Source organism: Paraburkholderia sp. SIMBA_054, from assembly GCF_046534875.1.
Lineage (GTDB): Bacteria > Pseudomonadota > Gammaproteobacteria > Burkholderiales > Burkholderiaceae > Paraburkholderia > Paraburkholderia hospita.
Genome location: NZ_JAWRXV010000008.1, coordinates 56,251 through 169,078, shown reverse-complemented (window position 1 = coordinate 169,078; position 112,828 = coordinate 56,251). Strand labels below are relative to the sequence as shown.

At 61.7% G+C, this 112,828-nt stretch carries 109 protein-coding genes and 1 pseudogene (1 of these 110 cut by a window edge); 54 read left to right on the top strand and 56 right to left on the bottom strand.

The window, feature by feature from the left end; genetic code table 11:
• Together SB822_RS12360 and pcaB are read right to left on the bottom strand one after the other, a co-directional pair.
• Positions 1-568: the beginning of a cation:dicarboxylate symporter family transporter gene (locus SB822_RS12360; protein WP_410854788.1), read on the bottom strand. Its footprint begins 845 nt before the window's first position; the window shows 568 of its 1,413 coding nt (coding positions 1-568); its start codon is at positions 566-568; its stop codon lies beyond the left edge, outside the window.
• Between the two features lie 27 nt (positions 569-595).
• Positions 596-1,966: a 3-carboxy-cis,cis-muconate cycloisomerase gene (gene pcaB, locus SB822_RS12355; protein WP_410854787.1), complete on the bottom strand. Its 1,371-nt coding sequence runs from the start codon at positions 1,964-1,966 to the stop codon at positions 596-598.
• Positions 1,967-2,118: 152 nt separating this feature from the next.
• Here pcaB and SB822_RS12350 point away from each other — a divergent pair, with 152 nt between their 5' ends.
• Together SB822_RS12350 and SB822_RS12345 are read left to right on the top strand one after the other, a co-directional pair.
• The gene (locus tag SB822_RS12350) at positions 2,119-2,868 is read left to right on the top strand and encodes a GntR family transcriptional regulator (RefSeq protein WP_410854786.1); all 750 of its coding nucleotides are present in this window, start codon (positions 2,119-2,121) and stop codon (positions 2,866-2,868) included.
• A 452-nt stretch (positions 2,869-3,320) separates the two neighbouring features.
• A complete protein-coding gene (locus SB822_RS12345) occupies positions 3,321-3,905 on the top strand; it encodes a hypothetical protein (protein WP_410854785.1) in 585 nt (194 codons plus the stop codon).
• An 84-nt stretch (positions 3,906-3,989) separates the two neighbouring features.
• Here the strand turns inward: SB822_RS12345 and SB822_RS12340 are convergent, their stop codons facing one another.
• From SB822_RS12340 to SB822_RS12330, 3 genes are all read right to left on the bottom strand, one after another.
• On the bottom strand, positions 3,990-5,051 hold the full coding sequence (locus SB822_RS12340) for a porin (RefSeq protein WP_410854848.1): 1,062 nt from the start codon (positions 5,049-5,051) through the stop codon (positions 3,990-3,992).
• A 146-nt stretch (positions 5,052-5,197) separates the two neighbouring features.
• Positions 5,198-6,499: a dicarboxylate/amino acid:cation symporter gene (locus SB822_RS12335; RefSeq protein ID WP_410854784.1), complete on the bottom strand. Its 1,302-nt coding sequence runs from the start codon at positions 6,497-6,499 to the stop codon at positions 5,198-5,200.
• A 150-nt stretch (positions 6,500-6,649) separates the two neighbouring features.
• Complete coding sequence (locus SB822_RS12330; RefSeq protein WP_079503049.1) at positions 6,650-7,513, bottom strand: amidohydrolase family protein; 864 nt, start codon at positions 7,511-7,513, stop codon at positions 6,650-6,652.
• A 144-nt stretch (positions 7,514-7,657) separates the two neighbouring features.
• On the opposite strand from SB822_RS12330, the gene SB822_RS12325 reads away from it, so the two are divergent.
• On the top strand, positions 7,658-8,590 hold the full coding sequence (locus SB822_RS12325) for a LysR family transcriptional regulator (protein WP_007740832.1): 933 nt from the start codon (positions 7,658-7,660) through the stop codon (positions 8,588-8,590).
• 314 nt (positions 8,591-8,904) lie between these two features.
• Here SB822_RS12325 and SB822_RS12320 read toward each other — a convergent pair whose 3' ends face one another.
• Entirely contained in the window at positions 8,905-10,254 is a 1,350-nt protein-coding gene (locus SB822_RS12320) for an FAD-binding oxidoreductase (protein ID WP_410854783.1), read from the bottom strand.
• A 450-nt stretch (positions 10,255-10,704) separates the two neighbouring features.
• Between SB822_RS12320 and SB822_RS12315 the strand changes: the two genes are divergently transcribed.
• Positions 10,705-12,126, top strand: a complete 1,422-nt coding sequence (locus SB822_RS12315; protein ID WP_007576702.1) for a DUF2252 domain-containing protein — start codon at positions 10,705-10,707, stop codon at positions 12,124-12,126.
• Between the two features lie 118 nt (positions 12,127-12,244).
• Here the strand turns inward: SB822_RS12315 and SB822_RS12310 are convergent, their stop codons facing one another.
• Both SB822_RS12310 and SB822_RS12305 read right to left on the bottom strand, forming a co-directional pair.
• Entirely contained in the window at positions 12,245-13,249 is a 1,005-nt protein-coding gene (locus tag SB822_RS12310) for a hypothetical protein (RefSeq protein WP_007576700.1), read from the bottom strand.
• Positions 13,250-13,626: 377 nt separating this feature from the next.
• A complete protein-coding gene (locus SB822_RS12305; protein WP_007576698.1) occupies positions 13,627-13,794 on the bottom strand; it encodes a hypothetical protein in 168 nt (55 codons plus the stop codon).
• A 585-nt stretch (positions 13,795-14,379) separates the two neighbouring features.
• Between SB822_RS12305 and SB822_RS12300 the strand changes: the two genes are divergently transcribed.
• Positions 14,380-15,714: a hypothetical protein gene (locus tag SB822_RS12300; RefSeq protein ID WP_410854782.1), complete on the top strand. Its 1,335-nt coding sequence runs from the start codon at positions 14,380-14,382 to the stop codon at positions 15,712-15,714.
• 274 nt (positions 15,715-15,988) lie between these two features.
• On the opposite strand, the gene SB822_RS12295 is transcribed toward SB822_RS12300, so the two are convergent.
• On the bottom strand, positions 15,989-16,951 hold the full coding sequence (locus SB822_RS12295) for an SOS response-associated peptidase family protein (protein ID WP_410854781.1): 963 nt from the start codon (positions 16,949-16,951) through the stop codon (positions 15,989-15,991).
• Between the two features lie 215 nt (positions 16,952-17,166).
• Between SB822_RS12295 and imuA the strand changes: the two genes are divergently transcribed.
• The 3 genes from imuA (at position 17,167) to SB822_RS12280 (ending at position 18,409) form a co-directional block, all read left to right on the top strand.
• Complete coding sequence (gene imuA, locus SB822_RS12290) at positions 17,167-17,874, top strand: translesion DNA synthesis-associated protein ImuA (RefSeq protein ID WP_410854847.1); 708 nt, start codon at positions 17,167-17,169, stop codon at positions 17,872-17,874.
• Between the two features lie 31 nt (positions 17,875-17,905).
• Positions 17,906-18,115, top strand: coding sequence for a hypothetical protein (locus SB822_RS12285; RefSeq protein WP_410854780.1), 210 nt, complete (start codon positions 17,906-17,908; stop codon positions 18,113-18,115).
• A gap of 75 nt (positions 18,116-18,190) precedes the next feature.
• On the top strand, positions 18,191-18,409 hold the full coding sequence (locus SB822_RS12280) for a hypothetical protein (protein WP_007576688.1): 219 nt from the start codon (positions 18,191-18,193) through the stop codon (positions 18,407-18,409).
• 381 nt (positions 18,410-18,790) lie between these two features.
• On the opposite strand, the gene SB822_RS12275 is transcribed toward SB822_RS12280, so the two are convergent.
• Positions 18,791-19,027 carry a hypothetical protein gene (locus tag SB822_RS12275; protein WP_079492602.1) on the bottom strand — a complete coding sequence of 79 codons (237 nt, stop codon included), beginning with the start codon at positions 19,025-19,027 and terminating at the stop codon, positions 18,791-18,793.
• 537 nt (positions 19,028-19,564) lie between these two features.
• Between SB822_RS12275 and SB822_RS12270 the strand changes: the two genes are divergently transcribed.
• A complete protein-coding gene (locus tag SB822_RS12270) occupies positions 19,565-20,071 on the top strand; it encodes a hypothetical protein (RefSeq protein WP_079502636.1) in 507 nt (168 codons plus the stop codon).
• 264 nt (positions 20,072-20,335) lie between these two features.
• On the opposite strand, the gene SB822_RS12265 is transcribed toward SB822_RS12270, so the two are convergent.
• The 10 genes from SB822_RS12265 to SB822_RS12220 form a co-directional block, all read right to left on the bottom strand.
• A complete protein-coding gene (locus tag SB822_RS12265) occupies positions 20,336-20,524 on the bottom strand; it encodes a hypothetical protein (protein ID WP_079502637.1) in 189 nt (62 codons plus the stop codon).
• Between the two features lie 1,008 nt (positions 20,525-21,532).
• A complete protein-coding gene (locus tag SB822_RS12260; RefSeq protein WP_007576680.1) occupies positions 21,533-21,847 on the bottom strand; it encodes a DUF4148 domain-containing protein in 315 nt (104 codons plus the stop codon).
• Positions 21,848-22,617: 770 nt separating this feature from the next.
• Positions 22,618-26,277 (bottom strand): S8 family serine peptidase, encoded by a 3,660-nt coding sequence (locus tag SB822_RS12255; protein WP_410854779.1) that lies wholly within the window; start codon positions 26,275-26,277, stop codon positions 22,618-22,620.
• On the bottom strand, positions 26,277-27,869 hold the full coding sequence (locus SB822_RS12250; protein ID WP_410854778.1) for a hypothetical protein: 1,593 nt from the start codon (positions 27,867-27,869) through the stop codon (positions 26,277-26,279). Before SB822_RS12250 ends, SB822_RS12255 begins: the two co-directional genes overlap by 1 nt.
• A 13-nt stretch (positions 27,870-27,882) precedes the next feature.
• Complete coding sequence (locus SB822_RS12245; protein WP_410854777.1) at positions 27,883-31,479, bottom strand: hypothetical protein; 3,597 nt, start codon at positions 31,477-31,479, stop codon at positions 27,883-27,885.
• A 7-nt stretch (positions 31,480-31,486) separates the two neighbouring features.
• Positions 31,487-34,042, bottom strand: coding sequence for a hypothetical protein (locus SB822_RS12240; protein WP_007576672.1), 2,556 nt, complete (start codon positions 34,040-34,042; stop codon positions 31,487-31,489).
• Positions 34,043-34,048: 6 nt separating this feature from the next.
• Positions 34,049-36,319, bottom strand: coding sequence for a DUF6603 domain-containing protein (locus SB822_RS12235; protein WP_410854846.1), 2,271 nt, complete (start codon positions 36,317-36,319; stop codon positions 34,049-34,051).
• 351 nt (positions 36,320-36,670) lie between these two features.
• On the bottom strand, positions 36,671-37,183 hold the full coding sequence (locus SB822_RS12230) for a CPBP family intramembrane glutamic endopeptidase (RefSeq protein WP_410854776.1): 513 nt from the start codon (positions 37,181-37,183) through the stop codon (positions 36,671-36,673).
• A gap of 115 nt (positions 37,184-37,298) precedes the next feature.
• Positions 37,299-37,730: a hypothetical protein gene (locus SB822_RS12225; RefSeq protein WP_007576667.1), complete on the bottom strand. Its 432-nt coding sequence runs from the start codon at positions 37,728-37,730 to the stop codon at positions 37,299-37,301.
• The gene (locus SB822_RS12220; protein WP_007576666.1) at positions 37,727-38,671 is read right to left on the bottom strand and encodes a LysR family transcriptional regulator; all 945 of its coding nucleotides are present in this window, start codon (positions 38,669-38,671) and stop codon (positions 37,727-37,729) included. Before SB822_RS12220 ends, SB822_RS12225 begins: the two co-directional genes overlap by 4 nt.
• A gap of 258 nt (positions 38,672-38,929) precedes the next feature.
• Here SB822_RS12220 and SB822_RS12215 point away from each other — a divergent pair, with 258 nt between their 5' ends.
• The 4 genes from SB822_RS12215 (at position 38,930) to SB822_RS12200 (ending at position 42,401) form a co-directional block, all read left to right on the top strand.
• Complete coding sequence (locus tag SB822_RS12215; RefSeq protein ID WP_410854775.1) at positions 38,930-39,826, top strand: NmrA family NAD(P)-binding protein; 897 nt, start codon at positions 38,930-38,932, stop codon at positions 39,824-39,826.
• Positions 39,827-40,087: 261 nt separating this feature from the next.
• Entirely contained in the window at positions 40,088-40,966 is an 879-nt protein-coding gene (locus SB822_RS12210; protein ID WP_410854774.1) for an NmrA family NAD(P)-binding protein, read from the top strand.
• 77 nt (positions 40,967-41,043) lie between these two features.
• Positions 41,044-41,790 (top strand): SDR family NAD(P)-dependent oxidoreductase, encoded by a 747-nt coding sequence (locus tag SB822_RS12205; protein ID WP_410854773.1) that lies wholly within the window; start codon positions 41,044-41,046, stop codon positions 41,788-41,790.
• Positions 41,791-41,834: 44 nt separating this feature from the next.
• The gene (locus tag SB822_RS12200) at positions 41,835-42,401 is read left to right on the top strand and encodes a carbonic anhydrase (RefSeq protein WP_410854772.1); all 567 of its coding nucleotides are present in this window, start codon (positions 41,835-41,837) and stop codon (positions 42,399-42,401) included.
• A 23-nt stretch (positions 42,402-42,424) separates the two neighbouring features.
• On the opposite strand, the gene SB822_RS12195 is transcribed toward SB822_RS12200, so the two are convergent.
• From SB822_RS12195 to SB822_RS12185, 3 genes are all read right to left on the bottom strand, one after another.
• Positions 42,425-42,682, bottom strand: coding sequence for a hypothetical protein (locus tag SB822_RS12195; RefSeq protein ID WP_410854771.1), 258 nt, complete (start codon positions 42,680-42,682; stop codon positions 42,425-42,427).
• 292 nt (positions 42,683-42,974) lie between these two features.
• Positions 42,975-43,118 (bottom strand): hypothetical protein, encoded by a 144-nt coding sequence (locus SB822_RS12190; RefSeq protein WP_007748194.1) that lies wholly within the window; start codon positions 43,116-43,118, stop codon positions 42,975-42,977.
• Positions 43,119-43,356: 238 nt separating this feature from the next.
• Positions 43,357-43,608, bottom strand: a complete 252-nt coding sequence (locus SB822_RS12185) for a hypothetical protein (RefSeq protein WP_161556759.1) — start codon at positions 43,606-43,608, stop codon at positions 43,357-43,359.
• Between the two features lie 80 nt (positions 43,609-43,688).
• Between SB822_RS12185 and SB822_RS12180 the strand changes: the two genes are divergently transcribed.
• Positions 43,689-44,138: a type II toxin-antitoxin system HicB family antitoxin gene (locus tag SB822_RS12180; protein ID WP_079503078.1), complete on the top strand. Its 450-nt coding sequence runs from the start codon at positions 43,689-43,691 to the stop codon at positions 44,136-44,138.
• 46 nt (positions 44,139-44,184) lie between these two features.
• Here SB822_RS12180 and SB822_RS12175 read toward each other — a convergent pair whose 3' ends face one another.
• Both SB822_RS12175 and SB822_RS12170 read right to left on the bottom strand, forming a co-directional pair.
• Positions 44,185-44,994 (bottom strand): transglutaminase-like domain-containing protein, encoded by an 810-nt coding sequence (locus SB822_RS12175; RefSeq protein WP_410854770.1) that lies wholly within the window; start codon positions 44,992-44,994, stop codon positions 44,185-44,187.
• Between the two features lie 24 nt (positions 44,995-45,018).
• Entirely contained in the window at positions 45,019-45,894 is an 876-nt protein-coding gene (locus SB822_RS12170) for a transglutaminase N-terminal domain-containing protein (RefSeq protein WP_007748203.1), read from the bottom strand.
• Positions 45,895-46,177: 283 nt separating this feature from the next.
• Between SB822_RS12170 and SB822_RS12165 the strand changes: the two genes are divergently transcribed.
• Genes SB822_RS12165 through SB822_RS12155 form a run of 3 tightly spaced genes read left to right on the top strand, consistent with a single transcriptional unit; the run spans position 46,178 to position 47,001 of the window.
• Positions 46,178-46,495, top strand: coding sequence for a hypothetical protein (locus SB822_RS12165; RefSeq protein WP_007748206.1), 318 nt, complete (start codon positions 46,178-46,180; stop codon positions 46,493-46,495).
• Positions 46,496-46,548: 53 nt separating this feature from the next.
• Positions 46,549-46,734, top strand: coding sequence for a hypothetical protein (locus tag SB822_RS12160; protein ID WP_007576648.1), 186 nt, complete (start codon positions 46,549-46,551; stop codon positions 46,732-46,734).
• Positions 46,735-47,001, top strand: coding sequence for a DUF1488 domain-containing protein (locus tag SB822_RS12155; protein WP_007576646.1), 267 nt, complete (start codon positions 46,735-46,737; stop codon positions 46,999-47,001).
• A 43-nt stretch (positions 47,002-47,044) separates the two neighbouring features.
• Here the strand turns inward: SB822_RS12155 and SB822_RS12150 are convergent, their stop codons facing one another.
• Both SB822_RS12150 and SB822_RS12145 read right to left on the bottom strand, forming a co-directional pair.
• The gene (locus SB822_RS12150; protein WP_007576644.1) at positions 47,045-47,296 is read right to left on the bottom strand and encodes a hypothetical protein; all 252 of its coding nucleotides are present in this window, start codon (positions 47,294-47,296) and stop codon (positions 47,045-47,047) included.
• Between the two features lie 144 nt (positions 47,297-47,440).
• Complete coding sequence (locus SB822_RS12145; protein ID WP_318268340.1) at positions 47,441-48,178, bottom strand: GntR family transcriptional regulator; 738 nt, start codon at positions 48,176-48,178, stop codon at positions 47,441-47,443.
• A 216-nt stretch (positions 48,179-48,394) separates the two neighbouring features.
• On the opposite strand from SB822_RS12145, the gene SB822_RS12140 reads away from it, so the two are divergent.
• From SB822_RS12140 to SB822_RS12110, 7 genes are all read left to right on the top strand, one after another.
• The gene (locus SB822_RS12140) at positions 48,395-48,802 is read left to right on the top strand and encodes a RidA family protein (RefSeq protein WP_410854769.1); all 408 of its coding nucleotides are present in this window, start codon (positions 48,395-48,397) and stop codon (positions 48,800-48,802) included.
• A 51-nt stretch (positions 48,803-48,853) separates the two neighbouring features.
• Entirely contained in the window at positions 48,854-49,861 is a 1,008-nt protein-coding gene (tauA, locus tag SB822_RS12135) for a taurine ABC transporter substrate-binding protein (protein WP_007748221.1), read from the top strand.
• A gap of 9 nt (positions 49,862-49,870) precedes the next feature.
• Positions 49,871-50,650: a taurine ABC transporter ATP-binding protein gene (locus SB822_RS12130; protein WP_410854768.1), complete on the top strand. Its 780-nt coding sequence runs from the start codon at positions 49,871-49,873 to the stop codon at positions 50,648-50,650.
• Positions 50,647-51,510: an ABC transporter permease subunit gene (locus SB822_RS12125; protein ID WP_007576633.1), complete on the top strand. Its 864-nt coding sequence runs from the start codon at positions 50,647-50,649 to the stop codon at positions 51,508-51,510. The genes SB822_RS12130 and SB822_RS12125 overlap by 4 nt, the downstream gene beginning before the upstream one ends.
• The gene (locus SB822_RS12120; RefSeq protein ID WP_410854767.1) at positions 51,507-53,063 is read left to right on the top strand and encodes an FAD-binding protein; all 1,557 of its coding nucleotides are present in this window, start codon (positions 51,507-51,509) and stop codon (positions 53,061-53,063) included. The genes SB822_RS12125 and SB822_RS12120 overlap by 4 nt, the downstream gene beginning before the upstream one ends.
• Before the next feature lie 14 nt (positions 53,064-53,077).
• Positions 53,078-53,410, top strand: a complete 333-nt coding sequence (locus SB822_RS12115; RefSeq protein WP_007576629.1) for a ferredoxin family protein — start codon at positions 53,078-53,080, stop codon at positions 53,408-53,410.
• Positions 53,411-53,535: 125 nt separating this feature from the next.
• Complete coding sequence (locus tag SB822_RS12110; protein ID WP_079492540.1) at positions 53,536-53,832, top strand: hypothetical protein; 297 nt, start codon at positions 53,536-53,538, stop codon at positions 53,830-53,832.
• A gap of 58 nt (positions 53,833-53,890) precedes the next feature.
• Here the strand turns inward: SB822_RS12110 and SB822_RS12105 are convergent, their stop codons facing one another.
• The 5 genes from SB822_RS12105 to SB822_RS12085 form a co-directional block, all read right to left on the bottom strand.
• Positions 53,891-54,118 (bottom strand): hypothetical protein, encoded by a 228-nt coding sequence (locus SB822_RS12105; RefSeq protein WP_039899706.1) that lies wholly within the window; start codon positions 54,116-54,118, stop codon positions 53,891-53,893.
• 32 nt (positions 54,119-54,150) lie between these two features.
• Entirely contained in the window at positions 54,151-55,383 is a 1,233-nt protein-coding gene (locus tag SB822_RS12100; RefSeq protein WP_079492537.1) for an acyl-CoA dehydrogenase family protein, read from the bottom strand.
• A 15-nt stretch (positions 55,384-55,398) separates the two neighbouring features.
• Complete coding sequence (locus SB822_RS12095; protein ID WP_079492534.1) at positions 55,399-55,977, bottom strand: peroxidase-related enzyme; 579 nt, start codon at positions 55,975-55,977, stop codon at positions 55,399-55,401.
• A 189-nt stretch (positions 55,978-56,166) separates the two neighbouring features.
• Positions 56,167-56,820 carry a peroxidase-related enzyme gene (locus SB822_RS12090; RefSeq protein WP_410854766.1) on the bottom strand — a complete coding sequence of 218 codons (654 nt, stop codon included), beginning with the start codon at positions 56,818-56,820 and terminating at the stop codon, positions 56,167-56,169.
• 17 nt (positions 56,821-56,837) lie between these two features.
• Positions 56,838-57,224, bottom strand: a complete 387-nt coding sequence (locus SB822_RS12085) for a hypothetical protein (protein ID WP_410854850.1) — start codon at positions 57,222-57,224, stop codon at positions 56,838-56,840.
• Here SB822_RS12085 and SB822_RS12080 point away from each other — a divergent pair.
• The 4 genes from SB822_RS12080 to SB822_RS12065 are packed head-to-tail and all read left to right on the top strand — an operon-like array spanning position 57,131 to position 61,004.
• On the top strand, positions 57,131-57,970 hold the full coding sequence (locus SB822_RS12080) for an ABC transporter permease subunit (RefSeq protein WP_410854765.1): 840 nt from the start codon (positions 57,131-57,133) through the stop codon (positions 57,968-57,970). The two genes, SB822_RS12085 and SB822_RS12080, sit on opposite strands and share 94 nt — an antisense overlap.
• Positions 57,967-58,710 carry an ABC transporter ATP-binding protein gene (locus SB822_RS12075; protein WP_410854764.1) on the top strand — a complete coding sequence of 248 codons (744 nt, stop codon included), beginning with the start codon at positions 57,967-57,969 and terminating at the stop codon, positions 58,708-58,710. The genes SB822_RS12080 and SB822_RS12075 overlap by 4 nt, the downstream gene beginning before the upstream one ends.
• 35 nt (positions 58,711-58,745) lie before the next feature.
• Positions 58,746-59,759: an NrtA/SsuA/CpmA family ABC transporter substrate-binding protein gene (locus tag SB822_RS12070; protein WP_410854763.1), complete on the top strand. Its 1,014-nt coding sequence runs from the start codon at positions 58,746-58,748 to the stop codon at positions 59,757-59,759.
• Positions 59,760-59,762: 3 nt separating this feature from the next.
• Positions 59,763-61,004, top strand: a complete 1,242-nt coding sequence (locus SB822_RS12065) for an acyl-CoA dehydrogenase (protein WP_410854762.1) — start codon at positions 59,763-59,765, stop codon at positions 61,002-61,004.
• 44 nt (positions 61,005-61,048) lie between these two features.
• On the opposite strand, the gene SB822_RS12060 is transcribed toward SB822_RS12065, so the two are convergent.
• The 5 genes and pseudogenes from SB822_RS12060 to SB822_RS12040 form a co-directional block, all read right to left on the bottom strand.
• On the bottom strand, positions 61,049-62,119 hold the full coding sequence (locus SB822_RS12060; RefSeq protein ID WP_410854761.1) for an LLM class flavin-dependent oxidoreductase: 1,071 nt from the start codon (positions 62,117-62,119) through the stop codon (positions 61,049-61,051).
• A 1,074-nt stretch (positions 62,120-63,193) separates the two neighbouring features.
• Entirely contained in the window at positions 63,194-64,555 is a 1,362-nt protein-coding gene (locus SB822_RS12055; protein ID WP_410854760.1) for an LLM class flavin-dependent oxidoreductase, read from the bottom strand.
• A complete protein-coding gene (locus tag SB822_RS12050; protein ID WP_410854759.1) occupies positions 64,555-65,793 on the bottom strand; it encodes an SfnB family sulfur acquisition oxidoreductase in 1,239 nt (412 codons plus the stop codon). Before SB822_RS12050 ends, SB822_RS12055 begins: the two co-directional genes overlap by 1 nt.
• Before the next feature lie 3 nt (positions 65,794-65,796).
• Positions 65,797-67,047: pseudogene (locus SB822_RS12045) on the bottom strand (SfnB family sulfur acquisition oxidoreductase).
• Positions 67,048-67,219: 172 nt separating this feature from the next.
• A complete protein-coding gene (locus tag SB822_RS12040; protein ID WP_079503097.1) occupies positions 67,220-68,404 on the bottom strand; it encodes an acyl-CoA dehydrogenase family protein in 1,185 nt (394 codons plus the stop codon).
• 264 nt (positions 68,405-68,668) lie between these two features.
• Here SB822_RS12040 and SB822_RS12035 point away from each other — a divergent pair, with 264 nt between their 5' ends.
• The 4 genes from SB822_RS12035 (at position 68,669) to SB822_RS12020 (ending at position 72,333) form a co-directional block, all read left to right on the top strand.
• On the top strand, positions 68,669-69,700 hold the full coding sequence (locus tag SB822_RS12035; RefSeq protein ID WP_410854758.1) for an aliphatic sulfonate ABC transporter substrate-binding protein: 1,032 nt from the start codon (positions 68,669-68,671) through the stop codon (positions 69,698-69,700).
• A 53-nt stretch (positions 69,701-69,753) separates the two neighbouring features.
• Positions 69,754-70,620 (top strand): ABC transporter permease, encoded by an 867-nt coding sequence (locus tag SB822_RS12030; protein ID WP_410854757.1) that lies wholly within the window; start codon positions 69,754-69,756, stop codon positions 70,618-70,620.
• Positions 70,617-71,372, top strand: coding sequence for an ABC transporter ATP-binding protein (locus SB822_RS12025; protein ID WP_086918931.1), 756 nt, complete (start codon positions 70,617-70,619; stop codon positions 71,370-71,372). The genes SB822_RS12030 and SB822_RS12025 overlap by 4 nt, the downstream gene beginning before the upstream one ends.
• A gap of 121 nt (positions 71,373-71,493) precedes the next feature.
• Complete coding sequence (locus SB822_RS12020) at positions 71,494-72,333, top strand: VOC family protein (protein ID WP_410854756.1); 840 nt, start codon at positions 71,494-71,496, stop codon at positions 72,331-72,333.
• A gap of 6 nt (positions 72,334-72,339) precedes the next feature.
• On the opposite strand, the gene SB822_RS12015 is transcribed toward SB822_RS12020, so the two are convergent.
• The 4 genes from SB822_RS12015 to SB822_RS12000 all read right to left on the bottom strand — a co-directional run bounded on the left by SB822_RS12015 (position 72,340) and on the right by SB822_RS12000 (position 74,875).
• Positions 72,340-72,519 carry a hypothetical protein gene (locus SB822_RS12015; RefSeq protein WP_321177729.1) on the bottom strand — a complete coding sequence of 60 codons (180 nt, stop codon included), beginning with the start codon at positions 72,517-72,519 and terminating at the stop codon, positions 72,340-72,342.
• Between the two features lie 157 nt (positions 72,520-72,676).
• Positions 72,677-73,588 carry an alpha/beta fold hydrolase gene (locus tag SB822_RS12010; RefSeq protein WP_079503101.1) on the bottom strand — a complete coding sequence of 304 codons (912 nt, stop codon included), beginning with the start codon at positions 73,586-73,588 and terminating at the stop codon, positions 72,677-72,679.
• Positions 73,589-73,767: 179 nt separating this feature from the next.
• Complete coding sequence (locus tag SB822_RS12005) at positions 73,768-74,598, bottom strand: CmcJ/NvfI family oxidoreductase (protein WP_410854755.1); 831 nt, start codon at positions 74,596-74,598, stop codon at positions 73,768-73,770.
• A gap of 31 nt (positions 74,599-74,629) precedes the next feature.
• Positions 74,630-74,875, bottom strand: a complete 246-nt coding sequence (locus SB822_RS12000) for a hypothetical protein (RefSeq protein ID WP_007583119.1) — start codon at positions 74,873-74,875, stop codon at positions 74,630-74,632.
• Positions 74,876-75,331: 456 nt separating this feature from the next.
• Between SB822_RS12000 and SB822_RS11995 the strand changes: the two genes are divergently transcribed.
• Positions 75,332-75,928: a nitroreductase family protein gene (locus tag SB822_RS11995; RefSeq protein WP_410854754.1), complete on the top strand. Its 597-nt coding sequence runs from the start codon at positions 75,332-75,334 to the stop codon at positions 75,926-75,928.
• Positions 75,929-75,966: 38 nt separating this feature from the next.
• Here the strand turns inward: SB822_RS11995 and SB822_RS11990 are convergent, their stop codons facing one another.
• Together SB822_RS11990 and SB822_RS11985 are read right to left on the bottom strand one after the other, a co-directional pair.
• Positions 75,967-77,067: an SDR family oxidoreductase gene (locus tag SB822_RS11990; RefSeq protein WP_410854753.1), complete on the bottom strand. Its 1,101-nt coding sequence runs from the start codon at positions 77,065-77,067 to the stop codon at positions 75,967-75,969.
• A gap of 194 nt (positions 77,068-77,261) precedes the next feature.
• Positions 77,262-78,149 carry a LysR family transcriptional regulator gene (locus SB822_RS11985; RefSeq protein ID WP_007583125.1) on the bottom strand — a complete coding sequence of 296 codons (888 nt, stop codon included), beginning with the start codon at positions 78,147-78,149 and terminating at the stop codon, positions 77,262-77,264.
• A gap of 143 nt (positions 78,150-78,292) precedes the next feature.
• Here SB822_RS11985 and SB822_RS11980 point away from each other — a divergent pair, with 143 nt between their 5' ends.
• The 3 genes from SB822_RS11980 (at position 78,293) to SB822_RS11970 (ending at position 81,190) form a co-directional block, all read left to right on the top strand.
• A complete protein-coding gene (locus tag SB822_RS11980) occupies positions 78,293-79,408 on the top strand; it encodes an alkene reductase (RefSeq protein ID WP_410854752.1) in 1,116 nt (371 codons plus the stop codon).
• A gap of 28 nt (positions 79,409-79,436) precedes the next feature.
• Positions 79,437-80,186 carry an SDR family NAD(P)-dependent oxidoreductase gene (locus SB822_RS11975; protein ID WP_410854751.1) on the top strand — a complete coding sequence of 250 codons (750 nt, stop codon included), beginning with the start codon at positions 79,437-79,439 and terminating at the stop codon, positions 80,184-80,186.
• A gap of 191 nt (positions 80,187-80,377) precedes the next feature.
• Entirely contained in the window at positions 80,378-81,190 is an 813-nt protein-coding gene (locus SB822_RS11970; protein WP_410854750.1) for a prolipoprotein diacylglyceryl transferase family protein, read from the top strand.
• A gap of 96 nt (positions 81,191-81,286) precedes the next feature.
• On the opposite strand, the gene SB822_RS11965 is transcribed toward SB822_RS11970, so the two are convergent.
• The 3 genes from SB822_RS11965 to SB822_RS11955 form a co-directional block, all read right to left on the bottom strand.
• Positions 81,287-82,105 carry a flagellin domain-containing protein gene (locus SB822_RS11965; RefSeq protein WP_007583132.1) on the bottom strand — a complete coding sequence of 273 codons (819 nt, stop codon included), beginning with the start codon at positions 82,103-82,105 and terminating at the stop codon, positions 81,287-81,289.
• A 492-nt stretch (positions 82,106-82,597) separates the two neighbouring features.
• On the bottom strand, positions 82,598-83,836 hold the full coding sequence (locus SB822_RS11960) for an MFS transporter (RefSeq protein WP_410854749.1): 1,239 nt from the start codon (positions 83,834-83,836) through the stop codon (positions 82,598-82,600).
• 7 nt (positions 83,837-83,843) lie between these two features.
• Positions 83,844-85,571, bottom strand: a complete 1,728-nt coding sequence (locus SB822_RS11955; RefSeq protein ID WP_410854748.1) for a serine hydrolase — start codon at positions 85,569-85,571, stop codon at positions 83,844-83,846.
• A 289-nt stretch (positions 85,572-85,860) separates the two neighbouring features.
• Here SB822_RS11955 and SB822_RS11950 point away from each other — a divergent pair, with 289 nt between their 5' ends.
• Positions 85,861-86,019, top strand: a complete 159-nt coding sequence (locus tag SB822_RS11950; RefSeq protein WP_007742991.1) for a DUF3563 family protein — start codon at positions 85,861-85,863, stop codon at positions 86,017-86,019.
• Positions 86,020-86,023: 4 nt separating this feature from the next.
• Here the strand turns inward: SB822_RS11950 and SB822_RS11945 are convergent, their stop codons facing one another.
• Positions 86,024-86,896: a LysR family transcriptional regulator gene (locus tag SB822_RS11945; protein ID WP_079492474.1), complete on the bottom strand. Its 873-nt coding sequence runs from the start codon at positions 86,894-86,896 to the stop codon at positions 86,024-86,026.
• 101 nt (positions 86,897-86,997) lie between these two features.
• Here SB822_RS11945 and SB822_RS11940 point away from each other — a divergent pair, with 101 nt between their 5' ends.
• From SB822_RS11940 to SB822_RS11890, 11 genes are all read left to right on the top strand, one after another.
• Positions 86,998-88,284: an MFS transporter gene (locus SB822_RS11940; RefSeq protein ID WP_410854747.1), complete on the top strand. Its 1,287-nt coding sequence runs from the start codon at positions 86,998-87,000 to the stop codon at positions 88,282-88,284.
• A 20-nt stretch (positions 88,285-88,304) separates the two neighbouring features.
• A complete protein-coding gene (locus tag SB822_RS11935; RefSeq protein WP_410854746.1) occupies positions 88,305-88,685 on the top strand; it encodes a VOC family protein in 381 nt (126 codons plus the stop codon).
• Positions 88,686-89,087: 402 nt separating this feature from the next.
• Entirely contained in the window at positions 89,088-89,543 is a 456-nt protein-coding gene (locus SB822_RS11930; RefSeq protein ID WP_410854745.1) for a carboxypeptidase regulatory-like domain-containing protein, read from the top strand.
• The gene (petA, locus tag SB822_RS11925; protein WP_410854744.1) at positions 89,540-90,160 is read left to right on the top strand and encodes a ubiquinol-cytochrome c reductase iron-sulfur subunit; all 621 of its coding nucleotides are present in this window, start codon (positions 89,540-89,542) and stop codon (positions 90,158-90,160) included. The genes SB822_RS11930 and petA overlap by 4 nt, the downstream gene beginning before the upstream one ends.
• 13 nt (positions 90,161-90,173) lie before the next feature.
• Positions 90,174-90,392, top strand: a complete 219-nt coding sequence (locus tag SB822_RS11920; RefSeq protein ID WP_410854743.1) for a hypothetical protein — start codon at positions 90,174-90,176, stop codon at positions 90,390-90,392.
• Positions 90,393-90,466: 74 nt separating this feature from the next.
• The gene (locus SB822_RS11915; protein ID WP_410854742.1) at positions 90,467-91,393 is read left to right on the top strand and encodes a LysR family transcriptional regulator; all 927 of its coding nucleotides are present in this window, start codon (positions 90,467-90,469) and stop codon (positions 91,391-91,393) included.
• Positions 91,394-91,510: 117 nt separating this feature from the next.
• Complete coding sequence (locus tag SB822_RS11910) at positions 91,511-92,221, top strand: SDR family NAD(P)-dependent oxidoreductase (protein WP_410854741.1); 711 nt, start codon at positions 91,511-91,513, stop codon at positions 92,219-92,221.
• 125 nt (positions 92,222-92,346) lie between these two features.
• Entirely contained in the window at positions 92,347-93,561 is a 1,215-nt protein-coding gene (locus tag SB822_RS11905) for a YbfB/YjiJ family MFS transporter (RefSeq protein WP_410854740.1), read from the top strand.
• A gap of 36 nt (positions 93,562-93,597) precedes the next feature.
• On the top strand, positions 93,598-94,860 hold the full coding sequence (locus SB822_RS11900) for an MFS transporter (protein WP_410854739.1): 1,263 nt from the start codon (positions 93,598-93,600) through the stop codon (positions 94,858-94,860).
• 110 nt (positions 94,861-94,970) lie between these two features.
• The gene (locus tag SB822_RS11895) at positions 94,971-95,285 is read left to right on the top strand and encodes an antibiotic biosynthesis monooxygenase family protein (RefSeq protein WP_007583168.1); all 315 of its coding nucleotides are present in this window, start codon (positions 94,971-94,973) and stop codon (positions 95,283-95,285) included.
• Between the two features lie 15 nt (positions 95,286-95,300).
• Positions 95,301-97,241, top strand: coding sequence for an enterotoxin (locus SB822_RS11890; RefSeq protein WP_410854738.1), 1,941 nt, complete (start codon positions 95,301-95,303; stop codon positions 97,239-97,241).
• Here the strand turns inward: SB822_RS11890 and SB822_RS11885 are convergent.
• The 4 genes from SB822_RS11885 to SB822_RS11870 all read right to left on the bottom strand — a co-directional run bounded on the left by SB822_RS11885 (position 97,236) and on the right by SB822_RS11870 (position 102,441).
• A complete protein-coding gene (locus SB822_RS11885) occupies positions 97,236-99,128 on the bottom strand; it encodes a beta-galactosidase (RefSeq protein ID WP_410854737.1) in 1,893 nt (630 codons plus the stop codon). The genes SB822_RS11890 and SB822_RS11885 overlap by 6 nt on opposite strands.
• A gap of 81 nt (positions 99,129-99,209) precedes the next feature.
• Positions 99,210-99,716 (bottom strand): heme-degrading domain-containing protein, encoded by a 507-nt coding sequence (locus SB822_RS11880; protein ID WP_410854736.1) that lies wholly within the window; start codon positions 99,714-99,716, stop codon positions 99,210-99,212.
• A gap of 154 nt (positions 99,717-99,870) precedes the next feature.
• Positions 99,871-101,118, bottom strand: coding sequence for an ABC transporter substrate-binding protein (locus SB822_RS11875; RefSeq protein WP_086918945.1), 1,248 nt, complete (start codon positions 101,116-101,118; stop codon positions 99,871-99,873).
• Positions 101,119-101,196: 78 nt separating this feature from the next.
• On the bottom strand, positions 101,197-102,441 hold the full coding sequence (locus SB822_RS11870) for a DUF1479 domain-containing protein (RefSeq protein ID WP_410854735.1): 1,245 nt from the start codon (positions 102,439-102,441) through the stop codon (positions 101,197-101,199).
• 93 nt (positions 102,442-102,534) lie between these two features.
• Between SB822_RS11870 and SB822_RS11865 the strand changes: the two genes are divergently transcribed.
• The gene (locus SB822_RS11865) at positions 102,535-103,509 is read left to right on the top strand and encodes a helix-turn-helix domain-containing protein (RefSeq protein WP_007583174.1); all 975 of its coding nucleotides are present in this window, start codon (positions 102,535-102,537) and stop codon (positions 103,507-103,509) included.
• A gap of 35 nt (positions 103,510-103,544) precedes the next feature.
• Here SB822_RS11865 and SB822_RS11860 read toward each other — a convergent pair whose 3' ends face one another.
• Positions 103,545-104,438 (bottom strand): LysR family transcriptional regulator, encoded by an 894-nt coding sequence (locus SB822_RS11860; RefSeq protein WP_007583175.1) that lies wholly within the window; start codon positions 104,436-104,438, stop codon positions 103,545-103,547.
• A gap of 85 nt (positions 104,439-104,523) precedes the next feature.
• On the opposite strand from SB822_RS11860, the gene SB822_RS11855 reads away from it, so the two are divergent.
• Positions 104,524-105,300, top strand: a complete 777-nt coding sequence (locus SB822_RS11855) for an NAD(P)H-dependent oxidoreductase (RefSeq protein ID WP_410854734.1) — start codon at positions 104,524-104,526, stop codon at positions 105,298-105,300.
• A gap of 185 nt (positions 105,301-105,485) precedes the next feature.
• A complete protein-coding gene (locus tag SB822_RS11850; RefSeq protein ID WP_079503122.1) occupies positions 105,486-105,905 on the top strand; it encodes a hypothetical protein in 420 nt (139 codons plus the stop codon).
• 97 nt (positions 105,906-106,002) lie between these two features.
• On the opposite strand, the gene SB822_RS11845 is transcribed toward SB822_RS11850, so the two are convergent.
• A complete protein-coding gene (locus SB822_RS11845) occupies positions 106,003-106,731 on the bottom strand; it encodes an OmpW/AlkL family protein (protein WP_079492426.1) in 729 nt (242 codons plus the stop codon).
• A gap of 113 nt (positions 106,732-106,844) precedes the next feature.
• On the bottom strand, positions 106,845-107,609 hold the full coding sequence (locus tag SB822_RS11840) for a ParA family protein (RefSeq protein WP_007583183.1): 765 nt from the start codon (positions 107,607-107,609) through the stop codon (positions 106,845-106,847).
• 229 nt (positions 107,610-107,838) lie between these two features.
• On the opposite strand from SB822_RS11840, the gene SB822_RS11835 reads away from it, so the two are divergent.
• Together SB822_RS11835 and SB822_RS11830 are read left to right on the top strand one after the other, a co-directional pair.
• Positions 107,839-108,054: a hypothetical protein gene (locus SB822_RS11835; RefSeq protein ID WP_007583185.1), complete on the top strand. Its 216-nt coding sequence runs from the start codon at positions 107,839-107,841 to the stop codon at positions 108,052-108,054.
• 123 nt (positions 108,055-108,177) lie between these two features.
• Positions 108,178-108,984 carry an alpha/beta hydrolase gene (locus SB822_RS11830; RefSeq protein ID WP_007742963.1) on the top strand — a complete coding sequence of 269 codons (807 nt, stop codon included), beginning with the start codon at positions 108,178-108,180 and terminating at the stop codon, positions 108,982-108,984.
• A gap of 18 nt (positions 108,985-109,002) precedes the next feature.
• Here SB822_RS11830 and SB822_RS11825 read toward each other — a convergent pair whose 3' ends face one another.
• Both SB822_RS11825 and SB822_RS11820 read right to left on the bottom strand, forming a co-directional pair.
• Positions 109,003-110,172 (bottom strand): pyridoxal phosphate-dependent aminotransferase, encoded by a 1,170-nt coding sequence (locus SB822_RS11825; RefSeq protein WP_410854733.1) that lies wholly within the window; start codon positions 110,170-110,172, stop codon positions 109,003-109,005.
• Between the two features lie 108 nt (positions 110,173-110,280).
• Positions 110,281-110,583: a hypothetical protein gene (locus SB822_RS11820; protein ID WP_086918949.1), complete on the bottom strand. Its 303-nt coding sequence runs from the start codon at positions 110,581-110,583 to the stop codon at positions 110,281-110,283.
• A gap of 414 nt (positions 110,584-110,997) precedes the next feature.
• Here SB822_RS11820 and SB822_RS11815 point away from each other — a divergent pair, with 414 nt between their 5' ends.
• A complete protein-coding gene (locus SB822_RS11815) occupies positions 110,998-112,710 on the top strand; it encodes a purple acid phosphatase family protein (protein WP_410854732.1) in 1,713 nt (570 codons plus the stop codon).
• Positions 112,711-112,828 lie beyond the last annotated feature (118 nt).

Below are 112,828 nucleotides of genomic sequence, written 5' to 3'. Positions count from 1 at the left end.
GCCCTTCGTTGATGCGTACGCGCCGGCTCTCGGGAATGGCGAGAATACCGATGCCCACCATCACGGCCAGCACGACGACCTGTAATAGTTCACCCTTTGCGAACGCCCCGATGAAGTTGTCCGGCACGAGATGCATCACGAACTCCGTGAAGCCTTGCGGCGCGGCCTTCGCGGCAATGACAGGCATCGCGCCCGGCGTGATGGCCGTCATGCCCTTGCCCGTCTGCAGCAGGTTGCCCGCCAGCAGGCCGATGGCAAGCGCAATCGTCGACACGACTTCGAAGTACACGATGGAGCGCCAGCCCACCCGCCCTGCGCTTTTCACATCGCCCGCCGATGCAATGCCGTGCACGATCGTGAGAAACACGAGCGGCGCGACGCCGGCCTTGATGAGCGAGAGAAAGACGTCGCCGAGAATCTTGAGCTGCGCGCCGAACTTCGGAAAGATCAATCCGACAGCAATGCCGAGCACGAGCGAAAGCAGAACCTGCATGCCCAGTTTCCGATACCAGGGCCGCCTGGCGGGTGCCGCCATCGATTCGTCGCGCGATGCGTTGTCGTTCGTCATGGTGTGTGCTCCTCCACAGATCGTTGATCAGATCTCGCTGGACAACGCGAGCGCGCGGTCGACCATCTGCGGTGCAAGACCAAGATAGTTCGCGGGGTCCGTCATGCGGTCGATCGCGTCGCGATCGAAATGGCGTGTCACTTCAGGCAGCGCAGCCAGCGCTTCGGCCAGCGTGCCGCCCTGCTCGTTCACCGTGCGGCAAGCGTCGTAGACGATGTCGTGCGCCTGCTGGCGGCCCGTGATCGGCGCCATCTGCATCATCACCGCCTCGGCGACGATCAGCCCCTTGCTGATGCCGAGGTTGTGCTTCATGCGTTCGGTATCGACGATCAGTCCGCCGAGCGCGAACTTCGCCTGGTGCAGCGCGCCCGAGGTCAGAATGAAGCTCTCGGGAATCGCAATCCACTCCGCGTGCCACGGGCCCGTCGCGCGCTCGAAGTCCTGGATCATTGCGTCCACCATCAATCCCGCCTGTTGCCGCACCGCTTTTGCCGCGGCAAGCATCAGTTCGCTCGAAATCGGATTGCGCTTTTGCGGCATCGTGCTGCTCGCGCCGCGTCCCTTCACGAACGGCTCATACACTTCGCCGAATTCGTTCGACGCCATGATCATGATGTCGGTGGCGATCTTGCCCAGCGAGCCCGTGACGATCGCGAGCAGGTTGACGGTTTCGGCGAAACCATCGCGCGCGACATGCCATGTCGTGGCCGGCACGCCGAGCTTCAGTTCCTGCGCGAGTGCCTTCTGCACGTCGAGACCCTTGTCGCCGAGCGACGCGAGCGTGCCCGCCGCGCCGGCGAATTCGACTACGGCGACGCGCTTGCGCATCTCCGCGATGCGCTGCTGGTGCCGGTCGAACATCGCCAGCCAGATCGCTACCTTGTAGCCGAACGTGACGGGCAGCGCCTGTTGCAAGTGCGTACGGCCCGCCATCGGCGTATCGCGATGCTTCTTCGCAAGGTCGGCGAGGATGCCGCGCAGTTCGCGGATGTCGCCGTCGATCGAATCGAGCGCGTCGCGTACCTGCAGCGACACGGCTGTGTCCATGATGTCCTGCGTCGTCGCGCCCCAATGCACATAGCGGCCCGCCTCGCCGCACATGCCGACGAGCTGATGCACGAGCGGCAGGATCGGATAGCCGACGATGTCCGTTTCCTCGCGCATATGGTCGAAGTCGATGCGCTCGATCTGCGATTCGCGTGCGATTGCTTCGGCCGCGTCGGCGGGGATCACGCCGACGCGCGCCTCGGCCTTGGCGAGCGCGACTTCGACATCGATATAGCGCTGTACGAGCGCGTGATCCGAAAACACGGCGCGCATTTTGGCGGTGCCGAACGCGTCGCGAAACAGGATCGAATCGAAGACGGTGCTGGAAGAAGGGATGGAGCGGCTGTTCATGGCGGGCTTGGCCTCGATCAAAACGGGTTTGAAGGAATTGCGGGACAGAGTGACTGACGCCTCAATATGTCCGGACATATTCAAGATAATATGTTCGAACATATGATTCAAGCTATGATTTACCCCTGGATCAGCGCTGCCCGTCACCCGATATGAACAAACCCCATTACGCCGACATCGCCCGCGACCTGACGCAGGGCATCGCCAGCGGCCGCTTCCCGGTCGGTACGTATCTGCCGACCGAGCTGGAACTGCGCGACCAGTACAAGACCAGCCGTCACACGATCCGTGCCGCCTTGCATGAGCTTCAGCAGCTCGGCTTCGTGTCGCGCCGGAAAAACGCGGGCACGCGCGTCGAGTCGACACAGCCGAAGAACGACTTCCGCCCTTCGCTGGCGTCCGTTGAGGATCTGGTTCAGTTCGGCTCGAAACACCAGCGCGTGGTGCAGTCGACGGCGGAGATCGCGGCGGCGGGTCCGTTGGCCAAGGTCTTGCAATGCGATGAGGGCGATCGCTGGCTACGCATATCGAGTCTGCGTGTCGACGGCGATGGCAGACGGCCGCCGATCGGATGGACGGATGTGTACATCGATCCCGGTTATGCCGACATCGCCGAGGCCGCTCGCGAAGAACCGGATACGCTCATCAGCGCGCTGATCGAAGCGCGCTACGGCCGATGCGTGACGGAGATACAGCAGGACGTTCACGCCGTGAACCTCTCGCGGGAAATGGCTGAGTTGTTGCGGGTCGAGGCAGGCACTGCGGCGCTGGAGATCGTGCGTCGCTATCTGGACTCGTCGGGCGTCGCGTTCGAGGTGTCGGTCAGTTTGCATCCCGCGGAACGTTTCTCCGTTTCGATGCGATTGAAGCGGTCAGCGGTTTCGGCGAAGGAAAATATCTGACTGGTCCGATGCCCGTCGATTGAGTCGTCGACGGTTCTGGCCGCTTATGCCAAATCCATCTGGCACCTGCGAATATCGTGCATTACACTCAATTCAGCTATGCGACCTTAAAGGCGTAGCCGACCCACGAAGTCATCATCGAGCGGAATTTCGTGCACCCCTTCTGCACCTGTCTGCCGACACCGAGTGAAAAAATGACCGCTTGGTGAAGCGTTTCGCCATTCATTACTTTGGCCCACGCTTAAGTCTTTCTTGATTCCCACTCCAGAACACCTGGCCGCACTGACGGTCCATCGTTCTCTCTCACAGCTTGCTCCGCAGATGGCGGCAGCGCGGTATCACTGCGGCCATTTTTAATTTCAGTTGTTTGAATTGGGCGCCTGCTGCAGCCAGGCAATGGGCCCCTGCGCGCCGTGATCCCAAGCGCCTGATTCGGTGACAAGGAGATGACCATGAAGATCAAGCATGCAAGCATTTTATCGGCAACAGCCGTTGCACTTCTTTTGCTTAGTGGTGCCGCGCAGGCCGGCGATCACGACGGCCACGGCGGCCTTTGCTCGAACGCAACGCTAAAGGGAGCGTTTGAGTTTATCGGTCATGGAGTGATTCTTGGATTGAAAACTGCCGATGGTGTGTTGCATCCGTACGCCACTCAGCCGATCCTCGATGACGTTGCCCTGGTGACGTTCGACGGCGCGGGCACTTTTCAACGCACCGACTTCGGCATGATCGGCGGGTTGCCGAAAGGGGGAAAGACGACATTCAATCCGAAACAGGAAGGCACCTACACGGTGAACCCCGATTGCACCGGCACCATGAAAATCGTCTATACCGCCGGCGGAGCCGTTCCCGCGGGCGTCGAGACTGATCTGAACATCGTCATTGCTGCCGACGGGACGCTCGTCGAATCCGTTGTCTACAGGGCGGTCACCGTGGCAGGCGAGAGCCTCGACCACACAATGTGTCCACCGAATTGCGAGCAAGGTGTGCAAGAGTACTTTGAGGGGAAAAAGATTCTCGTCTACGGCTTCCGTTAGTCGAGTCGCGGATGGGTACATGCCTGGCCACGGGCGCAGGCTTTCTGCCTTTAAAGCCTGCGCCTTCTGCGAAATAACTGCAGCCTAGAAACTGTGCTGCATGCCGACTCCATAAGTACTGCCGGAAGGATTGCCCGTCAGCTTGTCATAGGAGTAGACCGCATACACATAGGTGCGCTTCGAAAGAATATAGTCGTACGCGAGGCTGCCCGTATTGCGTACATCGCTGCGATCGAGTGGCGCGCTGTGTTTCGTGCGAGCCCACTCGGCGAGGATCACATTCGACGGCGACAGCGGAACCGACACGCCCAGTTCATACGTATGCGAGCCCGTTTCCACGTCGTTGTTGCTGGTCATCTGCGCGGCGCCGTAGACCTTGACGAAGCTGGCGTCGTAGGCGGCGCCCACCAGATACAGGTATTGTCCCGTCGACGGCGCAACTGCAACTGAACGAACCCGTTGTGCGGAGAAAACGGCCGTCACTGGTCCGTTCACATAGGTCAGGTGCAGGCCAAGATTGTCTCGCCCCTGATGTCCGGTCGCACTGCTCACGCCATAGATCACAGTACCCGTGAGGCCGCCATAACTGGGCGACACATATTCGACAGCGTTCTGCCAGACCGTGTCGCCGATCTGCGTATTGTTGTAGCTCGCCGTGTACGACTGCACGATCAACGGCGAAAACACCACGGACGAACCAAACGGATTGACGAACTGCTGGTTGATATAGGTCGGGTTGGTCTGCTCGCCGAGTTTCACCGTGCCGAATGCGCCAGTCAGGCCCACATAGGCATTGCGCGAGAACAGACCGTCCGTCGCGTTCCGTCCATTATGCCCCGTGTTCGGTCTAAAGAAGCCTTCGAGCGAGAAGACAACTGCATTGCCGCCGCCGATATCTTCGCGCCCGCGCATGCCCCAGAACGAGGTCGTCATCCCGCCGCCGCCCATCTGAACCGTGCTCGCGCGAGTCGTGCTGAGTTTCGAACTGTCGATATACATCCCGATCAGGCCGTACATCTGAACCCCCGGCGATGTCATCGTCGCCGCGCCCGCTGCGGCTTGCGAGGCGTCGGCATGTGCGACACCCGCCGTTGCCGCGAACCACGCTGCTGCGGCACAACGAATACAACGAACATTGAAACCCAACGCGTTTTGCTGATTGCTTTTTCTAGTTGACTTCAACTGCGTCTCCAGACGGTTTGTATTTTTCAGGCGCGAGTGGTCCCGCTGCGTGTGCTCGACGCACACGCAGACCACAAAACACTCAGGCGTTTTGTTGTTTGGCTAGCCGGTCATCCCGCGCGACGGCGCAGCATTTCGGCGTTCAGTTTGGAACGGTCGAGTTCGTGTTCCCATGCGGACACGACCAGCGTCGCGACACCGTTGCCGATCGTGTTGACGATCGCGAGCCCGGTGCCCATGAAGCGGTGAATGCCGAGAATCAGCACCATTCCCGATACAGGAATCAGCGGGAAAACCAGCAACGTCGACGTCAGCATGACGAACGCCGCGCCCGCCACACCGCTAGCGCCCTTCGACGTCAGCATCGCTACGCCAACCAGCGTCAGTTGCTGGGTCAGGCTGAGTTCGACGTTGAATGCCTGCGCGATGAACAGCACCGCCATCGTCAGGTAGATGTTCGTGCCGTCGAGGTTGAAGGAATAGCCCGCTGGAATCACGAGACCCACCACCGATTTCGAACAACCGAGACGTTCGAGTTTTTCGAGCATCTGCGGCAGCGCAGCCTCGGACGAACTCGTACCAAGCACGACCAGAATTTCTTCGCGGATATAGCCCATGAAGCGCAGGATGCTGAAACCAAGCATCCGCGAGATCGCGCCGAGCACCAACAGCACGAAGATGACGAGCGTCAGATAGAACGCACCGATCAGCTTCAGCAACGGCAGCACTGCACCGATGCCGTACGTGCCGATCGTGAAGGCAATCGAGCCGAACGCACCGATTGCCGCGACCTTCATGATGATGTGCACGATGCCGAAGAACGTATGCGCGAAGCCTTCGATCATCGTGACGAGCGGTCGTCCGCGCTCGCCTGCGGCCGCGAGCGCAGCACCGAACAGCACCGAGACCAGAAGGATTTGCAGCACATTGCCGGACGTGAACGCGCCCGAAACCGTATCGGGAATGATGTGCATCAGAAACTCGACCGTGTTCTGCTGATGCGCGGCCGTGGTGTAACCCGTCAGTGCTTTCGTATCGATCTTCGCCGGGTCCAGGTTGAAACCGCTGCCAGGATGAAACAGATGCCCTGCAACCAGACCGACCACCAGCGACAGCGTCGACACCACTTCGAAATACAGCAGCGCCTTGCCGCCCACGCGACCGACCTTCTTCATGTCACCCATGCCCGCGATGCCCGTGACGACGGTGCAAAAGATGATCGGGCCGATCACCATCTTGATCAGCTTGATGAACGCGTCGCCGAGCGGCTTCATCTGCACTGCGAGCGACGGCATGAAATGGCCGAGCAGCACGCCGAGCAGAATCGCGACGAGCACATGAAAATAGAGCGCGCGATAAAAAGGCTTCTTCGCCGCCGTTGTGCGCGACGTCATGACTGCACCGTTACTCATGACGTCGCTCCTCGACGGAGGGCTTGCCAAAACATCTGAATCATCGTGTCTCCTGACCATGGATTGTTAGCGAAAGGACGGGGCATGCTGCTTTCCCGTCTGTCTGCCATCGGATGTGGCAGTTCAACGCGTAGTGTTTAAATTGGACTCTCAGAACCCGTAAAGGCGCGCAGGGTTCGTCACCAGCAGCTTCTCGCGCAGCGCAGCGTCTGGACAGAAACGGAACAACAGATCGACCAGTTCGCCGTCGTTCGGCATGTCCTTGCTGATATTCGGATGCGGCCAGTCGGTGCCCCACAGCACGCGGTCGGGCGCAGCCTCGATCAGCGTGCGTGCAAAGGGAATCGCGTCGTCGAAAGGCCGCCGCCCCGCGGACACGCGTTCCGCGCCGCAGACCTTAACCCAGGCGAGCGGATTGCGCATGAGTTCGAGCAGTTGCCTGAACGGCTGCTGATCCAGCCCGGCTTCGGCACGCACACGCCCCATGTGGTCGATCACGAACGGCACCTTGATACGTGCAATCCTCTCCGCGTATTGCAGGATGTCCTGTGCGTCCAGATGCAGCACCACGTGCCAACCGAGCCGCTCGATACGTTCCAGCACCGAGTCGAATACGTCGAGATCCGGCGCGCCGCCCAGATGCGCGACGAAGTTGAAGCGCACTCCGCGCACGCCGTGTGCGTCCAGTTGAGCAAGCTGTTCGTCGGTCACCTTGCCGTCGACGATTGCAACACCGCGATAGCGCCCATTGCCGCGCGTAATCGCGTCGAGCATCGCTGTGTTGTCGGTGCCATGGCAACTGGCCTGCACGATCACGCCGCGGCTCGCGCCAAGAAAATCGTGCAACGCGACGAGACGCTCGAACGGCGCGTCGGGAGGCGTGTAGCTGCGGTCTGGCGCATACGGAAAGACGTCGGCGGGGCCGAATACGTGGCAATGCGCGTCGCAGGCGCCAGCGGGCAACGCGTGGGCCGGTTGAACGGGATGGGGATCGGGCGGCAAACAGGATTTCATCGAACGTCGTCTCTTTGTGCATGTTCCGCGTGCGGCGCGGACTCGATTGAATGAGCGATTGGATGAGCGGATTGTGACGGCGCATGGTTCTGTCTACAATTGCCATACCCAACTAGCTGATATGTGAAATTCACATACCTTTCAATGGAACTGAAGCAGCTCGAGGCATTCGTTCAGGTCGCTGAACTTGGAAGCTTTACGCGCGCCGCGATCACGCTGGACACCAACCAGCCCGCTCTGAGCCGGCTCGTGCGGCAGCTGGAGGTGGAATTGCGTCATACGCTGCTCGAACGCAATGGACGCGGCGTGACGCCGACGCCCGCCGGTCAGCGGATGCTCGCGCACGCGAAAGGCATCCTTCAGCAAGTGCAGCGCGCGTCGCAGGATCTCGACGGGTTGCATGGCGCGCCCGGAGGCCATTTCGGCATCGGCATCACGCCCAGCTTCGCGAAGGTAGCAACGCACGAACTCGTCAAGAGCTTTCGGACGACGTTCCCGGGCGCAACCATTTCCGTGGCGCAGGGCCTTTCCACCTATCTGATCGAATGGCTGATGATGGGCAGAATCGATGTCGCCGTCATGTACGACACGTTCGATACGCCGTTGATCGACAAGCGAACCATCTTTACCGAAGAGCTGTTCCTGATCGGCCCGGATACGGGCGACGCAGGCGGCGATGTGCCGCTTGCGCCGCTTGCGCCTTTGACTGCCGTTCCGTTGCGGGAAATCGCGCGCTATCCGCTTGTCATCCCTGGCCGTATGCATGCGATCAGGCGGATGGTCGAATCGGCAGCAGCGGAGCAAGGCGTGCGTTTGCGGATCGAACTGGAGGTCGATGCTGTCACGTCGATTCTCGACCTTGTCACCGAGGGCATCGGGTACGCGGTGCTATCGCTGAACGCAACGACAAGCGATGCGCTCAAGCGCCGCTTTCAAGTGATGCGGATCACTGAACCGACGCTCTTCAGCCGCCTCGCGATTGCGACCAGCAGCAAGCACACGTTGTCGCAACTGGCGATCCAGGCAATTGCGATGCTTGAAGCGAAGATTCTGCCGTTGTATGGGAATGCTGTGTGATGGTTGTGTTTGCGTCCGCGATTTAGAGCGGCGTGTGGTGGTCGGTCGATGGAAGTGTGTGGGCGCTACGTCACGGTGGAGTGGACAAGTCATCGGCCATTGCGGTCATTGGACCATCTGCTACGTCGAACGACAGCTGTCCTCCTGCCGGAGGACAGCTGGCAGGAATCTGAGTGGAACGATCATCCCGTACCGCCACTCGATTTCTTCAACTTCACTTATGGCCGCCTCGCAAATAGACCGACGGACGCTCTTTCCGTCTTTCTCGCTGCTCACGGTCGTTCGGCAGCAATGATATTCGCAGCACCAAAAAATCACGCAGAGGTAGGTCGCGGGAAGGGCACGATATTCTGATTGAGGCGAAAGAGGTTGCTCGGATCGCAACGGGCTTTCAGACGCGCAAGCCTTTCATATTTGAGAGCGCCATATGCACCTTGAGCGATGGCGGTATCCCCTTGTTCGTTGACGTAATTGGCCTGTATGGACTGGTCCGATATCCTTGTGGCGGCACCCCGCCCCCATGCTATGCACCGTTCGTCGTCCGCCGGATCGTCCCACACGGGCTCGGTAATCCAATAGTATGCCGCTTGTCTCCCGGAATAGGCGGTCGCATCTTCTGGCACGTCTGCGACCGCGCCTCCGAGTTGCAACACGTAAAACTCCGAATCGGGAGTGGGAGCCGCATCAACCTCCCGGAGCATCGTATCGATCGCATTGCTCGTGATACTCCGCCAGAAACCACCTTTGGCATAGTACCGCCGGCACCAGGCGAAGTGGTCATCGTTGCAGCTTTGTAGCTGGACGAACGGCAGGTGCGCGATGGTTCCCTGTCCTGCCTGCGCGAGCCGTCCAAACGGACCGAGCATTTGCTCCGCGTGAGCGATATCGCCCACCCAGACCGCCGTCACGCTCAAACTCGATGACGTCAAAGTGAATGCGACGGAGAACTCGCGCGGTCGAGATCGAGCCAACTCGTCGAGGGTGCCGAGCGCCTCCTTTGCGTGTCTGATCGGGTAGTTCCATTGCCCGACCATGACCGGTCCCAATGCGCAAAGCTTGAAACGGAAGCGGGTGACGATACCGAAATTTCCACCACCCCCGCGTAACCCCCAAAATAGCTCTGGGTCTGAATGGATATCGATCCAGTTCACCGCTCCGTCCGCGGTTACGAGTTCAACTCCCGCAAGGTGATCAATCGTCAGCCCAAACGCGCGGCTGAGCCGGCCCATGCCGCCACCCAGAGTCAGTCCGGCAACACCGGTATGGGAGATCACGCCCGCTGGTACCACATTACCTTTGGGAACGAGCGCCTGATCGAGATTGCCCAACAGGGCTCCGCCGCCAACGTCTACCGTCCCGGCGTTTTCATCCATGACGACCGAATTGAGCCGTGAGAGATCAAGCACGAGACCATCGTCACAGGTGGATAGGCCCGGTATGCTATGGCCGCCTCCTCGCACTGCCAGGAGGGCATTGCTCTGGGCTGCCGAGTCGATGGCCCTTCGAACATCATCGACGCTCTCCGCCTGCAATATTGCGGCGGGCCTGCGGTCGACAAGGCCATTCCACACCCGCCGCGCAGGGTCGTAGTCTGGATGGTCCCGACCGATCACCGGTCCTCGGAATCCAGACGAAACGAGCTTACTGAGCAACCTTCCATGCATGGTGTCGAAAGCTCCGTTAACTTTCTCGTTCCATGAAGATTGTGATGGGGCTCAGGATCGGCATCACCGAACGGAAGATGTTGCCTCTCTTGCAGCCAAAGGCATCGCAAAGTTCGATGGCCTCCTTCGTGAACGTCACCGTCGGCGAACGAGCGATTGCGTACCCGCGATTTCGTATGGCGTCCACGCAAGCAGTCATCAGGCCACACGCAACGCCTTTGCGACGGGCGCACCATTCCGGCCAAGAAAGCTGGAAAAAAACCCGGATTCCATAGACGAACCTAACGCCGAGGATAGCCTGTCGCCATGCGTGTCCGTGCCCCGCCCCGAAGGATGCCGTTGATTTTGATCTACGTGATCCTCCGTCTGTTTCCTATCCTTTCATATAGATCTCGATATCAAGCGGATTCCAGATCCAGGTAGCGCCAACCTGACAAGGGGGAATGTCGCATGTCCAAGAATGATAAGAGAAAGATCGAGAGTGCTGCACCTCAAAACGGGACGCCTTACTTATCGGCCGATGAGCGCGGCGCCAAAGGGCGGGCACTGCGCGATACGGCGCCGCGTGCATCGCATGCAGGATGGAACGCGCCCAAGGATCGCCGTGATCCGGTTGAACTCCTGATCGAATCCAATGAGGGCCGCATCCTGAGCCTGACCCCGATCCGGTTCGGGCGGATGGCTGCTTCGCCTTTCGCGTTTTATCGCGGTGCGGCCGTACTCATGGCAGCCGACCTTGCCGGGACACCAACGAGCGGGCTCCGGGTGCAGGCGTGCGGCGATGCGCACCTGATGAACTTCGGCGGCTTCGCGACGCCCGAACGCAACGTGATCTTCGACGTCAACGATCTCGACGAGACGCTGCCGGCCCCTTTCGAATGGGACCTCAAGCGGCTTGCGGCCAGCGTGGTCGTTGCGGCGCAACATCTGGAGCTTCCCCACAGCGACGCGGGACGCGTGGCCACCGATCTCGTGCGCGCATACCGCGAACGGATGGTCAATTTCGCCGGGATGCGGGCCCTTGATGTCTGGTACAACAAGATCGACCTGCAAAAGTATGAAGATCGAACGGGCGATCCGGCTGTCGTTGCGGCGGCGCGCAAGCGGTTGGCGGAGCGGCTCGAAGTCGAGCGGCGCAAGTCGGTGCCTGACCATCTGTATCCGAAGCTTGTCTCGGAGCAAGGAGTCAAGCCCAGGATCAAGGATGAGCCCCCCCTGATCTTCCATCCGACGGAAGAACAGGCTCCCGGTCTTGAGACAGGCTACAGGGAAGCCATCGCATCGTATCGGGAGAGCTTGCCCGAGCACGTCCGGATACTGTTCGACCGCTTCCACTACGTCGACCTGGCCCTCAAGGTCGTCGGCGTGGGAAGCGTTGGCACGATGTGCGCCGTGGGCCTGTTCATGGCGGCGGACGACGATCCGCTGTTTCTGCAAGTGAAGGAGGCGAAGGCCTCGGTGCTCGAGCCGTATGCGGGCAAGAGCCTGCACCCCAATCATGGCCAGCGTGTCATCGTGGGTCAGCGCCTCATGCAGTCGGCGAGCGATGTGTTCCTCGGATGGACCCGAGGGGTGAACGGCCGCGAATTCTATCTCCGCCAGCTTCGCGACATGAAGTTGTCTGCGGTCATCGAGGATTGGGATACAGGCTTGTTGCGGCAATATGCGCGGATGTGCGCGCATGCCTTGGCTCGCGCGCATGCCCGCTCCGGCGATGCTGCGATGATCGCCGGGTACATGGGCTCCGGACAGACCTTCGACGACGCGGTCGGCGAGTTTGCGACGGAGTATGCGTCCCAGAACCGAAGCGACTATCGGGCCTTCCTCAGCGCAATCAGAGGGGGCCGGATCCAGGTGATGGTCGAGGAATAGACAGGAACGCTGCGGGGCCTTTCCGGGGAGATGCTTTCCTGATGCCAACTTAAGGCCAGGCGGCAAAAATCTCGACCGTCAATGACCCCCACCACACCCCCTTCAACCCTTTTCCAACCTAGTCCACTTTCCAACTCTTCGCCGGATACTCCGGAATGCCAAGCGAGGTTCCCGCTTCCTTGAATGTCACAGTCAGTTGATCACGGATCAATTCAGCGGGATCGCCAATTGTCAGCGACGACTTCGAGCCATCCCATGTGTGGCTCCAGTCGATCTTCTGATTCATGCGCGGAATCAGCGGCAGCGGGCCGATAGTCTTGTCCGGCGGGTTCAGCACGAACGGCAGGATCTTGCCTTTTGCGCAGGTAAGCTGTGCCTTTGGCGTTATCTCATCGGTTGCCTTACCGATGACATAGTGCGTCGAAATGATCTGGAATATCTCGCGTACGTAAATCGCGTCGGATTTTTTGTCAACGCCGCCGACCAGATCCTCACGCGGATCATTGAGCAACACGAAGCTCACGCGCGCACGCATGGCGCCCTGAATCCACGCCGCGGTCTTTTCAATCGGCCACACTTCCTTGCGCTCCGTGGCTCCGACATCGACTTTCGCGCGCACGGAACTCGACAACGTCTGCTTCTGTTCTTCTTCACTCAGCGTGCGTTTGCCCGCGATTCGATACAGGATCACCGGCTTTTTCGCCTGATGCAGCAGGATTGCCGTGTTGTACGCCATGATCGCGATTTCAAGCATGCGGTCGGCGCTGATCGGCGTTGTTTCGACTTTGCCGCTTCTCTGCTGGTAGTGCGTAGCATTCTTGTGAAAGCCGGACCCAACCTCTTTTTCGATCGCAAGGGGCCGCGTGGCCGTTGTTACGCCGCGCAGCCTGGCGAGTGTGTCGTCGTCGAATGTGTTGCTCTGCAATACGGCGGCAAGCAGATTTTCCCCTGTGTTCGCAGGCTGCGGGATGGGCTTCTCTTTGCGCAGGTCGCGATTCTTGGGCTTTAGGTCTGCAAAGAGGAAAGGCTGGCGGCGTTGCCACTTGCCGCGACACAGTTCCGAGCACCACGGGTTCTGGTCCTTACTGACGGGGACCTCTTTTGCGCAGACGACACACAACATGGCTATCTCCTCGCGAGGCGGCAACTTTAATGCTAGGCGTTCGCGAAGAGGAAGTCGATTAAGATCGGACGAAATCATCGGTCGATGCGAGGCGCGTGAAATGGGCAACTACGGATCTTCAACCGGCCCGATGATCTTCATCGCTTCGACAGGAAGAGCCAAACCAGTTCACAGTTGGATGCAGTTGTTTGAGGCATGACGATCTCTCGACGATCGAGAGCAGTCTGGCGCAGTTGACGATGTAGGCGGTTCCCAGCCGCCGGTAGAAGATGCCCCGCGTAGGATGCAGCGGTGTCGAACGGCATGACTGTCATCGACGTCACTGGCTTGATGAAATTGTCGAGGCTGAGAAACCGCCTCGCGCCATATGCAGCCGTTTAACCGAACTTCACCAGATTCAACGTCGGCAACGGACCACCCGGAAACTGCACGAGCCGCGCGCTAATCGCGAGAGGGCCAAGATCGATACCAAAAAAGCCGAGCCGCTCGATGAACTCGCCGATCTTTGCTTTCGCCTGCGCATCATCGCCTGAATAGAACAGCACGCGCTTGCCGCCTTCGCTTGCGGGATCATGGGCAGCGGTTCGGCCATTGCAGACGTTAGAGTGTCGGCTACCGTGAGGCAGCTGATAGGCGCTTCGCCGCCGTTCGCGCCGCCGTAATGCGCCTGCGTAACGCAGCCACGCTTCGTACTTGAATATTCCTGAATCGAGCCACCGGCTTGTTCAGCGCGGCCGTAGGCGAGAGACGGCGGGGCAGCGACATTGCGATAAGTTTTCTATCATGAGCCAGTGGGCTACGAAAACGTTGCTATCCACGCCGCCGACAAATCGGACCATCGGACGAGCGGTCGGACGCGGAGCTGGCATGCTTTTTTAGTCAGACCTCAATGTTGGCGCGAGACGATGCGGACGATCGCAATGGCCGCCGCGAGTCTGCTTGCGGTCGCAAAGCTCAAGCGATCCCGTCAAGTACCAACCGTTTGCAAAGGTCTGGCATAAGGACCTTTGAAAATCGGCGTGCCTGGGCGCATGCGGCTTGGCCGGTCGGGTTCTGGCTGGCAAGCGTAAGCAGTTCCTCGTTGAACAGGAACTGCGCATGAAATACCCCGGGTGCCTGCGACGGAGTACATGGCCCGCCCTGCCACGGCTGGCAAGGAAGTCGAGATGTCTCACGAACTCTACATTCAGGTACTTAGCGCGATGTTCCTGTTCTGGAATGGGGCGCGCATCCTGACGTACCTTCCGACCATCGGCAAACTCCTCGCGAGGGAAGCAGACGTGCGCAGCCACAGTCTGCTCAGTTGGGGTAGCTGGGCTATCAGCAATGGCACGTTCGCACTCATGCTCCTCGAAATGAGCCGGGGAATTCCAAACGGGATGTTCTGGATGAATCTGGCCAATACGCTGATGTGCGTGATCGTTTCGGTCATCATTCTCTTCAGGAGGTTCTCTCGAAAGATCACGCGAAATGAGTCGGGGGCTGGCGCCGTGTCCATGCAGCCGGGGTTGCTGCATCGGCGTGCAGGTAGCCTTGCTGTCGGCGCCAATCTTGCTGTTGATCCAGTGCCGGCCGCACCGACTACGTGGTTCGGACGCCCCGAACTTTGGGTCGCGTGGACGAGCGCATTGGCCTTCGGGGTCGCGGGTGCCATCACGCTTGATGTCTGGCCCAACCATCATGATCAGAGCGCCTACGACGAATTCAAGGCCGGCACCGAGGTGCACGGGACAATCGAACCGGTATCGCCGACACAACAAGTGTCCTCGTCGGGTCCGGTCACGTCATCAACCGCACCTTCTGCTCGCGCAATCGCCCATACCGCACTCACCACTCCTACGCCTTCCACTTCGCCCGAGCGCCGCGCGGCACCTTCCCGGGGTTCTGCTGCACGGCGGCCAGTTGCAGGGCGGCCTGGCAAAGCGGGCAGCGGCGTGCCCCAAAAACGCGGGAATTGGGCGTCGCACTTTATGGCGAGCGTGCGGCAGGCGCTCGGGATCCCCCGATCCGCACCGCCAAAGCGACAGATGTCTTCGCCCGGTCGTAGCGCACCGCCATCGTCGGCTTCTTCTCGTGGAACTGCGGTTTCCCGCGCTGAGATCGCCCGCCACGTGCCTTCCCCTCCGTTCAATCACGGCGCTGCACCGTCCCGGGATTTCGCTGCATCGCAGTTTGCTACGGGGCGGCCTGGTCGTCCGGGCGATTTCGCGACGCAGGATCGCCCCCGTCCGGCGCGCCCCGTTCCCGTGTATGAAGCGCCGCCAACCGTCGTGTTTGAAGCGGCTCCCGTAGTCGAATACGCGGGACCGCCAGGCGTGTATCAGGAGCCTCCCGTCATGTACGCGCAAGCGCCCGATGCCTACGGTCACGGAGATGAGGGCGAGTACAGGGACCGTCGGCAATGGCACGACAATGGCTTGCACAAGGGCTGGAAACATCATCAGCACGAGGAGGACGGCGATTGATGCCTGCCGCTCCTCCGCTGTACTCAACGCACTGTGCTCTCCAATCCCGGCTGCTTTGTACCGGCGACTGCATTTTTTTATGCCTGACGCCTGGCTTCCAACCTTCGTTCGGTTTCCTGAACGTCACCTGGATAGTATAAGGAGCCGGATAGCTTCATCTGGGCAATACACCCGCACCCATCACGCTGAAGTCGGACGCTCAGCGTCGAGATATACCTTCATGGTGTCGAACGAGCGATTGAAAAACGGGATTGACTAAGGTGTGAACCGCGAATCACGCGGCAAGTCGGTGCTCATAGTATGGTCGTTCCTTGTCGTCAAGAATCGCGTACAAGGCAGCAACATCCTTTGGGTCTGGGTTCAGCCATGCGTCGATATGCTCTTCTTTGATGGGCACAATGCATCGGTCATGACCGGCCGCAGCAATTTCCTCGGGCGGCTCGTCCGTAATTGCAGCAAAAGACAGCAGGTCTGGCTCACCAGGAGCGGACCAATGCGACCACAGACATGCCACGAACATCGGTTGGCCGTCGCTCGGTCGGAATTCCAGCACCACATTTTCGTCCTTCTCACCCTCAGCAAGCTGACGCCCTTCCATCTTCGCGCGGCTCACGTTCTCGTAGAACACATCGACGACGAGGATGCCGTGCCGATAGCCAAAGAGAGGCTTCCAGAATCCACCCAGGTTGTCGCGACGCGCGTTGTAGGTGCCCGGATATTTGATGTCGTAGTTCGCGGGCTTTCCGGCAATGCGGCATTGATAGCGCATCGGCTTGATGACGCGCTCGCCATCTTCAACGACGAGGACGGGTGCGTAATAGCCAGGATATATGCGTGAGTCCTGAGGTTTCAGCTCTGTGCGCTTGAGGTCATCAATGCGCCTCAGCGTGGCTTCGATTTTGTCAGTCGCAATTCGTTTGCCCGCTGATGCCGCCTTGGTCACCTTCTTTTCCAGCGTGCGCTCTGCGTCTGCAAGCCGGGTACGCTGCTTGAACAGCTCCTGTTCGAGAGCGGAATTCTGGGTCTCATTGAACCAGCCGATGGCGCGCCGGATTGCATCCGTTGCGGCCTCGTCCGCCTCCAGGAATGCAACATCAAGCGCCTTTGGGACTTTAATCCTGGAAGCAGCCTCTGCCCTATCGAAATAGAGTTTCGCGAAGTCCTCGATGCTCGTATGGGCACCGAACATCCGAACGTATCGACGGTAGTTCGCCTGAATTTGCGCGCTGTAGCACATCAAACTCTCCCAAAGACAAATATCCAGCCGGCAGGACGGTCATACGGCCAGCCTCCGCGTACACCCGCAACGTGCATCTGCCGTTTGGCGACGGATCGCGCAAATAGTTGAGTCCTTTTGCCGCTCCTATCGCGTAGCTCAGCGTCGGCGCTAGCACCATGATACTGGCAGAAAATCCAGGCTATACTGTATATCCATACAGTAATTATCTGACCATGGACAATGCTCGCACCCCATTACCGGAGTCAATCCACCCAGCGCTCTGGCGCGCATCGCAGCTCGCGCGCGGTCGCGTGTCAACCGTCGACACGGGGTATCCGGTCTTGTCGCACGAGCTGCCTGGCGGAGGGTGGCCTATTGGGGCGCTCACCGAAGTCCTGGCGCAAGCACTGGGTTCAGGAGAGATACGGCTGCTCGCCCCGGCACTCGGGTCACTGAAGGCGCCAGTGGCCCTGGTTGAGCCACCGTGTGCCCCGTGTGCACAGGGTCTCGCGTATTCAGGCATTCGGGCCGAACAGGTTCTCCTGTTGCGTGCAAAGTGCTCAAACGACCAGCTATGGTCGGCGGAGCAGATTCTGAAAGCGAGTACATGCGGTGCCGTCCTGCTGTGGCAGACGCATGCCCGCGCAGATGCGCTCCGGCGCCTGCTGTTGGCTGCTCGCTCGAGCACGTCACTATTCTTCGTATTTCGGCCCATCCGCGAGGCATCAGATGCGTCTCTGGCCGAGCTGCGAGTTGCGGTGCGTCCCGCCGAAGAAGGCGTGAACGCGGACATCATCAAGCGCAAGGGCCCGAAATTCGAAGGCGACCTGACTGTAAATGTGCGGCCCGAGGCAGCGCTCATGAGCGCACGCGCTCGGTCGCGCCGAGCGGTCTTGCCGTTTGAAATCGAAGCTCGAGCAACCGGCGATGCATTCGCCTGACTGCGGCGATTCATCCAAAGGAGATTTCATCATGAGAGCGGACGAGTGGGTTCGAGAGGCTGAGCGAGAGTCAAGGCTCGTCGACGCGCTGTACAAGGCGCGCTACGTCATTTCGTTGCACAACGGCATGACCGTACGGTGTGACGGTGAGGAATGGGCGCTGGACTTTGGGCAGGAGCTGAAAATGATTGACGCAGCGTTAAAGACGGCGGGAATTGACACCGGGCGCCTGAGGCAGTAGATACTTGCAGATCCACCCGAACTGAGGCAATCATTGTGATCGTGCACGGCATGGAGGACCTTGAGAGGTCGACAGATGCAAACTGAGAAATATCGCGGATACACGCTGTGGGGCCACGCCATCTTGCAGCAAGAAGACATCCTGCGACGGGGGCGATTCGCAGGAAGCGGCACAATCATGCGCGACACTAAAGTCGTAGAGGTGTCTGGAGTGCTGGGCGCGTTCGAGACTGACGAAGAAGCTCAATCGGCAGGTCTTTCATGGTGTCGCGCGTGGATTGATAGCCATGGCTAACTCGTATCGTGGCACGTCGAACCAAATCGAACACAGTAAGCCACACGCTGGCCGCCTCGCGGGCACTCCTTGCTCGTCTGGAAGCAATGGGGCAGGGACAAGGCCTTTTCGACCGATCCAACGCCCGCGTTGCTCAACGATGTCGGACTACAGTGGCCATTCGCGGGGGCGAATGCCCTAGCGAGTTCTCGGCCATTGCCGACATTCGGCCATGCTGGGTTCTACGTCAGCAATGCGGCCGTTTGCTGACGGTGGCGAGATCGAGCAGCCGGAAGGCAGTTTCCCCTAGCGGCAAACTCATACTCCGCGACCCTTCTCGGTCATGGGATTACTGTAGTTCTGGTAACGGCTTCGGCTTACGACGGGCAATCAGCTTGATCATCAACGCACCCAGAAATCGGGCTCCCTCTTCGCGTCGCTGTTGAGTTGCGCCTTCTGCCAGTCACCGGTCTCGAGCAGGAAGCCGCCAGGTTGCTTACCTTTCTTCTGCAAGTCGTTCACATAGGCTAGCCAGCGGTAGTGGTGATACACCGACAGAACGTGAGTGGCATACCTGATCGGAACAATCTTTACCCTTGACCAAGCTGAGAACATTTTTGACACCGTCAGCGGCTTCATGGTGCTGATGCTTGTCTTGAATGCCGCACGTCACTTCCATCTAGGTGTTTTAGAGGACATGTAGTAAGAGCAGTGAGCAATAACCATACGGGCTGACACGCACGGCGCTTCCACTCGGAAGCGGTTATTTTTGGGGAAATTGCCCAGCTCCCCTTGCCTCTGACGACTCAAAAATTGTGCCACGAAACCGGCGAACGCCACGCGCGTAGGAGCCGCTGCACCCCTCGGTGGCATCAACATATCAACCGGCCCTCACGAGCGGTTCCTGGCCGTCTGCCGGAATCCATAGCGGGGCATTCCCGTGTCCGTCCTTCCGGTGAGTCGTGCGAACGATGTGGAATTTCTTGCGCGGCACGAATCGCGTCATTCCCGTGACAGGAAAATGCCAGGACTGGCCGCCGGCAACCTGAACAGAGCCTCTAACTGCGGCGTTTCACCACGGTCTGCGGCATCTGCGCAGTCCTATCGTTAACTCGTAAGAACACCGGCACGCCCGGAGAGCCGCAAGCAGGTGTGCACCAACTGTCGGAGAGAGAAATGATGGAACTGCTCAAGAAACTGCTCTATAGGGTCCGGCTGCTGAAACCGCCCGTGCTCGTCAAGGCGATCGAAGTGTCAACGGTGAAAAACGCGGCAAGGCACAGATTCGAAGCCCTTCCGCCCGGCGAGGAAAAGAAAGCGGCTTACCGTGAATACATCGCGCACTGCGCGGAAAGTGTAGCGGCCTGGGATACGTACTTTGCCGAGTATCCGAGGGTGAAGCCGAAGTTCAGAAGCAAAGAGGAACTGCTCAAGTACGTGCTGAAACTCGTGCATATTGCCAAGGAAGAAAAACTGGCGAAGGAACACCACAAGTCCGTCGCGGTGGCGCATTACAAGGCGATGGTCGTAGCGCAGAAGAAAGGCGCCGTCACTGAGGATGTCGTGCTCGCGGCCAAGGCGGCACGGGAAGCAGCCGAAGCAGCATGGCACGACGAAGTTCGAGTTTCCGAGCAGGCGTGGGAGAAGTACCACGAAATCAAGGAAGAACTCGCTGCTGCCTGACGGGAGCGGCGAGGACCGGCGCAAGCTCGCGCCGAAAACAAAAAACCCGCTCGCAGGCGGGTTTGATGGTGTGACGGTTTTTGCCGGATTTTCGCGGCCAACGCCCACATAGCGCCCAAATTCGACGAAAAACCCGGTGGCGAAAATGGCCTGAATCGCGCAACGCCTTACTGCACCTAGTTGCGGGGGTAGGATTTGAACCTACGACCTTCGAGTTATGAGTCCGACGAACTGCCACACCGCTCCATCCCGCTGAACTCCTCATCAGGGTCTCGTACGGTTGACGGCCACGATTTCGTATCCGGGGTCGGCGTGCTCGTTCGCGATTTTGTTCGCTTCCTCATATGAGAGAAAGGCCGTGGCTTCCTTAATCTCCGGCGCCATGCCGATATCGCCGTCCTCTGCGGTGCAGAGGAACTTCTCGCCAGTCTTCACGACGTAGACGGTCGTCATGTCTCCCTCCATAGCTTGCAGGGGAACTTTCAGTCTAGCAGGTCAGAATGGTTGTTGCTGCCGATGCAAAAGTGAACCGGTTGCCGACACGCCGTGATCGGGTCACGAGTTCACCAATGCCGCCCATTCCACGAGGAGGTCGACATCAAGGCGCTTCACGCCAATCTCGGCAACCGAAAAAAAGAGTCGGCAACAGCAACCAGTGACCCAGTGGAAGCGATTGCGATAAGTTTGTTTTGCATAGCGTATCAATGACGAATCCTTGCTGGGCTCACGCCATGGCGGACGGACCCAAGGGTGGCGGGCAGGGTCCATAGCGCTTATTCCCACGCATTTGGAACCATCCATCCTATGTGAAAGTTGAGCGAATCGACCCGCTATCGAATCAGATTTCGCGAAACACCCGACAGTCGAAAGTGCAGTATCACGAGTGGTCGGAAGGGACACGCTTCAGACAGATGTATGTCTTCGATTTCAGTGGCCATCAAAATGTGACCCTGTCGCAGAGCCGATCGATAGGATATGAGCGCCAGACTTCGTGCCCAGAATATCGCGAGAGATACGCCAAAAATCACCGCGATCCGAAAGATCGTCGTTTCGAAGGCCGACTCCGGTACATTGAATAGTCCCATCACCGCAAGAACGCTTGCGTCAATTGCGATCGCGGCTAGCGAGGCGACCATCAGGTGTGCCCTGATCGATTGAATCGTTCTGGAATCCAAGTGTTGTCTTAATGGGCGTCACGAGCAGGCATAGCAGCGGCGGAATGTAAGCGAGACCACAACGTCGCGCTCCGAGATGCGATGGTGTCGAGCGGGGCAATAAAATTGACGGTACCGCCGTTGCTGCCGGTCGTACGAGTGCCGGGCACGGAGAAAATGTTGGTGCGTTACCATCAAAGAAAGGACGCGGCGTGGAACAGCGTGCCGCGCGCTTCAAGAGTTCAGGCTAAGACGCGTCCCTCTTACGCCGGACCGGGTCCGGCAGCGGCCGGCAGCATGACGTGCTTCAATGGTGATCGTAGACCGGCTGCGCGTCGTTCAGCGCAAGAGGCGCGCCGGCCTGTGAGGCGCCCGTCGGCACGCCGCCGACCGACGCCGCCTCGGGCGTTTGGCGTTGCGCCGCGACCTTCGCCTCGGCCGCCTGGATGTCGGAGGGATAGTACGGATCCTTCGCTGCTGGACGATAACCGGCTTGTTCGACCCGGACGAGATCGGCTTGTACCTCGGCGCGAGTCACCGGCGCGGTTGAGGTTTCGGCAAACGCGAATGTAGATGCGCTCAGCGCGCAGGCAATCAGTACGGCCTTGACCAGTGCTTTCATGATGGTTCCCCTTTGGGAGCGTAGCGGCCACATTCACCATGAACGCGACCTTGAGCCTCCCCATCGGCGTCGATGAGTAGTTCCTTCATTCTCGGCAGTGGTGCCTGTCCCGATGCTGACCCGATCATTACATGATCGTTATCTTTCCCGGCCGCCAGACGCGCATGCCGCCACTGAGCGCTAAGCGTATTCAGTGAGGCAAAAGTCTTTCCGGCGAATCTTTAGAAATTCCGGTAATGGCGGATCTGTGATTCCCTTCGCGGGAGGCGCCTCCCACGAGAGCGCGGCCGGTGGACAGAATCTGCCGAGCTGCGAATGGGCGGAAAGCAACGTAAAGCCGTCACACCGTTGCCGATAGCTGAATGTCGGCTAAGGCCGACATTTCGTCATTTTCCCTGTTGCAGATGCAACGACCGCTTATCGAGCGAAGTCGCCGCTTGAATCGCCAAGGAATCGAATGAGCGAACGAACGCGCATGGCTGCTCCGAGACGCGACGTGTCGGCTCACAATTAACAATCGCGGTCCGCGAACGCACGAGCGAATACAACAAACCCGTTACGATGGCGCTGCGCAAGAATCGTCATCTTGCAAGGTCTGTTTCTATCGCCCTCGATGGACAATTGATATCTGGCCGATGACTTCCATTTTTGACTTGATAACTCGACCGAAGCGATCCCGCCCGTCACGCTCCCGAGCACACTCAGACGCGCACACGGCTTCCAGCACACCATTCTCCCCACCCTCTCCTTCGTCAAACCAACACATAGCGCTATACAAAATCGTCAGGCAAAGGATAAAGACCGCTCTCGTCGGGCACATCCAGAGGCGCGTCCACAGCCCATTCGGCACACACCCGCGCGGCCGCCTGAAACACTAGCGTCGACTGCCTGTCCTGATCGTCTGCATCACTGAACGATTGATCGGCGCAATGCTTCAGCCACAACGCCAACTGGCTGAACCGCTTTGCGTCGTGTTGCGCATTGATGCCAGCAATGTAGCCATTCGAATCGAACAGATGCGAAATCTCGACGAAATAGATCAACGCCGCCTCGGCCAGTTGATCCGCCGGCAGTGACAGCACGGCAAGGCTCCCTGGCGTGCCCGCAAGTTCCTTCAGCACGACCCAGTGCACATGTCGCGCGGTCAGTTCGGAAACGAATGACCGGAACACATTCGCACTCGGGCTACCCGTGGCGGAACGAGCCTGCGCCAGAGCGGTGTCGGCGTACACCAGCGCATCCGTATCGGCCGTTGCCCGCAGTGCTTCGAGAGCAGGTGCATTGCGCGCGTGCGTCAGTTCGTGCACGAGAACGCCCTGCAAGGTCGCGGGCGCATGCGTGCCATCGACACGGCGCACGATCGTTTCACGTCCGAGAATCGTCGTGTCGTTCACGACAATGAACGATTTGATCGTGCCACCGCTTGAGAACATCATCGTGACTGCCGGATTGTTCGAATCGGCTGCCTGGCTGAAGAGCGTATCGGCGCTCATTCCGCGCTGCATCGAGTCGGCGGTCCGCGTGAAGCGCTCTTTCAGATCGTCCAGGCGGCTGCGCGCGACGATCCCGAGAAGCGCTCCCGAACTCAGAAGCGCCAGCGCCGAGCGGCCGAGCATGTGTCGCCAGGAATCGAGCGGCGCATGCAGGAGCGACGCAAGCTCGAGCGCGACGAACTGTTCGAGCCGATGTTCGACGACAAACGGGCTGAATTCGGCGAAGGTCGGATCAAGTCCCGGCGGCTCGAACAGCAGGTCGGCGTCGAGAGCCCGCGTCGTTCCCGGTCCGACGACGGGATCATCAGGAACGAGGCCTTTGTCCGCCTTGTAGACCGTCACGGCGGCGCCCGTGTCCAGGCCGAACACACCATCGGCACCCGTCGGACCCACAGGCTGTCCAAGATCGATCAGGGCCTGCTGAAGCCGCATGACAGGCAGGCCATCTTCGCCCGCCATCATGCGGTGCTCGCCAGCGAGGCACGACCGCAGCACGGGATCGCCCGTCAGGCGCGCGGAGCGCAGCGGCGACGTCTCGGTGAAGTCCGCTGGTTCCGCCAACGGGGACAGCGGAGCGAGCGCGGTCCATTCGAGCCCATTGGCCGACAGCGCCGACCGGATCGTCCCGCCGACGTCGACCGCGATCGCCATCACGCCCAGATCGATCGACACCGCCGTGACCCCGCCGAGCGGGCTGATCGCGGTATCCGAGACGATCGGCAGCAGCGGCGTCCAGTCGCCGCCGGCGATGGCGCGTGTCGCGGCACGCAGCACACGTTCGGTGTCGACGGCGAGGACCACGACGCGGTTGCCAGCCAGCGCGAGAGCGAGCGGCCCGAGCGTGTCGATGGTCGCCTGCACGTCGACGACGACCGGCTCGGCGATCGTCTGCGAGGCGGGATCGATGTCGATCGCCCGCAACCAGCCCTCCGAGCCAACCGCCGCGGCAATCAACCTGCCGCCGAGCGCCAGCAGTGCCGGCCGCGCGCCGGGCTCGAACGCCACGCCGCTCGGGTCGGTGACGGCTCCGCTCCAGCCCGTCCCCACCGTCGCGAGGACATTGCCCGTGTACCACTTGAAGCTGCCGCCGTCTTCGATCGCGACCACGTCGGCACTGCCCGCGCCGCGCGAGACCAGTACGGGCCCCGTGACACGGCGATAGCTGGCTACGAAATCGAGGACCAGCGGCGCGCTCATGCCTGCCAGCAGCGTTTGCAGGTCGCCGACGAACACGACGAGCCGCCCTTGCGGATTGGTCGCCGCCAGCAGCAGCCGGTCCGGTGTCGGCAGCGCCACCGCGACCGCGCGCCCTTCCGCGACCAGCCCGGTTGCGACCACCGGCTTCGAAACATCGCCCTGTTGGCCCAGCGAATCCCAGAACATATGCTGGATGCCGCCCGCGCCGCCGAAGAACGCGTCGTGCCGCAGCCGTGCGAGCGGCTGCGTTTCCACCGTCGAGATCGCAGCGGGTTGTGCGGCGACCAGTTCGAAGCGGTCGTTCGGCGGGTCGGCCGCGAGCGGCCGTCCCCAGCCGGTGAAGAAGGTCCAATGCCGCCGCACCATCCGGTTGTCGGCGTCGAGATGGACGATGAACAGCGCGTCGCCGCCGGACGTGGCGCCCGCCACAGGCAGCACACGCGCGAGTCCTTGCGCGCGGATGATCTTGCGCAGGTCCGGCATCGCGCCGATGCGCGCGCCGAGCGGATCGTCCGGCAGCACGCCCAGCGACGCGCTCCGGAACAGCCGGCGCACGTCGGCGGGCAGAAGCGTCCCTCCCGTAGCGGCGCGCGTCATCGACTGCAGCAGCGCTGCGCTCGCAGCAATAATCGCCGATGCCCCCGACGTGCCGCTGAAGCTCTGATAAGCGTTGGGCGCGCTGGCCGCCGGAGCGCGAATCGCGGCGCCCGCCGCAAAGCAGTCGACCCGGCTGCCGAACGACGAAAACGTGCGCGCCCATTGATCGGACGGCGGGCCCGAAAACTCACCCGCGCCAACGACGATCGCACCGCTGAAGGTGAGCGAATCAGGCCGCGTGTGGGCCAGGAAGGGGAACTGGTCCAGGTCGACGCCGCCGTTGCCCGCCGGCTCGATCACCGTGATGCCACGGCCCACTGCGATGCCGATGGCCGCCTGCACGGCGGGATCGAACTCCACCAGGATGGCCGGCTCGGGTGTCGGCGTGAAGGGCAGCGCGCCCTCGATCAGCAGGACATCGCCGCTGGAGAGGTTTGCGGTGGCCACGGCGATGGCTGCGGCGCGGTTCGCTACCCCGCCGCGATCCTCCGTTACAAGGTCCACGGCCGCGCCGGGCGCGATGCCGATTGCCCCGACGCCGTTGTCCGAGCCGGCCACGATGCCAACGACGCCCGTACCGTGATCGACAAGAGCCGATCCGAACACCGACAGCTTGCGCACCCGCGCGCCGATCAGTTCCTCGTGCGTCAGAAGCCAGCCGCTTTCGATGTCGGCGACACGCGCGCCGTCGCCAGCCCCTCCGGCGACGTCCCACGCATAGACGGCATCGACGCCGTTCGGCGACGGCTGGATCTGCAGCGTGCGCTGCGCATCGGGGTTTGTGCCATACGAAACAGGCAGGTACGTCGTGTCGCGCACGCCGGCAAAGCGCACCATCGGCAGCGCACTCGCGGCTGTGGCGAGCGCCTGTGCTGCGGCGTCCTCGCACGGCAACGTGAACCACACGAACGGGTCGGGCGGTTCGTTGCCGGCAAGGCGCACAGCATCCACGAGGTCAGCCAGTTGCTCAACGGGCAGGCTATCGAACAAGGGCTGCAGGCTCAGGCCGGGAAAAGCCGCGAGCAGGCCCTGCCATGCACCGTCGAAAAGAGGATCGAGCTGAGGATCGGCGAGCCCCGCTTCGGCGCCCGCGATATACGGCAAGCCGAGTCCATCGATCAGTTGCACGTCAACGAAGGCCATCACCCGCCTCCCCGCTTCGAGACCGCGTTCTCGGCGAAAACGTCGAACCGCAGGTGCGATGTCGGCGGCCCGGCCACGGGCGCCGCGCTGCGCTCGACCCACAAAACCGGTCGGCCGGATGTGTCGCGCGCGAGCATCGCGCGCCGTCGCAGCATGACGCCGTTGCTGGGTATCGCGCGCGAGGCGAGCGTGTGCCCGCGTCCAAGGCCCGCGCCCGACGGGCCGCCGATCAGGCGTGATACGGGGCCGGGACGGGGCCGCGGATACATCCCGGTGAGGTCGGCCAGCACGCCTTGGCGCCAGCCACCCGAGCGCCCATCTCCCGCGCCCGGATCATTCGCCGTGCTGACGACCGCGCCGCCTGGCGTCGGATCGCCGATACGAATCCGCTGATACGGATGCCAGCCATCCGGCAAGGTGGTGGACGGCAAATAGCGAAATTCGCGCGTGCCCGTTCGCGTGCCCTGCGCGAGCGCGGTCGACGTATCGGCGCTCGCGAGCACTTGCAGTCCATCCGCGCGCAACTCGACGGCCCACGCGAGGTTGGCGTCCTCATCGACGCCGATCAGCAGTTCGTCGAGCGCAGGGCCCGTCAGCGGCGCGACAGCGACCGGCCAGACGACGAGAGACGACTCGGCCAGCCCGGCTGTGTGGAACAGCGACCACGCGTCGGCGCCGCTTGCGCTGGGTGCCGACAGATTCCAGGTCTCGCCGAAGCTGTCGCGCACCGTCACGCCTTCGAGCGTCACCAACACCCCGCTCGACGGATTCTGACTGGGATCGGCGGGTGGACGGACCGGGAAGGTGAACCAGTCGTCCGCATGCGCGAGCACCGCATCGAGCAGCAGCATGGTCGGGAAATGCGAGCGGTCGGGCGCGAAACCGCCGATATCGACGGCATGGTCTTCGAGTTGCCACCACCGCGGCTGCGGCGCGCCGGGGTAATCGAGCCGGCCCGGAATCACTTCATGCGGATCGGCGGGTGCGACGGCGCGCGTTACGGTCAGTGTTCCAGGCGCGCCGTCCACGGTGAACCACTCGACATCGCCTCCCAGATGCTCACGCACCTGCAACACGGTGCCCCCCGCCTCGAAGCGCGCGTCAAAATGCAACTGCGATGATGACCAGCGGTCGGCAGCGGGCGACGGAACTTCCGCCCACATCGTGTGACCGGCCAGATGACCGGCGAGGAACACGGCGCGCCCGTCCACTTCGTCAGCCAGCGCTTCGTACGGTGCCGGCAGGCGGCCCATCTTCAGGCGCCCGATCACCGTCGCGTCGAGCAGCGGCGCTGCGGCGCGCCCGAGCCGCACGCGGCGGCCAATCGTCCACCAGTCGCCCGGTTCCGCCTCGAGCAGTGCCTCGGCTGGAATCACCGTGGGATCGAGGTCCGGCCGCGCGCGGTCGTAGCTGATGGGAATGTGCAGCGGCGCGCAGCGCACGGCCACGGGCGACGATGCATCCTCACCCTGGTGCTCGCCCAGTTGCCACTGGCGCGACAGAAACCACACAGGATCGGCGACGCGCGCACGCAGCCCCTCGTCGCTGTCCGCGCGACGCGGCTCGAGAGCAAGGTAGAACGGATCGCTCATCGTGCACGCTCCTTCACGCGGGCCAGTTGGCGAGAAACGACAACGGCGAACGCGCACTTACCAGCGCCGTCGACATCGCGTGCGGCAACGATGCGGCGCTGTTCTGCGCAGGCACGCGCGCGTGGGCCATTTCGCGTGTTTCGAGCACCACGTCGAGCAGGCCAGCGTTGTCCAGCCGCTGTGTCAGATCGGGCGGCACCGCGACCAGCACCGCTTGCGGCGCACGCGATTTCGGCGCATTGAAGCCGAACGCCGCCGTGGTCGTATGACGGCGGCTCGGGACCGATTCGCTCCAGCCGTCGATTGCGGCAAGCGCCACCTTGCTTCCAAAACTCGACAGCCCCGGACCATACGCGAGCACGACGGGGCCCGTCGCATGCCACGGGTCGGTAGATCCACCGGGAGCGGCGATGGCGCTGGGCCATGCCGGCTGTGCCGCATCGAGCTGACGCGCCTCCAGCGCAGCCAGCCGCGGCCGCACGGCGGCAACGATTTCGAGCCACTCCCGATCGAGGCCTGGGCGCGAGCGCAGCACGGGCAATACGGCGCGCGGCACGATCGGAATCACCGGCAGTTCCGGACGGCCGGCCAGCGTGCGCAGCGCGCGCCGCACGTCGGCGGGCGGCAGCGACGCTGCCGTCTGAAGCCGATCGGCCAACGCCGTGACGATCGCATCACGCCGCTCGGCCGTGCCGGGCCCGGCATCGGCGGAACTGGTCGGCGGCGTGGCGCTCAGATCGATGTTCCAGCGCGCCGCCGCGTCCGTCACGGCCTGGCTCGCCCCGGCGGCGGCGGGATCGAGCGCCGCGAGTGCGTCGTACGCGGACTGCGCGAGCGCAACGAGCTGGACGAGCCGCGCGCCGAGATCGGCGGCGATGGCCGCGCGCAGGTCGGCATCGGCCGTGTTGGGCAGACCTTCGTAGGCGCCGCCCGTGAGCGAGGCGCTCGACGCGCCCTCGTCCGTTCCTCCGAGTATGGGAGCAAGCGCAGCATCCCACGTCGGATCGGCGACGGCGGCCGGGTCCGCATCGGGGCCGACGGGCGTGGCGGCGGCAGGCAGAAGCACCCATGCGCTGACCCTGACCGTGGTCGCCTCGCGCGGCGTGCGGATCGCACGCAGCTCCGGCGGCGCGCCGAGGCCGGCGGCCGCTTCCATTGCGGCGTTGGCAAGATCGGCATGGCCGGTAACGAGCGCGTGGACGCCATCCGCCACGAGCAAGTCGGCGTAAGTGTCGAGCACCTCGTCCAGCGGCGCGAGACGCGCGGCGAGATCCGCGGGCAGTCCCGCGGCCAGCGTGCCGTCGCGCGCCGCGGCCAATACCTTCTGACCGTCGCACACGCGGCGCTGCTGCTGATCGGCGGCCAGCGGATAGGTTTCCCGCAACGTACGGACTACGTCCCAGTCGCCCGCAACCCTTTCGACCTCGAGTCCCAGCGCCTCATACGGATGCACGCCCAGCCGGACGCGCTCGGCCAGTGCAGTAGCCGCGCGCACTTTCGCACTGTCGAGATTGAGACGCCACCGGTCGATCCCCGGATGCCGGACGGCCGCGTCGCGCAGCAACGCGGCCGTCATGGCCTGCGCGGAGGACGGCGCGTGCAGCAGTCCTGCCACGGTCGGTCCCGGTGCCAGCGTGCCGTCTGGCGCAGCGTCGAACGGTGCGGGCGCATCGACCCAGCCGTACACGCCGAGGCGGAATGGCGCACGCGCCGAGATCAGCCGCTGCAGCCGACGTTCCGCCAGACCCGTGAGCCACGGATCGGCGCGAAAGGCCGCAGTATCCAGCGCGGCCAGCGCGGCGCGAAACAGCGGGCGCGCCATCCTGTCCCACAGATCGGCAATCACCTCCAGGGCCTCTTGCACATCGGCAAAGCGCTGCGCCAGCACCCGGCCCGCAGGATCGTTCGCGGTCCGAAGCGTTTGGACGGCAGCGTCGCTGCCCGCAAAAAGCGCGTCGCGATACGCCGCCTGGTCGTCCCAGGCGAGCGGTTGCCCGAGACTGATGGGTAGGCCCTGCTGGAGCCGGCGGAAGGCATCACCGACGATCGCGCGACCGGCGATCAGCGTCTCGCGCATCAGATGCCCGACCAGACCCAGTTCGGCACGCAAGCCGAGAAGCAGCTCCGGGTCCATCGTCGGCAGGCGCTTCAGGAGTTCGATCTTCTCCTGTTCGTCGCGCGGCGGGCCGGGAATGGCGCCGCGTCCGGGTGCGCGTCCGACGGGATGCAGCGGCGAGGGCACACCGCGCAGCGCGTCGGCGGCCGCGTCGTCCCATTGATGATCGAGCGGCGGCATGCCGTGGGAAAGGCGCAGCGCCTGCAACTGGTAGAGATCGGCCGTCGCGCGCACGCCCCAGTAGCGGCTCGGCGCATGCAGACCGAGCACGCTCAAGAGGCCGCGTGAATCCTGACCGTTCACCTGCACGCGCGCCGCGCGATTCGCGCTGGCCGTCGCGCTCCGCCACGGCAGCGCCCAACTGCGGACACGGCTTTCGATCGCGGCGAGCGCGTCGCCCGGCTCATCGATCCAGTTCGCGAAAGCGGAGGTCGGCAGCAGACCATAGGGCTGCTCCCCCACCCTGAATGCCGGACGAGGACCTTCGACGGCGAGGTAGCGGATCGCCCAGCGCGCGAGTTCGATTTCCGTCTCGCCCGCGCCCGTCACATCCCGCAGATACCGTCCCCACAGCGCGGGCCAGAACCCCTGCACCGCCAGCGACCCCGGACCGTAGTAATCAAGCTCGCCGCCGAGCATTGGCAACGCAGCGGGTGCAACACGGCCTGTCAGGCCGCTCAGCACGGACTCCGTCGACATCTGGTCGGCGGCTTTCGCATGCAACAGCGGATAGACCGTTTCGGCATGCTCACCAAAGTCCGTGGTCGGCTCGCCGGCGACGGTGTTGGTCGGCGTGCCTGGCGCGAGCACCGCCATTCTGGCCGACGCGTTGTGCGCATCGACGAGTTCAGCGGCATCGGTCTCTCCGATTCCGAGCACGACCAGCGCGTCCAGCACGGGCGGCACCGCGCCCACATCGATGTCGATCCCGAGACCGACCTTGACGGCTCGCGGATACGAGAGCCACCAGGTATCCGGCAGCGAGCCGCTCGCAAGGCCACCCGCCGTGAACTGTGCGAGATCCATGTCCGCGGCGATGGCGGCGCGGTCCGGCGTGAGCGTTGCAGCCAGTTGCCGCGTGCCGTCCGCGTGGGCGAACCAGACGTCCATCTGTTCGGGCAGCCCCACGGCGCCGTACACTCGGAACGACGTGTGGCCGGTTTCGCCCGTGCGATCGAGTGCGCGCTGCCCTTCGCTGTCCGTGATCACGTGCTGACGCCACAGTGGGAGCGCGCGGCCAGCGCCGACGAAGCCCGCGAACAGGCCAAACGCATCGGCTTCGGACAATGGCGCCGGCCCCGCCATGCGGCCGATCGCCTCCGCGAGCCTGTCGAGTTCGTCCGTGGCGGGCGGCGCAACGATGCGGGGCACCGAGAAATCGTCCGGGTAGACGCGCAGCCGCAGCATCCACTGCGCGACGCCATCAGTACGTTGCTCGGGCGGCACGAAGCGCGTCTCGAGCCGGAGCGGGGCAAGCACTTCGACCGTACTCATGCGCGCCTCACGCCGGATCGTGTAGAAGCCGCCCGATCATCACGCGCACGGGTATCGCAAAACGGCGGTGAGCGTAGTCGGCGGAGTGGACCTCCGAACCCGGCAAGAGCGGGTCTGGAGCATGATAGAAACGGTAGCCGGCGGGCGGCTCTTCGAGCACCACCCAGTAGTCGAGCAGTTCCTGCGGCTTGACGGGAAAGCCGAAGAAGGTGAGGTCGCGGCCGATCGTACCCGTGAAGCTCGGGTCCACGCGCTTGTTCAGATCGAGCGCAAGGTGCGGGGCCGGCGCGGTCCAGTCGTTCTCCTGCTGGTACAGGTAGACCACCGTCGACGGGTAGCGGCGAAACAGCGTCGTGCGGAAAGCGACGACGGCCTCGTCACCCGGATGATCCGGCGGCAGCAACGCTGCGCTGCCGAGCGGGTCGGCGGCCTTCCATTGGCGGATCGGCACGATGTCCAGCACGCTGCTCTTGCGCTGCCAGAACTTGCGCAGCGGCGACCAGCGTGTGACGAGCGGAACGTTGCGCCAGCGAAGCTCGGCGCTCGCCTGATGATTGGCGCCGACCAAGTACGATTCGACGAACACGGGGTTGGTCCCGAGCGCGACCACATCGCCGTCGAGCAGGTCGCCTGCCCCGGGCAGCATCCAGTCGGGCGCCCGTTCGGACACGAAGCTCCAGAGCGGAAGATCGAGTTCAGGCTCGATCTCGACGGGACCGATGTGCTCGATGCCGGGCAGCGTCGCCAGCACGCGTTCGACGGCAGGCGGACGCGCCACGGTGGGGTCGATCGCTTTGGACACGATGCCGGCGAACGCGTCGAGATCGAGCGTGCGACAGGGCTCGTGCGCCGCATGCTCGTTCATCCAGCCGTCCCACTCGAGAACCGAGGGGTCCGGCTCCGGAAACGTTCGCGTGGCGAGGAAGCGTTTCACCGCCTCGAGATCAGGCTTGCCGCCGGGCCCCGCGGCAAGCGCGCGGAGCGCCGCGGCGACGGCGCCCGGACCCGGGTGCGAACCGAGGCGCTGCAGGACGGCGTCGGCAAGGCCCATGTCGCCGCGTGCAGCCTCGACGATCGCCTGCTTGACGGCTGCATCGGGGTCGCGCCCGGTCGAGTGGATGCCGGCGGGGTCCGCTCGGTCGTCCGGGCATTCGTTGGCGGCGGCGATGACGGCCCCGAACGGCGCACGGCCATCCGCGGACAGCGCAGTGCGCGCGGGACCGGGCCGCAGCGCGCGCCGCGCCGCCGACGACAGCAACGCGCGGCTCAACTGCGGGGTGCGGCCGGCGACTTCGTCGAGTGCGGATCGGCCAGCCGTCGTCAGCAATCGACCCAGCGAAGACATCAGCACGGCGATACGCTCGGGCGAATCGGCCGGCAACCGGCGGCGCCACAGCGAACGGCTCACCTCGACACCCAGCGCCACATGACGGATGCGGCCGGCGGCAATCGCGAGGTCTCCCGCCTTCAAGGCTGCGGCGGCGCTGATCCTGTCCTGCCATTCGACCGCGTTCCATGCTCCGAGGCCGGCGGCGCCGCGCAGCCGCGGATCGTTACGGAGCTGCGCAATCCAGCCGTTATCCACGGGATCGTCAGGTCCGTTCGCATCGCCGAAGGGCGCGTCGTAGCGCGGCGAAGTCACGACGGGCCGACCGTCTGGCGTGACGATCCGGCGCGCAAGCGCCGCCGTCTCCAGGACGACATCGTTGGGCGGCGCATCGTCGGCGGGATCGGGCGGGTCGCCCGGCACGCGAGGAAGGCGCAGTGCGCCCGCCGTCTGCAGCTGGGTCGTCTTTTGCAGCGCGGCGCGGCTGGCGTAGCTCACCTGCGCGATGCCGAATGGCTTGCCGCCGGGCTTTGGGACGAGCGCGGCCTTGTGGAGCTTGCGCGCCAGATCGCGGAAGTCCCCTGCTGGTCCCGTACGAAACGACCACCAGTCATAGAGCGCACACGTCACCGGCCGGGTGCCGTCCCACGCGTCGTCGCCCGATGCAGTGAACGCGGGCACAAGGCAGGCGACATATTCCGTGTCGTCAAGATAATTGCCCGCACCGGCAGGCGTCGGCGCCAGCAGCCGCGCGACCGTCGCGTGCCCCGCCACCTCATGGACGTGCGCCCACTTCAGCGATTCGCCGAGCCGATGATTGAACTGCGCGACGAGCCCCAGCGTGACGCGGCCATCGGGACGCAGCACGATGTCGTTGGCCGATCGCTGGCCGACCACCAGCACGAGCCAGGGACGCAAGCCATTCGCGCCGGCGAGCTGCGGCGTGTAGCGCCACGGCAGGTCGACTGCCGAAAATTCCACCAGGGCGAGCTTGGTGACTTCGGCATTGCTTGCAAACGGCGCGGGAAAACGCCGCGTGATCGCGCCCGCTGCCAGCCGCTCGACGTCGCCCGGGCCGAACAGCTCGTAGCTCGCATTGGCGATGGCCCGGTTCGTCGCATCGTTGAGATCGACCAGCTTCACCTCGGCCTGGCCCCGCAGCCTGCCGCCGCCGGCGGCCGTCGCACCGGCTCGCAGCGCCTTGTCGAAGTGGGAATAGAAGTTGTTGTTCGCCATGATTCGCTACACCGTGGCGAGGTCGACGGGTGCCGCCACATCGCTGGCGGCAAGCGCAATGCCGCCGCGATAGCGGGCAGACTGATGCGCTGCCGTGGCGCTGCCGAAGACTTCGCCGGTGTTCGACGCGCTCCATTGTTCCGCTGTCGCGGTGATGACCGGCGCGACGTCGCTGAGGGCGGGCGGGCGCGCTGCCGCTCCCACCATCGCGGACAGCTCGCCGAGCGGCGTCAGCAGCGTCCACGCGTGTTCGCGCACGATGCGGCTGCCGACAATAACGATCTGCTCGACCTCGCGGTCCTCGGGCGTTCGGTTCGCATTGAGCAGCGGATCGGCCAACGAGAGCACGCGGCCGGCGGGCAGCACATCGAATGGAGGCCGGTTCAGTGCTTCCGCCTGCGTCAGCGTAATGTAGCTTCCGGGGCTGAAGCGCTCGGTCACGTCGCCGCTTCCGCCGTCCACCTTCACGCCTTGTGGCCCACCCAGCGGACGTCCATCGGCACGGTCGATCAGCAAGCCCAGCGGCGCGCGGTGCTGCAAGACCTGCAGCGCGCCCGTCGCCGGCACGGCCGCCAGTCCCGGCGTGCCGGGACGCGGCTTCAGCACCACCTGCGCGTCCGCGATGCTCGCGCTCTGCACGCTCTGCGGCTTGCCAAGCTCTTCAGCGATGAGCTTCAGCAGGGAGACGGGCGCGGGCAGCGCATCGGCGGGCCCGCTGCCCAACGTGAAGGTTTCGTCCCAGTCCAGAGAAAAGAGGAACACGCTGATCGAGAGCGTGCCGCGTATCACGATGGGACCCGGGCCACCGATCATGCCTGACAGCGTGACCGACGCAAAACTGAAGCCCTCCACCGACACACCGAAACCCGCCGCGATATGCGCTTCGAAATGGAACGGGCGGAACTGGACGAGTGCATCGACCTCGACGAATCCATGCGCCTCGATGCCAAGCGAGATGGAGACCTCCATCCGCCCGCCGAATTGCAAGGTATTGGTCGTGAAGGCGAAATAGCCCTCGGTGCGGATGTCGATGATGGGCACCGGGTTGTTCACCGTCATGCCGACACGCCGCAGTGCCGGAAGGCGGGCCGGCTCCGGATTGAAGCCCGGGAAGAAGCCGCCCACGCTGACCACGAAGTACGCCGAGCTGCCCCAGCTGAGCCGCATCGCGCCGTCACCGTAGACCTCGAAGATGCCAAGCACGCTGCTGTCGACCAGGCTCGCGTCCACGCTAACCAGTTGCTCCACGGGATCGACGAGGCCAAGGACATCGAGCCGCAGATTGAGCAGTACGTCGAGCCCAGGAATCGCGATGCGGCCCACGCCGAGCACGGCCACACGGCCCGCCGGCAACTCGACGATCACGCCCAGGTCCAGTCCGAGCAGGCTCCCGGCCGGACCGAAAGAGAGCCACGCAAGCTTGAGCGTCGGGCCGACCAGATGCGTGCCGGGCTGGGCGGGGAAGAACCCGTCGATCGCCGTCACGAGCGACAATGGCGACGCGGGCGGCTTCACGGCGAACAGCACATCGCCGGCGCCGCCCGTGCGCACGGCCGCGCGCAATGCCTCAGGATCGAGGCGGCGGTTGACGCCGACAATCCCACCGACGCGGTCGAGCGAGAAGCCAAAGGACAACTGGACAGGCGGCAGGAATTGCACGCCGAGGACGGCGAGGAATGACGGCTGGCCGTTGATGGTCGCGAGCACTGCGGATGCAGTCACCTGCACGGCGCCAAGCGGCAGTTCAAGCGTGCCGCCGAAGCCGCCCGCCGCGGGCAGTCTGACCAGCGATCCGCCGCCCGGTCCCCCGCCGCCGAATGGCGACGCGATGCTGGCCGCAACCTCCCCGACCTGGTAAGGGCCAATCGTGACCGGGTCCGGCGTGCCAACCAGGTCGCTAAACTCGGGGGGCTGGATAACCAGCATCGACGAGGCGACTTCGAGATGAACCGGGCCAAGGTCAACGCTGCCGTGGATGCCCTCGGTGGACAGCTTGCCCAGATCGTCGGCGAGCGCGGCGACCCCCGGGATGTCCGCGAGAGGACCGAGGAGTGCCTTTGACAGCGCGGCGCCGAAGGCGTCGCGGGCTGCCTCCCATTGGGACACAGCCATCTTCCATTCGGCGCTGGTCATCGAGCCAGCGGACCGATCGGCCAACGCCGCAAGTTCCGTCGCGGCCTGGAGGAGCGAGGCAATCCGGTTTGCCGGCTGCGTCCCTACAGCCGAAAGCTGCGTGCCCAGCTCGGCCGCATACTGGTTGATCTCGGCGCCGGGCATGGACACGTCACGCTCCGGCCGCAGCGCCGACAACGGAAACGGAAAACAGCACCGCGGGAGGAACCGGCTTCACGACGACCTCTCTCTTGTTGGCTACGCGACTGTCATTTCAAGCCCGGCGCTCTATGCGCCCGCGCGACTGTTCCCTGGAAGCGCGGAACGAACGCCCCGACAACTGACGATAGGCAACTTTTCGAGTATTGCAAGCTGAATGCAAACATCGTTCGGGCCAGGCGCGGGAACCGAACCAATCACGTCAATTGTTTTATTTCTGGGGATACCCTGAGGGCTCGTACGTGAGTTCGCGTAGCTACGGGGCGGAAGAAAGACACTCGTTCGCCCGCGCTATTTTCACGGCAGGTAATGGACAAGCGCAATAGAAATGGCGTTTCGCAACGAATGAATCAACGCGACCATCCAGAAGGCCCGGCCCTGACGCATTTGTTCGACTACGAATACATAACCCAGCACGATACCAATGGGAAACGTCGTCAGCATGTATTTCCAGCTATAGGTATGCATAGCCGCAAAGAGCGCTGCCGACAACACGATCGCTGTCCAAGGGCTGACACCTAATCTCTTGCGAAGTAACGTGATGCATCCCCACTGGTTGAATGCGGTTTCAGCCAGAGGTGCGATCAGGCAACCGAGAATCAAGGCAGAGACGATGCCGCGTGAGCCTAGACCCGGGCCGCCAATCTGCTGGTCCGGGAAGAACACATCAGCAACATAGTCGAGCGGCAGGGGCAACAACTCGGTGGCTAACAACGCCAAAGGAATCATTAGCCACGGCGGTATATTCAGTCCGAGTTCGAATAATGTATCGCCGGTAAATGACGATGACCCCGCATCTGGTGATCGCATGCTCTATCCCGTCTATTCTAGTTATTGACTGCCCAATACCTCGGCATCGCATTTTACATTGAGAAGGCCTTATAAAAATCCATAGCTGGCGAGCGTGTATTTGCGCTGCGTGCGATCAATGGTAAGTAGTCTTGGACGACTGGAGCTTCGTCAACACGCCGCTTTTGAACCGGAACCAGCCTTGCGAGCTTTGCATCACGACTTCGTCAGGTTGCCAGAACACGCGCTTGACCGTCATGCGCTTACCCGAGCGCTGCACGAGTGGCGGTTGACGGCGAAAGTCGTACAGCACCGGGCCGGAATCGGTCTGCACAAGCGCACGCGTGACAGTTTGACTGGCGTCGTCGAGGTCATCGAAATGCGTGAGCGTGTTCGCGCCGAAGCGATCGAAAATAACCTTGTCGAGCATCCCCACGTAATCGCGGTCTACACGCGAGAATTGCAGTGTGCCCGCGGGCGTGACGAACGGGCCGGACGCGTTGCTTTGCGCATGAACGCAAGTCGCGACAAGGCAGGCTGCGAGCGCAGCGAGTAATAGTCGTTTCATCTTCTTCCAGATTCTGCGGTAGCCCCGACAACAAGGCACGGTCCAATAAAGTCGAGCGGTTCATTTTTTAGTTCGGTCGCGATGAACTCGACAAACGCACGCGCTGCGAGACGGCTGGCACGCCCCATCGGAAAATAGGCATGCACGGGCAGTTCCGCCATTTTCCAATCGGGCAGCAGGTGCACGAGCGTGCCATCTTCGACTTGCGATCGACACGCCCATGATGTCGTCGACACGATTCCAAGGCCGGAAACCGCCGCTGCAAGCGCGCCCGCCGTGTCGTTGGTCGAAACATGCGGCTGCACGTCAACCGATGCGGTCTCGCCATCGCGCTCGAATTGCCATGAGGACACGTGCGCCCCGGCCGGGCCGCCTACGATGCGATGCGTGGCGATGTCCTCCGGCAACGCCGGCGTGCCGTGCCGCTCGAGATAGGCAGGCGAAGCCGCGACAACCCGATGCATCGTGCCGATCAACCTGGCCGTGCCCGCCGAGTCCGGCAGACTGCCCACGCGGATGCCGACGTCGACTGCTTCGCGAATCATGTCCTGCCACCGGTCGTCGAGCATGACCTCGACTCTGAGCGACGGGTGACGTTCTGTGAAGGCGGAAAGGCGCGGCAGCACCACGCAGATGGCCATCGTCGAAGGCATCGCAACGCGCAGCACGCCGCGCAATTCGCCCGTCTCGCGAACACTGTTCTCCGCGTCATCGATGGCCGCCAATATCGGCTCCATGCGGGCTAGAAACTCCAGACCTGCTTCCGTCGGCACCACTGCGCGCGTTGTTCGCGTCAGCAAGCGAGCGCCGAGGCCCGCTTCGAGTTCGGCGATCATTCTCGACACTTGCGATTGCGCCAGTCCGCATTCCCGCGCCGCCGCCGAAAAGCTGCCGAGCCGCGCGACGCGGGTGTAAAGCCTGAACGTAAGGACGTCCTTCAAGCTCCCTCCTTTCTCCAGCGGACAACAGGGCCGATTAACCGGTCCGGCTCGCATCAATGCACATCCAGCATAAATGTTAGCCGAATCCAGTGGCTACCGGGATTGAAGCGAAAACGCCAAATTGTCGACGTGGCCCGGCATCGATTGCCGAGCTCTGATCGGAACCACGCAAGGGCCCTGCTTCCGATGTCCCCACCGCCCTGCAACTGAAGTCTGCAGCGATTTTTACGCGCTGCGGCTTCGTATCTGGAGTAATTGATGATGACCACAGTTCTCGTGAGCGGCGCTTCTGGCGACACCGGCCGTCCGACCGTCGAGCGCCTGCTCGAGAAGGGTTTTCATGTCCGCGCGCTAGTGCGCAAGGATGACCATCGCGCACAGCAACTGCGCAATCTGGGCGCCGAGGTCGTATTCGGCGACATGATGAGCCTGCGCGATATTCGCCTCGCCATTGCCGGCGTCCAGCGCGCCTATTTCTGCTTTCCGCTCGCCGAAGGGCTGGTCGAAGCGGCAGTGATCTTCGCACAGGCCGCAAAAGAGCAGGATCTGGAACTGATCGTGAACATGTCGCATAAACAGTCCCGTCCCGCCGCGCGCAGCAAGGCGACGCAAAACCACTGGCTCTCCGAGCAGATATTCAACTGGTCCGGGGTGCCTTCGGTGCACCTGCGAGTCACGTTCTTTGCCGAGTGGCTGCTCTATATCGCGCCACAGATCCGCTATGGCCGCTATGTGATGCCGTACAACAAGGACAGCCGCTTCGCACCCATCGCCGGCAGCGACATTGCGCGCATCATTGCGGGCGTTATCGACAATTCGGCCCCTTACGTCGGAAAGGCACTGGCGCTTCACGGGCCCGTCGAATACAGCCATGAGGAACTCGCCGCCGAAGTGAGCCGCGTGCTCGGTAAAGAGCTTCCCTACGAGCATGTCACCGTATCGACGTTTCTTGAACTGTTCGGCCTCCAGCATGCCGATGCGATGCGGCGCCATTTCGAAGCCGTCACGATCGATCAGCAAGAAGGACTGCTGGCAGGCACCGACAGCACCGGTACGGAAATCATCGGCCAGCCGCTGACGACGGTTGAGCAGTTCATCAACGCGAACCTGTCGAAGTTCGTCATCGAGTACCCGCTGCAAGCGCCCGCGCACTGATCAGGTGTGGGCCGTCCGGAAGCGCGTTCAGACGCTCCGGACTCCGCTCGAACCGATTCATGCTGTTCCAGGATAGGTCATAGCTTCAAACGACGGCTACCGCATTGCGCCGCAATACGCGATATTTAGATCCAAGGAAACGAATCGCCGATTAGAAGAAAGCGATTCACCGAGTTGGTCTGTGTGATGCATGCCATTCGCGTGGGTCACGACGGTACGGCTTCGAAATCATTCAACTCTAGTTACTAAGGAATATTAACTATGTCAAAGAAAGTCTTGATTACAGGCGCCACGGGCGATACGGGTCGCGCCGCGGTTCGCGAGTCGATCGCGCTCGGTCTCAGCGTGCGTGCGATGGTGCATCGTAAAGACGACCGGTCGGCGGCGCTCGAAGCGCTCGGCGCTGAAGTGGTCGTCGGCGATCTTCTGGAGATCAATACCGTTCGCGACGCCATGAAAGGGGTGGACGCGGCTTATCTGGTTTGGCCCGTGCAGCCCGGACTGATCAACGCGACCGTGAACTTCGCCCAAGCCGCCAGGGAAACAGGCGTCAAGACCGTCATCAATCTCTCGCAGCGCTCAGCCAACCGCGAGTCCACCAGCGATTCGTGCCGCGACACGTACATCGCGGAAGAGATTCTCAACTGGTCGGGTCTGCCCGTCATTCATCTTCGTCCCACTTACTTCCTCGAGTGGCTGCTCTATCCCTGGCAACTTCCGTATCTGCAACAAGGCATTCTGCGCATGCCCGTCGGCAAGGGTCGTCACTCGCCCATCGCAGCCGACGATCAAGGCCGCGCCATTGCCGCGCTGCTGAAAAATCCGGAAGGCCATATCGGCACCACGATCCCGCTTTCCGGTCCCGTCGAAATGGATCACGAGCAGATGGCAACGGAATTGTCCGAGGCGCTCGGTCGCAAGATCGTCTTTCAGGATCTGCCGATCGACGAATATTGCAGCTCGATCGAGGCGATGGGCGTACCGCCTTATATCGTCCAGCATCTGCGCGGCGCAATGGCCGACTACCACAATGGCCGGATGTCCGGCACGGATGACAACGTCGAAAAGCTGACGGGCCGCAGGTCGATGACCGTTGGCGAATTCGCCCGCCTTCACGCCGACAAGCTCAACGGCAAATGACATCCGCGGGTTCCCGCTCGCTTCTTCGAAAACGGGAACCCACCGCTATTTCCAATCGAATTCGAAAGGTCATCATCATGCAACTCTCTAACTCTGTCGTGCTCGTCACTGGCGCAAATCGTGGCATTGGGCGCGTATTTGTCGCCGAACTGCTCAAGCGAGGCGCGTCGAAGATCTATGTCGCCGCGCGTGACACCACATCGCTCAAAGCGCTTCTCAAAGATGGCGATCGACGGCTCGTACCTCTTCCGCTCGACATCACCGACCCCGATCAGGTGGCCGCTGCCGCCGTCATCGCATCGGACGTGACGCTGTTGATCAACAACGCCGGCTACGCCGCTTTCGAAGGCGCCATCTCCGCACCCGACATCGACCACGCCCGCCAGGAGATGGAAGTCAATTATTTCGGCACGTTGGCGCTAACCCGCGCGTTCGCTCCCGTATTGGCCAGGAACGGTGGTGGCGCACTGCTCAACATGCTGTCGATGCTCTCGCTGATCAGCCTGCCCGTGGCGGCGACCTACTCGGCCTCCAAAGCGGCGAGCCTGTCGCTGACCCGCAGCGTGCGCGCTGAATTGAGCGCACAGGGTACGCAGGTGGTCGGCGTCCTCGCCGTTCAGACGGAAACGGAAATGGGCGCGAAGCTGCCCGAGCCGCGCATGACGCCGCAGGAAGTCGTCACGGATGCGCTCGATGCGATCCAGGCCGGCACCAATGACGAGATCGTCGCCGGCGATCAATCTCGCGGCATTCACGCAGCCTTCACAGCCGATCCGAAGGGATTGCAGGCAATGATGTCCATGCGGCTGCCACAACGCGCGTAACCCCCGCCTAACCCGATTTCTCACGATAAACGATAGAGGTAGTCATGGACTTTTTCGAAACGCTCTCTCACCGCAACGCTGAATTCGCGGAAACCGGCTTTAACGCCGATCTGAAGATGCTGCCGTCGCAACGCACGATGATCATCGGTTGTGTCGATCCGCGCGTCGATCCAATGGACGTGCTCAAGATGGCGCCGGGTGAAGCGGCCATCATCCGTAACGTCGGCGGACGCGTGAACCCGGCGCTGCTCGAAACGATGGCGATCCTCGGCACGGTGTCGCGCGCGGCAGGAGAAGCAGTCGGCGACGGCTGGAAGCTGATCGTGCTTCAGCATACCGATTGCGGAATCAATGGTTGCTACCATCACGCGCCGAGGTTGCTGTCGAAGTATATGGGTGTGGCAGACGACAAGCTGGACGATCTCGCAATTACCGATCCGTACAAGGCGGTCGCGCTCGACGTAGCATCGCTGAAAGCCAACCCGAATCTTCCGGGCGGATTCACGGTGACAGGTCTCGTCTATGACGTAGAGACCGGTCATGTCGAGACAGTCGTTCCTCCCGCGCCGCTGCGGCCCGAGCAGGATCAGCGCCAGGCTCGTCCAGGTTGAACGGGCTGCCGCCTCACATTAGTTCATTGAACATCGGACAACAACGAACCGTCGATAAACGTGCGCGCCCGCCGTTCGCCGTATGAGAAGGCATCATCCGGCGATAAAAACTCCAGTCGCTCGGGAAGACTGGCAATGGGTGTGGACAGCACTTGGAGCGAGATTATCGACCACGACACAGAGTAACGTAGCTCTCTTCCGCTGAGCGAGACGACGTTGTTGGCCGTGACTTCAACATCTATGCTGTAGCCGCGATATGCTTCACAGGACTGGCTACTCATGGTGACTCCCTCTTCAAGGCAATCAAATGTCGATTGGCATTCGCGCCTTTTCGAAAGCGCGAAACTGCATCGCGAAGTGAGGGGGAAAAAGTTGAATCATGATATGAATAAGGTGCGGGTAACCGAGCGCTAGCGAGAATATACAAGGCTTTCCCCGATTTACCCGAACTCGCAGTGATAATCCGATCTCTGACTTAATCCCCTTCGTTAATTCGCTTCCCCGACTACCTGTCTGATCCGCTCCCGGCGAATGCATAAGAACGCCCACGTTCTCAACGCCAGGAGCCACAGATTATTTCTTGTTTGCACCTTCTTCGTCTCGTGCTGTTGCCTTCGGCGTAGTCTTCCAGGTGGAAAGGTTCGCCGCAGGAGACGGCTTTTTCGGCTGTTTAGGCTTCTTTGCCTCGCGATTACCGCGCAGTTGACCCTTTGCCATGATGATTCTCCCATTTTCGCCCAGCCGCGGGTGCGGCTACGTTATCCCGTCATTCTGTGCGCATTTATAGCGGCTGTCGCGATCTATTTTCTTGTGCCAGCTATTTTCTCCGGGCGTCTCGCCGCCGTGAGCAGCGCGCTCCCCTGCCGGCTGCGATCCGCTTTCGTCCAATCAGCGACGCGCCCGACGCTTCCTGGGCTTTGGCGGCGTCAGCGCCGCGGTCCAGAAATTGACAGTCTCACGCTTCGCGGCGGCTGCCACGCGTCCGCGCGCGGATCCAGCCACGGCATTCGCGCCACTCAGCCACATGCTCAAGAACGGGTTCTTTTTCAGCCATGGATTTTTCATGAATACGCCTCCCGATGTCCGGGAATTCCTCGTAGTGGGTTAGAGAAAACAGTAGCGCAATGGACATTCCCGCCCAGTGCGGCTCCTTCCCCGCTTCATCACGATTTAGTTTGCGTTTCCTCCGCTTTACGCGCATCGTCAATTCAGTCCCTTCGCCTTCCCACCATTTCCCGTTCCGGATCCGCGCGGCTGCACACGGCGAGGATCATTTGAGGAGCACTTATGCAATATCCCGTTTATGTATGCCGCGATGGCGACGCTGGCTTTCGCGCCAGTTTCCCTGATTTTCCCCGCGCCGAAGCACAGGGAAAATCGTTTGGCGAATTGAAGCGCAATGCGCAGAAGGTCGTCGAGTTGATGTATGACCAAAGCGAGCAACTCATACCTGCGCCGACCAACAGCACATCGGAATTGCACGAGCTCGATATGGATGACGGGGAAGGACTCTGGATGTTTATCGACATTAATCTTGCGCGGGTGACGTCGAAAGCAGTAGGCGTACAGATCAGTCTGCTCGAAGATGTGTTGCGACAAATCGATGGCGACGCAAAGGAGCGTCACATGACCCGCTCCGCGTATATCACGCTTGCCGCGATGCACGAGCTTCGCAGCCGTTATGGCGTGCAGTCGGCGACTACACCCGGTTCCCTGCGGCGTTTTACAGACGGATGACCCTACTTGCGCCGGGACCGCGCCTCACGTCCCATCGTTGGTCCGCCTAGCCCTCTTCAGGAGCGCAATGCACGGTGAATTCAACGAGCTTGGCCGGACCGAACGTATTGCTGATTGCGACGTCGGCCGCATCCCGTCCTCGGGCCATCAGTACCCGTCCAATGCGTGGCACGTTGTTGCGCGGATCAAATGTTTGCCAGCTCCCGCCCACATAAGCTTCGAACCAGGCCGCGAAATCCATCGCACTATGAGGCGGCGGCACACCGACGTCACTGATATACCCCGTACAGTACCGCGCGGGAATATTCATCGCGCGACAGAATGTGACGGCCAGGTGTGCAAAGTCTCTGCACACCCCGCGTCGTTCGCGATAGACATGACATGCTGTCTTCGTCGATCGGGCAAACTCATAGCCGAAGTCGATATGCCGATGTACGAAATCACAGATCGCCTGCACGCGATCACGGCCGGGCTGCACCTTACCGAACAGTTCCCAGGCAACCTCGGACAACAAATCGGTCTCGCAGTAGCGGCTGCCCAGCAGAAACACCATGCATTCGTCAGGTAATTCCTCGACGGGATGCTGGTGACCCCAAAATGCCGTTTCCTCGGGCCGATCGGAGACATCGAGCAACGCGGTCGTCGACATCTCGAAGCGGCCCGGCGGCGCAACGAGCCGGCTGCAGAGATTACCGAAACCATCCCGATACTGAGCAATGCCGACGGGTGGATTAACGACAAGAAGGTCGGCCGACAGCACATTCTGCACACACGAGAAGTGCGTGTTGAGCATCAGCATCATTGGCGTATGCTGCTCGCACTCGTAAATCAGTCTATAGCCTACGCGAAGCATCATTACAGCGGCCCCTCGAAGAAAAATTCAACAGCCGTCCTCGGTGACACTGACGTCGACATCCAGACCCCTGAACGACGCGGGTGCGCCCGTCCACGTTCCCCACAAAGGCAACGCCTGGTGCTGGTCCCAAGCCACGGCAACCCGGATCAGATGCTGATTTCCGATAATGCTGTTGGTCGGATCGAAATCCACCCATCCTGCGCCGGGCAGAAATATCTGCAGCCACGCGTGAGTGGAACCGCCTCCTGACGTGGCGTCATGATCCGGAACAAAAACATAGCCACTGACGAACCGTGCAGCGAGTCCGAGAGAACGAACGGCATCGATCATCAGAACCGCGAAATCCCGGCAACTCCCACTACGAAAACTCAGCGTATCAGCCGGACGGTAGACGCCTTTCTCCGTGCGCCGGGCGTAAAGAAACTGCTCTTTGATCTCAGCCGTCATGTCTCTGAGCAACGCCATCGTCGAGGTGTCGCGGCCTTGCGCAATGAAAGACTGGGCCCATTTGTCGACATCCGCATCGGGATGCCGCCGGCTTCGTGCGTTGACCAGTTCTGTTGCTTCATCGTTGGTGTACGCGAATGGCCAGGTTGCGGCATACGGCTCGATCGCATACTCGGGCGCGGGCGCTTCGTAATGCTCGAGCGTGACGCTACTATCGAATACGAGTTGGGACGCCTCTTCGGCGAACGTCGCGACTGCGACTGAATTGTCGAAGACGTCGTGCATCCAGTGCAGGCGCGAAGGCGTCGGCACAATACGCAATTCCGAGCTAACCAGACGCAAATCATGGCTGGACCTCGGGCGGAACATCATCCTGTGTTCGCCGAAGCTCACCGGCTCGGAATAGCGATAAACGCTTTTGTGCCGCACCGTGAGGCATCGCGGTCCACTCATGTCTTTCTTCCTTTCCGTCCATCACCGAAAGACGTGCTGTTCAGCATACACTGCTTTACAAAGTCAAAACTCCTCAATTTTTCAGGTTGCGGCATGGGCGATACGGCAGCACGTAAGGCATCGGTAAATCGCGCGCTTTGTGGAGAAATCGGTATAGATTGCGGGAATATGACTGGCGCGTTCGAATCTGCAGATGAACGAATTACGCCGCACGGTCACCAACAGTTCGCGCTTATCGAACAATAGGATTACACTCGAACTATAGTGAACGAAGGAGGCTCTCATGTTCGAAGCCACGCCTCAAAATACGTTCCGCGGCCTGCCACTGACCGCCGAACAGGACGCGGAAGTGCGACATTACATAAAAAGGAGAAAACAACGCAGCGCGCCCTGGAACACGCCCGAGCTGCACGCGATGCTCCACGACATGCTGGCACCTCCCGTCGACGAAGACGGCGCATCTGGCGCACCTTTCACTGAAACCAGGTCTGTCACAGAACGGGCGATCGCTTCGCTCGACGAGTCAATGGAACCCGTTGAGGCGAGCGAGGAACGCAACGCTGCAATCGAGGCGGAGGGAATGAAGCGCCCAATGCAGTAATCCGTATATGTCACAGCATCAAAATCATTCCGCAACTACTTTCTGGAATCCATATGCAAAAGCAAACCAAGGTGTATCCGGCCCCTCCTTCAAAGCAAAGCGACTACGCGAGCCAGCAGGCGGCGCGTGTCTCGGCGCAACAGAAGGCGGAAAACGAACGCGCGCAGAAGCGTCTAGAGATGGATGCCCGCCTCGATGTCAACGCGAGCAAGTGGCGATATGTCTGTAAGGGTGAATAAATGGCAAAAGCCAGCGCGGTAATCAACTTTCCCAATCCGGCCCGGATCCACGACGCGTCGAGACATTGCGTCTGCTTCTGGGGTTATGACAATGCCCGTGAGATTGTCTTCCAGGTCGATGATGTGGTGCTCGTCAAACTGAACCCCAACAAGGATTCTGACGAATCCTCGTTGCTCGCCGCATTCGACCACAACCGCGAAAAAATCCTGGAGATCGCGAGAACGGTGTACACCGGCGGCCCTCAGAACAAGTACACAATCTCCTGATCAGAAAGACTCGCCGAGTGCATGTGGGGCAATGCGACGCTCCCTAGTGTCGACGCCCGAGGTGCTTGCTGACGGAAAACTCGCTGGCAACCTCTCTGTGAACCTCGCTGACTGCGATCACGCCATTGCGTGCATTTCGCGGTTCCCAGTCGATTCCAATCGCCTCATCGGGCATTGCGCCCCTCGGAACAAGAAACATCTGCAAGCCCTGCGTATAACAGTCGTGATCCGGCAGGCGACGGTTGATCTCGTCCACGAATTCTTCCGGCGTGATGATGGGCTTTTCCATGTCCATGATGTGCTCCCTTGCTGTATGCCCACATTCCATTGACCTGCATATCGACGCGTGGATGCATTTACGCGTCGGATGAGTCGTGTTCAGAATAACAGGGCATCGACTGTTCGCGGTAACAAGCTGTACCCGACAACTCACCTCGATCTACCGCTTCGCCCGCTCGATACTCAACTGATACTGGAACGCATCGCCGCGATAGCTCAGCGCTTCGAAGAGAACAGGCGCGCCATCGCGGCTGTACACGAGCCTTTCAATCCCGAGCAACGCACTTCCGGACCCGACGCCCAGCGCGAGCGCGACCTTTTCGCTCGCCGGCATCGAACGGATCGACAGATCGGCATGGCCAATGCGCACGCCGCAATCCTGCTCGATCACATGAAAAATATCGCGGTTCTCGAGGTCCGCATCGAGCAACTGCTCCCCTACTTCTCGCGCCGCATACGTCAATTCGAACGATACGGCCAGGCCATCGAGCAAGCGCACGCGCTGAATTTCCGTTACGCGCGCTTCTGCTTCCAGTTGCAGACGGCTCGCGAGCTGGCTGTTGACGCTCACCACATGCACGCTTTCGACACGGTTCGACACACGGTGCCCGAGCGGCATCATCGCCTCGGAGAAGCTCTGCAGCGCGCTGATGTTCTGCACGGCGCGCGCTCTCTGCACGAAGGTGCCCTGGCCGTGAATCTTTTCGATCCATCCTTCCTGACGTAATCGCTCCAGCGCCTGACGGATCGTGATCCGGCTCACGCCGTACGACTCGCACAGCGCATGCTCGATCGGCAGACGCGATCCAGGCGGATAAGTGCCGTCGAGAATGCGTGCATGCAGCGCGTCGCGAATGCGCTCGTAGAGGGGCGCGGTGGATTGTCTGTTTCTTCTCATCGATATGTGAATGGTTGCAGCGACCCATCCGCTGCTGTCTGCATCATTGTGCCAAACAGCCAAACCCTGAGCCAAATCCAGCGGCCAGATAAGCATGTCAGAAATCATCGTTTTGCGTGCGACAAGCACAAATCTATACTCGCCTCACCATGACGTTGTTATAACAACGACGCATCGATTATCCAGCACTCAAGCCGTCCGGGGAGTCGAAACCGCATGTCTTCCATCGTGTTTCACCAGTCTCCAACAGCCGCCCCGCCGCCGCCATCGGCGCGTTATAGCCATGCGGTAGAGGCCAACGGCTGGCTACATGTGACAGGGCAGCTTCCCGTCGATCCTAACGCTCCAGACAAGCCCTTGCCTGAGGGCATCGAAGCGCAGGCGAAGCTGTGTTTTCACAACATCGAGCGAATCGTTCAACACGCAGGCTTTGCGCTGTCAGATACGGTTTTCGTGCGGATTTACCTACGCGATTTCAACGCCGATTACGCCGGCTTCAACCGTGTCTATGACAGCTACTTCGACGATGCGGCGCGACTGCCTGCGCGCACCACGATCGGCGTCGCGCAACTGGGCCGCGATGCCCGCGTCGAGATCGATGCGGTGTTGTATTCCGCGCGCTGAGCGTCGCGCCGCAAATTGACAGTGTTCGCTTATCAACCTGGGGACCATCCAATGAATACACGGTTTTTCGTTCGCCTCATCGCGCCGCTGTTCGCCAGCGCGATTCTCGGCGCGTCGCCCGCGCATGCCGCCGACAAGACGGTCACCATCGGCTATCAGACCGACATCGAGCCTTCGAAGATTGCTCAAGCCAAAGGGCTCTACGAGAAGGACAGCGGCTACCAGATCAACTGGCGCAAGTTCAACACGGGCGCCGATGTGATCGCCGCGATGGCATCGGGTGACGTGCAGGTCGGCTTCACAGGCAGCAGTCCATTAGCCGCTGGCGTCACGCGCGGCCTGCCGATCGAGACGTTTTTCGTCGCGGCGGAAATTGGCTCCGCCGAAGCATTCGTCGTGCGCAACGGCAGCAACATCAACACGCCGCAGGACCTGATCGGCAAGAAGATCGCCGTGCCGTTCGTGTCGACCACGCACTACAGCCTGCTCGCCGCACTGAAGCACTGGAACATCCCTGCGGATCGCGTGACGATCCTCAATCTCGCCCCGCCCGAAATCGCGGCGGCGTGGCAGCGCGGCGACATCGACGGCGCGTATGTGTGGGAGCCGGCGCTCGGCAAGATCCAGAAGACGGGCAAGGTCTTCACCACCTCGGCCGACGTGCGCAAATGGGGCGCGCCGACCTTCCTCGCCTGGGTCGCGCGTAAGGATTTCGCGCAGTCGCATCCCGACTTTCTCGTGAGCTTCGCGAAGGTGACGGGCCAGGTGAACGAGGACTATCGCAAGAACGGCGCGAACTGGACGGCGAGTTCGCCGGAAGTGACGGCGATTGCGCGTGTCAGCGGATCGGACCCTGCCGACGTGCCGCCGCTGCTGCACGGCACGACTTATCCGCTGCTCACCGAGCAGTCGGGTAGCGCGCTGCTCGGCGGAGGCACGGCGACGGCCCTCGCGGACACGTCGAAATTCCTCAAGGAGCAGAAACGCCTCGATTCCGTGCTGCCCGATTATCGTCCGACGGTCACTTCGGCCTATGTGCAGCAGGCAAGCAAACAGTAAGGCAAAGCGATGATCCGCGTTGAATCCGTCAGCGTCGACTTCGATACCGGCGTGGGACGCCGGACCGTACTGTCGAACGTCGATCTCGATCTGCGCGACGGCAGCTTCACTGTCGTGCTCGGTCCTTCGGGCTGCGGCAAGACCACCTTGCTCAACGTGATCGCGGGGTTCATCGCGCCCACTGCGGGCAAGGTCACGCTGGACAACGTCGCCGTCACCGGGCCGGGCGCGGAACGCGGCGTCGTCTCGCAGGACGACGCATTGCTGCCCTGGCAGAATGTCAAACAGAACATCGGTTTTGGCTTGCAGCTTCGAGGCGTGCCGCGCAGCGTGGTGCGCGAGAAGGTCGATTCGCTGCTCGCGCTGACGGGCCTCGCCAGCTATGCGGACTATCCGCTCTGGAAGATCTCGGGCGGCATGCGTCAGCGCGTGAACCTTGCGCGTTCGCTCGCCGTCGATCCGCGCTATCTGCTGCTCGACGAACCGCTCGGTGCGCTCGATTCATTGACGCGCCAACGCATGCAGGAGTATCTGCTGCAACTGTGGACGCGCTACGACAAAGGCATGTTGATGATCACGCACGACATTACGGAAGCGCTTTTCATGGCGACCGATCTGGTGCTGATGAAAGGCGATCCAGGTCGTATCGAATCCGTGCGAGGGCTCGACTTCGGCCGTCGCTTCGCGGCGGGCGAAAACGCGCGGGCCATCCGCAACGACCCGGCGTTCGTCCGGCTGCGCGATGAACTCGAAACCGGGTTCTTCGCCGATGAAGGAGAGACGATATGAATGCCGCCGATCACCCGGCGCGCGCCCCTTCCGCGTTGCCGAAGGCTACCGCCCGTTCCGGCGCGCCGCGCGCGACGCGGGCGCCGCGCTGGTCTTTGGCTGGCTCGCGTTGGATCAGTGCTGCGACCGTGATCGTGCTGATCGCGGCGTGGGGCATTGCGTCGCGTCTGGAACTCGTGAGCCCTGTCTTCATGCCATCGCCCGCGGCCGTGGCGAAGAAGTTCGTGACCGTGGCTATCGACGGCTCCAGCAACGCGACCCTGCTCGAGCACACGCTCGCGAGCCTGCACCGCATGCTGGCGGCGCTGTTGCTCGCGATCGTCACAGCGATTCCTGTGGGCATTCTCACGGGCATGAATCGCGTCGCGCAGGCCATCGTCGATCCGTTGATCGAGTTCTATCGCCCGATTCCGCCGCTTGCCTATCTGCCCCTCATCGTGATCTGGTGCGGCATCGGCGAGCCGTCGAAGGTGCTGCTCATCTGGCTCGCGGTGTTCGCGCCGCTCGCGATCGCCACGCAGCAAGGCGTGCGCCGCGTGAAGCCTGGGCGCATTCGCGGCGCAAGGGCGCTCGGTGCGACACGCTGGCAGATTGTGCGTTACGTCGTGGTTCCTTCTGCCGCGCCCGACGTGCTGACGGGCATCCGCATCGGCCTCGGCGTCGGCTGGTCGGTGCTGGTGGCAGCGGAACTGATCGCGGCCACGCGCGGGCTCGGTTTCATGATCCAGTCCGCCGGCCAATTCCTGGAGACCGACGTGGTCATCATGGGCATCATCGTGATCGCGCTGATCGCGGCTTCGATCGAATGGGGTCTGCGACGTCTGCAAAAAGCACTCGTGCCATGGGATGGACACGCATGAGCACGTCATCCGTTCATGCAGACGATATTGCGCTGCGCGCCGACGTATTCGTCGCGGGCGGCGGCCCGGCAGGCACATGGGCCGCGCTGATGGCGGCACGCAGCGGCGCGACGGTCGTACTCGCTGACAAGGGCTATTGCGGCACCTCGGGCGCCGCGGCGGCATCGAACAACAATGTCTGGTACGTGCCGGACCCCAACGAATACGAGCGTCATTTCAAGGAACGCTTTCGCTCTGGCGGCGAACTCAGCGAACTGTCATGGACCTCGCAGGTGCTCGAAACGGCCGCGCGCCAATTGCGTCGGCTCGAAGCGCTGCGCTATCCGTTTCCGCGCAGGGACGACGGCACGCCGAACCGCGCGACGCTGCGCGGTCCGGACTACATGCGCTTCATGCGTCAGCAGATCAAACGCGCCGGCGTGACTATCCTGGACCATGCGCCGCTGCTCGGACTCGTTCACGACGAGCGTGAAGGCCGCGTGACGGGCGCCTTCGGCGAGCGTCGCGACGGCTCGCGCTGGCGCGTGAGCGCGAACGCCTGCGTGATCGCCACAGGCGGCTGCGCGTTTCTGGGCGGCGCGCTCGGCACCAACGTCTGCACGGGCGACGGTCATCTCGCTGCGGCTGAGGCGGGCGCGCTCTTCTCGGGGATGGAATTCTCCAGCCAGTACGGCCTCGCGGCGGCGTTCTCGTCGGTCACGAAGGGTTTGCCGTTCATCTGGGCAAGTTACTCGACGGGCGACGGCAGTCCGATCCATATCGACGAGGACGACGCGTTCATCCCGGTCGCGAAGGCATTGATGAACGAGCCCGTGTTCGCCGTCTTCGATCGCGCGACGCCCGACGTCGAACGATGGCTGCGCTCGGGCCAGGCGAATGCGTTTCTCCCCTACGACCGAATGGGCATCGACCCGTTCCGCACGCGCTTTCCGGTGGGTCTGCGCCACGAAGGCACGGTGCGCGGCACGGGCGGCATCCGTCTCGTCGATACCGACGGCCGCACCGATGTGCCCGGCCTCTATGCGGCAGGCGATGCGGCATCGCGCGAATCGATCGTCGGCGCGCGCACGGGCGGCGGCTCGCCGAACGCGGCCTGGGCGATCGCCACGGGAAGCTGGTCGGGCGAGGCGGCAAGCCGCTTTGCGAAGCTGCATGGCAGCGCGTCGCCCGTCGACATCGAACCGCACTATGCGCAACTCGCGACAAGCGATCCACGCGCCGCCGCTGCGACGCTCGAACGCGACGTGCGTCCACCCGCTGTGCAGCTGTTTCGAAGCGAGCCGCGTCTCTCAGCCGCCTTGCGCGCGATCGACGAGGCACTCGCCGCCCGTTCCGGCGACGATGCGTCGCTCGCCGCAAGCCGCAGCGCCTATGCGTTGCTATACGTGGCGAAACTCTCGTACACGAGCGCGCTGGCGCGGCGCGAGACGCGAGGACTGCACCGGCGCGACGACTTCCCGTTGCGAACGGAGGACGCCTCGCGCCTGCTGATCGGCGGCGTGAAAGCGCCCGCTATCAGCTGGAAGCCCATCGTTCAACCTGAGATCGCCTGACAGGACCTATCGTTTTGATCGAACTTATCAGCGAATCACGCTGCACCGCGTGTGACCGTTGCGTCGATGTCTGCCCCACCAACGTATTCGATGCAGTGAAGGGGGGCATTCCCGTCATCGCGCGCCCCGACCAGTGTCAGACGTGCTTCATGTGCGAGCTGTATTGCCCGGCCGATGCCATGTACGTGCATCCGTTTGCAGCCGGCCACGTTGCCGTCGACGAGACACAACTCGTGCAAAACGGGGCGCTCGGCGCTTACGGCCGCGCGCTCGGCTGGACAAAAGCGCGCGCTGGCGGCACCGAACGTGACGAAACGCATCGCCTTTTCGAACTCGGCGTGACCTGACGCAAATACGATGTGCTGCTGTGTTCCGGATCCATGCTCGCGTGCAAACTGAGACGCACTGTCAAGTCATGACTTGATTCGCTCCTATCATTGCACCCATCGCAAGACAGGAGACGGGAACGGGTATGAACGCAGACACCATAGACTACGAAGCGCTAACGCTGGTGATGGAAAAGCGGATTGCCACCCTCGTGAAAGCCGCCAGAAAAAAACGGTCACGACATGAAGCGAGCGAACGGGTATTCTTCGCCGCAGCCGCAAACGAGGCCCTGTTTGTGTGGATGCTCCTGGCAAGCCGAATGAACTCGGACCTCTATCAAGCAGATAAGGCGCGATTGACCCGAATGATCGAGGATGTCGCGCCTGATTGCGCGCAACCCGTCGATGCACAATTTCATGCCGAAACCTTAGTGGTCGTATAAAGCCACGAACCGTACGGCCCTCAAAGGTGCATGGCGTGGCGGTGACGTCCCTGGCCCGTCAGCCGCCAATCTCACAGGGTGGCTTCGGCAACGGCTGATGGTCGGCGAATGCCGTTCCGCATCGTACGGCAAACGCCAGCGCCGATTGCCGGTTCGCAAAGTGCCCCAGGTCACCGAGCGAAGTCGCATCGCCATCCTGTTCGAGAATCGCCACGCGCGCCACGAATAAGCCGCCGCTTCTAGTCACCGAGGGTTGGACGGCCGCTCCGCAGTGGTAAAAAAGCATCATGCCTCCAGCAATCGGAACAAAGCGGGTTCTCAGGCGGGTACGCCGGCCTTGCCGAGCACGCCAAGCCAGGACTGGCCGATAAGCTCATGTGAAGCATCGGCATTGGGCGGATGGAACGCGCCGGCCCGCACGTCGCGATACAGCCGCTCCAGTTCGTTGCGCCTCGAAAGCGAACTCGCGCCCGCGATTTGCAACGCGAGGTTCACGACCCGCAGCGCGCCGTCGACAGCGTGCTGCTTCGCGGCCAGCAGCTTCGCAAGCCACGGCTCGCCTTGCGCATAGCCGCGCCACCATTGCTCGGCCGTTCGATCGAGCAACGCATCGATGCTCTCCAGCGCGATCGCCGCCTCCGCCACGCTCCATTGCGTCAGCGGCTTGTATGCGTAAGTGCGACCGCCCAGCGCCTGCGACCGGCGTGTGGTCGCGGACGCCAAAGCAAGGTCGAACGCCCGTTTCGCGATTCCGTAGTACACAGCGCCGAGCCCGGGCAGCACTGCGCCGAGAATGCCGTCGACGAACGGATCATCCGGGTCGCCGGCGGGCAGCACGCGGATCACGTGCGCTGCGGGCACTACCGCGCCGTCGAGCCACGTATCGTCGCTGCGCGTGGCGCGCAGGCCAAGCGCATCCCATGTCTGCGCCGTGCGATGACCGCCGCTGTCGCGGCGAATAAACGCATGCACGATCTTCGGATTCGCCGGATCGCTGTCGTCGCGTCCATGCACGCCGAGCCAGTCCCACGCGGGCGCGAGCGAGGTCAAAATCTTGTGGCCGTCGAACCGGTATGCACCGCCCGGCAACGGCGTCGCCTTGACGAGCGAATCGGCAAGTCCCAGATCGTTTCCGGGCTCGCCATGACCCGCTGCAAACACCTTCCCCGCCGCAATCTCGCGCAGAATCCACTCAGCCGAACGGTCCCCTCGCCGCCACAGATGCAACGCCGCCCCCGCCCAGTACAGATGCATGTTCAGCGCGAGCGCCGTGGCAGGCGCACGGTACGCCAGCCGCACCTGCTCGCGCACCAGTTCCGGCAGCGTCAGCCCCAGCCCGCCCAGTTCGAGCGGCACGCTTGCGCGCAAAAAGCCCGCTTGCTTCAGTTCGTCGAGGTCGGCTTCGAAGAACCGGTTCTCGCGATCGTAATCCGCCGCGCGAGCGCCGATCCGTTCGAGCAGCGCATCCGACAGCAACGGCAGCGCTGCCCTGTCAGCCGTCGTGCCGGGTTCGCTTCGGACGAGTCCTTCATGTTCCAGTGTCGTGCTCATGGTGAACCTCCCCTGTCACGCGGCGTCGCTGAAGTACCGGTCATCCGGCAGGACACCCGTCGAAATGAAAATGCGATTGGTATGGTTGAACCACGATGCCGTCTCGACGGCTTCGAGGATCGCCGCCTCCGACAAACCCTGCGCGCGGAGCCGGTCGAAATCAGCGGCCTCGATGTCTCGGGGCGTGCGTGTGATTTTCAGCGCGAGGCTGGCGAGCGCTGCTTCGCGCGGCGTGAGTTCAGCAAAATGGAGATCGACGGCAACACGACGCGCCTTCGCGGGATCGCCCAGCGCTTCCCCCAGCGCGTGCGTGTGATGAAGCGCGCACAACCCGCAGCCGTTGGCGGACGACACCACCACTGCAATCAACTCGCGCTCTGCAAGGGCCAGTTGCTGCCCGGACGCACTGAACAGACTGCCGAAATACTGCACGAAGCGCCGCGCCGTTTCCGGATTCAATGACAACGCGCGAATCCAGTTGTCGCCGCCCTGCTCGTCGATGAGCTTGCGAATATCGTCGGGAAGCGCGGTTCGTGCAGGCACCGCAAGGCGGGATAAAGCGGGTGCACCGATGTGGTCGATCACTGCTGCCATGTTTGCACTCCTTTTCGCTCGAAGGTCGAAGGGAATAGCTCTTGCGGACCATTATCAGCAGTGGCGCCGCGTTCTCGCCAATATCGATTCGCGATTTCGATTTCGCAGGAACTTCGATTCGGCGCTAAGGAAAGCAAATTTCCGTGATCGCTGCCTGGGCGGACGCAGAGCTTGCCCTTTCGACGTATATCAATGCGGCTTGAGGTCACGGCCCGCACAGAACTGATCGTCAGGGACGACGTTCAATGCGATGGTCAGCCGGTTTGCATAGCTGAAGAACGCGGATATCTCCAGTATCTCGACGATGGCTTCGCGTGTGAAACCAATCTGCCTGAGACGCTGAAGATCATCATCACCGATCGCGGTCGGGTCCCGCGTCAGACGCTCTGCAATGACGGCGAGTGCTTCCTCTTTCAGCGAGAGCCGCACATGATGAAATCCTTGCGCGATGCGTTGTGCCCGCACCGTATCGCCGAGCGCCGCGGCGAGCGCCTGGGTGTGATTGAACACGCAATAGCTGCACTGGTTCGCCGACGATGTCACCACTGCCACAAGCTCGCGCTCCGCCGCCGTCAGGTGACTGCGATGCGGATCGAAGAGATGCTCGTAGAAAACGACCAGACGGTAGGCCGTGTCGGGATTGATGGCGAGCGCTGCCAGCCAGTTCGGCACGAATCCGTATTGGCGCCGGAACTTCGCATAGATTTCGGCGACATGCGGCGGCAGCCTGCTTTCGTCCGGCACACCGAAACGGGAAACGGGTTCATGCGCTGTGTCTTCGGGTGATCGCTGTGCGGGCACGCGCGCAGCGACATCATGGATCTCCGGTTCAACGGTCGACATGCTTTCTCTCCTCGATATCAGGTGGACGTGCATGACACGATACTGCGCACGTCGAACATTCGTATGCCTGATTTCTCATAAGCAACTGATGGCAGATCGTTTCGAATGGCGTCATTGCATCTACTCTCTGAAACTGAAAAGCAAAGCATAAAAAAGCGTTTGTGATTGCGATCCGAATCGGCTTTTAATACGAAGCTCTCCTTTTGGAAGGCGCGTCTGTCTTTGAGGTTTTTTCTCTGCTTTGACATCGAATTGTGCGCATTAGCGCCGCAGCGGAGCGCTCTCTCTTCATCGCTATCATGGAACTCACGTGGCTGATCTAATTTCTTCTCGCAACAGCCATGTCTCTTCGACAAGAACACGCTCAGGCGTATCGAAAGCCGCGCTGTACAGGTGGCTTTCATGGCTTATTCCAGCGCTGCTCGTCGTGATCTGGGAGGCGGCCGCTCGCATCGGGGTCATCACGCCACAGGTGCTACCCGCTCCAAGCAGTGTGCTCGGAACCGCGCTGGATCTTGCCCGAAATGGTGAGCTTTTCGTTCACCTCGGTGTTTCGCTTTTGCGTGCTGTAGCCGGCTTCATCATCGGTGGAACGATTGGCCTTGCGCTTGGCATCATGGTTGGCTTCTCGCCGCTGGCCCAGGCGATCTTCGACCGATCGATCCAGATGGTGCGCGCGGTGCCCTTCCTGGCGATGTTGCCGCTCGTTATCGTGTGGTTCGGCGTCGGCGAGGTCGCGAAAATTTTCCTCGTTGCGCTCGCGGTTCTGTTTCCCATCTATATCAACACGATGCTGGGCATCCGCCAGATCGATCCAAAGCTGATGGAACTCGCCAAGGTGATCGGGCTGAACTGGCCGGCCGTCGTGCGACGCATCATCCTGCCGGGCGCGATGCCGTCGATCCTCACCGGCGTGCGCTACGCGCTCGCTCATGCGTGGCTCGCACTGGTCATCGCCGAAACACTCGCGACGACAAAAGGCATCGGCTTTCTGGCCATGGACGCCCGCGAATTCCTGCAAACCAACGTGATCGTGTTGACCATAATCATTTACGCGATCATCGGCGTCGTGGCGGACGCGCTGGTGCGCGCACTCGAAGGCCGCTTCCTGTCGTGGCACGCGAATTACGCCAATGGAGTACACAAGTGACCGCGAGCATTGCGCTTTTCCCCGATTCAAACGCCTCGGCATTCGTCGAGGATCGCGCGAGCAGTTCTGCGCTGGCGGTTTCGGTACGTGGCCTGCAGCGGCGCTATGGCACGCGTGTCGTCATCGATGCGCTGGATCTCGACATTCACAAGGGCGAATTCGTCGCTCTGCTCGGCGAAAGCGGCTGCGGCAAGACCACGCTGTTGCGCGCGCTCGCCGGGCTCGACCAGCCTGACGCGGGACAGATCCGCGCGCCTGAACGCCCTTCCGTCGTGTTTCAGGAGCATCGACTGCTGCCTTGGGCCACGTTGTGGGAGAACGTCGCCCTCGGTCATGAAACGACAATTGGCCGGGCTGGCGCGTCCCATGCACTGGCCGAGGTCGGTTTGTCGGGGCGCGAGAACGACTGGCCACGCAATCTTTCGGGTGGCCAGGCGCAACGTGTAGCACTGGCGCGCGCACTCGTGCGTGATCCCGCGCTGCTACTGCTCGACGAACCATTCGCCGCACTCGACGCGTTGACCCGGATCAAGATGCACGGGCTCGTCAAGGAACTCGTTGCACGTCATCAGCCGGGTGTGCTGATCGTCACGCATGACGTCGACGAAGCGCTCACGCTCGCCGACCGGATTCTTGTTATGCGCGCGGGACGCATCGCGGCTTCCTTCCAACCGAAAAATCACACGCCGCAGGAATTGCGCTTCGTCCTGCTCGAAGAACTCGGCGTGCAAACGCACTGATCGCATTCCTGCATCACACCAAGGACCTCAAAACAATGAACGATCACTCATCTGGCCGCCGCCAGCTGTTGCGCGCGGCGGGTGGAATGCTGGCCGGTCTCGCCGCAAGCAGCGTACTGCCCGCTCTGCCCGCTCACGCAGCCGAACCTCGCAAGCTGACACGCAACACCGACACGGTTCGCATCGGCTGGGCATACGGCAGCCTTCCCGACATCGCGAAGCAACGTGGCGTGTTCGAGAAGACACTCGCTGCCAAGGGCATCAAGGTCGAATGGGTTGGCCCGTTCCCGAACCACGCGCCTTCGCTTCAGGCCGTGGTCGGCGGCAGCGCCGACTTCGGTTTCTGGGGATCGACGACGCCCGCGCTGGCCGCGATGCTGGCGGGCTCGCCTCTCGTCTTCAATGCCTTCGATGTCTATTCGCCGCGCTCCACTGCTCTCATCGTGAAGAAGTCGAGCGGTATCAATTCGGTCTCCGATCTCGTGGGCCGCAAGGTCGCCGTCAACCGTTCGGGACTCGGCGAGTTTCTGCTGATTGCCGCGCTGGAGAAGAATCGTATCGACCGAAGCAAAGTTGAGTTCGTCTACCTCAATCCGCCCGATGCCACGCCCGCATTCGCGCAAGGCAAAGTCGACGCGTGGTCGATGTGGTCGCCCGCCGTCGATATCGCGCGCTTTTCGAACGACGCAAAGGACATCTTCAACGAAGGACGCGACCTCGAATTCCTGATCGATTACAGCTCGCTGGTGACACGTCGCAAATTCACCGAAGAGAACTCGGAACTGATTCGCGCGGTGATCGACGCTTATTACGTCGAGGGCTCGTGGCAGTCGACGCATTCGGTTGAAGCCGAACAGCTCGTCCAGCGGGAGGCGAAATATCCGGATCAGGTGCGCGACTATCTGGCGAGCCTCAAGCGCGTCAATCAATTCCACGAACCCGATAATGCGGCGTTCGTCGCGCAGCTTCAACGCGCCGCGGACTGGCTTGCCGAACGCAAGATCATCAACTCGCGAATCAAGGTCGCGGATTACAGCATCAAGGTTTGACGCATGTCCGATACCACCTTCGTCAATGGCGGCGAGCTGAAGCTCGTCTCGCCGCTATCCGCCGCCCTTGGTTTCTCGAAGATCATCGACGATATCGCGTCGAGTGCGGCGGAGCGGGAACTGACGCATCGCCTGCCGTACGACGAGATCGCCACACTCAAGGCGCGTGGCTTTGGCGCGCTACGCCTGCCGGCCAGGCTCGAAGGCCAGGCCTTGACCTTCAGCGAGTTGCTCACCGTCGCCCGCGATGTTGCCGCAGCGGATTCGAACATTGCCCATGCATTTCGTAACCATCTGTGGCAAGTCGAAGCCGCGCTCAGACGGCAGGACCACCCGTTCCATGCTCATGTGCTTGCGCTGACCAGTCAGAAGAAGACCGTCGGGCTAAGTTTCACCGAAACCGATGCGCCGGCGGCCGGCGCCCGACCGAGCCGCGTGCTGAGCCGGCTCGAATGGGACGAAACGCGGCAAGTCTATTTGGGTTCCGGCGACAAGGTCTACGCGACGGGCAATCTCTATAACGACGCGTTCATCGGTCTGGCTGTCGAAAGCCGTGCGGGCAAGACTGTGCAATACGTGCTCGCCAGAAGCGACGGTGTCAGCAGCGACGACGACTGGCAGGGATTCGGACAACGCCTGACCGGCTCCGGCACCGCGAAGTTTCGCGCCGTGACCGTGCCTGCCGGGCATGTCTATCCGCAAGACCCGCCGCGACCCGACGAAGCAGCGCCGTGGGGATATACCTTCCATCAGGTGTATCTCACCAACTGCATTGCAGGCATCGCGCGACGAATTGCGTTGGACGCCGTAGAGGTTCTGCGTGCGCGCAAGCGCAACTTCTATCATGGTGAAACCGCGCATCCCGCCGAAGAGCCTGTGCTGCAGGCGTTGCTTGGACGCATCCGTGCATACGCTGCGAGCATCGAGGCCACTGCGGACCGCGCAGTCGGCGCGCTGCAACGTGCGTGGGACAGCTATGGCACGAGCGATGAGTATGCGGCGACGCTTGCCGCGACTCTCGCGGCGTCGGAGGCCAAGGTTGTGATCGACGATCTCGCGCCACACATTGCGAGTTGGCTGATCGATCTTGGATCGGGCTCCGTCGTCTCGCGCGTGGGTGCGCTGGACCGGCACTGGCGCAACATCAAGGTCATTGCGTCGCACAACCCGCGACTCTACAAGGAGAGCCTGCTCGGGCAGCATCTGCTGAACGGACGTCTTCCGCCGACGGGCGCCTTCTTCTGATCGCCGCGCATGCTGCACCACGCGGCTTGCTCCTCTTTAGCCACTCAAGCGGATAGCAGGCGGCGCACGCGCGGCGCGACTTCTTCAGCGAAGCTGCGCATGTCGGCCTCGAAGGGCTGGAATTGCAGCATGAACAGTTCGATGCCGGCAAGGTGGAATTCCGCGATGCGCTTAGCGACCGTGTCGTAATCACCGACCAGCCCCGCCGCGGTGCCGCCGTTCGAACCGACGCGCGGCGACTGCGCGAAGGTCTGGATCATCACAACGTTTGGATCGATATTCGCCTTTTGCCGTTCGCGCAGCGGCTTGTCCAGTTCGGCCAGCGCAAACAGATGTTCCAGGTGGGCGTCAGCTTCTGCCTGCGTTTGCCGCGCAATCACGAACGCCGACAAGCCGAAGCGCAGCGGAGCGTGCCCTGCCCGTCGTTCGCGTGACGATACGTCGGCAATCAGACGCGCGACATCGTCGCGCGGTTGGCCGTTGATAAACCATACGTCGCCGTGCGCCGCGACCAGCTCGCGCGCGGGCTCCGACTCACCGCCGACATAGATGCGCGGACGGGCGCGAAACGGATCGGTGGGCCGAAGCTGATATTCATCGATACGGAAATTGTCGCCGTGATGGTTCAGCGTTTCGCCACGCAATAGCGCATCGACGACCTCGATCCATTCGCGACCGTATGCATAGCGCGCATCGTGTTCAGGAAAGCCGATGCCTGCGCGTTCGAGTTCCGGACGGTTCCATGCGTTGACCAGATTGATTGCGAAGCGTCCGCCGCTGATGTGCTCGATCTGTTGGGCCATTTTGGCCAGTACTACGGGGTGATAGAGGTAGGGCTTGATTGCTGCGATGATCTCGATGCGGGATGTTAGCGCCGCGAGGGCAGCCGATGTGGTCCATGCTTCGAGTTGATCGCGGGATGCGTCGTGGGGGTTGATTGTATGTTGTGCCACGAGCACCGAATCGTAGCCAAGCTGCTCGGCTTCTAGCACTAACGCCTTGTTGCGGGTCCAGGAGGCGTCGTAAGGTTCGTTTGGGTCTTGCAGCGCGGCGCGGCTGCCGTGGACGAGGGCCCATACGCCGAAGCGTGGAAATGGTTTGGTTGGGGTTGGCATCGATGCTCGAGATTTGGACTTTCAAGGGGGATGGGTATGCTAACGCCCGATCGGGCTTGTGCGATCTAAGTTGTGGTCATATGGTTCTATTGGATCTGGATGATGGGCGGTGTTTGCTGCACAAGCGGTTTGGTTTTTTACCTTTGCGCTGGCATCCGCGTTATGCCTTCGTGCTTCAAGCGTCGCCCCTGTGCGTTTGCCTTTTCGCTGGCATCCGCGTTACGGTGTTTGCAGTTCAAGCGTCGCCCCTGTGCGGGGCGGCACCTACTTTTCTTTGCCGCCGCAAAGAAAAGTAGGCAAAAGAAAGCGGCTAACACCGCGAATCCTTGTTCTTGCCTGAGGGCCCCCAAACGGTCTTACGCTTCACACGGCAACGCACTCGTTCACGCGCGTTGCCAACGCTTCGAATGACCGCCTCACCCACTTCAAACACCCGAGCAAGAGCTAGCGGCAGCGAATGGTTTGCGCCGCCCAGGTGGCAAACTGTGTGTAGGTTGTCGCGACGTATAGCTTGGCGCTCTTACAGGGTGGGACGCGTGCGCAATCGGTCCGGAGTGAGGCATGTGTGGCGCGACGGCCTACACACAGTTTGCCACCTGGGCGGCAGCGGAATATCTGGCACGGCGTGCTGCGACGCGGGCGCGCGAAGCGGGTGAGGCGTACCGCAAGAGCGCTGGCAACTAACATGAGTCACGTGGTTGCCGTGTGAAGCGTAGGACCGGTTGGGGGCCCTCAGACAAACACAAGGGCTGGCGGTGTGAGCCGCTTTCTTTTGCCTACTTTTCTTTGCGGCGGCAAAGAAAAGTAGGTGCCGCCCCGCACAGGGGCGACGCTTGAAGCACGAAGGCATAACGCGGATGCCAGCGCAAAGGCAAACACACCAACCGGCAACGTCCGCGCCGCGAACGCCCAAACCGGATGCCATCGCAAAGTCCAAAGCACCGACCGGCAACGCATGAAGCGCGAAGGCAAAACGCGGATGCCAGTGCAAAACCAAAAATACCAAACGATCTGCGCCGCGAAGGCGCAAACCCAGACGCCACCGCAAAGACCAAATCAACCGAACGGCAATGGCTACGCCGAGTACCGCCTGAACCCAGCCGCCGCGTGCCGCGAAGGCAAATGGTCCCCCTCCCCGAACAACCTGTTCCTCAGCGTCCCATCGCCATATTCAGTCTTATAAAGACCGCGACTCTGCAACTCAGGCACAACGAGATCAATAAAGTCCTCATAGCTCTCGGGCACCACAGTGCGGCTCAAGTTGAAACCATCAATCCCGGTCTCCTCGATCCAGGACCCCAACTCATCCGCGACCTGGGCAGCGCTGCCCACAATCGCCGGATACCGCCCGCCAAGCTCAAACATCTCGAGCAACTTGCGCCTCGTCCACCCATGCTGCTTCGCCGTACGCGTAGCCGACTCGATGGCATTGCCGGGCGCGTAATCAACAGGCGCGTCGAGATCATATTGCGCATAGTCGATACCAGTACTGGCAGCAAAATGCGCAAGCCCCGCTTCACGGCTCGCATACCGCAAATAATCCGAGTATTTCTCCCGCGCCTCGCGTTCAGTTGCGCCCGCCACAACAGCCGCCCCTGCAAACACCTTAACGTCATCCGGCCGACGCCCGGCCAGCACCAGTTGCTCCCGCAATGCCTTCACCGTTTCTCGCGCAGCATTCCGGTTCGGCGGCGAAATGAACACACATTCGGCATGACGCGCGGCAAAGCGCTGGCCACGCCCGGAACTACCCGCCTGAAACAGGACAGGCGTGCGCTGCGGCGACGGCTCCGCAAGGTGATAGCCTTCAACGTTGTAGTACCGCCCCGCATGCCGAACCTCATGAACTTTCGCGGGATCGGCATACACCCGCGCGCCCTTGTCGCGCCGCACGGCATCCGCTTCCCAACTGCCTTCCCACAGCTTGTAGAGCACTTCGAGGTACTCGTCCGCGCGCTCATAGCGTTCGTCGTGTGGAAGCTGCTCGCTCAGCCCCATCGCGCGCGCCGCGCTGTCGAGATACCCCGTGACGATATTCCAGCCGACACGCCCCTGCGTCAGATGATCGAGCGTCGAGAAACGGCGTGCGAGCAGATACGGCTGTTCGTAAGTGAGATTGACAGTCACGCCGAAGCCCAGATGTTCCGTCACGGCAGCCATCGCCGAAACAAGCAGCAAGGGATCGTTGACGGGCAACTGGATCGACTCGCGCAAAGTCACGTCGACATTACGCTGATAGACGTCGTACACACCGACGATGTCGGCAAGAAAGAGACCATCGAACAATCCGCGCTCCAGCGTGCGAGCAAGGTCGGTCCAGTACGGCAACAGGCGGTAGTCGGTCGAGCGGTCGCGCGGATGCGTCCACAGACCGTGGTTGATATGGCCCACGCAATTCATGTTGAACGCGTTGAGCAGAATCTCTTTCCTCGCCATTACAAGGCTCCATGCCGGGGCGGCAGCTTGTCGTTGAGATAGTAATTGCCTACCGCGTGATACTTCCAGCGCACCGGGTCGTGCAGCGTATGCGTGCGGGCATTGCGCCAGAAACGGTCGAGTCCGAGACCATCGAGCGTCGCTGAAGTGCCGGCGAGTTCGAACAGGCGCGAACCCGCATCAAGCGATACCGTCGTGGTGAGCGCACGCGCCTCCGCGACGGCAATCGATGCCTCCGCCACCGAGCGTTCCGTCGGCCCGGCCTGTGCGGCATCGACAAAGCGTCCCGCGCGGCGCAGCAATGCCTCAGCCGCGCGCAAACGCACCGCGAGGTCGCCGAACTGCGCGATCGTCAGCGGGTCGTCGGCGGCACGCTCGATCTTCGCGTCGATCCACGGTCGCGAATGCTCCCGCACGAACTGCAATGCGGCCTGGAACGCGCCGCGCGCCTGGCCGAGATCGATGGCCGCGTGAATGATCTGTGCGAGTGGTCCGATCGTCGTCGGACGCTCGAACGATGCCTGAAACGGCACGACCCATTCCGGCTCGACGCGCACATGACTGAACTGGACCGACCCGCTGCCCGTGACACGCTGACCGAAACCATCCCAGTCGTCGATCACCTCGACGCCGTCGGCGTCGCGCGGCACGAAAGCGAGCCACGTGATGTCGCGCCCTTTCTCTTCCGTGATCACCAGCGTGGGAATCCAGTGCGCGTACAGTGCGCCCGTGCAATAAAACTTCCGGCCGTCGATATGCCAGCCGGCCGCCGTGCGCGCGAGACGCGTGCGGCGTTTGAAATCCTTGTGGCCGGTTTCGGCGAGCGCATTGCCAAAGCGCTCGCCTGCCAGTACGCGATCGTAGAAAAAGCGCTGCTGTTCGCTGCTGCCGCCGACGCGCAGCACTTCGAGCGCGTAGTAGTGATTTTGCGGAATCTGGCCGAGTGAGCCGTCGGCCGCTGAAATCGTCGCGGTCACTTCCGCGAGCGTCCCACTGCTCACGCCCGCGCCGCCGAATTCACGCGGCACGGTGATGCCCCACAGCCCACTCGCAACGAACGCATCCAGCTCGGCCCACGGCAGCCGCCGCTCGCGGTCGCGCGCCGCCGCATCCGGTGCAAAGTCTTCAGCGAGTTGCTTCGCGACACGTATCGCGTGCTCGTCGTCGGCAATGCGGTGGGGAGTCCCCTGGCCAGGATCCACGATGTCGCGCGTCTCTTCAGAAATATCGAGGCTCATGCTTCAGTTCCACGAATGCCGCGTGGGCAGCACATGATTCAGATGATAGTTGCCAAGCAGATGCAGCTTCCAGCGCACGGGGTCATGCAGCGTATGCGTGCGCGCATTGCGCCAATGACGGTCGAGGTGATGTACGGCGCGGGTGGAAGCCGAACCCGCCAGTTCGAACAGCTTTTCGCTCGCTTCGAGGGCGATGCGTGTTGTCAGCACCTTTGCCTCCGCTACCGCAACCGACGCCCGTGCGCTGGCCTCGGCATCGATGGGCGCGGCGGCAACTGCATCGAGCGTGTGGCCCGCCTCCAGCAACACCTCGCGAGCGGCGTGCAACTCGATCTGCAGGCGGCCGACGTCGGCGATGATGTAGGGATCGTCCGTCGCGCGCTCCAGGCCCGAATCGATCCACGGCCGCGCGCGCTCGCGCACGAATGCGAGTGCATCGGCGACAGCCGCCTCGGCGATGCCCTGATCGATGGCTGCCTGGATCAGTTGCGACGTTGGGCCGAACAGACCGGGGCGGTCGGCTAGCTGCCAGATCGGCAGCACATCTTGTGGATCGACGGGGACGTTCTCGAAGGTTACTGTGCCGCTCGCCGTCGTGCGTTGACCAAACGAACTCCAGTCGTCGATCACCGTGAGACCGGCTGCATCGCGCGGCACCCAGACCTAGACGGCACGTCCTGCATCGTCCGTCGCACGCGCCGGCACGCGGTGAGCGAACAGCGCGCCAGTGGAATAGAAACGCTTGCCATCGAGACGCAGCCCGTCCTCTGTCGCGCGCAGCCGCGTCGTGCCCTGCAGCACCGTGGACGCAGCGGCCGAGCGCCGTTCCGGGCCCGCATTGCCGAGCCGATGACCCGTCAGCACTTCGCCATACAGGCGCGCTTTCTGCACCGGCGTGCCGATTTCACGCAACACGCCCAACACGCCGAAATGATTCTGCGGAATCTGGCCCAACGCGGGATCGGCTGCGCAGAGAATCACGAACACTTCGGCCAGCGTCGCGAACGATACGTCCGCGCCGCCGTATTGACCCGGCACCGTGATCGCACCCAGCCCGCTTTCGGACCATAGATCGAGTTCGGCCCACGGCAGGATGCGCTGGCGATCGCGCTCAGCCGCACCTGTTGCGAAGACAGCCGCTAGCGCATGGGCGGCTGCGAGCGCGCCGGAATCGCCAGCAATGCGCTTCACGCGCGCGGGGTCCGGGCGCCGCGGCAATTGCGCTGCGGCCAAAGAGGATTCGACTGTAGACATGGTGGCTCTTACGAACGAATAAAGCCCTATGCCCGCGACGCAACCGTCGCGGCTCGCTGCGGACAGGGCCAATCCTGTATTGGATCAGCCCAGGCGAGCCTGGCCTACTATCGAATTTGACATTGCTTATGACAGGTTCCGGTTTTCGAATGCGGCCGACGGCATCGAATCTTCAGGAATAGAACGACGGTGTGGGCAGTTCATCGTTCACCGCCCACTCGCCGAGTTCCTGCAACTTGTAATCCACCGGATCATGCAGCGTTTGCGTACGCAGATTGCGCCAGAAACGGTCAAGCCGCAGTGCGCCATGCGTGGCGCGCGCGCCCGCCACCTCGAACATCCGGCTGGTCAGGTCGAGACCGACGCGCGTGGCGGCAACCTTGGCCGTGGCGATCGCAACGGCAACGTGTCCGCGTGTCGTTTCGTCAAGTTCCGCGCCACGCGCCCAGGCCTCATCGAACAGTTGTACCGCGCGCCCGGCCAGCAAACGGACGCTTTCCAGCCCAACCCAGAACTCGCCGTAGCGACGCAGCGTATGAGGATCCTTGCTGGCTTGTTCCGCAGGCGACTTGAACCAGGGGCGCGATTCATGGCGCGTGTAGTGCTTCATCTCCGCAAAGACGCCTTCACCTATGCCAAGAAACATCTGCGTAAAAATCAATTGCGCCAACAACGGACGCAGACACGCGAAAGGCGTGCTCAACGGTCCAGGCTCGAGCAGCAGTTCGCTTTCTTCAACGCGCACATTCTCGAAGAGCGCGCTGCCGCTATCCGTTTGCCGCTGCCCGAAGCTGTTCCAGTCGTGATTCAACGTGATGCCGGAACGGGAAGTTGGGATGGCCGCGATCAGCAGCTTTCGGCTGACGGCATCCAGCCCCGACGCGACCAGCATGTCGGAATCGAGCGCCCCCGAGCAAAAGCTCTTCCTGCCGGAGAATTCGTACCCATTGTCCAGGCGTTGCACTACGGTACGCGTATCCAACGGGTTCAGCGTGTTGCCCCAGAACCAGTTCTTCTGCGCGGTCTGCTCGAACCAGGGTTCCCATTGATCCGGACGTCCGAACAGCCGGACGGTAGCGAGCAGCAGATGATGGAATCCGAACACATGCGCAATCGAACTGTCGACTCGCGCGAACGTCCTGACGACATCGAGCGTCTGCGTCCAGCTCGCGCCTGTTCCGCCGTACTGCCGGGGAATCGATAGCGACAGCAGGCCGCTGGCCCGGATCGCGTCGCGCTCGGCCTTGGGCGTGCCGCCTTTTTCGTCGCGCTCGACTGCGCTCGCGGCAAATTGCTGCGCAAGCGCCTGTGCCGTCTGGATCTGCGAAGCGGGATTGGATTCAACGTGTGTCGTCATGATGAGCAAGGCCGGAAAGATGACTGGCAAGTTTAAGAAAGCCACTACGGCAAGACCTACCATCGAGTGCTTGAATGCTTATGCAGATTTCTTCTTAGGACGTGCGCTGTCAATGTGAATGATGCACCACATTGTCTGCTGAAACAGAAACCCGCTTCTGCAATAGCGCCAGGACTGCTTTGATTCTGAACTTTAATTGGTTCGCAGATGCGATCGGCTTCGTTACATTGAAGCTCAAATCACATGTGACCATAAGGACAATCGATGGGATCGGTTCGGGGCTTTGCATTCTTCGCACGGGCGCGCCGCGCGCACGTTCTGCGCAACATCATGACGACAGCAGCCGCCGCGCTGGCGCTCTGCTATTTCGGCAGCACGCAGGCTGCGCCGCTTGCCGAGCTGAAGCTCGACTACGCGTACTACTCGCCGGAGAGCCTCGTCATCAAACGCAATGGCTGGCTGGAACAGGAGTTCGCCGCCGATCACACGCAGGTCAAGTGGGTGCTGAGCCTGGGAAGCAACCGCGCGCTCGAGTATCTGAATAGCCGCGCCATTGATATCGGCTCGACAGCGGGTCTCGCTGCCGTGCTCGGCAAGGCAAACGGCAATCCGATCCGTGCGGTGTATGTGTTTTCCCGGCCTGAATGGACTGCTTTGGTCATACCCAAGGATTCGCCCATCAAGAGTCTCGCCGATCTGAAGGGTAAGAAGATTGCCGCGACCAAGGGCACCGATCCGTTCCTCTTCACGTTGCGCGCGCTGCATACCGTGGGCCTCTCGCGCGATGACGTCGAAATCGTGAATCTCCAGCATCCGGACGGCCGCACGGCGCTCGCGAACAGCCAGGTCGACGCGTGGGCCGGGCTCGACCCGCACATGGCCGCCGCGCAAATCGACGATGGCGCGCGTCTGCTTTATCGCAATGTCGATTTCAATACGTGGGGCCTGCTCAACGCACGCGAGGACTTCATCCGCGAGCATCCGGAGCAACTGGCTCGCGTATTGAAGGTCTATGAAAAGGCACGCGTGTGGATCGCCGCGCATCCCGACGATACGGCGAAGATCGTCTCGGAGGAGTCAAAGGTCTCGCTCGCGGTCGCGAAGCTGCAACTCAGCCGCAACGACTTCAGCCATCCGCAGCCCGGCGCGCAACAGATCGCGGCGCTCAAGGCGGCCGCGCCGATTCTCGTCGACGAGCAGCTGGTGAAAAGCGGCACCGATCTCAATCAGGTCATCGACGCGCTGATCGATTCGAAAATCGCGCAGCCCGTCATCGCGAGCAACGGCGCGAAATGACTCGCACGCGACACGACGCATGCGAGCAGTCTGCATTAGCGCGGACTTGAATCATGGCTGCCACTGAACAGACACTCGCACTCAAGACGCGCGATTCACACGCGCGCTCACCAGGCGAACGCACATTGCGCAAGCGACCTCGTGACGCCGTGCGGTTATGGCGCTACGCAGGGTACGCGTTGCCCGTCGTCTTTCTCGCTGTGATCGAAGCGCTGGTGCGCGCGTCCGTGTTGCCGATGCATCTCGTCCCCGCTCCCAGCACGATCGCACAAACGCTGTGGGATCTCGGCGGTACACGCGTCGCGCGACACATCGGCGCGAGCGTCGCACGCGTGTACGCCGGCTTCGCGCTCGGCTCGGCGCTCGCGTTGCTGATCGGCGCGGCGATGGGACTGAGCCGCCGCGTCGATGCGCTGCTCGACCCTGCGTTTCAGGCACTGCGCGCGATTCCATCGCTCGCATGGGTGCCGATCCTGCTGCTGTGGATGGGCATTGATGAAGCGCCCAAGATCACGCTCATCGCGATTGGCGCGTTCTTTCCCGTGCAACTCAGTGTGGTCGCCGGCATTCATGGTGTCGACCGCAAGCTGATCGAATTCGGCGAGCTCAATCGGCTGACGCCGCGCGCGATGTTCACGCGCATTCTGCTGCCCCCGTCGATGCCGCAGATCTTCACGGGACTGCGCACGGGACTGAGCCTCGCATGGATGTTCATGGTCGCCGCCGAACTGATCGCCGCGACGCGCGGCCTCGGCTATCTGCTCAGCGACGGCCGCGAAACGGGCAGACCCGATCTCGTCTTCGGCGCCATCCTGCTGCTGGCGTTGCTCGGCAAACTGAGCGACGGCACATTCAAGCTTATCGAATCGCGCGTGCTGTCCTGGCGCGATGCGCGCCACGTCTCGGGAGACGCGCCATGAGCCCGTCTACTCCGCCCTTGCTGCAAGTGCGCGGCCTCGCGCGGCGCTTCGGGCAGCGCACGGTATTCGAACAGGTATCGTTCGGGCTGGCACGCGGTGAGATCGTCAGTCTGGTCGGCCCGAGCGGATGTGGAAAGAGCACGCTGCTGCGGGCGATTGCGGGCCTCGACGGGCACTCGGAAGGTTCGGTGCTATTGGAGCAGCAATTGCAGCGCGGTCCATCCGACAGGATCGGCGTGATCTTTCAGGAGCCACGGCTGCTGCCCTGGCTCAGCGTCGCCGACAATATCGCGTTTGTTGCCGGGCCTCGACAGGGACACAATCCGCGCGTCGATACCTTACTTGCAGAAGTCGGTCTGTCCGGCGTGCGCGATGCGCTGCCGAAACAGCTATCGGGCGGCATGGCACAACGTGTCGCCCTGGCGCGAGGACTTTTCGCGGAGCCGGATTTGTTGTTGCTCGACGAACCGTTCAGCGCCGTCGACGCCATCACACGCTCACGCCTTCAGCGTGTCCTGCTTGCGCTCGCGCACGCGCACGGAACGACCATCCTGCTCGTCACGCACGATCTGGACGAAGCGCTTCTCCTGTCCGATCGTGTTCTATTGCTGTCGCCGCCCGGCGATGACCGCCCAAGCCACATCGCGCGCGAGATTCACGTCGACGCGCCACGGCCTCGAAATCTCCGCGATCCTGCGATGGATGCATTGCGAGATACTTTGCTGGACGGTATCGCGTCAACCCCGATCTGACCGTATCGAACTGACCCGCATCCTAAACCGCGCAGCGTAAGAAGTTATCGACATATTGTTGGTGGCCTCGTCATCCCTGCCCGCTCCATACTGTCGAACGACAACCGAGAGGAGTGAATGGATGCCGCTTCTGCCAGATCATCTTGTGATTCGCGTGCATGACCTCAAAACGACCATTGCAGATTTCGCCGAGCTGGGTTTCACCGTGCAGCGCGGCGGCACGCATGCCGACGGGACAACGCATAATGCGCTGATCGGATTTGCCGACGGCAGCTACATCGAACTGATCGCATTCCTGAAAGACGCGCGGGAACATCGCTGGTGGGACGAGCAACAACGCACGGGCGAAGGCTTTGTCGATTTCGCGCTGCTGCCCGAGTCGGTTGCCCGCACGGTGGAAGCCACGTATGCGCGCGGCCTGTACTATGACGGCCCCATACCGGGTGGCCGCATCCGGCCCGACGGCACGCGGCTCGAATGGCAAATCGGCCGCCCGACGACGCGCGACCTGCCCTTCTTGTGCGGCGACCTGACGCCCCGCTTCCTGCGCGTCGCGGAAGGCGAAGCGCGCACGCATCGCAATGGCGCGACCGGACTTGCCGCCGTCAATGTCGCGGTTTCGGATCTGGAGAAGAGTATCGCGCGGTATCGCATTCTGCTTGGCGACGTGCCTGTGCATCGAGGCGCGCTGACAGGACACGATGTGCACTTCGCGACACTGCCGATCGGTCCGACCACAGTCACCTTGCTGTCGCCTGTGACACGAACGCGCTCAGACGATGATCCCGCTGCCGGCAACACAACGGCCCTTGCCGAAGAGCTACGGTCGCATCTCGCGATCCGTGGCGAAGGGGTCTTCAGCGCGGCGATTGACGTTGCCCATGCCGCTCAAGCCCGTGAGTTGCCGCTTTCACTCAGTCACGGTGCACGGCTCGAATTCGTTCACGCGCCCGGCAGTTGAGCCGCTTCAGGCCGGCAGCTTGCCTTTCCTGCGCAACACGGAGACGACTTCGTCGATGCTCGCGTTCTCCAGCAGGCGGCGGCCAACTGCCCGGCGTTCGTCGTTGATGGCATCGATGCTTCGCTGCATCGCGGCGGCCTTCGCCGCGATGTAGACGGCCATGCCGTAGCCGAAGCGCTCGATCAAATCTTTACAGAAAAAGTTTTGCATAGTGGTTCAGCGACGATGCCCGCACGCATTATTGAGAATCGTTCGTAATTATACGTAAACGCGCGACGCGTCTGGTGCGGGCTTCGTGCTGGCGCAGCGGCCATGACGGAGAGTCCCAGCCCATGGCAGATATCTAGAACGCTTCCGCAAGAAACGGCGCGAGCGCAGACAGCACCTCAGCCGGCGCGTCCTCGGGCAGCAGATGACCGCCGGGCAGCGCCCTTCCCGTCACGCGCGATGCCCATTTCGACCATACATCGATGGGCGGCGTCTTTCGTGCTCTCTGCTCCCGCTCGCTCCACAGCACCAGCACGGGAGATGTCAGCTTCTTCCCTGCCTCGAAATCGGCTGTGTCGTACTGAAGGTCCTCTGCAGTCGCAGCACGATAGTCCTCGCAGATTGCATGACGCACTTCGGGCTTGCGAAACGCGGCCCGGTAGGCATCGAGTGCCAGCGGATCGATCCCGTCGAGTCCGCCTGCCATCTTCGACAGTGCCGCATCGATAAATGCGTCGGGGTCGGCGTCCAGCATGCGCTCCGGAAGATCGAAAGGTTGTGCGAGAAAGAACCAGTGCCACGCATTCAGCGCGAAGGTTTTGTCGACGCCCGCGAAGGCATCCAGCGTGGGGATGACTGTCAGCGACGCGTATGCGGCAACGCGCGCAGGATGATCGAGCGCCAGCCGGTATCCGACGCGCGCGCCACGGTCATGCCCGACGACGGCGAACCGCTCATGCCCCAGGCGATCCATCAAGCCGACGAGCGCTTGCGCAACGCGACGTTTGGTCCATCGCGGCTGATCGTTTCGCGTGCGGCTGTCGCCGTATCCCGGCAAGTCGGGCACGATGACGGTATGGGATTGCGCGAGCGTCGGCGCAATCTTTCGCCAGGCGATGTGGGTTTGCGGATAGCCGTGCAGCAGCAGAACAGGCGGGCCGGAGCCGCCTGTCACGCCACTGAACGACACGTCCTCCGTATCGACGTCGAGTCTCGAGAAGCCGGGGAAAAAACTGTTTGCGGCAGGCTGAGCATTGCCGTGCGTCATGGACACCTCCTTATGCGACGCGACAGCCACTCGAACTGGACGAACACACCGACGCGCTGGACGAAGCTTATGCGATCGTCGTGATTTTTGCAGGCTGGCGCTGTTCACGCCCACACGCTGCATGTCGTGAGTGCGTTCGCTGACCAATGAGTGACGCCGATAGGCGTGCCAGCGCAAGCTCAGAAGAACAGCAACGAGCGCAGTTCGATACTGCGCCGCGCTCTTGCATCGGGCGGTGACGACGGATCATCGAATGCGGTATGCGCCGTCAGCCGCGCAATATCGTCTCCCGCGGAATCGTAGATTTTCAGCAGCAGCACTTCCTCCGGCGACATCAACGGAAAGTAGTACCAGCGGTGCCGTGGATTGAAAACGAATGCATACGTCTCGCCGATCTTGTCCGGATAGATCAGATCCGACGGCACGAGATCGGTCAGCGAGATACTGCGCGCATCGCACAATGCGAGCGGCGAAGATTCGACCGTCGATCCGACAGGACGCCACAGGTTGACGATCGCCACCCTGCCTTTCAGCAGTTCTGCCGCTTCATGCGGCGGCAGATGATCGCGCACGCGGCGCGGACCCGAGACGAATGTCTGATCGTTGTGAATGAATTTGACAGGCTCGCGCACGCCCCTCGCTCGCGCCGCCTGACCGTCGCGAAGCGTGTGATCGAAGATGACGACGCGCTTCGCACCCGTCCAGCGCTTGAGCAGCGCTTCGGCCTCAGGGTAGTAGATGCGTTCGATCGCGGCTGGGTCCGAGAAGTCGCTGAGCGCGCTCGCGTGCTGCCGCAGTTCAAAGCCATTGCGGTCCAGCGATAAGCCACCCGGCGGCGGCGACACGCGCGCATTGACGATATTCACGCGCTGCATCCGATACACGCCGCTGCGCTGTGGCTCGCCTGCAGGCGGCTCATAGGCATACGTGGCGGGCTTTTCTCCCGTCGCGACGAGATAGTTCAACGCGGCTTCGACAACGGCTGGCTGTTCGACGACGATATCGCTCATTGCTTACGCTCCATGCATGCGCGCGACTCAACTAGTCCGGCGCTATTTCGCCGATCACATGAAACATCTCGAACGTGTAGCCCATATTGAAGTAACCCGCTCGCGCATAGACGGCTATACGCTCGAGGCGCTCGCCAGCATCGCGCGGCGAGTGCTCTGCCTGCGGGTCGGTGAGGTCTTCAGCGGCGTGGGCGGATCGCGCCTGCAATCGCTGACGCGCAGCCTGAAAGGGATGAAATACGGCCTGACGATAAAACGATGCGAGGTTCATCGACATGATGCGTCCTCCTGCTCGTGGCAATATTCATCGAATCTAGTCAGTGGCGGCGCATTGCACAAACAAGCATTTGTGCAATGCTTTGCAACGCACCGCCGATGGATGAACTGGACCCTCAGGCGCCCGCGCGCTCAGTGACGGACGGCACGCTCACATAGTCCGCGCCGTCGATATCGTAGCCAGACGGTTCCCAGCGGATCGCGAGCAGCGACGTCAGCGGAGCGATCGCGATGACCTTGATGCCGTAGGCAAGCGAGGTCAGATCATGAATACATGCAAATTGACGTTGCTAAATGCGCGTCGCTTCGCGCTGTGCGCCTCGCATATCCACGATTCGCTGCTTTCGATATGCGCAAACATTGTTTGGATTCGCGCGTGTTGCCACTTAACGTCGCGATTCGGAATATCCCGATACAGGCACGAAACTCCGACGATCAAACGCGACACATCACCATCATGACTTCATCGAATTCACGTACGGCCGAGCATCCCATCGACAGACAATTTCTGGAACGCTGGTCGCCGCGCGCCTTCGCGCAGGACACGATTCCGGAAGCCTCGCTGCTGACTTTCCTCGAAGCGGCACGCTGGGCGCCTTCTTCATATAACTCGCAACCATGGCGCTTTGTCTATGCACGGCGCGATACGGAGCACTGGACCCGCTTTCTCGGCTTTCTCAATGAGTTCAACCGAGGCTGGGCGCAACATGCGGCCGCCATTCTGATCGTACTGTCGAAGCGGTCGTTCACGCCGCCAGGCGCAACCGACGAGGTCGCGCTGGCGTCGCATTCGTTCGATACGGGTGCTGCATGGGGTTATTTCGCGCTGCAGGCCAGCTTATCCGGATGGAAGGCTCATGGTCTTGCGGGTATCGAACGCGAGCGCATCCGTGCGGAACTGGCTATTCCCGACGACTATGCCGTCGAAGCGGCGATCGCGATCGGCCGCCCCGGCGACAAGTCCTCATTGCCTGAAGGACTGCAGAAGCGCGAAACGCCGAGTCCGCGCAATCCGCTCTCCACGTTTGCCGCGGAAGGACAGTTCACGTTCTGATCGCGAAAGCGCTCACTGCGCAGGCGAATACAAACCCGTCACAACGCGGGCGGCAACAGCTTGCGGTCGATAAAAGACTGAAGCGCGTCGCAGAACGCATCGCGCGTATCGACCGCCGCATTGAATCCCGCCTTGCGAAGCTTCACCGTGCTGACGAAAGCGACAGGCCCCGCCGGCGCGCCATAGGCAAACGCAAAATCGGCGTGCTGGTCGCCCTGTCCGACGAACGAGCGGAGATCGCCGCTCGCAAGTCCGTACCTGGCGACGATCTTCGCCCATACGTCCGCATTCTCACGAATGTACTGCGCGACGCTCGTTGGCTCGTCGGCTCCGGCATTCACGCCGAGCGTCTTCGCCATCGCCGGCCATACGCTGCGCCATTCGAAGACATCGCCGTTGGTGACATTGAAGATCTCGTTTGCCGCCTGCGGAGACTGCGCTGCCCAAACCATCACCTCGCCGACGAGATCGGCATCCGCCATTTCCCAGACGAACGACGGGCCGCCCGGAAAGCCGAATGACTCGCCCTTCTCGCGGCGGATAGCCGCGTAGACGCCGATAGCGGGAAGCACATTGAGCGCGCCGGGGGTCTTCCCCGTCACGAGTTGCGGACGTAGCACGGTATAGGTGAACCCGTGCTTTTCACCCGCCTCGCGCACGTAGTCCTGTTGATCGAAGAAAAAGTTTGCGTGATCGTCGCGCGGGTCGCTTTCGCGTGCCGGAATGGCGATAGGATGCAGGTGCACGCCATACGCCTTCGTGCCCTGCAGGATCGACACGTGCCTGAGCGTCGCTTTCGATTTTCCTGAAACGAGCGGCTCGATCACATTGCGGAGCATCGCGTTGTTGATCTCGATCTGATCGGCATTCGACCAGCCGCTCACCAGATCATCCGCATTCTCGTAGATTGCCGCATACGCGACATGCGTAATGCCGCCGAGCGCAGATAGTGCTTCATGCGCAGCGTTCTCGTCACGCAAGTCCACGGGGATGAATTCAAATTCGCGGCCGCTCGGCAGGTCCGGCTTGCGCCGGGAAATGCCGACCACATCCCAACCCGCAGAGAGAAAGCTTTCGATAGCGGCTACACCAATCAGTCCGCTCGCGCCCGCTACCAGTACCTTGCTGCTCGTGCCCATTCCTGCTCTCCAGTTCTATCCATTCCGTTTCGACTCAAACCTTTCGCGTTGCATATCACGTGGCATGTTTGAGTGTCCTTCCGACATCCGGTCGGTCGAACGAAATGTAGTTTCGAACGGGAGACTTCAGTAGTAGGCGGCGCGGAATTCCAGTTATTCCATTGAGTGATGGGTTTGGCGGATGCGACTCGCCATTACGCCCGAGCGAGCGCCTCCTCGACGAATTCAACGAATGCCCGCGCTTTCGCCGTCACCAGCCGCCCCGATGGAAAGACGGCCCAAAGATCGACCGCGGGCAAGGTCCAGTCGGTCAATACGGCCTCGACCTCGCCCGACGCCAACTCGGGAGAAAACATCCAGCGCGACGCGATCGCGAGCCCCATTCCATTGAGGACGGCCGTGCGCATGCCTTCCGCCGCGCTCACGCGGACACGCCCTGATACCGTCACATCCACGTCGCTGTCGTTCTGGCGGAACGTCCATGTCTCGCCGCCGCCGCCCTGCGAGTAGACGATTGCCTGATGTCGATCCAACTCGGCGGGCGTCGTGGGCACACCAGCGCGCGAGAAATAGTCCGGCGTGCCGACGACGAGCCGCGGACTTCGCCCGATACGCCGCGCCGTCATCGACGAATCAGTCAGCGCCCCCATCCGCAACGCCACGTCCATGCCCTCTTCGAGCAGATCGATGATGCGATCGTCGAGCTTGAGGTCGATTTCCAGCTTGGGATGCCGGCTCAAGAAGGCGTCCAGCGACGGCAGCACATGCAGGCAAGCGAACGTCACCGCCGCGCTAACGCGCAGATTGCCGGACAGGCTATCGGAGGCGTGGCGCACGACCTGCTCCGCGTCGTCGGCCTCCTGGATCACGCGCTTCGCATGCTCGTAGAAACGCTGGCCAGCGTCCGTCATCGTCAAACCTCGCGTCGAACGCAGGATGAGCCGCACACCCAGGCGTTCTTCCAGCTGTGCAACGGATTTGGAAATGGCGGGCTGCCCCACGTTCATCCGCTTCGCGGCAGCCGAAAACGAGCCCGCCTCGGCAACGCTGACAAAAATTTCCATTGCGGCCAGTCGATCCATGCTGCGCCTCTCCCAGGTTTCGTCGAAGTCGTCAGGCCCTATTCTCTCAAGGAATGGCAGTTATCCCCGCCAGGCCTCTTCTGCGCGGCTTAACGGGCGCTCATGATCCCGTCATCTTCAACACTCATCCAGAGGATGCACGCATGAACACGCTCTTCAGCCGTACCCATGTCGGCCCTTTCGAACTCAGTCACCGCGTCGTGCTCGCGCCGCTCACGCGGATGCGCACCGGGCAAGGCAACGTGCCCGGCGACCTGATGGTCGAGTACTACACGCAGCGCGCCTCGGAAGGCGGCCTGCTGATTAGCGACGCGACGGCCGTCTCGCCGCTTGGCATTGCCTACGTCGACGCGCCGGGCATTTACACGGATGCGCAGGTAAAGGGCTGGAGGCGCGTGACGGATGCCGTGCACGCGAAGGGCGCGCGCATCTTCCTGCAAATGTGGCACGCGGGACGTCAGGCGCATCCCGCCAACACGGGCGGCGTCACGCCTGTTGCCCCGTCCGCGTTGCGCTCGCTCGAACATGCGGCGATTCGCGACGGAAACGGCAACTTCGCGGAAGCCGAACTGATCGTGCCGCGCGAACTGGAGATCGACGAAATTGCGGGCATTGTCGAGCAGTTCCGTCGCAGCGCCGTGCTGGCGAAAGAGGCGGGCTTCGACGGTGTCGAGCTGCACGGCGCAAATGGATATCTGTTCGAGCAGTTCCTGCTGGACGGCACGAACCATCGCACCGACGCCTATGGCGGCCCGATCGACAATCGCGCGCGATTCCTGTTCGAAACGCTCGATGCTGTCGTCGCCGTGTGGGGGCCTGGCCGCGTCGCACTGCGGCTGTCGCCGAGCGGCACGTACGGCACGATGTCGGACAGTGATCCGCATGCCACCTTCGGTTATGTCGCAGAGCGTCTGAACAGTTATGACCTCGCGTATCTGCATATCATCGAGCCGCGTATTCGCGGCATCGTCGAGCAGGAGACGAGCGAGTCGGACGTCACGTCGAAAGACATGCGCCGCTTCTACAACGGCACGATCATCGCCGCAGGCGGCTTTACGGGCGAAAGCGCCGGGCAGATCGTCGCCGACGGCCACGCAGACCTCGTCGCATTCGGGCGCATGTTCATTTCGAATCCCGATCTGCCCGAACGTCTGCGCACCGGCAAGCCGCTCACCCGCTACGACCGTTCGACCTTCTACGGCGGCGATGCGCGTGGCTATACCGACTACGCGTTTCATGCAGAAACCGAAGCCGCTTGAATCAGCTTGAATCAGGAACGACAACATCATGAATCGACTTGCAAACAGGACAGCCGTCATCACAGGCGGCAGCAGCGGCATTGGACTTGCGACCGCGCAACGCTTTGTCGACGAGGGCGCGTATGTGTTCATCGTCGGCAGGCGGCAATTGGAACTCGATAAAGCCGTGCAGCAGATTGGCCGCAACGTGACGGCCGTGCAGGCCGACGTGACGAAGCTCGATGAACTGGATCGCCTGTTTTCCATTGTCGGAGAGCAACGCGGCAAGATCGACGTTCTGTTCGCCAATTCAGGGGCGGTCGAACATCGCACGCTCGAGGAGATTACGCCACAACACTACGATGCCACGTTCGACGTCAACGTGCGCGGACTCATTTTCACTGTGCAGAAAGCGCTACCGTTGATGGGCAATGGAAGCAGCATCATCCTGACCAGTTCGGTTGCAGGTGTCAAAGGCTTGCCGGCTCACGACACGTACAGCGCGGCCAAGGCAGCCGTCCGCTCGCTGGCGCGGACATGGACCGTCGAACTGAAGGGCCGCGGCATTCGCGTCAATGCCATCAGCCCAGGCGCGATCGACACGCCGATCATCGACAGCCAGGTTGCGACGGCCGCCGAAGCAGACGAACTGCGCGCCAGGTTCGCTGCCGCGACGCCATTGGGCCGCATCGGTCGGCCTGAGGAAATCGCGTCCGCGGCGCTGTTCCTTGCATCTGACGAGAGCAGCTTCGTTGCGGGTATCGACCTGTTCGTCGACGGTGGCCTCGCGCAGGTGTGAACGTGTCGCGATGTCGGGGCGAGCGATCACGCTCGCCTCCATTTGCTGATTTCTTCAAAGGGCGGAAATCAATCGCAGCCAGGAACGAGACGAACGAGCATATTCTTGATCCTCTAGGGTGTTCATGCGCTTGTGACCTTAGCGGTATATTCCAAGTCACTGGAACTCGGCTACGCACCTGGAACAAACGAATGAATATTGGCCCCTTGGCGCTTCCTGCTGGACCGCTTGCACTGTTCATCGGCATTGCCGTAGCGTTACTCGCCAGTAGATTCTCTGGCGAGAAGCAATCCGACGTCGAGCGCGCCCTCTTTACGGCGTTACTCATTGGCCTGTTCGTCGCGCGTGCGGTGTTCGTTCTTCAATACCTGCCGAGCTATCGCGGCGACTTCCTGCAAATGCTCGATATCAGAGACGCGGGATTCGCGGCGATACCCGGCATTGCGGCAGGAATCGTCGTCGCGGTGGTTACCGCAATACGGCGATCGGCAATACGGCGCCCGTTAGCCATCGCGACAATATCGGGATTCGTCGCGTGGGGCATCGCTGGTGCAGTGATGGAACGATCCGATCAGCCCTCGCACGTGCCGTCCATATCGTTACTCGACGAGGCCGGTATGCCGCAACCCCTTGCACGCAATAACGGCAAGCCGCTTGTCGTCAATTTGTGGGCGACATGGTGCGGGCCCTGTCGAGGGGAAATGCCCGTGCTTGCCAGCGCGCAGACGAGCCATCCCGAACTCGACCTGGTTTTCGTGAATCAGGGAGAAGACCGCCACACGGTCGAGGCGTTTCTGGCAGACCTCAACTTGCACATCGATAACTCCCGCTTTGATCCGCAACTGACACTCGCAAAAAGTGTGAATGTCACTGCTTATCCGACCACGCTCTTTTACGATGCCAACGGACGATTGCTGGAAAAGCACTTGGGGCGCGTATCGGAGGCGACTTTTGAGGCAATGCTGGCGCGGCTTTATCCGTCGCTCGAATCCTCGCGACCTTGAGCAGATAGGGCGTGCCTTAGCGAACTGGAAGATGATCCGTTAAGGAAACACCGTGCATCCCGCTCGCCCGACACAGGATGCACAATGCCGTTCCCGTTACTGCAGAAGCTTCAGCACCTGCTGCGGCATCGAGTTCGCTTGCGCGAGCACCGAGATGCCCGCTTGCTGCAACACCTGAGCCTTCGACAGGTTGGCCGTTTCCGTCGCAAAGTCCGCGTCGGTGATCTGCGATTCGGCGGCGCTCATATTGGTCGCTTCCGTTTGCGTCGTCGAAATGGCGGCCTGGAACGTGTTCTGCGTTGCACCGAGCGTTGCCTGGAAGGTGTTCACGCTCGTCAGCACGCTATCGATCGAACTCATGGCGGCTTGCGCACCCGAAGCGGTCGCCACGCTCAAACCGCTGATGCCCAGCGAGTTCGCGTCCCAGCTCTGCGTGCCGAAGTTCGCGGTGATCTGCTGGCCGTTGAACGCGCCGATCTGGAAGTTGACCGAGCCGACACCGTTCAGCACGGCCTGACCGTTGAACGTAGTCTGTTGTGCAACGCGTGTGATTTCCGTCAGACGCGTCGACACTTCCGCCTGCAGGTTGGCGAGCGCGTTCGAGTCGAGCGAGCCGTCGCCTGCTTCCACTGCCAGCTGACGGATGCGCTGCAAGTTGTCGACGATCGATTGCAGCGCGCCGTTCGTGGTCTGCACCATCGAAATGCCGTTGTTCGCGTTTGCGGCGCCCTGCGTCAACGCATTGATCGATGCCGTCTGCGACGTCGCGATCGCGAGGCCCGCCGCGTCGTCAGCGGCCGTGTTGATGCGCTTGCCCGACGATAGACGGTTGATCGCCTGCGAGAGCGCGTTTTGCGAACCCGACAGATTGTTCTGCGCCGTCAGCGACATGATGTTTGTATTGATGTTCAGCATTTCAACCCCTTTCGGTTCTGGAAAAATCGACATGAGCGGCGACGCAATTTATTCACTATTTCGCGCCGCCACTCGACGGGGTTTACGACGTCTCTAAATATTGCTTTAGGTTTCGCGTGGTAATTTCCGCTCTACATCCATGCAGGATTACAACGTTGTCGCAGCACGTTCGCACCAGAAGATGACACTACAACATACTGATAAATATGCATTTTTTCGTATAAATTCGCACTTCTTCCATTTTCATTCACAGGTATTACAAAGAGAATGTCGCTGCTTTTATTGTTACGAATAATTATGCAAGCTTTATAGCTTCTCGAAAGGAATAATCGATAAAACCTCGTTTATCGCTGACGTGGTAATAACTTTTACTGACAGTCCGGTTGCCATTACATCTGCGAATCTTTCAGGCAGAAAACCTGTCGCTTGCCGCGCGGGGTTAGCAAACTTATTTCACAGTGAGGCAACGTAAGCCTCGTTCGCACGCGCCGTTTAGCTGCGCAGATCGATGCGTCGCGCGGGACGTGCCAGCAGCAGCACGATCGTGACCACGCAAAATACGGCGCCCGCATGGAACGTCGCGGCCGCGCCTATCGTGTCCCACAACGCGCCCGCGATCACGCTGGAAACCAGCGTCACAAGTCCGCTCGCGAGATTGAACAAGCCGAACGCAGTGCCCCGCAAATGCGCAGGCGCGCTGTGCGACACCATCGTCGCGAGCAGCCCTTGCGTCATGCCCATATGCAGGCCCCACAGGGCGACGCCCACGAGCAGGATGCTCCAGTGAACCGCGTGGGCAAGCACGAGATCGGACACGCCAAGTATCACGAGCCCGGCGACCAGCAGCCTGACATGACTCGTCGAATCGGCAAGCTTGCCGAGCGGATAGGCCGATAGCGAATACACGACGTTCATCGCGACCATCACGAGCGGCACCAGCGCGACGGGCACGCCGCTGTCCAGCGCGCGCAGCACGAGGAACGCCTCGCTGAAGCGCGCGAGTGCGAACGCGGCGCCGACGGCGACGATCCACCAGTACGCGCCATCGAGTTGAAGAATACTGTCGCGCCGGATCGGATTGACGCGCTTCGCGCCGGGCTGGCGGGCGGGTTCGTCGATGCCGACCGTCAGTAACGCGACAGCCAGCACTGCCGGAATGAAGGCGAGCCAGAACGCAAGCCGGAAGTTATTCGCCCAGATCAGCATGATCGCGGCCGCGAGCAACGGCCCGAGAAAAGCGCCCACGGTATCGAGCGACTGCCGCAATCCGAACGCAGCCCCACGCAGCGGCGGCGGCGTGACATCGGCGACGAGTGCATCGCGCGGCGCGCCGCGAATGCCTTTGCCGATCCGGTCGATTACGCGCGCCGTCACGACCAGGCCGAGGGTCGGCGCAATCGCGAACAACGGCTTGCTCAGCGCGCCGAGTCCATAGCCCGCGACGGCGAGCCATTTGCGATTGCCGAGGTAATCGCTGAGCGCACCGGAAAAGACCTTGACGATGGGCGCCGTCGCCTCGGCGATACCCTCGATCAATCCGATCGTCGTCGCGCTCGCGCCGAGGCTCGCCAACATGAACATCGGCAGCAAGCTGTGAATGATCTCCGATGAGATGTCCATCAACAGGCTCACGCAGCCCAACACCCAGACGCTGCCGGGTATCTGCCGAAGGGTGCTGACGCGGGACCGGCTGGACGTCGGCTTTTCCGGGGACGCAGGACGCTCGTCCATATGGCCGTCACACCTTGCGAAGAATGAAACGCCCCGCCCCTGTCATCTGATCGAGCGAGACGATCTGTCCGTCACGCTCGATGAACTCGAAGGTCGAGCCCGGCGCGGACGCTATGCGAAACACGCGATCCCGCGCAGCAATGAAGCGCTCGTCGCGCTGCCCCGGCACGCGCAGCCACAACGTGCCGTCGTCGCGCAGGAACACGTCGACGCGCACACCGACGGCCGTTTCGTAGACTCCCGCAAAGCGCTGCACCACGGCGGGCGAATGAGCAAACTCCTTGCGCACGAATATGACTTCGTTCTCGACGATCTTCGTGACGAAGCGGTCGATATCGCCTTCGTGTGTCGCCTGAAAGTTGATGCGCCAGCGTGCGTCGTCTTCGGGATCCTCTACTTCAGCGTCGAAGCGGTCGTAGTGATAGTGCTGCAACTGCAAATCCTGATCGCGAAACTTCAGCCGCAGATGGTCATCCTCGAGCGCAATCGCGATCGTGCCATAGGCTTCATGCGCGAAGTCGCCCGCATAGTCTTCCAGTGGATGCGATGACTTCGTGTTGTCGATCCGGTCTTCGTAGCGGCTGCTACGCGCCTGCGACATCGCTTGCCGCGCGGGTTCCAAAAGGCCGAGCAGACGCTCGTTCCAGGGCGTCAGTTCGAGGCCGAGCAAACGCTCATAGAGCTGATAGTGGACGACATCGCGCAACGCCGCGCAATGATCGCCGATCACGAAAACGCTCACGCCGATCCGCTCTTTCGGCATGACCGAGACCTTCGAATGAAACCCGCGAATATCGCCGCCGTGAGAAGCCAACAGATGCCCGCGATAAACTTCCGTTTGCCTTCCCAAACCATATGCGCCGTTGAGCGATTCCCACCAGCCATATAGTTCCGGCGCCGAGTTCGGCAGCGATATCGCGGGCGCCATCGTCTCGCGCAGCAAGGTCTTCGATATGACTTGCCTGTCGTCAACCTTGCCGTCGTTGACGAGCAACGACAGCCAGCGCGACATGTCGCCGAGCGTCGATACCATGCTGCCCGACGGCCACGGCGAATCGCTTTTCCGCTTCGTATCGAGCTTGCGCAGTTCGCGGCGGTCGCGGTACTCGGTGTAGCCGATGGCGAGATTCGGCTCGTTCAACAACTCCGAATAGAGAAACGACGTATCGCGCATGCCCGCCGGTTCGAGCATGCGCTCGCGAACCAGCTCCGTCCATGACATGCCGCCCAGCCGCTCGATCGCATGCGCCACCGCGTAGTACATCACGTTGTTGTAGATGAACGTCTCGCGCAAGCCAGCGGTCGGCTTCATCAGATGCAGGCGGTCGAATACTTCCTTCGGCGTCGCCGCTGCGCCGTAGGTCATCATGTCGTGACGCGTGATGCCCGTGCGGTGCGCGAGAAGATCGCGCAGCGTGACGGAGCGCGTCAGTATGTCGTTACGAAACCGCAGTTCCGGTAGATGCTGGCAAAGCGGTTTGTCGAACGTGAGCTTGCCTTCGTCGACCAGCATACCGGCAGCCAGCGCGACGAACAGCTTCGTGTTCGACGCGATGGGAAAGAGCGTCGACGCATCGAACGGCAGGCGCTTGTCGTAATCGCGAAAGCCGTATCCACGCGTCAGAACAGGCACGTCATCGACGACGACAGCGACGCCGACGGCAGGTGCATTCCATTGCTGTAATAGCGAAGCGACGTTGTCGTCGAAGCCTTCGAGTCTCTCCAGCGGTGTCAATCGGATTCTCCTTGCGTCGAATGTTCATGAACCGGCCTTCTGCACGCATGAAGTCGCGCTCCCGCGTCAAATGCGTGCCGTCGAAATGCAACCGCATCGGGCGAGCAGTTATCCGCATGGAAGCATGGTGAAAGCAAACTGTTGCCGCGCGAAAGTTGGTTCTATCCGATCACATTCGCATCCGTCGACGGCCGCTGGATAACCCAAAAGCCCGCCGGACAAGGACTTCTCCGAAATGGCACGCTCGATGCAAATGGTTGCGCCTGAACCACCGCAACAGGAGCACGCCATGTTCGCATACTTCCTCCGGATCATCTTCGAACTCTTGGACCGCGCAGAGGAACTGCTGGACCGCGCCGAGCACAGCCGCCGTGACACGTACCTCTCGTCGGCCGTCGATCTCTTCGAACTCGAACGCCGCATGCGGCTGATCGAGGCGAGAGATTAAGCTGTCACAGCAATCCGACCAGATTGCCGAGCGTCGCGGACGCGTCCCCTTCACGCCATCCCAACGCTAGACGCGCCCGCATCTTCGCGCCCTGCACATCGATGTAGCGCACGCCCTTCACCTGCACCTGCGCAATCGCGGCGGGCACGATGGACACGCCGAGGCCCGCCGCCACCAGATTGATCACCGACGACACCTGCGGCGCAGGCTGCGCGAGGTGCGGACTGAAGCCCGCCTCGCCGCACGCGCGGACGATTTCATCGTGAAGCGTAACGCCCGCCGGCCCTGGCACAAGCACGAATGGTTCGTCGGCCAGAGCCGTCAACGGCAGGCGCTTCTTTGCTGCGAGCGGATGCGTTGACGGCAGCACGATTTTCATCGGCTCATCCGCGAAGCGATGCGTCTGCACGTGCTCCGGCGACGTGGTTCCGGGCCTGAAAAACACGGCATCGATCTCGTCATCGAGCAGGCGTTGCAGCAGCGCTGGCGTATTCGCTTCTTCGAGCGTCAGATCGACGGTCGGATAGCGGCTCTTGAAACGCTGAATCAGCGCGGGCACAACGGGATTGAACGCCGCCGACCCCGTGAAGCCGATACGCAGCCGTCCCGTCTCGCCACGCGCGGCCCGCTGCGCCGCTTGCGCCGCGCGTTGCGCGCCGCCCAGCACGCGCTGCGCCTCGATCAGAAACGCTTCGCCCGCGCCCGTCAGTTCGGCGCCATGCGCGGTTCGACGGAACAGCTCGACGCCCAACTCGCGCTCAAGGCTCTTGATCTGCTGACTGAGCGGCGGCTGTCCAATGCCGAGCTTTTCAGCCGCGCGCGTGAAGTTGCGCTCACTTGCAACCTCGACGAAATACCGTAAATGACGCAGTTCCATGCTAGTGCTAAAACGTATCGGGTTAGCCAGTTTCATATATTGGACAGTATAGCTCTGGCGCAGGACAATTCCTGCGTCACAGTCGACCGCCGATCTTGTCCATGAACTCCGATCCATCCGTTGCCACGCCCGATCGCATCGAAACATCCAGCACACGTTCCAACACCACCGGCGCATCCGGCGTGCGGCCCGGCTCGGCGGACTTTCGCCGCATCAGCATCGCGCTCTTTCTTGCGGGCTTCTCCACGTTCTCGCTGCTGTATTGCGTGCAGCCGTTGCTGCCTGTTTTCGCCAGCGAATTTCATATCGGCGCGGCGCAAAGCTCGCTCGCGCTATCGCTCTCGACAGGTTTCCTCGCGTTCTCGATTCTCTGCGCAGGCGTGCTATCGGAGCGGTTCGGCAGACGCGGCCTGATCTTCGCATCGATGACGCTCGCCGCGCTCTTCAACGTCTGCGCCGCGCTCGAAGCGGACTGGCACAGCATTCTCGTGGCCCGCGCGCTGGAAGGGCTGGCGCTCGGCGGCGTGCCCGCCGTCGCGATGGCGTATCTCGCGGAGGAAATCGATCCGCGCGGGCTGGGGCTTTCGATGGGGCTCTATGTCGGCGGGACGGCGTTCGGCGGAATGATCGGGCGCGTGGGCATGAGTTACATGAGCGATCATCTGTCGTGGCGCACGGCGATGCTGACCATCGGTATTGTCGATGTGGTGGCCGCTATCGCGTTCGTGTTGCTGTTGCCAGGCTCACGCAATTTCGTGAAACGCGCGGACCTCACTGCTGTTCATCACATCGCGCTGTGGCGCAAACATCTGACGGCCGCGACATTGCCCGCCGTGTTCGCAACAGGCTGCCTCGTCATGGGCGTGTTCGTCACCGTCTACAACTACGCGGGCTTTCGGTTGATGGCGCCGCCGTTCGATCTAAGCGCGACGCAAACCGGCCTGATCTTCTGTTCGTATCTGTTCGGTATCGTCGCCGCATCCGGCGCGGGCGCGCTGGCCGATCGCTGCGGGCGCGGGCCGGTCCTGACTGCGGGCGTCGTGGTGGCCGCGCTGGGACTTGCGTTGACGCTGATGCATGCGCTCGTACCTGTCGTGCTCGGCATCATCGTGCTGACTATCGGCTTCTTCATCACGCACTCGGTGGCGAGTGGCTGGGTCGGACAACTCGCCGATGGCGCAAAGGGTCACGCGACCTCGCTGTATCTGCTTGCGTACTATCTCGGTTCAAGCGTGCTCGGCTCGTGGGGCGGCTGGTTCTGGCAAAACGGCGCATGGCCGTCCGTCGCCGGATTTGGCTTTGCGATGCTCGCCGTCTGCGGCACGCTCACGTTGTACGTCACGCGCGTGAATGCGCGCAGAATTCGCGCGAACGCGCACGCACGCTGACTCACAGAAGGAGTCTCTTCATGATCGATCATCTCGACCATCTGGTGCTGACCTGCACCGATGCAGAAGCCACGACGAAGTTCTATACGCAGGTCATGCAGATGCAACTGGAGACATTCGGCGCCGGGCGTATCGCCTTTCGCCTCGGCAACCAGAAGATCAATCTGCATGTACGCGGCAACGAATTCGAGCCGAAGGCGCATTTGCCCGTGCCGGGCGCGCTGGACCTGTGCTTTATCGCATCGGTGCCGCTCGATCAGGTCGTCGCGCATCTCGCGGCATGCAACTGGCCGATTATCGAAGGGCCCGTCGAACGAACGGGCGCGACGCAGAAGATACGCTCCGTGTATGTGCGGGACCCCGATCTGAACCTGATCGAGATTTCTGAGCTGATGGGCTAGCGGCCTCGAACGTCAGAAGCCGGTCGTCATCGACATCAGCAACCTGCGCGGCGCCCGCTGCGTCATATATCCGCCCCGCGACGAGTATTCCCCGTACTCGTCCGTATCACGCGCTTTAATTCTCATTTAATTCGCGTTGCCTAAATTGCAGACACGAAGACTTTGAGGTCGCATCGTGAATGCCTTGATTCTCAAACCCTTGCGATGTCGCGTCGTGCACACGCGGTCGCGTTCGTCCCCTGTATCACGTACGCGACCGCCTTATCGACGGGCAAGGTTGCGCTTGCGATGCATCCGGTCCGGTGAATTTCAACGAAGGCGCAGCGCTCGTTGAACGACGCCGGGTATGCGCGCCAAAGCATCTGCAATAAACAGCTTTGATCTTCAAGATGGAGAACCGTCATGAACACTTTCACCAAAGCAGGTCTCGTTGCCATCGCGCTCGTGTTCGCGCAATCCGCAACCAGTGTCGCTTTCGCAGCGACGACGAATCTGCCGCCGCTTCATCAGCAAGGCGTGGTCACGTATCTTTCGGGTGGCGTCGGCAGCGATCAATCGGCTGCACTGAAGGACGTCATGCACAAATACCCGCTCGTACTCGAATTTGCGGGCGCGACGCGTCACGGGAATGAGTACCTCGCCGACGTTCCCGTTCACATCGCCGACATGAACGGCAAGACGCTTTTGAATGCGACCTCGCACGGACCGTTCATCCTCGCATCGCTTCCGAATGGGCGCTACAAGATCACCGCGAGCCATGACGGCAAGACCCAGCAGCGTCTAGTCGACATCAAATCGTCGGGCCATGTTCGCGCGATGTTCGTATGGCCGACCCACCCGGAAGGGAGCACATCATGAGCGCGGACGCGGACGTGCCCGTCGACGAAGCACGCCGTCGATGGATGATTGCGACATCGGTAGCGGGCGGCATTGCGGGCGTGGCCGTCGTCACGCCGTTCGTCGAATCGTTCAGGCCATCGGCGTCCGCGCTGGCGGCGGGCGCGCCCGTGACAGTCGATATCAGCCGGCTGCAGCCCGGCGACATGCTGACGGCGGCATGGCGCGGCAAGCCCGTCTTCATCGTCAATCGCACTGACACGATGCTCGCCGATGTGCGCGCCGCCGATCCGCTCGTCGCCGACCCGCAAACGACGCGGCCCTTCTCGATGCCGCTGCCGCCGTACTGCAACAACGAGTTTCGCTCGCGCCCGGAGCATAGCAATCTGCTCGTGGTGGTCGGCGTGTGCACGCATCTCGGCTGCACACCGAGTCCGCGTTTCCAGCCTGGCCCGCAAACGAGTCTTCCCGATGACTGGCCAGGCGGATTTCTTTGCCCATGTCACGGCTCGACCTATGACCTCGCAGGCCGCGTATTCAAGGACAAACCCGCGCCGCAAAATCTCGATGTGCCGCGTTATCGTTTCGAGTCCGTGGATCATGTCGTGATCGGCGCAGACGAACACGGCGAAGCCTGATCGCGCAGTTTTGATGTTCGTCAACGGCCCCTTTAGGATCGGCCTGCAGAAAACCGGCTTCGCCAACGAAGCCGGCCACTGCCTGATCATCGTCACGATGGTGCGCAGCCATCCCGTGTTGATCGTCCTGCTCGGGCGATCCCAACGCGCAGGCGCACTTCCACGACGCCGTCGATCTGCGCCGCTGGATCGTGACGGCGCAGCGCTAGCGGACGCATCGCGCGGCCTTTGAAGGGCCTGAACACGCACGCCGCTGTACACTTCCGGGCAACGTCGCCCCGCCGACGATTTCCCGAGCACTGCACCATGGACCGCATCGACGCAATGAAAGTGTTCGTCGCGACGCTGGACGAAGGCAGCCTGGCGGGCGCGAGCCGCCGGCTCGGCCGTTCGCCCGCCGCGGTGAGCCGCGCCATTGCCTTCCTCGAAGCGCACGTCGGCTCGCCGCTTCTGCACCGCACCACGCGCACGATCAAGCTCAGCGAGGCGGGCGAACGCTACGCGGCAGCGTGCCGGCGCATCCTGACCGATCTGGAGGAAGCCGACCTGCTGGTAGCGGGCGAGCGCTCCGCGCCGCGCGGCCTGCTGAACGTCACCGCGCCCGTCGCCGCTGGCCAGGACATGCTGCGCTCGATCCTCGACGACTTCATCGACGAGTACCCGGCCGTGTCGGTGCGCCTGCATATGCTCGACCGCCCCGTCAGCCTCATCGACGAAGGCATCGACGTCGCGCTGCGCATCGCGCATCTGCCCGATTCGACGCTGATCGCGATTCCCGTCGGCGAAGTGCGGCGCGTCGTGACGGCGTCGCCGCGCTATCTGGCCAAGCACCCGCAGATTCGCGAGCCCGCGGACCTGGAACAACATCAGATCATTTCGATGACGCACTTCGGCGTCGATTCGTGGAGCTTTCCGCCCGCCGAAGGCTCGACCGTCGCGCAGGTCGTCCATTTTTCGCCGCGCCTGATCGTCAACAGTATCGACGCCGCCGTGGCATCCGCTGTCGAAGGACGCGGCGTCACGCGCATGTTCTCCTATCACATCGCGCAGCAGGTAAAGGTCGGGCAACTGCGCATCGTGTTGCGCGACAGCGAGCACGCGCCCTTGCCCGTTCATCTTCTGACGCCCCACGGCCGCCTCTCGGTGCCGAAGGTGCGCGCCTTCGTCGATTTCGCCACGCCGCGTTTGCGTCGGCATTTCAACCAGTTACAGCGCATCACCGACGCCCATTGAACCGCCCAGCGGAAGAATGTCTGCCGCATTGCGTGGATTCTCTCTGCGATCGACTCAATCTAGACTTGCTCCATCGACATCGGGCCACACGGCCCAACTGGTTAAAGGAGCGGGTGAATGGGTGCCGAACAGAAAGTGGTGATCGTTACGGGCGCGTCGCAGGGCATTGGCGCGGGGGTGGTCAAAGCGTATCGCGACCGCAATTTCCGCGTAGTCGCGACGTCGCGCTCGATCCAGCCAAGCGACGATCCTGACATTGCCACCGTGCAAGGCAACATCGCCGACGTGAAGACCGCGCAACAGGTCGTCGCCGTCGCGCTGGAGCGCTTTGGCCGGATCGACACGCTGGTCAACAACGCAGGCATTTTCATCGCCAAGCCCTTCGACGCCTACACGCCCGAAGACTACGACGCCGTCATGGCGACCAACGTCAACGGCTTCTTTCATATCACGCAGCGCGTGCTGACGGAGATGAAAAAGAAACGCAGCGGCCATGTGGTGAACATCACGGCGAGCCTCGTGGACCGGCCTCGCGCCGGACTGCCCGCGGCGATGGCTGCGTTGACCAAAGGCGGGTTGAATGCGGTGACGCGGTCGCTGGCAATCGAGTATGCGCCGCTAGGCATTCGCGTGAATGCAGTCGCGCCAGGCGTCATCAAAACACCGATGCATCCGCGCGAACGGCACGAAGCACTCGCGCGTTTTCACCCGATCGGGCACCTCGGCGAAGTGACGGACATTGCGGAAGCGGTTCTTTATCTGGAATCGGCGGGCTTCGTGACGGGCGAGATTTTGCACGTCGACGGCGGAAGCAACGTCGGTTCTTGAGAGAGCGGGTGTTAGCGGCACGGCATCCTCGATATTTATTATTTCGGATGCCATAGTATTTTTCACATCAATGTTTTATTCGAGGAGTCGCAGCAAGCAGTAGCGACAGCAGCACGGAGATAACAATGCAGGACGCAGCTATCAGGATCACGAAGCCACCCGCCTTCAACATCACGCGCGGCACGGTGGCAGGCGCGAGCGCAAGCCTCGTCGGGATTGGCCTTGCGCGCTTCGCGTATACGCCGCTTCTTCCCGCCATCATCGACGCGCACTGGTTTGCGGCATCGACGGCCGCGTATCTCGGCGCAGCGAATCTGGGCGGGTATCTGGCGGGCGCGCTGCTCGGCGGCTATCTCGCCAGGCGCGCGAATGCAACGCACGTATTGCGCGCGATGATGCTGCTGGCAACGATTGCCTTCGTCGCTTGCGCGTTTCCATTGTCGTTTTCGTGGTTCTTCGTGTGGCGCTTCGCGTCGGGCCTTTCGGGCGGCGCACTGATGGTGCTGGCCGCGCCGACTGTGCTCGCGCATGTGCCGCCGTCGCGCCGTGGCCTCGTGAGCGGCGCGATTTTCGCGGGCATCGGCGTTGGCATCGCGGCGTCGGGCACGATCGTGCCACTGTTGCTGCTTCAAGGGGTCAAACAAACCTGGCTCGGTCTCGCGGCTATCGCCCTGCTGCTGACACTCGCCGCATGGAATGGTTGGCCGAAGCACGACGCCCATACGCATACGGCGCCCGCGCATCACGCGAAGCACAGGAAGCACAGCGGCTTCACGTTGCGCGCGCTATATGCGGAGTACGCGCTCAACGCGATCGGTCTCGTTCCGCACATGCTGTTTCTCGTCGATTTCGTATCGCGCGGTCTCGGCAAGGGGCTCGATACGGGCGCGCAATACTGGGTGCTGTTCGGCCTCGGCGCGATCGCCGGTCCGTTATTGAGCGGACACCTCGCCGACCGCGCGGGCTTCGGCCCTGCGCTGCGCGTCGCGTTCGTGATCCAGATCGTCGCCGTCGTATTGCCGCTGATCGGCACCAGTCCCGCGCTGCTGATCGTGTCCAGCGTGCTGATGGGCGCGGCCGTGCCGGGCATCGTGCCGCTCGCGCTCGGCCGTGTGAACGAACTGCTCGCACATCACCCTGCCGCGCAAAAAGGCGCATGGAGCACGGCCACCACCGGCTTCGCGGTGTTGCAGGCGGGCGCTGCATACGGCATGTCGTTCCTCTTCACACAGAACGGCGGCAACTACCAGATGTTGTTCGCGATCGGCGCAGCGGCGCTCGCGCTTGCGCTGTCCGTCGACCTGTTCGCCGCGCTTCGCGGCAACCCGGAGAACAGTTAAGACTTTCCTGCAACACTTGATCGAAGGAATCACAGCATGAACCAGCCCACGACCACCGTTGCGATGCGCACCGCGCCGGAAGTCGCTTCACCCGGCTACACAGAGCGCAATCAGCAGCACTGGATGCGCAATCTGTTGGTCTGCGTATTCGGCTCTTTCACGACGCTCGTCAGCCTCAGCATGCTGCTGCCGTTTCTGCCGCTCTACGTGAAGCAACTCGGCGTCGAATCGCAGGCAGACGTGATCCAGTGGTCGGGCGTCGCGTTCGGCGCGACCTTCCTCGGCACCGCCGTCACCGCGCCGCTGTGGGGGCGTCTGGCCGACCGCTATGGCCGCAAGCCGATGCTGATTCGCGCCGCCGTCGGCATGGCCGTGGTGATGTCGCTGATCGGCATTGCGCACAACGTGTACGAGCTGGTCGGCTTGCGTCTGATCGCGGGTCTGGTGGGCGGGTACGCGTCGGCCTCGACGGTCATGGTCGGCACGCAGGCGCCGCGCGAGCGCGCCGGCTGGGCGCTCGGCCTGCTGTCGACGGGTGCGCTGGCGGGCGCGCTGGTCGGCCCGCTGATCGGCGGCTTTCTGCCGGGCTGGCTCGGCATCCGCGGTACGTTCTTCGCGGGTGGCGCGGTGATCGCCGTGGCGGCGCTGCTGACGATCTTCGTCGTCAAGGAAGACTTCCACCCCTCCACCGATTCGAAGCGCAAAGCCGCCAGCGGCGCGACAGCCGCGCACTCGACTCGCACCCACTATGCGGTGATCGGCGCATTGCTCGCCACCGCGATGATGGTGCTGCTCGCCAACATGTCGATCGAACCGGTGATTACGGTGTATGTCGGCAGCCTGGGCGTCGGGCCGGACCAACTGGCCCGCATTGCGGGTGTCGTGATGGCCTGCTCCGCGTTCGGCAGCATGCTGACGGCAGCGCGGCTCGGCGCGCTCGCGGACCGGATCGGCGGGTGGAATGTGATCATTGGTTGCCTGATCGTCACGGGCCTGCTGATGCTTCCGCAAGCGTTCGTTCATCAATGGTGGCAACTCGCTGCGCTGCGCGCGCTGATGGGCATGTCGCTCGCGGGGCTGTTGCCCGCCATTGCGAAGCTCGCGCGCCATGCCGTCGATGAGAGCAAGACGGGTCAGATGCTCGGTTATCTGCAATCCGCGCAGTTCAGCGGACAGGTGATCGGCCCGGTGATCGGCGGACAGATTGCCGTCCATTTCGGCATGCATTCCGTGTTCTTCGTCACCGGCTCGCTGCTGGTCGTATGCGCGGGGTTCGCGCAATGGGCGCGCGGACGGTAGCCGGGGTCGCTCTTGATGCACGCGTTTGCGATCTTGTGCGTATACTTCGTCGGTAGACTTTCGAAGCATCAGCAACTTCGCGACATCGCAGTCATTCGGGAGCGACAGTCATGTTCATTGCAATGAACCGGTTCAAAGTGGCGTTGGGTTCGGAAAGCGCCTTCGAGGAAGTGTGGACGACGCGGGACACGCACTTGAAGGACGTGCCCGGGTTTGTCGAGTTTCATCTGCTGAAGGGACCGCAACGCGACGACCACGTGCTGTATTCGAGTCACACTGTGTGGGCGAATCGCCCGGCGTTCGAGGCGTGGACGCAGTCGGAAGCGTTTCGCGCCGCGCACCGGAATGCAGGAAGCGAGTCGCGCGCGCTCTATCTCGGGCATCCGGAGTTCGAGGGATTCGAGGTACTCCAGACCGTGAAGTAGCGGACGGGGCGCGTCATGCACGCGGGTCCGCCCATTTTTCAGGCGCAAAACGACAGCTACGCGTTTGGCAATGGCGCGATTGCGCTGCATTGGACGGTTACCGACCGTTCTCTGTGCGGTGTTTGCGTGGCGGATCGCGCGCACGGCCGCACGTTGGCTATTAGCGCGCCGTTCGTTCTCACTTTCGCCGATGCACGCACGCTCGACGCAGCCAGTTTGCGGCTCGTCGCGCCGTTGCGCGAAGAAGCACTGCCTGCCAATCCGGATGCGCTGCGCAAAGCCGAACGTGTTGCTGGCAAACGCGTGATCGCCACGCTCGGCGATAGCGAGCAACGTTTGCGTGTCGAATGGAGCGTGGAGCAGCGCGAGGGCTCGCTCTATCTTCGTCAGCATCTGTCGGTTACGGCGCTCTTGCAGGACGAACCCATCGCGTCCGTTTCGCTGTTGCATGCGCAGTCACGTCATGCAAAAAAAGCCGGCGACCTCGCTGCAGTGCCGATTGTCGACGGCAATCTTTATCTGGGCTTCGAGCTTCCCATGTCGGAAAGCGAAGTGCGCGACGGCGTCGCCTGCTTTAGCGTAAGCCGCGCACTGCCGCTCGAAAAAGGAAAAACACTCGCTTATTCGGCTGTTGTCGGGGTGTTTCGCGAAGGCCAGTTGCGCCGCGACTTCGCAGCCTATATCGAGCGCGAACGGGCGCGCCCCTACCGTCCCTTTCTGCACTACAACTCGTGGTACGACATCGGCTTTCTGACGACGTACACGCAGGATCAGGCCATCCAACGCATTCACGCAGTCGGCCAGGAACTGCACGAAAAGCGCGGGGTGCAACTCGACTCCTTCCTGTTCGACGATGGCTGGGACGACTATAGCGGCAGCTGGTCATTCAGCCCTGCGTTTCCCGATGGCTTCCTGCCTTTGAAAGACGCCGCCGCGCGATATGGTGCCGAGCCGGGCGTCTGGTTGTCGCCGTGGGGCGGCTACGGCCCGCCGCGAACGGAACGCGTGACGCGCGGCCGCGCCGCCGGATACGAGACCATCGGCGACGGCTTCGCGCTCTCGGGCCCGACGTACTATCGCCGCTTCCATGAAGTCGCGATGGACCTGCTCACGCGACACGGCGTCAATCACTTCAAGCTCGATGGCACCGGAAACGCGAACAGGGTCGTGCCCGGCAGCCGCTTCAACAGCGACTGGGACGCGGCTGTCGAACTCATCGAAGCGATGCGCCGCGTCAAGCACGATGTGTTCGTCAATCTTTCGACAGGCACGCAAGCGTCGCCGTTCTGGCTGCGCTTTGTCGATTCGATCTGGCGCGATGGCGCGGATTATGGTTTTGCGGGCGCGGGCAGCGATCGCGAGCGCTGGATCACGTATCGCGATGCGCAAACGTATCGTAATGTCGTGTGTCGAAGTCCGCTGTTCCCACTCAATTCGCTGATGCTTCACGGCATCATCTACGCGCAGGAGAACACCCGCCTCAATACCGATCCCGGTCATGCGTTTGCCCATGAAGTGCAAGCGTACTTCGGCAGCGGCACGCAATTGCAGGAACTGTATGTCACACCGTCGTTACTCGATGAGCACGACTGGGACGTGCTCGCGCAGGCTGCCCGCTGGGCGCGCGCTAATGCCGACGTGCTGAGCGATTGCCACTGGATCGGCGGCGCGCCGGATCAGCTTGAAATCTACGGATGGGCCGCGTGGACGCCATCGAAGGCAATCGTCACGCTGCGCAATCCGGATGATCGCGCGAACGATTTCGTGCTCGATCTGAGAATGCATCTCGAACTGCCGGGTGGCATTGCAGCCCAGTTCTGCGCGCGCTTTCCGTTTGTCGACCGCGATGCGAACGTGCCGACGCTATGGGACGCAGACCGCCCGCAAACGATTCGCCTCGATCCATTTCAGGTTCTGACGATTGAATTGTCGCCAGTAGTATCTGGCGGCCTATGAGAGGGTCGATGCCAGACTGACCGGCTTCGCTTCTAACTGATGCAGATCGAAGATCAACACCGTGTTGTCGCCAGGCTTGAGCCACGGAGCCGGGCAATAGAGCCGCCTCTGCGGGCCGATATTCCAATAGCGGCCGAGATTATGCCCGTTGACCCAGACGATGCCCTTGGTCCATTCGCTCATGTCGAAATAGACGTCGCCGACAGCATCGATTGAAAGTATCGCCATGAAGAAGAGTCCCGCTCTATCCGGATTTGAACAAAGCGGACGCAAGTTCTCGACAAACGACTCATCCATTGGCAAGAGCACGACTTCCCAGCCTGTCAGAACCTCGCGCGCGCCCGACGCATGATGCAGCACGACGGGATCGATAATGCCCTTCCGGTCGATCATCGAATGCCCGTAATTCACGCGCCCCATGCCTTCGACAAGAATCTCCAGCACTCGGGCATCATCCGGCACTGACGAGGCACCGGGCAGCGCAACCGGCTCGCGATGCACCACCTTCAGCGGCAACGCGCGTTCTTCCGGCATACGCGTGCGCGACACACCGCCCACGTATTGATCGCCGATGAAAACGGTCGCGTAGTCGTGAACATTGGCTATATCCAGCGAACCGCTTTCATAGCGCGCAAGTCTCTTCCGGTACAGCACAAAACCAAACGCGTGACCGTACGTTTCGAATGGCTGCGGATGCGTTGTTTGCGCGGAAGGAAGTGCAGCAGGAAGATTGTCCCAGATGGACGCATAGCGTTGCGGCATCAACCGGCGCGTCCCGGTCGCGTCCGTCATCGGAATCGTTTCGATTGGCGAAGGCACTGGCGGCAAAGGCGTCGACAGGTATCCAGCAATGATGCTGCGGTACTGCATATAGCGTTTTGTGGCCACGCCTTGCTCGCTGACAGGCGCGGCATAGTCGTAGCTCGTGATGTCGGGCTGATACTCGCCCGAGTCCGCATCCACGTTCGCGCCCGCATAGAAGCCAAAACTCGTCCCGCCATGAATCACATAGAGATTGAACGACAGGTTCTTGCGCATCATTTCATCGAGCGTGGCGGAAAGATCGACTGAGGTGCCTTGAAATGCACGCTCGCCCCAGTGCGTGAGCCAACCTGGATACACCTCTCCTGCCATCGCCGGCACGGACGGAAACGCCTTGCGCACGGCTTCGATCTGCGCCGCGTTGCCGTTGCTCAACGCAATCGCGCCACCGGCGACATATGAGCGGTTCTGCTGCAATTGAACAAGACCGTCCTCCGTATAGAACGGTCCATGTATTCCGCCGCGAATCCAGACCTGCCTTATCTCCTCCAGATACGCGGAATTGCAGTCGAATGATCCAAACTCGTTCTCGATCTGAATCATCAGAATCGGACCGCCACTTTCCGTCATCCATGGTTTGACGCGCGGCAAGAGTTCATTGATGTAACGCTCGACAGCGTGCATGTAGCGCGGATCGGTGGCGCGATCCGTGCGCAGCCGGATATCCGTATGCTTCAGCAGCCAGGATGGAATACCGCCGAGATCCCATTCCGCGCACACATAAGGACCAGGTCTGAATAACACCCACATGTTCTCCGCCTGGCAAAGACGGATGAATGCCCCGATGTCGCGATTGTCCGTGTAAAAGTCGAACGTACCCTCGGTTAGCTCGTGATAATTCCACATCACATACAACGCAATGGTGTTCATTCCCATTGCCTTCGCCATCTGGATGCGATGCCGCCAGTATTCAACGGGTATGCGCGCGGGGTGCAATTCACCACTTCGGATCTGGAATGGTTTGCCGTCCAGCAGAAAGCCATCGCCATTCGCAGCAAAACTGAAGACGTGCGGTCCGTCCGGCCCGGCCGTGTTTGCTTCTTGCGTGGACGCTCGCTTTTTCATGTTCGCTCTGCTCCGCAGACGGAAGACATGGCATCCCTATTTCAAAGTCGGGCATTTCGACAGGCGGTTTGACGATGTTCCCTACTCGTATTCTGCACGCGGCAGCGCAACTTCCGTGTGGTCATGACCAAGCAGCGCACACAACGCTTCGACGATCAATCCGTGATCTTCGCGGTCCGGCAAACCGGACACTGTGATCGAGCCAATTACACCCGCCCCGTGCACGGTCAGCGGAAAACCGCCGCCGTGTGTTGCGTATTCAGCATTCGACAGACCGAATGTGTCGGCGAGCGTCGAGCCCGATTCTGCCAGACGTAAACCAACCGCGTATGAACTGCACCGGAACTGCGCGACTGTGTTGCTTTTTCGGCGCACCCAGTCCGCATTGTCAGGCGTCGCGCCAGTGAGAGCGCTGTAAAAAATCACATGCCCGAAAGTACGCACGTCGATCGCAATGGGTAGCGCCCGAGCCAATGCGAGTTCGTGCAGATGCGTTCCAATCTGCCATCCAAAATCGGCGTCGAAGCGCGGAACGACTAGCCGCTTCTCCTGCAGTGCGATTTGCTGAAGATCTCTGCCTATGTTCATATCGAAGAAATCGGAGCGGGTCCGCCCCTCCAGTAGAAGTTAATGAAAGAGCCGGCTCCTCCGCCCCGGTGAACTGTCACAGTACTGCCCATTGGTTTTTCGCGAATCAGGCAGTTCGAAACTGTATGGTGTCTTGTGATCTTTAAACGCACCTTCACTTGACCTTTGCAGCAGCAGCAAGCTTGCGCACGCCCTCTTTTGCATCCTCGTTCGAGCTCATGAAATTCGTCACGACGTCGGTAATGGCACCCGCAGTAACCGGCGACTGAAGTTCACCGAAAGCCAACGAAGGCAAGAACCCGCCGGATTGAATCGTCGCCTGCTCGTCTGCGCGTGATTTCTTGGCGCAACTATCGAACTTGTCCATGGGTACATCCAGCCTGACCGGAATGGAACCCTTGTACAGACTAAACTGCTGCTGAAAATCAACGGACATGATCGTTTTGGCAAGCGCAATCTGTCCCGGTGTCGCGTCCTTCTTGCCGTTCTGCTGATAGAACACGAACGTATCCGCCGTGTATGTGTAGGCATTCGCGGTGCCGGGCGCCGCCGCGCAGATATAGTCGACATCCGCCTTCTTGTTCGCGTTGGTGAACTCCCCCTTTGCCCAGTCGCCCATGAACTGCATGCCGCCCGAGCCGGAAATCACCATCGCCGTAGCGAGATTCCAGTCGCGGCCGTGATAGCCCTTATCGAAGTAAGTCCGGATCTTCTGGACCGTCTCGAACACCTGCACCATCTGCGGCGAAGTCAGCGTTTTCTGATCGAGATCGATGAGCGCTTTGCGATAGAAGTCCGCGCCCTGTGACAGCACGACTGCCTCCCAGATGGTCATATCCTGCCAAGGTTGACCGCCATGCGCGACAGGCGTGATACCCGCAGCGCGAAACTTGTCGGCGAGCGCGAAGAACTCCGGCCATGTCGTGGGCGGCGTACCTCCGACTTTGTCCAGGTCCGCTTTGTTGATCCACAGCCAGTTGATGCGATGTACGGAAAAAGGTGCGGCCACATAGTGCCCGCCCGCCTTCACGTCACTGTCTATTCGCGCGGGCATGTGCGCTTTCCAATCAGTCGCGGCCTGATCGATCGTGACCAGCGACCCCTGCTCCGCCCAGTCCTGAATCAGCGGCCCCTTGATCTGCGCGGCCGACGGTGCGTTACCCGAGATGACCTGCGTCTTCAGCGCGGTCATGGCCGCCGCACCCGCGCCTCCCGCGATAGCGAAGTCTTTCCACTCGTAGCCCTGTTTGCTCATGTCGTCCTTGAGCACCCGGATTGCTTTCGATTCGCCGCCAGAGGTCCACCAGTGCAATACCGAAAGCTGTTCGGCGGCAAGTACAGCATGTGTACCGGCGATAAGCAGCGCGGCAGCCGTCGCCACCGATGTCAGTGATCGTTTCATTGCAGTCTCCGAATTTTTCTTTATGGTTGGTGCAACGCATGCGCAATCAGAGCGACCGCGCATGCGTGCCCGTTTCAACTACAGATCAAACCCGAGTTGCGCCTTGCCAAGTGGCGTCAGGTCGTCGGGTGTCGCACGGCCGGTGAAATCGACTTCAAAGTGGTCAGTTGGGAAATCAGGCGGGCTTTCGCCTTTCAGGAAGCTCGGCAGCTGACGCTTCAGATAAGCATCGTTTTTGGCGCACGCGGGCACCGAGGCGATATACATCACGTTGCTGTAACCCGCGCCCTTATGCTCGTCTTCTACCGCATGAATTACGTCGCTGTGCCAGAACACGGTGTCGCCTGCTTCCATTTTGGGAATGGACGACAACGCCTCGAACAATGGCGCATGAAATTCCGGCTTGATCGAGAGCGCCCGACCCGGCATGGCCCCGCAAAGGTCGTCGTCGGCGACGTCGTCCTGAAGTGCGCGCAGCAGGATGTACACCATCGAATTGGCGATGGGCACGAGTTGCAGCGTGCCGTCGCCGGGGCCTTGCGGCGTCAAGGCGGTCCAGCCCTGGAAGGTGCGGAACATCGAGCAGACGGCGGGAGATGCAATCTCTTCTACGTCAGGCCGGAAAGCGGCGTCGAACGCATCGTAATCACGCCAGTTGCCGGCAAACACGTGGCGGTACACCTTGCGAAAATTGCTTTCGATCCAACGCTCGACCGACCCGCCGTCGCAATGCGCCGACAAGCCGAGCGACGCCGAGCCAGGTGGCCGCCGACGCAGACGGTCGGCATAGACAGGCACATGCTCCGGATCAAAGTGAACGCGTCCGTCGCTCTCGTTTCGCCAGAGTTTGTTGAGGAATACACGTGCCGCCGTCAGCGATTCTGACTGACGGGCCAGCACTTGTGGCTTCGACCAGTACACGCCGTAGATCTGCGGCTTGCTCGAGGCCAACTGGCCAAAATATTTGTCCTCGGCGCGGTTTTCGAGGCGCTTGTCGAGATTGTTTCGCTCCACGTAATGGGCGATATCTTCGTCCCAGCTCTGCACCAGAGCGCGGGAGAAGACATTTCGAATCACACATGCGCCGCGTGCCTTGACGAGTGCGATCTGCTCGGCAGTAACACGTTGTCCGGCGATGTCGGAGAACTGAATCTCAGGAATGACGTTTTCCCCACGATCGCGCTCACTGGCAATCCGCTTCGCCTCTTCGCCGATCGCTTTCTCGACTTCGGCAAAGACCTCCCGGTAGTTCGGCAATGCCGCGCGCAGCTCCTTTTTTGCCTGCCGGATTGCGCCCGGCAAATCATCGATTTCCAGCGCCATGATCGTCTCCGTTTGCATTTCGTGTCCGGTAGCATATGACGCGCACGCAAGCCGTAGTGATACTATTCAGGCAATTCATTTGCGTTTTCGGCCATGAAACCAGCCTACGAACATGTCGAGTTCGGCGAGGACTGTTCGGTCCGGGTTTACCATCGGCGGCTCCCGCGTATTCCGTTCGAATGGCATCACCATCCGGAGTACGAGTTAACGCTGACGATGAACAGCCGTGGCAAGCGCTACATCGGTGACTCGGTCAACGACTATGAAGCCGAGGACCTCGTCCTCGTTCCGCCGGATTTGCCGCATACGTGGGCATCGAATCAATCGGTCGAAGCGTCCGCACCGCAGGTCGCCATTGTTATCTGGTTCGACGGCGATTGGGCGCGGCGTATGGCGGATTGCTGCCGTGAATATGAACCGCTGCGTAAGCTTTTACGCAGGGCCGCGTGCGGGCTGGCATTCGAGCCGCCTGCGGGTGAATGGATGCGCGGCCGTCTGGAGCAATTGCTGTCGAACGTGGCGCGCGAACGCCTGAGTGCGGCACTCGATATTCTGTGCACGCTCGCCGACGCGCCGGGCCACCCGCTCGCCTCACCGAGTGCCTTCAATCAGGCGAACACGGGCCCATCCGGGCATGAGCCCGAGCGGATCAACCGTGTCCTTTCAATGATCGACGCGCGCTTTGCCGAACCCCTGCGGCTGTCGGAACTCTGTGCGGCGGCCAGCCTGTCGGAACGCACGCTCACACGTTACTTTGTCCAGCATATTGGTGAGAGCGTCGGGCGGTATATCGCCCGGGTTCGCATTGGGCACGCGTGCCGCATGCTGGCTGACACTTCCCTGCCCGTTGCCGTTATCGCTGCCCGCTCGGGGTTTACGAACGTCGCCAATTTCAACCGGCAGTTCAAGGCAGCGAAGCAAACGACTCCCGCCGAATATCGACGGCAGTTCCTGGCTGCAGGTTCTCCCGATCAGGACGCGCCAGCTCATTTGACCGAACGCTCTCCTTCATTGCAAAGGAAGCGGAAATCAACAGGCGGCAAAAACGGCGAAGCGGGAGTTCGCTAGTCACGCACCGCGACAGTACCGGGGAGAGACCGATTTCACGCAGCATTGGCAATCTGCTCGCGCAGCCAGCGATGCGCCGGGTCGCGATGACATCGCTCATGCCATAGCATCCCCATTTCATAGCCGGGCACGTCAACAGGCGGTTTGACGATCTGCAATGCACTCATGTTCCGAACCAGTCGCTCGGGCACCATCGCGACGAGATCCGTGCTCGCCAGCACGGACAGCATGAACAGAAAGTGCGGAACGGACAGCACCACACGCCGTGTGAGCCCCAGTTGCCCGAGTGCTTCATCCGTGACGCCGCGAAACCCGCCGCCATCCGGCGAAACAATCACATGCTCCAGTTCGCAGAACTGCGCCGGCGTCGGCCGACGTTTGAGTCGTGGATGGCCCGCGCGGCCGGCCAGCACATAACGCTCCGTGAACAGCACCCGGCGATGCATGCCCAAAGGCGACTCGTCACTGGTATGAAAGGCGAGGTCGATTTCCCCTCGTTCCGCCTGCTTCGCGATGCGCGGCGGCACCATCTCGACAACGGAAAGCCGGGTGCCCGGCGCCGCCGAGCGCAACGCCTTCAACGCGGGCAGCAGCACGGTAGATTCGCTGTAGTCCGTCGCCGCCACTCGCCATGTTTGTGTCGCCGTGGCCGGGTCGAATGCCTTCGCAGGCGACATGACGTGCTCCAGCGCATCGAGCGCTTCGCGCAACGGCTCTCGCAGCTCGTCCGCTCGCGCGGTGGGCCGCATGCCTCGCGGACCAGGCAGCAATAGCGGATCGCCAAAGATCTCGCGCAGCTTTGCCAGATGCACGCTCACCGAAGGTTGAGAGAAGTTCAGTCGCTCCGCCGCTCGCGTCACGTTATGTTCGGAGAGGAGTGCATCGAGCGTGACCAGCAGGTTCAGGTCCAACCGTCTGAGATTATTCATCGCAATACCGGACATATTAGAAATTCATTTCCAATATACCTGAGCGCCGCTTACGCTGCTTTCCGTGAATCACGGAGATCGAATCATGAATGTATTACTCGTCTATGCTCACCCCGAACCGCGCTCGCTGAATGGCGCACTGAGGGACTTTTCCATTGCGCGACTGGAGAAGAGCGGACACGCCGTGCAGGTGTCGGATCTATACGCGATGAACTGGAAGGCATCGCTCGATGCAAGCGACAGCGTGACTCCGCCCATCGGCGAACGCTTCGACCCAAGCCTCGATTCGAAGCACGCGTTTGAAAACGGCTTGCAAAGCGAGGACATCGAACTGGAACAGCAGAAGCTGTTGTGGGCCGACACGTTGATCCTGCAATTTCCACTGTGGTGGTTCTCGATGCCTGCGATCCTGAAAGGCTGGGTGGAGCGCGTGTATGCGTATGGCTTCGCGTATGGCGTCGGCGAGCATTCCGACGCGCGCTGGGGTGACCGCTATGGCGAAGGCACACTGGCAGGCAAGCGCGCAATGCTGATCGTGACGACGGGCGGATGGGAATCGCACTATGGCCCACGCGGCATCAACGGCCCGATCGACGATATCCTGTTCCCGATTCATCATGGGATTCTGTACTACCCGGGCTTCGACGTGCTGCCGCCGTTCGTGATCTATCAGACCGGCAAGATGAACGAAGCTCGATACACAGCCACTTGCGATACGCTCGGGCAACGTCTGGACAATCTATGGGCGGTGCCGCCCATTCCATTTCATCCGCAGAATGCGGGGGCATACGAGATTCCCGCCCTCACGTTACGCGACGATATCGCGCCCGGCAAAGCGGGATTCGCCGCGCATCTCGGATGACGATTACGCTCGTGCATTGAGCCACGCTCAATCCCGTCAATCGGGCTCTATGCGCGATGCGTAATATTTCCGAAATACTCTGCGTTATTACATCGCCTTTCGCATCGAGAAAATATTTCTGATCCCTATTATGCTATAACCGGAATGTGAGCCAAAACTAGCGATCACTCCGATCTCGATGCGATATGGCGTTTTACTATGTCGAACCCGAAGTCGCTGGCGGCCTTGGAAAGGATACCGTGCTGGATCCTGACGTCCATCCGCCAACCGTCATCAAACTGCACTACCGGATTATCAATTGGCTGGGCGATGCGCTACTGGAGAGCTTCCCTGCGTTGATCGTCACGCGCGAAGCCGCCAATGCGTTGAATGAAGCCGGCGCGAGCGGATTCGAATGCCGCGAAGTTGAAATAACGGTTAGCGACTCGTTTAAAGAAATTTATCCGGAGCGGATATTGCCGGAATTTCTATGGCTATGCGTGACGGGCACGGCGGGACGCAGCGATCTCGGCATTGCCGACGACTGGCGGCTCGTCGTCTCCGACCGCGCACTCAAGATATTGAAGACATTCGGCCTGGATAACGCCCTTGTCGAAGATTACTGACGTCGAGCATTGCTGTTCGCCAAAAACCAAAAGCCAAAGGCCCGTCGATTGACGGGCCCCCGGTTGCCTTTTTTGAAGAATGACTTTGAAGCTCTGGTCAGAAGCGATATCCGACCGACACAAAGGAAACGATAGGGTCCACGTGGAGTTTCGATGTGCTCGTCACCGTGCCGACGCTCGAATGGGTCGTCAGCGTTGCGCGCGTCGATAGCCACATATACGACAGCGACACGCCCGCCGACCAGTGCTTGTCGAAGTTGTACGTGAAGCCCGCGTTGATGACGGGCGCAAACGAACTGCTCAACTTCGCCGATGTCTGCCCTTCGAGCGCGGTGCCATAAGTCGAAGAGTAAAGAAATGCGCCACTCGACATCGCCGAACTGAGCTTCACGCCGCTATACCAGACATAGGCCACGCCCGCACCGAGGTACGGACGGAAATGGCTTTGCGCATCGTTGAAGTAATACTTCAGCAATAGCGTCGGGCTCCACTCATACGCCTTGCCCAGTTCGCCGAGTCCCGAGAGCGTGCCTGTTCCCGACAGCGTGAATTTCGGCGGCACGCCGAACACGCCTTCTGCCGCGATGTGATCGGTGATGAAATACGTCGCGGTGAACCCCACGGTATCGGCGCCGTCGACACTGGCGCCCGACCCGCTCGCGCTCATCGTCGAGCCAAGCGCATTGATGCTGAACGGTTGACTCGACGACTGCGGCGCGAGATGAAACCAGCCGACATTCGCCACGAAACTACCCGCGCTCTGCGCATGCGCGGCCGAGCCCGTCAGCAACGCGGCCGCAAGGGTGATAGCCCGGTATGGCCTCATCGATCTCCTCCTTTGTTGTGTTGGTCTGGAGGCGATTCTATGCGTACGACCGTGCTAATCGATAGATCGAATCTGGTGAGTTGTCTCTGGAATCTGGTAAGGATTGGCCCCGGCTAACCCGCCAGTTCGCGATGCAGCGCCAGATACTCGAGCGAGAGCTTGTGCCGCGGATCGAGGTGAATCACAGGCTTCGCGTGCTGGTGCGATTCCTTGATCTTGATGGACGACGACAGCCTCGATTCGAGCACGGGCAAGCCTTCGCTCACCAGTTCGTCGACCAGTTGCTGCGGCAGGCTCGCGCGCGGCTGAAACTGGTTGATCACGATGCCTTCGACGTGCAGCGCATCATTGTGGTCCTGCTGGATTTCCTTCACGTTATCCAGCAGCGTATAGAGCGCGCGGCGCGAGAAGTCATCGCAGTCGAACGGAATCAGACAGCGCTCGACGGCGATCAGCGCGGAGCGCGTGTAGAAATTCAACGCGGGCGGCGTGTCGATGTAGACGGCATCGTACATGTCGAGTTCGTTGAGCGCATCGCGCAGCTTGTAGATCTTGTAGCGCGATTCGAGCTTGCCGTGCAGCGTGTCGAGATCCGCGTGCGCGGGCATGATGTCCAGATTGTCGAATGGCGTCGGATGAATGAACGACGTCACATCGACGGGCTTGAAGCTGAACGTCAACGCCGTTTCGAAGAAACCGGCCACGGTGGGATTGACTTCGCTCGCGCGCGAGCCGAGCAGATACTGGCTCGAATTGCCTTGCGCATCGAGATCGATGACAAGCGTGCGCAGCCCTTCACGCGCGCTGATCGCCGCCAGGTTGCATACGATGGTCGATTTGCCGACACCACCCTTCTGATTGAATACGACGCGCCGCATATGTCCCCTCTTGCTGTCGATCTGCCCGAAAAACCAGCAGCATACATCAGCCAGACTACCGGGCGAGGCGCGCCATAAAGCGCGTGGACGACGCGCAGGTCGTGCGACGCGATTTCATGGCCTAGAATCGTTTCAGGCGCATCGCGGCCGAACGCCCTCAGACACCGTGCCGGGCATCGGTCATGCTGGATGTGCGCCATCTATTGCGCGAACATATCAGGAGGTCACGATGAAAGCAGACGACAAGGGCGACGTGCGCGCCTTCGTGCAAACGGCCGAACAGGCGGGCGATTTCGTGTGGGTGATTGCACTGATCGATTTCGGTGCACGCGAAGTGAAACGCACGCTCGTTTCCGACGAAAAGTACTCAACCCGAGCGGCCGCGAAAGACGCAGGCGACGCCCGCCTGAAGGCCCTCACCGAGGACCGTCACGCGCACGCGTAACCGCCCTCGCCCGCTGCGGCGGGCATAGACCAGTCCACGACGAGCTGTTCGAAGCCGGCATCGGTTTCGACGGCTCGTCGTGTTGTTGATCCAGAAGAATGACAACCTGTGACGGACACGGACATGTCGATGATCAAGTTCTGCGTCCGCCTCGCGCTCGTCGCGTACGTGGTCGCGCTGATCGCGCTCTACCTGATGCAGGACCGCATGCTGCTGCCTGCGCCGCTCGACATCCCCGGCACGCCGACAGGGCATCACGGCGCCTACGACGTCGAGCCGTGGCATGTCGACGGACTCTACGCGGGCTATGTCGCAACGCCTGCCGCCGCAGCGCCGCGCGGCACGTTCGTCCTCTTTCACGGCAACGCGGAAACAGCGGAGAACAAGCTGCCCGTTGCCGAAGTCTTCGTACGCGATGGCTTTCGCGTCGTGATGGTCGAATATCCGGGGCAAGGCAACCGTCAAGGCAAGCGCACGATGTTAGCGGCGTTGGCGGCATCGCGAGACGCGCTCGTCGCAGCGCGCGCGCAATGGAGCGGACCCGTTTATCTGGTGGGCGAGTCGCTCGGCGCGGGTATGGCGGCGCAAGCCGTCAAAGGCAATGAAGCCGCGGTTGCGGGTGTCGTGCTCATTACGCCATGGGACACGCTCGCGAGTGTCGCAGGGGAAAAGTACTGGCTATTTCCCGTGCGCTGGATGCTGCACGATCCATTCGATTCTGTGGCCGCACTAGAACGCTATAACGGACCCGTTGTCGTGATCGCTGCGCAGCAAGACTCGCTGATTCCGATCGTTCACGCGCAACGGCTGGCGAGCGCGCATCCCGGCGCGCAGTTGATGGTGTTGCCCGACGCGAGTCACGACAACTGGTTTGGCGCGATGCACGATATGCAATGGCGTCAGGTGCTGAACTGGCTGCACGCGGATTGACAGCGCACTCTGGATGCGTCAAATGCTCCACGCCGCGCGCACACGCTCGCGGATATCCGTGAGACGTTCGACGGATTCGTTCGCGAACACGAAGCGCAGATACCGTTGCGCTTGCGGGCCCCAGCCGTTCATCGGCGTCGCGGCGACTTCGCCTTTTTCGAGCAGCAGGCGTGACGCATCGGGCGGCGCGATGCCGAACTGCGTCGTGTCGATGAGCAGCGACCATCCGCCATCGGGGCGCACCACAGGCAGATCGCGCAACGCGTTCAACAGAAAATCGCGCCGCGCCTGCCATACGGCGACCGCTTGCGCGACGCCATCGTCTGCGCACGTCAGCGCCGCCGTCGCACCCGGCATGCCGATACCGACCTGGCAAACGACGTTCGACAGACTCGTCAGCCGCACGTCGTTCATGATGCGTTCGGGACCGACGATCCAGCCCACGCGCCAGCCGATCATCCGGTATTCCTTGGATACCGAGCCGACCCTGAAGGTGCGCTCGCGCATCTCCGGCAACGACGCGGGATGAATCACGTTGCGTCCGTCGAACAGGATGCGCTCCATCGCGGCGTCGTAGACGAGCCACGCATCAGTACGGCGGCAATGATCGGCGATTGCGTGCCATTCGGTTTCGTTGGCGACGAAGCCGCTCGGCATCGACGGCGACATGATCAGGAATGCCCGCGTGCGCGGCCCCACTGCGCTCGCCAATGATTCGATATCGAGCCGCCAGCCATCGGCGGAGGCATCGGTGGAAGGCAGGAGCCGCGCGAACTTCGGCACGCCACCCGCGAGCAGCACGCGATTGATGAGGCCCGCGTACGTGGGGTCGGTCAGCACGACTTCGTCGCCCGGTTCGAGGATCGACAACAGCACGTTGAGAATGCCCGCGAGCCCGCCCGCGGAAATGATGCACTCGCTGCTGGCGTCGTAGTCGATGCCTGTCGACTGCCTCATCCGCGCGACGACAGCCTGACGCAATGCCGTCTGCCCGGTGAATGGCAGATAGCTGTTCGCGTCGTCATCGTCGACGGCTTCGTGCGTGCTGCGGATTGCTTCGGCGGGCGGCCTCAGGTCGGTGTCGAGGTTCTCCAGCCGCAGGATGTTGCGATTCTTCGTTGCGTCGGCAGCGTCGCCCATTCTGTCGACGCCGATACCCGGGATGTTGCGCAAACGGGAGACTGTCACGGTGCTGCCCTCCTCGCATCAGGCTGAGTTCATCGCTGAATCAACGGATATGCGGGGCATCATACTATTGCGTCGGGTTGGCGTCGTGATCGACGCGATGCAAGCGCCTTACCCCCGCCTCGCCATCAACTCATTGCGAATCAGCGCATGCAGGTCTTCAGCACTGGGCTGCGTGCCCCAACTGCTCGCGCCCGCCACCGATGCAATCGCGAACCACGAATGCGGCGGAAACCATTCCTGCACCATCACACCGTCCCGTCTCAGGCACAATTGTCCCGTCAGCTCGCTGTATTCGGCCGACATCGATTTGCCGTTCGTCTGCACCGTCACGCACGTGCCCTTCAACGACGGCTGCTCGTCGACGCTCACGATCACGTCGTCGTCAGATGGATGTTCATATACGCCCGCCATGATCAGCAGCGTCCAGCAAGTGCGCTTCGACGCAAGCGCCCGGGCATCGTCAGGGTGATAGTTGCTTTCATCGTGCTCTCCCAGCTTCGGATCTCGGGAAACACTCTATGCAAATCGCACTGGGAAGATGTGTGCGTGTGTAAGCAAACGTGAATTCCCCGACGCGATTCACCGTGTGCGGGGAGAAAGTGTAACGTCAGCGTTCAATTGCCTTGCCATGTGTGCGCCCATTACAACACCCGCGCCAGCCGCGAACGTGCGTGCGTCGCGATCGCGCTGTCACAGCGAGGTAACAGGTTTGGGAATATCGTGTTGCCCGGAATGACGCTTCCTTCCCGTTCCTTTCCAGCGCCGACGCGCCCGCGCCGCTGCGTACTCGCGCGTCGCTTGCCTTCCAAAGCGAGAACAAAAGACATGTCGAAAAAGAACTCCCCCGATACAACGCCGGACGAACCGGACAACACACAGTCCGCCACGCAGGCCACCATCTTTTCGCGCCGTGGCTTTCTGAAGCTCGCGGGCGCGTCGGGATTCGCGACCGCCGCTAGCACGTTTGCAGGCTCCGCCAAAGCCGATCCGTCGACACCCGATGGCACGCCCGAGCAGGTCCATCTCACATGGGGCGAAGATCCCACGAACGAAGTCGTGGTGTCATGGGCATCGATGGCGGCCGCTGCGAATCCGCACGTGCGCTTCGGCGCAGCCGGCGACAGGAAGGAAACCGTTCACGCCGTTCAACGCACCTACACGGACGGCCTGAATGGCGAAGTCGTGTTCACCTATCACGCGCGTCTGCACGGCCTGAATGCGGGAACAACGTATCAATACGAAGTCACAGCCGATAACGACAGCAACGTGGGCACGCCCTTCTCCGCGTCGTTCAAGACCGCGCCGCACGGCCGCGCGCCGTTCCGCTTCACGAGCTATGGCGATCTCGCGACGCCCAACACCGGCTGGGTGCTGTCGTCGCCGCAAAGCCGCTTCGCGGTGCAGGCCGTCGAGCGTTTCCAGCCGCTCTTTCACCTGCTCAACGGCGACCTGTGCTACGCGAACCTGAACCCGACGCAGCAGCCGGCTGTGTGGCGCGACTTCGGCAACAACAATCAGTCTTCGTCGGCGAATCGTCCGTGGATGCCGTGTCCCGGCAATCACGAAATCGAATTCAACAACGGCGCGCAAGGCTTCGATTCGTATCTCACGCGCTATACGCTGCCGCACAACGGCACGCGCTTTCCGGGCCGCTGGTATAGCTTCCGCGTGAGTTCGGTACTGTTCATTTCGCTCGACGCCGACGACGTCGTGTATCAGGACGCAGCCGCCTTCGTCGCGGGCCCGGCGCCGCTCGTGCCCGCCGCGAGCACGGGGAACCACGCGATTGCGCCAGGCACATCGTTTTACGTGCGCGGCTACAGCAATGGCGAGCAGACGCAATGGCTGGAAAAAACGCTGCGCCATGCCGCCGACGATGACGATATCGACTGGATCATCGTGCAGATGCATCAGGACGCGCTCAGTTCGTCGAAGACGGGCAACGGCTCCGACAAAGGCATCCGCGAGGCATGGCTGCCGCTCTTCGACCGCTATGGCGTGGACCTCGTGCTATGCGGCCACGATCACGACTACGAGCGCAGCTATCCCGTGCGAGGCTGCAACCATCACGCGGGCATCGATGCAACCACGGGCGAGAAAGTCGACACGCTGCAACCGAAGCCGGTTGTTCACTCGCATGCAAGCAACGGCAACGCGTTCGACACTAGCCATGGCACGATCCACCTGATTCTCGGCGGCGGGGGCACGAGCGCGCCGCTCGACGTGTATGGCGTCGACACGGGCAACGGCAATCCGCAAGCGAAGGTGTTCACGAAACCCAACCGGCCAATTCCCGGCGCGACGGCGGGCACGTTCACGCGCGCCAACTCGGATGCACTCGAAGATGCGATCTGGTCGGCGCAGCGCGATACGGGCACGGGCTACGGCATCGCCGTGTTCGACTACGATCCGGGTTCGCACGGCGGCAAGACGACGATCACGATGAACTACTACCACGCGCCGGGCGCCGATCAGACGCCGACAGCGAACTACGAGCTGTTCGAAACGATCACGCTGTCGAAGCATCGGCGCGGTTGATCGTCACGCGTTGCGCCGTGTTGACGTTGCGCGGCGCAACGCTGTCAATACCTCACCGCTTCAGATACCTGTACAACGGCCAGCGGCAGCGAATGGTTTGTGCCGCCCAGGTGGCAAA

Excerpts from the sequence above, each read along its gene's own strand:
- pcaB (WP_410854787.1), bottom strand. The coding sequence starts at position 1,966 with ATGAACAGCCGCTCCATCCCTTCTTCCAGCACCGTCTTCGATTCGATC.
- SB822_RS12350 (WP_410854786.1), top strand. The coding sequence starts at position 2,119 with ATGAACAAACCCCATTACGCCGACATCGCCCGCGACCTGACGCAGGGC.
- SB822_RS12345 (WP_410854785.1), top strand. The coding sequence starts at position 3,321 with ATGAAGATCAAGCATGCAAGCATTTTATCGGCAACAGCCGTTGCACTT.
- SB822_RS12335 (WP_410854784.1), bottom strand. The coding sequence starts at position 6,499 with ATGAGTAACGGTGCAGTCATGACGTCGCGCACAACGGCGGCGAAGAAG.
- SB822_RS12330 (WP_079503049.1), bottom strand. The coding sequence starts at position 7,513 with ATGAAATCCTGTTTGCCGCCCGATCCCCATCCCGTTCAACCGGCCCAC.
- SB822_RS12325 (WP_007740832.1), top strand. The coding sequence starts at position 7,658 with ATGGAACTGAAGCAGCTCGAGGCATTCGTTCAGGTCGCTGAACTTGGA.
- SB822_RS12320 (WP_410854783.1), bottom strand. The coding sequence starts at position 10,254 with ATGCATGGAAGGTTGCTCAGTAAGCTCGTTTCGTCTGGATTCCGAGGA.
- SB822_RS12315 (WP_007576702.1), top strand. The coding sequence starts at position 10,705 with ATGTCCAAGAATGATAAGAGAAAGATCGAGAGTGCTGCACCTCAAAAC.
- SB822_RS12310 (WP_007576700.1), bottom strand. The coding sequence starts at position 13,249 with ATGTTGTGTGTCGTCTGCGCAAAAGAGGTCCCCGTCAGTAAGGACCAG.
- SB822_RS12300 (WP_410854782.1), top strand. The coding sequence starts at position 14,380 with ATGGCCCGCCCTGCCACGGCTGGCAAGGAAGTCGAGATGTCTCACGAA.
- SB822_RS12295 (WP_410854781.1), bottom strand. The coding sequence starts at position 16,951 with ATGTGCTACAGCGCGCAAATTCAGGCGAACTACCGTCGATACGTTCGG.
- imuA (WP_410854847.1), top strand. The coding sequence starts at position 17,167 with ATGGACAATGCTCGCACCCCATTACCGGAGTCAATCCACCCAGCGCTC.
- SB822_RS12285 (WP_410854780.1), top strand. The coding sequence starts at position 17,906 with ATGAGAGCGGACGAGTGGGTTCGAGAGGCTGAGCGAGAGTCAAGGCTC.
- SB822_RS12280 (WP_007576688.1), top strand. The coding sequence starts at position 18,191 with ATGCAAACTGAGAAATATCGCGGATACACGCTGTGGGGCCACGCCATC.
- SB822_RS12275 (WP_079492602.1), bottom strand. The coding sequence starts at position 19,027 with ATGAAGCCGCTGACGGTGTCAAAAATGTTCTCAGCTTGGTCAAGGGTA.
- SB822_RS12270 (WP_079502636.1), top strand. The coding sequence starts at position 19,565 with ATGATGGAACTGCTCAAGAAACTGCTCTATAGGGTCCGGCTGCTGAAA.
- SB822_RS12265 (WP_079502637.1), bottom strand. The coding sequence starts at position 20,524 with ATGACGACCGTCTACGTCGTGAAGACTGGCGAGAAGTTCCTCTGCACC.
- SB822_RS12260 (WP_007576680.1), bottom strand. The coding sequence starts at position 21,847 with ATGAAAGCACTGGTCAAGGCCGTACTGATTGCCTGCGCGCTGAGCGCA.
- SB822_RS12255 (WP_410854779.1), bottom strand. The coding sequence starts at position 26,277 with ATGGCCTTCGTTGACGTGCAACTGATCGATGGACTCGGCTTGCCGTAT.
- SB822_RS12250 (WP_410854778.1), bottom strand. The coding sequence starts at position 27,869 with ATGAGCGATCCGTTCTACCTTGCTCTCGAGCCGCGTCGCGCGGACAGC.
- SB822_RS12245 (WP_410854777.1), bottom strand. The coding sequence starts at position 31,479 with ATGAGTACGGTCGAAGTGCTTGCCCCGCTCCGGCTCGAGACGCGCTTC.
- SB822_RS12240 (WP_007576672.1), bottom strand. The coding sequence starts at position 34,042 with ATGGCGAACAACAACTTCTATTCCCACTTCGACAAGGCGCTGCGAGCC.
- SB822_RS12235 (WP_410854846.1), bottom strand. The coding sequence starts at position 36,319 with ATGCCCGGCGCCGAGATCAACCAGTATGCGGCCGAGCTGGGCACGCAG.
- SB822_RS12230 (WP_410854776.1), bottom strand. The coding sequence starts at position 37,183 with ATGCGATCACCAGATGCGGGGTCATCGTCATTTACCGGCGATACATTA.
- SB822_RS12225 (WP_007576667.1), bottom strand. The coding sequence starts at position 37,730 with ATGAAACGACTATTACTCGCTGCGCTCGCAGCCTGCCTTGTCGCGACT.
- SB822_RS12215 (WP_410854775.1), top strand. The coding sequence starts at position 38,930 with ATGATGACCACAGTTCTCGTGAGCGGCGCTTCTGGCGACACCGGCCGT.
- SB822_RS12210 (WP_410854774.1), top strand. The coding sequence starts at position 40,088 with ATGTCAAAGAAAGTCTTGATTACAGGCGCCACGGGCGATACGGGTCGC.
- SB822_RS12205 (WP_410854773.1), top strand. The coding sequence starts at position 41,044 with ATGCAACTCTCTAACTCTGTCGTGCTCGTCACTGGCGCAAATCGTGGC.
- SB822_RS12200 (WP_410854772.1), top strand. The coding sequence starts at position 41,835 with ATGGACTTTTTCGAAACGCTCTCTCACCGCAACGCTGAATTCGCGGAA.
- SB822_RS12195 (WP_410854771.1), bottom strand. The coding sequence starts at position 42,682 with ATGAGTAGCCAGTCCTGTGAAGCATATCGCGGCTACAGCATAGATGTT.
- SB822_RS12190 (WP_007748194.1), bottom strand. The coding sequence starts at position 43,118 with ATGGCAAAGGGTCAACTGCGCGGTAATCGCGAGGCAAAGAAGCCTAAA.
- SB822_RS12180 (WP_079503078.1), top strand. The coding sequence starts at position 43,689 with ATGCAATATCCCGTTTATGTATGCCGCGATGGCGACGCTGGCTTTCGC.
- SB822_RS12175 (WP_410854770.1), bottom strand. The coding sequence starts at position 44,994 with ATGATGCTTCGCGTAGGCTATAGACTGATTTACGAGTGCGAGCAGCAT.
- SB822_RS12170 (WP_007748203.1), bottom strand. The coding sequence starts at position 45,894 with ATGAGTGGACCGCGATGCCTCACGGTGCGGCACAAAAGCGTTTATCGC.
- SB822_RS12165 (WP_007748206.1), top strand. The coding sequence starts at position 46,178 with ATGTTCGAAGCCACGCCTCAAAATACGTTCCGCGGCCTGCCACTGACC.
- SB822_RS12160 (WP_007576648.1), top strand. The coding sequence starts at position 46,549 with ATGCAAAAGCAAACCAAGGTGTATCCGGCCCCTCCTTCAAAGCAAAGC.
- SB822_RS12155 (WP_007576646.1), top strand. The coding sequence starts at position 46,735 with ATGGCAAAAGCCAGCGCGGTAATCAACTTTCCCAATCCGGCCCGGATC.
- SB822_RS12150 (WP_007576644.1), bottom strand. The coding sequence starts at position 47,296 with ATGGACATGGAAAAGCCCATCATCACGCCGGAAGAATTCGTGGACGAG.
- SB822_RS12145 (WP_318268340.1), bottom strand. The coding sequence starts at position 48,178 with ATGAGAAGAAACAGACAATCCACCGCGCCCCTCTACGAGCGCATTCGC.
- SB822_RS12140 (WP_410854769.1), top strand. The coding sequence starts at position 48,395 with ATGTCTTCCATCGTGTTTCACCAGTCTCCAACAGCCGCCCCGCCGCCG.
- tauA (WP_007748221.1), top strand. The coding sequence starts at position 48,854 with ATGAATACACGGTTTTTCGTTCGCCTCATCGCGCCGCTGTTCGCCAGC.
- SB822_RS12130 (WP_410854768.1), top strand. The coding sequence starts at position 49,871 with ATGATCCGCGTTGAATCCGTCAGCGTCGACTTCGATACCGGCGTGGGA.
- SB822_RS12125 (WP_007576633.1), top strand. The coding sequence starts at position 50,647 with ATGAATGCCGCCGATCACCCGGCGCGCGCCCCTTCCGCGTTGCCGAAG.
- SB822_RS12120 (WP_410854767.1), top strand. The coding sequence starts at position 51,507 with ATGAGCACGTCATCCGTTCATGCAGACGATATTGCGCTGCGCGCCGAC.
- SB822_RS12110 (WP_079492540.1), top strand. The coding sequence starts at position 53,536 with ATGAACGCAGACACCATAGACTACGAAGCGCTAACGCTGGTGATGGAA.
- SB822_RS12105 (WP_039899706.1), bottom strand. The coding sequence starts at position 54,118 with ATGCTTTTTTACCACTGCGGAGCGGCCGTCCAACCCTCGGTGACTAGA.
- SB822_RS12100 (WP_079492537.1), bottom strand. The coding sequence starts at position 55,383 with ATGAGCACGACACTGGAACATGAAGGACTCGTCCGAAGCGAACCCGGC.
- SB822_RS12095 (WP_079492534.1), bottom strand. The coding sequence starts at position 55,977 with ATGGCAGCAGTGATCGACCACATCGGTGCACCCGCTTTATCCCGCCTT.
- SB822_RS12090 (WP_410854766.1), bottom strand. The coding sequence starts at position 56,820 with ATGTCGACCGTTGAACCGGAGATCCATGATGTCGCTGCGCGCGTGCCC.
- SB822_RS12085 (WP_410854850.1), bottom strand. The coding sequence starts at position 57,224 with ATGAAAGCCACCTGTACAGCGCGGCTTTCGATACGCCTGAGCGTGTTC.
- SB822_RS12070 (WP_410854763.1), top strand. The coding sequence starts at position 58,746 with ATGAACGATCACTCATCTGGCCGCCGCCAGCTGTTGCGCGCGGCGGGT.
- SB822_RS12065 (WP_410854762.1), top strand. The coding sequence starts at position 59,763 with ATGTCCGATACCACCTTCGTCAATGGCGGCGAGCTGAAGCTCGTCTCG.
- SB822_RS12060 (WP_410854761.1), bottom strand. The coding sequence starts at position 62,119 with ATGCCAACCCCAACCAAACCATTTCCACGCTTCGGCGTATGGGCCCTC.
- SB822_RS12055 (WP_410854760.1), bottom strand. The coding sequence starts at position 64,555 with ATGGCGAGGAAAGAGATTCTGCTCAACGCGTTCAACATGAATTGCGTG.
- SB822_RS12050 (WP_410854759.1), bottom strand. The coding sequence starts at position 65,793 with ATGAGCCTCGATATTTCTGAAGAGACGCGCGACATCGTGGATCCTGGC.
- SB822_RS12040 (WP_079503097.1), bottom strand. The coding sequence starts at position 68,404 with ATGACGACACACGTTGAATCCAATCCCGCTTCGCAGATCCAGACGGCA.
- SB822_RS12035 (WP_410854758.1), top strand. The coding sequence starts at position 68,669 with ATGGGATCGGTTCGGGGCTTTGCATTCTTCGCACGGGCGCGCCGCGCG.
- SB822_RS12030 (WP_410854757.1), top strand. The coding sequence starts at position 69,754 with ATGGCTGCCACTGAACAGACACTCGCACTCAAGACGCGCGATTCACAC.
- SB822_RS12025 (WP_086918931.1), top strand. The coding sequence starts at position 70,617 with ATGAGCCCGTCTACTCCGCCCTTGCTGCAAGTGCGCGGCCTCGCGCGG.
- SB822_RS12020 (WP_410854756.1), top strand. The coding sequence starts at position 71,494 with ATGCCGCTTCTGCCAGATCATCTTGTGATTCGCGTGCATGACCTCAAA.
- SB822_RS12010 (WP_079503101.1), bottom strand. The coding sequence starts at position 73,588 with ATGACGCACGGCAATGCTCAGCCTGCCGCAAACAGTTTTTTCCCCGGC.
- SB822_RS12005 (WP_410854755.1), bottom strand. The coding sequence starts at position 74,598 with ATGAGCGATATCGTCGTCGAACAGCCAGCCGTTGTCGAAGCCGCGTTG.
- SB822_RS12000 (WP_007583119.1), bottom strand. The coding sequence starts at position 74,875 with ATGTCGATGAACCTCGCATCGTTTTATCGTCAGGCCGTATTTCATCCC.
- SB822_RS11995 (WP_410854754.1), top strand. The coding sequence starts at position 75,332 with ATGACTTCATCGAATTCACGTACGGCCGAGCATCCCATCGACAGACAA.
- SB822_RS11990 (WP_410854753.1), bottom strand. The coding sequence starts at position 77,067 with ATGGGCACGAGCAGCAAGGTACTGGTAGCGGGCGCGAGCGGACTGATT.
- SB822_RS11985 (WP_007583125.1), bottom strand. The coding sequence starts at position 78,149 with ATGGATCGACTGGCCGCAATGGAAATTTTTGTCAGCGTTGCCGAGGCG.
- SB822_RS11980 (WP_410854752.1), top strand. The coding sequence starts at position 78,293 with ATGAACACGCTCTTCAGCCGTACCCATGTCGGCCCTTTCGAACTCAGT.
- SB822_RS11975 (WP_410854751.1), top strand. The coding sequence starts at position 79,437 with ATGAATCGACTTGCAAACAGGACAGCCGTCATCACAGGCGGCAGCAGC.
- SB822_RS11970 (WP_410854750.1), top strand. The coding sequence starts at position 80,378 with ATGAATATTGGCCCCTTGGCGCTTCCTGCTGGACCGCTTGCACTGTTC.
- SB822_RS11965 (WP_007583132.1), bottom strand. The coding sequence starts at position 82,105 with ATGCTGAACATCAATACAAACATCATGTCGCTGACGGCGCAGAACAAT.
- SB822_RS11960 (WP_410854749.1), bottom strand. The coding sequence starts at position 83,836 with ATGGACGAGCGTCCTGCGTCCCCGGAAAAGCCGACGTCCAGCCGGTCC.
- SB822_RS11950 (WP_007742991.1), top strand. The coding sequence starts at position 85,861 with ATGTTCGCATACTTCCTCCGGATCATCTTCGAACTCTTGGACCGCGCA.
- SB822_RS11945 (WP_079492474.1), bottom strand. The coding sequence starts at position 86,896 with ATGGAACTGCGTCATTTACGGTATTTCGTCGAGGTTGCAAGTGAGCGC.
- SB822_RS11940 (WP_410854747.1), top strand. The coding sequence starts at position 86,998 with ATGAACTCCGATCCATCCGTTGCCACGCCCGATCGCATCGAAACATCC.
- SB822_RS11935 (WP_410854746.1), top strand. The coding sequence starts at position 88,305 with ATGATCGATCATCTCGACCATCTGGTGCTGACCTGCACCGATGCAGAA.
- SB822_RS11930 (WP_410854745.1), top strand. The coding sequence starts at position 89,088 with ATGAACACTTTCACCAAAGCAGGTCTCGTTGCCATCGCGCTCGTGTTC.
- petA (WP_410854744.1), top strand. The coding sequence starts at position 89,540 with ATGAGCGCGGACGCGGACGTGCCCGTCGACGAAGCACGCCGTCGATGG.
- SB822_RS11920 (WP_410854743.1), top strand. The coding sequence starts at position 90,174 with ATGTTCGTCAACGGCCCCTTTAGGATCGGCCTGCAGAAAACCGGCTTC.
- SB822_RS11915 (WP_410854742.1), top strand. The coding sequence starts at position 90,467 with ATGGACCGCATCGACGCAATGAAAGTGTTCGTCGCGACGCTGGACGAA.
- SB822_RS11910 (WP_410854741.1), top strand. The coding sequence starts at position 91,511 with ATGGGTGCCGAACAGAAAGTGGTGATCGTTACGGGCGCGTCGCAGGGC.
- SB822_RS11905 (WP_410854740.1), top strand. The coding sequence starts at position 92,347 with ATGCAGGACGCAGCTATCAGGATCACGAAGCCACCCGCCTTCAACATC.
- SB822_RS11900 (WP_410854739.1), top strand. The coding sequence starts at position 93,598 with ATGAACCAGCCCACGACCACCGTTGCGATGCGCACCGCGCCGGAAGTC.
- SB822_RS11895 (WP_007583168.1), top strand. The coding sequence starts at position 94,971 with ATGTTCATTGCAATGAACCGGTTCAAAGTGGCGTTGGGTTCGGAAAGC.
- SB822_RS11890 (WP_410854738.1), top strand. The coding sequence starts at position 95,301 with ATGCACGCGGGTCCGCCCATTTTTCAGGCGCAAAACGACAGCTACGCG.
- SB822_RS11885 (WP_410854737.1), bottom strand. The coding sequence starts at position 99,128 with ATGAAAAAGCGAGCGTCCACGCAAGAAGCAAACACGGCCGGGCCGGAC.
- SB822_RS11880 (WP_410854736.1), bottom strand. The coding sequence starts at position 99,716 with ATGAACATAGGCAGAGATCTTCAGCAAATCGCACTGCAGGAGAAGCGG.
- SB822_RS11875 (WP_086918945.1), bottom strand. The coding sequence starts at position 101,118 with ATGAAACGATCACTGACATCGGTGGCGACGGCTGCCGCGCTGCTTATC.
- SB822_RS11870 (WP_410854735.1), bottom strand. The coding sequence starts at position 102,441 with ATGGCGCTGGAAATCGATGATTTGCCGGGCGCAATCCGGCAGGCAAAA.
- SB822_RS11865 (WP_007583174.1), top strand. The coding sequence starts at position 102,535 with ATGAAACCAGCCTACGAACATGTCGAGTTCGGCGAGGACTGTTCGGTC.
- SB822_RS11860 (WP_007583175.1), bottom strand. The coding sequence starts at position 104,438 with ATGAATAATCTCAGACGGTTGGACCTGAACCTGCTGGTCACGCTCGAT.
- SB822_RS11855 (WP_410854734.1), top strand. The coding sequence starts at position 104,524 with ATGAATGTATTACTCGTCTATGCTCACCCCGAACCGCGCTCGCTGAAT.
- SB822_RS11850 (WP_079503122.1), top strand. The coding sequence starts at position 105,486 with ATGGCGTTTTACTATGTCGAACCCGAAGTCGCTGGCGGCCTTGGAAAG.
- SB822_RS11845 (WP_079492426.1), bottom strand. The coding sequence starts at position 106,731 with ATGAGGCCATACCGGGCTATCACCCTTGCGGCCGCGTTGCTGACGGGC.
- SB822_RS11840 (WP_007583183.1), bottom strand. The coding sequence starts at position 107,609 with ATGCGGCGCGTCGTATTCAATCAGAAGGGTGGTGTCGGCAAATCGACC.
- SB822_RS11835 (WP_007583185.1), top strand. The coding sequence starts at position 107,839 with ATGAAAGCAGACGACAAGGGCGACGTGCGCGCCTTCGTGCAAACGGCC.
- SB822_RS11830 (WP_007742963.1), top strand. The coding sequence starts at position 108,178 with ATGTCGATGATCAAGTTCTGCGTCCGCCTCGCGCTCGTCGCGTACGTG.
- SB822_RS11820 (WP_086918949.1), bottom strand. The coding sequence starts at position 110,583 with ATGGCGGGCGTATATGAACATCCATCTGACGACGACGTGATCGTGAGC.
- SB822_RS11815 (WP_410854732.1), top strand. The coding sequence starts at position 110,998 with ATGTCGAAAAAGAACTCCCCCGATACAACGCCGGACGAACCGGACAAC.